The sequence below is a fragment of the Burkholderia reimsis genome (genome assembly GCF_003294055.1).
In the GTDB taxonomy this organism is placed as follows: domain Bacteria; phylum Pseudomonadota; class Gammaproteobacteria; order Burkholderiales; family Burkholderiaceae; genus Burkholderia; species Burkholderia cepacia.
In genome coordinates this window covers 113,529-227,058 of record NZ_QMFZ01000004.1, presented here as the reverse complement: position 1 = coordinate 227,058, position 113,530 = coordinate 113,529, and the positions used below count along the sequence as shown (strand labels likewise).

Below are 113,530 nucleotides of genomic sequence, written 5' to 3'. Positions count from 1 at the left end.
CTCGCCCTGCGACGAACCCGACATCAGCTGCAGGTAGTCGACGATGATCAGGCCGAGCTTGCCGCACTGGCGCGCCAGGCGCCGCGCGCGCGAGCGCAATTCCATCGGGTTCAGGCCGCCCGTCTCGTCGATGAAGAGCTGCGCCTCGCTCATCTTCTGCACCGCGTGCGTCAGCTTCGGCCAATCCTCGTCCGTCAGGCGCCCGGTACGCATCCGGTGCTGGTCGAGCCGGCCGATCGAGCCGAGCATACGCATCACGAGCTGGGTGCCCGGCATTTCCATCGAGAACACCGCGACCGGCAGCCCGTACTCGACCGCGACGTATTCGCCGATGTTCATCGAGAACGCGGTCTTACCCATCGACGGTCGTCCCGCGACGATGATCAGTTCGCCGCCGTGCATCCCGGAGGTCATCCGGTCGAGGTCGACGAAGCCCGTCGGCGTGCCCGTGACGTCGCTGGGGTTCGCGGTGTGGTACAGCGTATCGATGCGCTCGACGACCTGCGTGAGCAGCGGGCCGATCTCGAGGAAGCCCTGGTTGCCGCGCGCGCCCTCTTCGGCGATCGAGAACACCTTCGATTCGGCCTCGTCGAGCAGCTGACGGACTTCCTTGCCCTGCGGGTTGAACGCATCGGCCGAGATTTCGTCGGCAACCGACACGAGCCGGCGCAGCACCGCACGATCGCGCACGATTTCCGCATAACGGCGGATGTTCGCGGCACTCGGCGTGTTCTGCGCGAGGGCGTTCAGGTACGCGAGGCCGCCGACGTCGTCGGCCTTGCCGGACGTGGTCAGCGCTTCGTACACGGTCACGACGTCGGCCGGGCGCGTCGACGCGATCAGCCGGCCAATGTGCTCGTAGATGATCCGGTGATCGTAGCGGTAGAAATCGCCCTGAGACAGGAAGTCGGCAATCCGGTCCCATGCCGCGTTGTCGAGCAACAGGCCGCCGAGCACCGACTGTTCGGCTTCGACCGAATGCGGCGGGACTTTCAGCGATTCGATTTGGGGATCTTGCGGCGCGTTCATGGGTTGGGATTATCGCGAATAGATCGCAGCAGCGCTACCGCTCCGGCGATCGGGCAATAAAAAAGGCAGGCCCCGGTTGCCCGGGCGCCTGCCCTTGTCCGGACGACGGAAGCCGCCCGGAAAGCTTGCATACGCTTACGCGTGGTCGCCGATCACGTTGATCGTGACGTCGACGACGACGTCCGTGTGCAGCGCGACCTGGACGTTGTGCTCGCCGATCATCTTCAGCGGGCCTTCCGGCATGCGAACTTGCAGCTTCTCGACTTCGAAACCTGCCTTCTTCAGCAGTTCCGCGACGTCGCCGTTCGTGACCGAGCCGAACAGACGGCCGTCAACGCCCGACTTCTGCGTGATTTCGAACGACTGGCCGTTCAGCTTCTCGCCGACTGCCTGCGATGCTGCCAGCTTTTCAGCGGCGATCTTTTCGAGTTCAGCGCGGCGCACTTCGAATTCGGCGATCGCTTCCTTCGTTGCACGGCGAGCCTTGCGGTTCGGGATCAGGAAGTTGCGAGCGTAACCGTCCTTGACCTTGACGATGTCGCCGAGGTTGCCCAGATTGGCGACTTTTTCCAACAGAATGATTTGCATTCGAATTCTCCTTATGGCGTCGCCGAGTTACGCCTTGTGCTGATCGGTGTACGGCAGCAGCGCGAGGAAACGCGCACGCTTGATTGCCGTGTCGAGCTGACGCTGATAGTGCGCCTTCGTACCCGTCAGACGCGCCGGCGTGATCTTGCCGTTTTCGCCGATGAAGTCCTTCAGCGTTTCCGTGTCCTTGTAGTCGATCTGCTCGACGCCTGCGGCCGTGAAACGGCAGAACTTCTTGCGCTTGAAGAGCGGGTTTTGTTGCTGACGACGCTTGTCGAATTTCTTACCAGTCGGGCGGGGCATGATTTCAGTCCTTTCCAATGTCCTGCAATGCTGTGATGTGAAACACCAAGGTTCTCGCGTTGCGGCTTTTCTTTGCCAGGAAGCCCGTGAACAGCGTTTCGACGCCCATTTCACGGCTTTCCAGCCTGCCGCTCGCCTCACCGGCCGCCACCGCCTCGATCGTCATTTCGACCTGACGGGGAATGCCTGCTTCGACGACTTCCGTGCGGTGATGCAATGTGGCGCTTGCGATCGGAACACCTGCCGGCGTATATCGCACCGGTGCGCGTTCGACGACGCTCGCCGTCAATTGCAACCTGTTCACGTGAGTGGCGCGCTCCTTGATGGCTTAATGAATGACGAACTTAAGCCTGCGCTTCGGTCGGCTGAGCTGCAGCCGCCTTCTTGGCTTCTTCGCGCTGAACTTCCTTCATCATCGGCGACGGGCCGGTTTCGGCCTTCTTCATCTTGACGATGAGGTGGCGCAGCACGGCGTCGTTGAACTTGAACGCGTGTTCGAGTTCGTCGAGCGTCGTCTGGTCGCACTCGATGTTCATGCAGACGTAGTGAGCCTTCGCGAGTTTCTCGATCATGTAGGCCAGTTGGCGACGGCCCCAGTCTTCGACACGGTGGATCTGACCGCCGTGCGACGTGATCGTGGTCTTGTAACGCTCGATCATCGCGGGCACTTGCTCGCTCTGATCGGGGTGCACGATGAATACGATTTCGTAATGACGCATTACACACTCCTTGTGGATTAAAGCCACCCGGGCGTCTGAACCGGTGTGGCAAGTGAGAAGCCGAAGATTCTAACCCGGATACGGGGCGCATGCAAGACCAATCGACGATCGGCGTGCGGATTCGGCCATGTTTTCAAAGACTTGAAGGGGCGCGGCCGGGCGGCCGGGCCGTTCTTCGGCCTTTTCCCCGGTCAGGGTCGGAGCGCAAGCGTGCGGCGGGCCCGCAGCCCGCCGTCGCGACGTCACTCGCTGCGCGTGCCGGCCAGCCGCGCGTCGAGCGCGGTCCTGAACGCCGCAAGTGCCGACGGCTCGGCGTCGGTCACGGCCCACCACGTCATCCCGGCCGCATCCCAGCGGTCGAGCGCATAACCCTGCGACACGGTCGAGTACGGCGCCCCCGGCCCTTCCCCGGCCGGCCGCACATAGACGTCGATCACGTGCTGCCGGTAACGGTAGACCAGCACCGCGACACGGCGGCGCCCGACGTAGTCGAGCCGGCCGCCGACCAGCGCGAAGCCGTTCGCCGCGAGATCCTCGACCGGCGGCGCATAGTCGAGCCGGCCGTTGAACCACGGCTTGACCGTGTGCCGGTCGGTCGAGATCACGTCGATGTCGCGCGCCGACAGGTCGGCACGCACGTGGCTCGACACGAGTTCGTCGACCGTGCGGTCGGTGTCGGCGTGGCGCGCGGACACCACCATCCCGCCCGCCGCGGCAAGCGCCACCAGCAGCGCGACACCCCAGCCGAGGCCGGGCAATGCCGCGACGCGCGGCCCGGTGCCGGCCGTGGCCGGGCGTGCCGCCCCGCCAAGCCCCGGCAGCCAGGACAACCCGTTACGCCCGCGCGGCCGCCGCTGCGGCTGCGATCGGGATCCGGATTGCGGCTCGGCCCGCGCCTGCTCGCGGGCAGGCACGTCGGCCGCGGCAGGCAGGCTCGCAAGAATGCTCGCCCGCAACGCATCCGGCGCACGGTGATAGTCGGCCTGACGCACGGCCTGCACCAGCGTGACGATCCGTTCGCGCTCCTGGCGACACACGTCGCACCCTTCGACATGCTGCTGGACCCGCAACGCGTCGGGCGCCGACAGCTCGCGGTCGACGTCCGCGTCCAGCAACGCTCGCGCTTCGTTACAGTCCATCGATAGCCTCCGATGCGGTTCCGCCTGCCGGCGTACGGCCCGGCCTGCCTTCGGCCGCCGGTGCCGGCGGGCCGCCCAGCAGCGCGGCGAGCTTGCGCCGGCCGCGTGCGAGCCGCGACATCACCGTGCCGACCGGCACGTCCGCGATCGCCGCGATCTCGCGGTAGCTCAGGTCCTCCATCTCGCGCAGCACCAGCACCTCGCGGTATTCGGGCGGCAGCTTCGCGAGCGCCGCGTTCACGAGCCGCACGTTCTCGCCGCGCAACAGGTGCGCGAGCGGGTCCTCGGTGGCAGGCTGCCAGTCGTCGGGCACGTCGGTGTCGTCCAGCGTGTCGGGCAGCGCGACCTCGTGCGCATGCGTGCGGCGCCGCCACTCCGTGTACCAGGTGTGGCGCACGATCGTCAGCAGCCACGGCCGCGCGTTGTCGCCGCGACACGAATCGACGAAGCGCAGTGCGCGCATGCACGCGTCCTGGACGACGTCGTCCGCATCGCCGGCGTTACCGCTCAGCCAGCGTGCGAGGTTGTACGCGGCGTCGAGATGCGGCAGCACGAGCGCGCGAAACCGCTCGCCGCGCGCGACCGCGTCGTCTGCCACCCGTTCTTCGACCGCCTGTCCGGCTTGCCCCACATGGCCTCCCTGGTCCCGGCGGCCGAAACCGCGCCCGTTCCGCGCACGGCGCCCGGACAGACCGGCAACGTGCGCGCTCGATGACCATACCGTTGCTGCGTCGAGTTTATTCCCGCGCCGGGCGCATGAAGCGTAAAAAAATCGCCGGGCCGCCCGCCTCCCGTTACGGCGTGGTGCTCCAGTAACCGGGGCGCGCATACGCGGCGCGCAGGTAGTCGATGAAATAACGCACGCGCGCCGGCACGTAGCGCTGCTGCGGGTAGACCGCGAGGATGTCGTAATCGGGCAGCGCGTATTCGTCGAGCACGGTCTCGAGCTCGCCCGTCTCGAGCTGCGCGGCAATTTCCCACGTCGAGCGCCAGCCGAGCCCGAGGCCTTCGGCCACCCAGCGGTGCAGCAGTTCGCCGTCGTTGCAGTCGAGGTTGCCGGCTACGCGCATCGTCGCGATCTTGCCGTGGCGCTGGAAATACCAGCCGCGGTTCTGCCCGCCCTGCAGGTTGAACGCCAGGCAGTTGTGCCTCAGCAGGTCGTCGAGCGACTTCGGCCGGCCGTGCCGGCGGAAATACTCGGGCGTGCCGCACACGACGCGCCGGTTCGACGCGAGCTTCACCGCGACGAAGTTCGGATCGACGGCACCGCCGATCCGGATCGACAGGTCGTAGCCCTCGCGCACGAGATCGACGACGCGGTCGGTCAGGTTGAACGACAGCTGCATCTCGGGCTTGTCGGCCAGAAAACCCGGCGCGTGCGGCGCGACGTGCTTGCGCCCGAACGCGGCCGGCGCCGACACGATCAGGTGCCCGCTGACCGCGCGCCGCCCGGCGGCCAGTTCGTTCTCGGCCTGGTCCCATTCGGACAGCAGCCCGCGGCAGCGCTCGAGGAACGCCGCACCCTCCTCGCTGACCACCAGCCGCCGCGTCGAGCGGTACATCAGCTTCACGCCGAGCCGCTTCTCGAGCGCGTCGATGCGCCGCCCGAGCACGACCGGCGACACGCCCTCCTCGAGCGCCGCCGCCGCGAGGCTGCCGGCATCGGCCACGCGCACGAACGTCTCGATCTGCTTGAAGCGATCCATCTCCCGTCTCCGTCTCTGTTCCGGCTCCGGCGGAAAGCCCCGCCCGGCCGTCATTCCATACTTTTAGTTTCGAAAAAAGCGACTTCGGCTGATCTTATCAAACCTTTCCTGCATCCCTAAAGTGTCCCCAACAGACCCATTCGCAAGATCCACCCCATTCAAGGAGACATTCATGGCCAAGATGAGAGCCGTCGACGCAGCTGTGCTCGTGCTCGAGAAGGAAGGCATCCAGACCGCGTTCGGCGTGCCGGGTGCGGCGATCAACCCGTTCTACTCGGCGATGCGCAAGTCCGGCGGCATCAGCCACGTGCTGGCCCGCCACGTCGAAGGCGCGTCGCACATGGCCGAAGGCTTCACGCGTGCGGCCCCGGGCAACATCGGCGTGTGCATCGGCACGTCGGGCCCGGCCGGCACCGACATGATCACCGGTCTCTACTCCGCTTCCGCCGACTCGATCCCGATCCTCGCGATCACGGGCCAGGCGCCGCGCGCCCGCCTGTACAAGGAAGACTTCCAGGCCGTCGACATCGAATCGATCGCGAAGCCCGTCACCAAGTGGGCCGTCACCGTGCGCGAACCGGCGCTGGTGCCGCGCGTGTTCCAGCAGGCATTCCACCTGATGCGCTCGGGCCGCCCGGGCCCGGTGCTGGTCGACCTGCCGATCGACGTGCAGCTCGCCGAAATCGAGTTCGACATCGACACCTATGAACCGCTGCCGGTCTACAAGCCCGCGGCCACCCGCGCGCAGATCGAGAAGGCGCTCGCAATGCTCAACGACGCGGACAAGCCGCTGATCGTGTCGGGCGGCGGCGTGCTCAACGCGGCGGCCGAAGACCTGCTCGTGCAGTTCGCGGAAACGGTCGGCGTGCCGGTGATCCCGACGCTGATGTCGTGGGGCGCGATTCCGGACGACCACCCGCTGATGGCCGGCATGGTCGGCCTGCAGACGTCGCACCGCTACGGCAACGCGACGCTGCTCGCGTCCGACTTCGTGCTCGGCATCGGCAACCGCTGGGCGAACCGTCACACGGGCAGCGTCGAGGTCTATACGAAGGGCCGCAAGTTCGTGCACGTCGACATCGAGCCGACGCAGATCGGCCGCGTGTTCGGCCCGGATCTCGGCATCGTGTCGGACGCGAAAGCCGCACTCGAACTGTTCGTCGCGGTCGCGCAGGAATGGAAGGCCGCCGGCAAGCTGAAGGACCGCAGCGCATGGGTCGCCGACTGCCAGGCACGCAAGCGCACGCTGCAGCGCAAGACGCACTTCGACAACGTGCCGGTCAAGCCGCAGCGCGTGTACGAAGAGATGAACAAGGTGTTCGGCCGCGATACCTGCTACGTCAGCACGATCGGCCTGTCGCAGATCGCGGCCGCGCAGTTCCTGCACGTGTTCAAGGCACGCAACTGGATCAACTGCGGCCAGGCGGGCCCGCTCGGCTGGACGATCCCCGCCGCGCTCGGCGTGCGTGCCGCCGACCCGAGCCGCCCGATCGTCGCGCTGTCCGGCGACTACGACTTCCAGTTCATGATCGAGGAACTCGCAGCCGGCGCGCAATTCAAGCTGCCGTACGTGCACGTCGTCGTGAACAACTCGTACCTCGGCCTGATCCGCCAGGCACAGCGTGCGTTCGACATGGACTACTGCGTGCAGCTCGCGTTCGACAACGTGAATGCGCCGGAGCTGAACGGCTATGGCGTCGACCACGTGGCCGTCGCGGAGGGCCTCGGCTGCAAGGCGCTGCGCGTGTTCAAGCCGGAGGAGATCGAGCCGGCGCTGCGCCAGGCGCAAACGCTCGCGGAAGAATTCAGCGTGCCGGTGGTCGTCGAAGTGATCCTCGAGCGCGTGACGAACATCTCGATGGGTACCGAAATCGACGCGATCAACGAATTCGAGGATCTCGCCGAAAAGGCCGAGCACGCACCGACCGCGATCTCGATGCTCGACTGAACCGCACGCCATTTTTGACTGACCGACCGAAGAGGCTTAGCTCATGCCGAAGTTTGCTGCAAACCTGACCATGCTGTTCAACGAAGTGCCGTTCCTCGACCGCTTCAAGGCGGCCGCCGATGCGGGCTTCGACGCCGTCGAGTTCCTGTTCCCGTACCCGTACGCGAAAGAGGAACTCGCCGAGCGGCTCGAGACGCATCGCCTGCGCCTCGTGCTGCACAACCTGCCCGCCGGCAACTGGGACCAGGGCGAGCGCGGCATCGCGTGCCTGCCCGATCGCGTCGGCGAGTTCCAGGAAGGTGTCGGCCGCGCGATCGAGTACGCGAAGGCGCTGACGGTGCCGCAGCTGAACTGCCTCGTCGGGATTCCGTCGGCGAGCACGGCGCGCGACAAGACCTTCGTCACGATCGTCGACAACCTGCGCTTTGCCGCCGACGCGCTGAAGCGCGAAGGCATCCGCCTGCTCGTCGAGCCGTGCAACAGCTTCGACATCCCGGGTTTCGCGCTGAACCGCTCGTCGGAAGGGCTCGACGTGATCCGCGCGGTCGGCTCGGACAACCTGTTCCTGCAGTACGACATCTATCACATGCAGCGCATGGAAGGCGAACTGGCCGCGACGATCGAACGCAACCTCGCGTCGATCGGCCACGTCCAGCTCGCGGACAACCCGGGCCGCAACGAGCCGGGCACGGGCGAGATCAACTACGCGTTCCTGTTCGCGCTGCTCGACCGGCTCGGCTATGCCGGCTACGTCGGCTGCGAATACAAGCCCCGCACCACCACGACGGAAGGCCTCGGCTGGCTGCACAGCGTCGCCGGCTGCGCACCGGGCTCGGCGCGTCGCGCCGCCTGAGATCCGCCCTTTCCGCATACGCCCCTATAGGAGACTTTCACATGGCAACCATCGGTTTCATCGGCCTCGGCATCATGGGCGCGCACATGGCGCGCAACCTGCTCAAGGGTGACCACCAGCTCGTCGTGAACGGCGCGTTCCCGATTCCCGACGACCTGCGCACGAGCGCGAAGGTCGTCGCGAACTCGACCGAAGTCGCACGGAACGCGGACATCATCATCTCGATGGTGCCGGATACGCCGGACGTGCGTAACGTGCTGTTCGCCGACGACGGCGTCGCGAAGGGCCTGACGGCCGGCAAGCTCGTGATCGACATGAGCTCGATCTCGCCGCTCGACACGCAGGAATTCGCGAAGCAGATCAACGCGCTCGGTTGCGACTACCTCGACGCGCCGGTGTCCGGCGGCGAAGTCGGCGCCCGCGAAGCGACGCTGACGATCATGGTCGGCGGCCCGGAGGCGGCATTCGAGCGCGCGAAGCCGCTGTTCGAGAAGATGGGCAAGAACATCACGCTCGTCGGCGACAACGGCGCGGGCCAGACCTGCAAGGTCGCGAACCAGATCATCGTCGCGCTGAACATCGAAGCCGTCGGCGAAGCGCTGTTGTTCGCCGCACGTTCGGGCGCGGATCCGGAGCGCGTGCGCCAGGCGCTGATGGGCGGCTTCGCCGCGTCGCGCATCCTCGAAGTGCACGGCGCGCGGATGACGAAGCGCACGTTCGATCCGGGCTTCCGCATCGAGCTGCACCAGAAGGACCTGAACCTCGCGCTCGACGGCGCACGCAAGCTCGGCCTCGCCCTGCCGCACACGGCGAGCGCGCAGCAGCTGTTCAGCGTGTGCGCATCGCACGGCGGCAAGGCGTGGGATCACTCGGCACTCGTGCGTGCGCTCGAGATCATGTCGAACTTCGAGATCGAGAAGACGGTGGGCTGAACGCATGCCGCCTGGCGCGGCTTCGTTCCGATGATGCCGTAACGCGTGGTCCGTCGCGATGACGGACACGCGAATGACACACGCGACCGGCACGGCCGGTCGCATCGATGCGCGAGACACGCGCGCATCACGGTGGGGCGCCCCGCCCTGCACTGCCGACGGCATGCGGGACGGGGCGAAAAACGCCGCTCTGGGCTGAGAGCGGCGTGGTGGGGTCCGCAGCGGCACCCGGCGACGCCGGGGAAGCCTTGGTCGGTCAGACGTCGTCGTCGGGTGTCCGCCTGTCGGATTTCGCGTATTACATTTCTTTACGTTCGAGCGTGCGATTTTTCATGCAATCGTCGCGCTGAACGCCTACACTTTCGCCACGCCTTTCGAGAAAACCGCCGCGCTTGTGGTCACTTCCGGTGACCGCGCCCAGCGCGGTGTTTTTTTCGCCACTTCACGGCGCGTTTTCTTTTCAACCACCCAAGGAGTGCAACGATGGGTCTTCTTTCGTTTATCAAAGAGGCGGGTGAAAAACTGCTGGGTCATGCCGACGCGCAAGCAGCGGAAGATCCGAATGCCGCAAACCAGACCGCGGCCGATGCCATCAAGAACTACATCAACACGCAGGGTCTCGATACGTCGAACCTGACCGTGGCGTTCGACGGCGCATCGCGCACCGTGACGCTGTCGGGCAGCGTCGCCGACCTCGACACGAAGGCGAAGGTCAAGGTCGCGGCCGGCAACGTGCAGGGTGTCGCGGGCGTCAACGACGACGATCTGCAACCGGACGATCCGGAAGTGCAGTACCACGACGTGAAGCCGGGCGACACGCTGTCGGCGATCGCCAAGGAAGTATATGGCGACGCGAACAAGTACCCGGCGATCTTCGAGGCGAACAAGCCGATGCTGTCGAGCCCGGACCGGATCTATCCGGGCCAGAAGCTCGTGATTCCGCCGCAGTCCTGAGCATTCGTGCAGCACTGACGCAAAAAAGGCAGGCCGCTCGGCCTGCCTTTTTTTCATGGCGACGCGCGCCGTGCAATCGGCGCATGTCGGTCATCCCGTCATCGAATCACAGCGTATCGAACGCGCGTTGCAATGCGTCGCGATCGTGAATGCCGTTCGCGAGCGCGAGCATCAGCAGCACGCGCGCCTTGAACGGGTGCAGCGACCCCGCGCTCACGAAACCGAGCGCATCGTCGCTCGCGGCGCCGTTGCGCATCACGTGCCCCGACCCGACGCGCGACGCACGCACCACCGCCACGCCCGCGTTCACCGCATCGGCGAGCGCCGCCTGCAGCGTCGCATGGATCGAGCCGTTGCCGGTGCCGGCGACGACGAGACCGCGCACGCCGGCCGCGACGAGCGCGTCGACGGCCGTGCGCGTCACGCCCGCGTAGCTGGCGACCACTTCGACGGGCGGCCATGTTGTGGCGATCGCCAGTTGCGCGTCGCGCGAACGCGTGACGCGGCGTGCGAATTCGACCCGACCGTCCTGCACCCAGCCGAGCGCGCCGAGTTCCGGCGACTGGAACGCGTCGACCGCATAGGTGCTCGTCTTCACCACGTCGCGCGCGCCGTGGATCCGGTTGTTGAACGCGACCAGCACGCCCTGCCCGCGCGCGAACGGATGCGCGGCCACCGTTACCGCATTCAGCAGGTTCAGCGGGCCGTCGGACGACAGCGCGGTCGCCGGCCGCATCGCGGCCGTCAGCACGACCGGCTTGTCGCCCCTGACGACCAGGTGCAGCGCGTACGCGGTTTCCTCGAGCGTGTCGGTGCCGTGGGTGATCACGATACCGTCGACCGCCGGGTCGGCCATCAGTGCGTCGATCCGCGCGGCGAGCGTGTTCCACAGCGGCAGCGCGAGATCCTTGCTGTCGATGCTGGCGACTTGCTCGGCGTCGATGCGCGCGACGGACGCGAGCGCCGGCACCGCGTCGACCAGGAAATTGACGCCGAGCGCGCCGGCCTGATAGCCGGCCGTGCTGGCCGCGTCGGGCGCGGCACCGGCAATCGTGCCGCCGGTGGCGAGCACGGCGATGCGCGGCAGGGCCGCCGCGGACGAAGGGGATGCGGGATTCAGAGTATTCATGGCCGCGATTGTAAAGGCTTGCGGCCGGTATCCGGCAGGTTCCGGCACGGCGGCCGGGGCCGGCCGCCGCACATCATGGTTTGCCCCGATCGTCCGGCCGGGTGCGCCGTCAACGGACGTGGTATCTGCAACGTTATAGGAAGTGCCGTTTTGGTGTTTTCACATTGATTTGCCATAATCGGATCGCCCCGCGCGATGCGGCCCTATGCTCATCGTGCGGTGCGTCGTGACGGCGTCGATAAAACGCAATTCACCCCATGGGAGTGTCGAAATGAAAATCCAATCGCTCGTAGCCGCAGTGCTTCTCGGCGGCATGCTGGCTTCCCCCGCATTCGCGGCGAACAGCCAGCAGGACAAGATGAAGGCCTGCAACACCCAGGCAGCCGGCAAGACGGGCGATGAACGCAAGGCGTTCATGAAGGACTGCCTGTCGGCGAAGCCCGCGAAGGCGATGACGCAGCAGGAAAAGATGAAGGCATGCAACACGCAGGCCACCGGCAAGAAGGGCGACGACCGCAAGGCGTTCATGAAGAGCTGCCTGAGCAATCAGCCGGCAGCCTGAGTTCCGGCGCTCCCGTATCGAATGCCGCGCACCGCTTCGGCGGGCGCGGCATTTTTGTTTTCGTTGCACGCGCATCGACGCGCCCGGCCCCGACCTCTCCCGCCCCGCTTTCCCGGCCCGCCGTGCCGGCGCCGCCACATGGTGCGGCAATTCGCCGCGATTTCTTCTATGATGGCTGCAACGCGGCCCATCCAAGTACAAGAAGCGCCATCGGGCCGCCCTCGAGACGGACGCGCACGCGCGTCAAACGGAGGCATGGATGGCATGGAGACAACACCGCTGGTTCCGCCGCTGGCTGATCGTGATCGTATTCTGGGCCGTGCCCGTCGCGATCGTCGCCGTCCGCGAGATCCGCGAGGAAATGGCCTACAACAAGGCGGACCTGCAGCTCGCGCTGACCACCTGGCAGCTCACCGATGCGCAGCAGGCCGCCGGCGCCGCCGCGAAGTGCCACGGGGATCCTGACGAGGCGCGCGCGGCCGGCTGCCCGGCCGACGTGCTCGCCGCCAACGCGCCGCGCCAGCAGGCGGCCCGCGACGAATACGTGCTGCGCCGCAGTACGCTCGCGGGCTACCTGTGGCATGCATTCGTCGGCTACTGGGTCGTGCCGGCCGCGTTCCTGTTCGCGTGCGGCGTCGTGATCGCGCTGATCCGCCGCGTGCTGCGCCGCCCGCCGATCAAGCCGCCCGTTCCGCCCGTCACGCACTGATGCGCGCCGCGGGCGCTACCCACCGCACGATCGACCGCGGCGCCCGCATGCCGCCCCGCCCCCGGCGCGCGGGCGCCGGATCGTCCGTTGGCACGCCGCGACACCCTCGCCCGATTTGACGCTTTTTGTTGCGCGGACGAAAAGGGGGTGTAATCCACTGTGATATAACTGCCGACGTGATCCGCTCCCTGAGCGAGACTCACTCCGAACGTCATCCGATGGAGAAGAACGATGCAAAAACGGAATCTCGTGCTGAAAGCCGCCGCTGCGCTCATCGTCGGTAGCCTCGCGCTCACCGGTTGCACCACCACCCCGGACAAGCCGGACAACGCCGCGACCAACGCGTCGAAGCGCCAGGCAATCGACTCGAGCGTCGACGCCACGCTGTCGCGCATGTATTCCACGGTCAAGGGTTCGCGCGAACTCGTCGCGAAGTCGCGCGGCGTGCTCGTCTTCCCGGACGTGATCCAGGCCGGCTTCATCGTCGGCGGCCAGTCCGGCAACGGCGCACTGCGCGTCGGCGGCAGCACGGTCGGCTACTACAACACGTCGTCGCTGTCGGTCGGCCTGCAGGCCGGTGCGCAGTCGAAGGCGATCGTGTTCCTGTTCATGACGCAGGAAGCGCTCGACGAATTCCGCGGCTCGGACGGCTGGGCCGCCGGTGCCGGCGCGTCGGTCGCGCTCGTGAAGATGGGCGCGAACGGCGCGGTCGACACGACCACGGCCACCGCACCGGTCCAGGTCGTCGTGCTGACGAACGCAGGCCTGATGGGCGACGTGTCGATCAACGGCACGAAGGTCTCGAAGCTGAAGATCTGACGCTGGCGGGCCGCCCGTGCGCACCGCGCGCGGGCCACGCACGAACGGCGATGTCCTCGCGGGCATCGCCGTTTTTTTATCCGTGCTTTATCCGTGCGCGACGCGCGTCAGGTCGTCGAGTCGATGACCTTGAAGCGCGAGCGTTTCTGCGCGCGGATCACCGACTGGTAGACGTCGACATACTGCTGCGCCATGCGGCGCGACGTGAAGCGCGCCTCGAAGCGCTGCCGCACGCGCGCGCGCGGCAGCAGGTGCAGCCGGTTCACGGCGGCCACCGCGCTGATTTCATCCTCGACGATGAAACCCGACACGCCCTCGTCCACCACTTCGGGCACCGCGCCGCGATTGAACGCGATCACCGGCGTGCCGCACGACATCGCCTCGATCATCACGAGGCCGAACGGCTCCGGCCAGTCGATCGGAAACAGCAGCGCATGCGCGCCCGACAGGAACTCGGCCTTCTGGTGATCGGCGATCTCGCCGATGTATTCGACGTGCGGCAACGCGAAGAGCGGCTTGATCTCGCGCTCGAAGTATTCCTGGTCGGCCGCATCGACCTTCGCGGCGATCCTGATCGGCAACCCGCACTGACGGGCGATGCGGATCGCCGTGTCGACGCGCTTCTCCGGCGAGATGCGGCCGAGGAATGCGAGATAGCGCGGCTCGACGGGCTGCGGCATGTACAGCGTATCGGGCAGCCCGTGGTAGACGGTCGTCAGCCATTTCGCCTGAGGCAGCGGCTGGCGCTGCGAGTTCGAAATCGAGATCACCGGCGCCGTGTTGAACGTGTCGAACACCGGCTGCTGCTCGGGCAGGTCGAGCCGGCCGTGCAGCGTCGTCACGTAAGGCGTTTCCTGCCGGTTGAAGACCGAGAACGAGTAGTAATCCATGTGGAAATGGAGCACGTCGAAGTCCTTCGCGCGGCGCGCGACCGTCTCCATCAGCAGCATGTGCGGCGCGACCCGGTCGCGGATCGACGAGTCGAGCCGCAGTGCACGCGGCCAGACCGGCTCGAGCTTCGCCCGCGTCGTCGAATCGCCGCTGGCGAACAGCGTCACGTCATGACCGAGCTCGACGAGCGCCTCGGTGATGTAGGACACGACGCGCTCCGTGCCGCCGTACAGCTTCGGCGGCACCGATTCGGTCAGCGGCGCGATCTGGGCAATTCTCATGGTCCACGTCTCCTGTGTCCTGTCCGTTGCGGCACGGCCGGCGGGCCCTTGCGCTTTCGCGCGCGGCTCGCCCCGATGCAGCGCCCGCCGGATATCTCCTCATTATTCGCGATCCGGTTGCCCGGAACCGCCCGTCTTTCATTTTATGGGTGTTGTTACAGGCAGGATACATTCCGCCTGCCGGGCTGATATGGCCCCCGACACGGCCATCGCACCCGAACGCACCCGAACGCGCGCCGCGCCGCCCGTCAGCGCGACGGCCACTTCCATGCCGGCAGGTCGCGCGTGTCCGCGTCGACGAGCCCCGTCGCGCCGAGCTGCTTGTCGAGCACCAGCGATTCGCAGCCGGCCTCGCGCTCGAGCGTCGCGATGAGCCGCGCCGCGTGGGACACGACCAGCACCTGCGAATGCTGCGCCGCCTGCGCGATCAGGCGGCCGAGCGCCGGCAGCAGATCGGGATGCAGGCTGGTTTCCGGTTCGTTCAGCACCATCAGCGCCGGCGGCCGCGGTGTCAGCAGCGCCGCCGCGAGCAGCAGGTAACGCAGCGTGCCGTCCGACAGCTCGGCCGCCGCGAGCGGCCGCAGCAGCCCCGGCTGGCGCATCAGCACGTCGAAGCGGCCACGGCCGCCCGGGTTGTCGATCTCGACCGACGCGCCCGGAAATGCGTCGTCGATCGCCGCGTCGAGTGCCGCGCCGTCGCCGATTTCGCGAATCGTCTGCAGCGCGGCGGCCAGGTCGGCGCCGTCGTCCGCGAGCACCGGCGTATGGGTGCCGACGTGCGATTGCCGCGCGGGTGCCTGCGCATCGGTGCGGAAATGGTCGTAGAAGCGCCACGAGCGGATCCGTTCGCGCACCGCGATCATTTCCGGCGCACCGGTCGGATCGGCGAACTCGGTCATCATGCTGTCGAAGCTCGCCACCGGCTGCGGAATCGTCTGCCAGTCGCCGGTCGCGGTGCGCGCGCGGATCTGCGCGCCCTGCCGGTCGACCAGCAGCGTCGACGGGCGCAGCACCGCGCCGCCCCAGATGCACTCGCGCTTGACGACCGGATCGAGCGAGAACTGCGAGTGGCTCGGAATCGGCATGCCGAGATCGATCGAATAACCGAAATCGTCGCAGGCGAAACCGAGCTTCAGGCTCACGGGCCCCTTGCGCACCGTGCCGGTGACCGGCGCGTCGCCGTCCAGCATCGCCCGCGAGAAACGCTCGGGGCCGGCCCACAGCGTCGACGGCAACCCGCCTTCGCGCGCGAGGGACGGGATCACGCGCCCCTGCGCGGTGTCGGCGAGCAGCCGCAGCGCGCGGTACACGCTCGACTTGCCGCTACCGTTCGGCCCCGTGACGACGTTGAGCGCCGCGAGCGGCACGATCAGCTCGCGCAGCGAGCGGTAATTGGCAATGGCAAGCGTTTTCAGCACGGTCATGACGATGGCGGGCGGGCCGCGTTCAGCGGCCTTCGACGGCCTGCGGGTCGGCCGCGGTGTTGGCCGCCGTACTGGCGGCAGGGGCGCGCGCGTGCGGCCGTTCGGGATTCGGCGCATCCGGTGCGGAATCGTGCGGATACAGTTCCATCCTGCTGCGCGGCAGGCATTGCGGATAGCGGTCCTGCAGATAGGCGATCAACCCTTCGCGCACGCGACAGCGCAGGTCCCAGCACGACGACGCGTCGGCCGCGCTGACGAGCGCGCGCAACTGCATCGTGCGCTCCGTCGCGTCGGTCACCTGCAGCACCTGCACGCGGCCGTCCCACTCGGGCGCCGCATGGACGAGCCGCGCGAGCTCCTCGCGCAGCGGCGCGAGCGGCGTACGGTAATCGACCGACAGGTAAACCGTGCCGATGATCTCCGAGCTGCTGCGCGTCCAGTTCGTGAACGGGTTCTCGATGATCCATTGCAGCGGCACGACGAGGCGCCGCTGGTCCCACAGCCGCACCGACACGAACGAACCGGTGATTTCCTCGATGCGCCCCCACTCGCCCTGGATCACGACCACGTCGTCGAGCCGGATCGGCTGCGTGAGCGCGATCTGCAGCCCGGCGATCAGGTTGCCGAGCACCGGCCGCGCGGCGATACCGGCGACCAGGCCCGCGACGCCGGCCGACGCCAGCAGGCTCGCGCCCACCTGGCGCACGTTCGGGAACGTCATCAGCGCGGCGCCGGTGCCGATGATCACGATCAGCACCATCACGGTCCGCACGAGCACCTTGGCCTGCGTATGGATGCGCCGCGCCTGGAGGTTGTCGGCCGTATCGATCGGATGGGCCCGGATGATCGCGTCGCCGACGCCGGCCGCGAGCCGCACCAGCAGCCACGTGAGCGACACGATCGAGCCGACCGCGGCCGCGGTGCGCATGCCGCGCACGAACGACATGCCGTCGTCCGCCTGGACCCACACGAACTCGAGCGCCAGCAGCGCCAGCACGACGAGCGACGGCTTGTCGATGTAGCGCAGGATCGCGCTCATCAGCGGATACGGCTGCGCGAGGCGCTTGACGATGCGTGCGCCGAGGCGGTGCACGACCGTGACGACCAGTATGACGATGACCGACACGGCCAGCGTGCCGAGCCACGAATGCAGCGGCGCATCGGCGATGCGCTGCAGTTCCTCGATTGAAATCATCGGCGCCCTTCGGTGATGAGGCGTGCATGCCTCGTCCTGGGATGCGTCGGCGACGTCCGGGCCACGCGCGTGCCCGGACACGGCGTCAGATCAGTTGCCGCTCCTGCAGGGAAACGCCTTGCCGAGACCGAGCGACACCGCGGTGCTCGCGTTGTAGTCGGCCAGCTTCGGATTTTCCGCGATGTACTTGCGCACCGAGTCGGTCATCTGCTGCGCCCGGATGTCGGGCGGCAGGCAGAAATACTGGCCGACCCGCGGCCCCGTCGTGCCGCCGATCGCATCGATGGTGTTGTAGACGCCGTCGGCGGCACCTTCGATGTAGGCCGCGCACGACGCCCGCGACTTGACGTCCGTCTTCGCGCACAGCCGGTCGAGATCCGCGCCCGTGAAAGCCGCCGCCGACAACGGCACGGCAAACGCCGCGGCACAAAACATTGCGCGCAACATGGTGTTCCTTATGTCAATGCGGCCCGAGACCGCCTGCTGCCCTGGCCGGCGCGGCGCCGGGATGCCTTGCTCCGGCCGGCATCCGGCCGGGCGGGCACCGTCTGCCGCACCGAAAACCGTCATTTTGCACTCTTTTGCGCGTCTGCCGGCGTCGACGCCCCGATGCGCGTCGTCCGCTTGCTCAGGATCTCGATCGCGTCCGGCGCGTTGTAGTGCTTCGCGAATTCGAGCGCGGTGATGCCGAGCTGGTTCTTCACCTGCGGATCGGCGCCCTGGTCGAGCAGCAGCGTCACCGTCGACGCATGGTTGCCGCGTGCGGCCATCATCAGCGGCGTCGTGCCGTTCGGCGACGCGGTATCGATATACGCGTCGTGGTCGAGCAGCAGCTTCACGACCGCGTCCTGGCCGTTGGTGGCCGCGTAGTGCAGCGGCGCCCAGCCCTTCTTGCTGACTTCCGCGCCCTTGTCGACCAGCAGCTTCGCTAGGCCGAGGTCGCCGTTCAGCGAGGCCAGCATCAGCGCGGTTTCGCCGGCCTTGTCTTCCTTCTCGAGGTCGACGTTCGGCGTCGCGGCGAGCGCCGCCGCGACCTTGTCGGACTTCTCGCGCGCGGCGATCACGATCAGCGGGTCGCCATTCGGCGCGATCGTGTTCGGGTCGAGCTTGCCGCTCTTGAGCTGCTTGCCGATGTCGGCGATGTCGTCGAACTTGACGGCCTTGACGATCGCGTCGAGCGATTCGGCATGCGCGCCGGCTGCCGCGAACAGGCCGCTCGCGACGAGCGCGGCGGCAACGAGTGCACGTTTCGGCAGATGGTTGGTCGGCTTCGTCATTGTTTTGGGCTCCTTCCCTGGGTTGTCGGCTGCGCGCACGTCGTTAGCGGGCGATCTTGAACAGCCGGAAAAAGTTCTGCGTCGTCGCGTCGGCCAGTGCCTCGACGGCGATCCCGCGCTCGGACGCGATAAAGCGTCCGACATGGCTGACGTACGCAGGTTCATTCGGCTTGCCGCGATACGGCACCGGCGCGAGGTACGGCGAGTCGGTCTCGATCAGCAGCCGGTCGAGCGGCACGCGCCGCGCGACGTCCTGCACGTCGGTCGCGTTCTTGAACGTGACGATGCCCGACAGCGAAATATGGAAGTTCTGCGCGAGCGCCTGCTCGGCCACCGGCCACGACTCGGTGAAGCAGTGCATCACGCCGCCCGGCACGTCCGCGCGCTCCTCGGCCATGATCCGCAGCGTGTCCTCCGACGACGAGCGCGTGTGGATGATCAGCGGCTTCATCGTCGCGGTCGCCGCGCGGATGTGCGTGCGAAAGCGTTCGCGCTGCCATTCCATGTCGGCGATCGAGCGGCCTTCGAGGCGATAGTAGTCGAGGCCCGTTTCGCCGATCGCGACGACCTTCGGGTGCGCGGCCAGCTCGACGAGCTCCGCGAGCGTCGGCTCGCGCATGTCCTCGTGATCGGGATGCACGCCGACCGATGCGTACACGTTGTCGTGCGCTTCGGCGATTGCGAGCACGTCGGGCAGCGTCTCGAGATCGACCGACACGCACAGCGCGTGCGTGACGTCGTGCTCGCGCATGTTCTCGAGCACGGCCGGCAGGCGGTCGGCCAGGCCCTTGAAATTGATATGGCAGTGAGAGTCGACGAACATCGTGTTTCCTGAATTCGTAAGGCGCGCGCTCATGCGCGCGCCGGCATGCGGCAACGGGCGGCGTTCGCGGGCCGGCCGGCCACGGTCGCGTCGCGGCGTGAGCCGGTCATCGTTTCGCAACCCACGGGAAACAATGCCGGATCACGCGAAGATTTCCCGGTACCCGAGAAACAATTCCTCGAATACGAGCCGCGCGTTGAGCGGATGGTTCTCGACCGTCCGCTGTCGCGTCACGGCCTTCATGAAACGCGCGAACGCGTTCGCATCGACCGCTTCCGCGCAGCGCGCGAGCGCCGCCGCATGCATCGGGAAGTAGCGCGGCGCGCCCGCCATCCGCTGCGCGAGCAGGTCGTACAGCCAGCGCTGCAGCCAGCCGAGCACCAGCGGCACCGGCAGTTTCTGCAGCGTCTCGCCGCACGCGAACGGGTCGCATGCCGCACCGGCCGCGAGCTGCCCGAGCGTGTAGTCGCGCAGCGGGCGGTTCTCGTCGCTCGCGAGCGCCAGCGCGGCGAGCGGCGCGCCGCCGGCCTCGGCGAGCAGCGCGTCCGCATGCTCGACGCCCTGTGCCGCGAGCCAGGCCGCGGCCGCGTCGGGCGCCGGCACGGTCATCGGCCACTGCCGGCAGCGGCTGATGATCGTCGGCAGCAGGCGGTCGATACGCGCCGACACGAGCAGGAACACGACGCCGGACGGCGGCTCCTCCAGCGTTTTCAGCAGCGCGTTCGACGCGGCGACGTTGAGCGCCTCGGCCGGATACAGCACGACGACGCGCGCGCCGCCGCGGTGCGAACCGACCCCGCAGAAGTCCAGCAGCGCGCGCACCTGCTCGATCTTGATTTCCTTGCTCGGCGCGCGGGTCTTCTTGCCGCCCTCGTCCGCGTCGGCCGCTTTCGGGTCTTCCGCGGCGCCCGGCGCCTCGCCCGCCAGCGCCTCGGGCAGCACGATCCGGTAGTCCGGATGGTTGCCCTGCGAGAACCACGTGCAGGCCGCGCAGGCGCCGCACGGCTCGCCGTTCGGCTGCGGCGATTCGCACAGGAAGCCCTGCGCGAGATGCTGCGCGAACTGCAGCTTGCCGATCCCGGCCTGGCCATGCAGCAGCAGCGCGTGCGGCCATTGCGCACGCAGTTGCTGCAGGCGGTTCCAGTCGTCGGTCTGCCACGGATAGATCATGGGGTGCGTTCCTTGCGAATTACAGCGCGGCGAGCACGCGCTCGAGCTGCTGGCGAATCTCGGGAATCGTCTGCGTCGCGTCAACGATCGCGAAGCGGTGCGGCGCCTCTTCCGCACGCCGCAGGTATTCGCCGCGCGTGCGCGCGAAGAACGCGTCGGATTCGCTTTCGAACTTGTCGGGCATGCGCGCGGCGCCGCGCCGCTCGCTCGCGACTTGCGGCGCGACGTCGAACAGCACCGTCAGGTCGGGCTGGAAGCCGCCCTGCACCCAGCGCTCGAGCGTCTCGAGCTTGTCGCGCGGCAGCCCGCGGCCGCCGCCCTGGTACGCGAACGTCGCATCGGTGAAGCGATCGGACACGACCCAGTCGCCGCGCGCGAGCGCCGGCTCGATCACGAGCGCGAGATGCTCGCGACGCGCGGCGAACATCAGCAGCGCTTCCGTCTCGAGATCCATCGGCTGGTTCAGCAGGATCTCGCGCAGTTTCTCGCCGAGCTGCGTGCCGCCCGGCTCGCGGGTGACGACGACCTGCCGGCCGGCCGAGGCCAGCTTGCCCTGGAGGCGTTCGCAGAACCATTGCAGGTGGGTGGTCTTCCCCGCCCCGTCGATGCCTTCGAACGTGATGAATTTACCGCTCGCCATTATTGACCTCGTATGTACTTGTCCACGGCCTTGTTGTGGTCGCCGAGCGTGTCCGAGAACACGCTCGTGCCATCGCCTTTCGCGACGAAATAGAGCGCGCTCGTCTGGGCCGGATTGATCGCCGCCTGCAACGCGGCGACGCCCGGCAACGCGATCGGCGTCGGCGGCAGCCCGCGTCGGGTGTAGGTATTGTAAGGAGTGTCGGCCTGCAGGTCGCGCTTGCGCAGGCGGCCGTCGTACGCGTCGCCGAGCCCGTAGATCACCGACGGATCGGTCTGCAGCGGCATGCCGATGCGCAGCCGGTTCGCGAACACGGCCGCGACGAACGCGCGATCGGCCGCATGGCCCGTTTCCTTCTCGACGATCGACGCGATCGTCAGCGCTTCGTAAGGCGTCTTGTACGGCAGGCCCGGCACGCGCGCGGCCCAGGCCTCGTCGAGACGCGTCTGCATCAGATGGTAGGCGCGCCGATAGATGTTCAGGTCGCTCGTGCCCTTGTCGAACAGGTAGGTATCGGGGAAGAACAGCCCCTCGCCGCTGCCGCGTTGCACCGCGTTGTCCGGCGCGCCGATCGCGCGCAGCAGCTCGGCGTCGCTCATGCCGGCCGTCGAGTGGGCAAGATCGGGGTTCGCATCGAGTTCCGCGCGCATCCGCTTGAAGGTCCAGCCTTCGATGACCGTCGCGACGTACTCGTTCACGTCGCCGCGCGCAATCTTCTGGAGTACCTCGTACGGCGTGATGCCGGTCTTGAATTCGTAGTTGCCGGACTTGAGCCGGCTCGACAGCCCGAGCACGCGCGTCATCGCGACGAAGCCGAGCGGCTCGACCGGCACGCCGCCGCGCCTGAGCTGCAGCGCGACGCTCTTCACGCTGCTGCGCGGCTTGATCGTGACGTCGAGCGATGCGGAACCCAGCAGCAGTGGCCGGGTTGCCCAGTAATACCCGCCGCCCGCGCCGGCAGCGGCCACAACGACGGCCAGCGCCACGATCGTCGCGGCGCATTTCTTCAGTAGGGACATGGAAACGTGACTCAGGTAAGACCCATATAATACTTGCTCGCCTTCGTCAAAGTCAGGGTTGACTGTTCCCTCATTCCATGAGCACACCGTTCGCTTCACCGGCTGCCCAGGCCGCATCTGCCTCGCTCCCCGTTTTCCCCCGCCCGGCCGCCGCCGATTTCGACGCGCCGGGCGCCTGCATGCCGCTGCCGCAGTTCGGCGTGATCGACGTGGCCGGCGACGACGCCGCGACGTTCCTGCACAGCCAGCTCACCAACGACATCGAGCATCTCGACGCCGCGAGCGCGCGGCTGTCCGGCTATTGCTCGCCGAAGGGGCGCCTCCTCGGGTCGTTCCTCGCGTGGCGCGCCGGCCACGGCGTGCGCCTGCTGGTGTCGAAGGACGTGCAGCCCGCCGTGCAGAAGCGGCTGTCGATGTTCGTGCTGCGCGCGAAGGCGAAACTGACGGACGCGAGCGACACGCTCGCGGTGGCCGGCTTCGCGGGCGACGTGCGCGACGCGCTGTCGGGCATCTTCGACGCGCTGCCGGACGGCGTGCACGTGAAGGTCGACGGCCCGGCCGGCACGCTGATCCGCGTGCCCGATGCGGCCGGCCGCAAGCGCTATCTGTGGATCGGCCCGCGTGCGGGAGTCGATGCGCGCATCGCCGCGCTCGGCGGTACGCTGCCGGTCGTATCGCCGGCCGTATGGGACTGGCTCGACATCCGCGCGGGCGAACCGCGCATCACGCAGCCTGCCGTCGAACAGTTCGTGCCGCAGATGGTCAACTTCGACGTGATCGGCGCCGTTAACTTTCGCAAGGGATGCTACCCGGGCCAGGAAATCGTCGCACGCAGCCAGTACCGCGGCACGATCAAGCGCCGCACGGCGCTCGCGCACGTCGCCGGCGAGACCGATACCGTGCATGCCGGCGTCGAGCTGTTCCACAGCGACGATCCCGGCCAGCCGTGCGGGATGATCGTCAACGCGGCGGCCGCGCCCGCGGGCGGCGTCGACGCGCTGGTCGAGATCAAGCTCGCCGCGCTCGACAACGGCACGGTACACCTCGGTTCGGCCGACGGCCCGGTGCTCGCGTTCGACGCGCTGCCGTACGCATGGCCGACGGAAGCGTGACGCACTGACAACCCATTCGCGCGCCGGCTCGCGAGTCGCAGCCGGCGCCCGATGTTTCCTGCGAGAGATTCGCCCGATGTGTCTGATTGCCTTCGACTGGCAGCCCGATGCCGCCGCCGGTCCCGTCTTTACCCTCACCGCCAACCGCGACGAGTTCTTTCGCCGGACGAGTGCGCCGCTTTCGTGGTGGGAGGATGTCCCGGGCGTACTGGCCGGCCGCGATCTCGAAGCGGGCGGCACGTGGCTCGGCGTCTCGCGCGACGGCCGGTTCGCCGCGCTGACGAACTACCGCGCGCCGTTCGACATCCGCGCCGGCGCGCCGACCCGCGGCAAGCTCGTGTCCGATTTCCTCGGCGGCCCGTCCGTTGCGCCGCTCGACTATCTCGGGCAGCTGGCCGAGCATGCGGCCGTCTACAACGGCTTCAACCTGCTCGTCGGCGACTGGAGGCGGCGCGAACTCGCGTGGTTCTGCAATCGTGCGCCCGAAGGCGAAAGCGGTGTCGCCGCCCCCGTCGCGATCGCGCCCGGCGTGCATGCGCTGTCGAATGCGCGGCTCGATACGCCCTGGCCGAAAGTGGTGCGCAAACGCGCGGAACTCGGCACGCTGCTTACCGATAATCCGACCCCGTCGCTCGACGACCTGATCGCGTTGATGCGCGACCCGCATGTCGCGGACGACGACGCGCTGCCGCACACGGGCATTCCGATCGAGCGCGAACGTGCGCTGTCGGCCGCGTTCATCGAGACGCCCGAATACGGCACGCGCGGCACGACCGCACTGCGCGTCACGATGAAGGAAGGCGTGCGGCTCACGGTCGAGATCAAGGAGCGCTGCGACGACGACGGTTCGCACCGCACCGTGCGGCCGGGTTCGTTCGAGCGCGCGTTCACGTTCGACCTCGACGCGACCCCGCCGCGCTGAGCGGGGTGGGCGCCGTGCTACGGCGCGCGCGCCATCTCGACGTGCGGCACGCCGGCTTCGACGAACGGTTCACCGACCGCCGTGAAGCCGTGCCGCAAGTAGAACGACACGGCCGAATCCTGCGCATAGAGCCGCACGACGATTTCGCCGCGGCGCCGCGCCGCGTCCAGCAGCGCGTCCAGTACGGCCGACCCGACGCCCTGGCCACGTGCATCGGCCAGCACCGCGACACGGCCGATCGTGCCCGACGGCAGCAGCCGCCCCGTCGCGACCGCGCGGCGCACGCCGGTCGCCGCATCGACCCGGTACGCCACCGCATGGAGCGACAGCGGATCGTCGTCGTCGAGCTCCCATTCCGGCGGAATCTGCTGCTCGCGCACGAACACCGCGTCGCGGATCCGCGCGGCGTCGCCGCCCAGTACCGTCCAGTCGCCCGTTTCCACCACGCCGTCCGTCATCGCAGCCCTCCACGCGGCGCGCACGCCGTCAAATGCCGTCAAACGTCGTCGAATGCGGCCTTCAGTGCCGCGACCGCGTCGGCATGCGCGGCCCGCACCTCGGGGATGTAGCCGCCCATCTTGAAGAATTCGTGGATCATCCCCGGATAGCAGACCAGCGTGACCGCATTGCCCGCCGCACGCAACTTCTCCGCATACGCGGCACCCTCGTCGCTCAGCGGATCGTATTCGGCCGTCGCGATCCACGCCGGCGCGACGCCCGCGAACGACGGTGCATCGCGCGTGCCGTCGAGCGGTGCGAAACGCCAGTCGTCGCGGTCCGCCCGATCGCGCACGTATTGCGTGAAGAACCACTGGATCGTGTCCTGCGTCAGCAAGTAGCCGTTCGCGAGCCGTGCGTGCGATCCGGTGTCCTGGTAGCCCGTCACGCCCGGATAGATCAGCATCTGCAGCGCGACGCGAATGCCCGCATCGCGTGCGAGCACCGCGCAGACGGTCGCGAGCGTGCCGCCCGCACTGTCGCCGCCGACGGCCAGCCGTTCGGCATCGATGCCGAACGTGGCGGCCTCGCGATGCAGCCATTGCAACGCGTCGTCGGCGTCGTTCACCGCGGTCGGGAACCGGTGCTCCGGCGCGAGCCGATAGCCGACCGACAGCACCGCACACTGCGCGTCGTGCGCGAACATCCGGCACAACGCGTCATGCGTATCGACGCTGCCGACCGTGAAACCGCCGCCGTGGTAGTACACGAGCGCAGGCAGCGGCTCCGCGAGGCTCGGCGCGACCGGCAGGTACAGCCGCGCGCCGATCGTGCGGCCATCGCGCGTCGGGACGACGCACTCCTCGACCGAATGCATCGGCGCCGGTGCGACGTCGAGGATCGGCGCGCTCTTCTCGTACGCGGCGCGCGCCTGCTGCGGCGTCTGGTGATGGTAGGACGGACGTTTCGCGCGCTCGATCATGTCGAGCACCTGGGCGATCTTCGGATTCAGCGGCATCGATAAGGACGGCGCCGGTGCGACGCCGTGAACGGACAAGCGTCACATGATGCCACGCCCTCGTCGCGCGGGCGCGGTGCGCAATCCCGGCCCTCTCTCGGCCTGCCGTGAACGCGTTCGACGGCACACCCGTACCGTGCAAGACAAAACGGCCCTGCCGGCAAAGCGGCAGGGCCGTGCGTCCCGGCGCTTACGCGTCGCTCGGGCCGGGCTGGGCGTCCGGCGCCGTGCGCGAGCGTTGCCGCTTGATGTCGCGGCCCACCGCGAGCCGCCGCATGTACTTGAACGTGCCGAGCGCCTTCGCGACGAAATTGCCGTCGCTGTCGCGCACTTCGCCTTCGCAGTAGGCCATCGTCGTCGAGCGATGCATCACGCGCCCGTAAGCGCGCAACTCGCCGCGCCCCGGCTGCATGAAGTTCACCTTCATCTCGACCGTCACGACGCCGACGCCGTCGTCGGTCAGGCTGCGCGCGGCCATCGCGAGGGCGATGTCCGCGAGCGTCATCGTCACGCCGCCGTGCGCGATGCTCCACGTGTTCATGTGCCGCTCTTCGAGCGGGAGCACGAGCTCGCTCGCCCCGTCCTTCGCGGACACGAGCTGCACGCCGAGCAGGTCGACGAACGGGCTTTCGATCGACGGGCCGTCCGTCGGGGTTGCCGCGTCGCTCATCGTGCGCTGTCGACGATGTAGTCGACGCATTCGCGCGACTCGGCCACCGCGACGACGAATTTCTTCACTTCCTGGTGAACCGGGTGCACCTGGTAGGCATCGAGTGCGGCCTTGTCCGCGAAATCGGACACGAGCACGATGTCGGCGGTCGCATCGAGGCCGGGCGTTGCCACGCCGACGTCGATCTGCAGCGTGCCCGGCACGAGGTCGCGACAGCCTTCGAGCTTTTCCTTCAGCTTCAGCGCGTTCTGCGCGCGCGTCGCGCCTTCGGCCGATTCTTTCAACTTCCACATGACGATATGTCGGATCACTTCGGTTGCTCCTGTTCGTTGGTGTTCACGAAGCGGGCTCGGCCCGCCTCGTGGCCGGCCGGGTGATGCCCGGCCAGTCGTCTGCCCGCTTCGCTTGCACGCGGTCGCGGCAACGGAGGGAAAACGCGTATCGAATCGGCTGTCGCCCGGCCTTTCCGGCGACGATACGCGCATTTTCACCGTGTCGCTCACCGACGGCGCGATCCGCGCAAGCGGCGGCAATCGCCAAGCCTACCAAACTTGAAGGCTCCGATGGAACGATCGCGCAGCCTTCCATTGAATCGCGGGAACGCGGCTTGCCCGGCTTCACGTGCGCCGCTTCGGCGCAGGCCTGCACGCCTCGGCAATCGCCCGCGCAAACTCGACGATTCAATTCCGGCATGGCAGCAATCGGCAAAATGAAACGTCATTGCCGATTATTTATTCACCGAATATCCGGATTTCAATACCCGCCTTCATTAAATCGCATAATTTACCGACTCAATGAGTAATAGTTACGATCGCTTTTTTTGCAAAACAGCCTGAAATCAGGAAAACGCCATTGACTTCGATTATTCTGGAAATTTAGAATTCCCTACAGCGGCTTACGATTAATTTTCTCCCGCCGCACACAAGGCGGCACGCGCCTGCACGAACGCCGCCCGCCTTGCCTTTTCTCGCTTCATGTCGAGGCGGCGTCCCTTGCCGTTTCAGTTTTCGGCATTTATCGCCTGCTTGCCAATTTCCTGCTCGATTCACTCACCGCAACAGCATCACATCCTGATTAACACCCGGCATTCACTCGAATGCCCGCGACACGGTACCAAACGGACAACAGATCCGTTCATTCGACCATCCCGATAAAAAATCGCCAGTCATCAGGAGGGACATCAACATGCATCGCCTTGTGAAGTCGCTGTGCCTCGGATTCATCTGCGCCGGCCTGCTCGCGGCCTGCAACGACGACGACGTCAAATCGAACAGCCCGCCGTCGAACAACGCCGCGCTGTCGTTCCGCATGGACGCCGGCGGCCAGATCAACGCGTTCTACCGGCAGGACAAGGTCGCCGCGCACCTGCTGGTGCGCTCGTCGACGAAACCGCGCCTGCTCGTGGTCTTCCCCGCCGGCAACAGCGGCACGGGGCTGTGGTTCGACGACACCGCGCAGCCGGTGAACTGGAGCCTCGACACGCCGCCGTCCGCGCTGTCGGCACCCGACGCGCACGGCCGCCCGCTGTACGGCATCGGCGCCGACGTGTCGGTGGACACCGGCACGCTGACGATCCGCCAGGGCGTGCTCAGCAACGTGCGCTTCCTGCGCGACTTCAACGGCGGCGCAACGATTCCGCAACAGATTCTCGCCGCGCCGACGGTCCAGGGCAGCGCCGCGCAATGGCAACGCGACCGGATCGACGGCGCGCCCGGCTATTCGCTGCGCATCACGTTGCGCGACGGCGGCAGCATCGTGCCGGCTGCGGGCGGCAAGCTCGTCCTGAGCGCACCCGCGGGCTCGCACACGCTGCGGCTGCATGTCGATGCGCTGTCGGGCGAGACGCCGTTGTCGCCGATCACGCGCGCCGATCTGCTCGCGCCGTCGGTGAACCCCGACCCCGTGAGCCAGAACGTGCTCGAATTCCTGAGCTTCCACGACAAGCTGCTGGCGGGCTCGTGGCAGTACGACACCTACTTCGGCCGCGACACGCTGATCTCGGTTCGCATGCTGATGCCCGTGCTCGAACCCGCGGCGATCGAGGCCGGCCTGTCGTCGGTGCTGAGCCGGCTGTCGGTCGACGGCAAGGTCGCGCACGAGGAAGGCATCGGCGAGTTCGCACTCGTCGACAACCAGAAGAACGGGAAACCGAACGATCCGACGCCGACCTACGACTACAAGATGATCGACAGCGACTACCTGCTCGCGCCGATCGCGGCCGCGTGGCTGATCGACGATACGCGCGGCCAGGCGCGTGCGGCTGCGTATCTGGCCCAGCGTGGCAGCGACGGGCAGACCAACGGCGCCCGCCTGGTCGTCAACCTGCTGCACGTCGCGACCACCGCGCAGCCGTTCGCGCAGCAGCCGTCGGTCGCGAACCTGATCCACCTGCGGCCCGGCGAGATCGTCGGCAACTGGCGCGACAGCACCGACGGGCTCGGCGGCGGCGTCTACCCGTACGACGTGAACGCGGTGCTCGTGCCTGCCGCGTTGCGCGCGGCGAACGCGTTCCTCACGCGCGGCCTGCTCGATCCGTACCTGGATGCCGGACAGCGCGCGACGCTCGCCAATACGGCGAACCAGGCGGCCACATGGGAAACGCAGGCGCCGCAGCTGTTCCAGGTGAGCGTGCCGGCCGCGCAGGCGACCGCCGACGTGTCGGCCTATGCACCGTCCGCCGGCGTGCCGCCCGGTGCCGCGCCAAGCGCACCGCTGGCCTTCTACGCGCTGTCGCTCGATCAGCAGGGCAACCCGATTCCGGTGATGAATTCGGACGGCGGCTTCGCGTTGCTGTTCGGCACACCGCCGGACGACCAGCTCCAGCGGATCGTCGCCGACGTCACGCGGCCGTTCCCGACCGGGCTCGTGACCGATGCCGGCATGCTGATCGCGAACCCTGCGTATGCGAGCCAGGCACTGTGGCCGAAATTCACGAGTTCCGCGTATCACGGCACGGTGATCTGGTCGTGGCAGCAGGCGATGTGGGTGGCCGGGCTCGATCGCCAGCTCGCGCGCCAGGACCTGTCGGCCGCGACCCGCACGCTGCTCGCGCAGGCGCGACAGACGATCTGGCAGGTGATCTCGAACGGGCGCGACATGCGGACGTCGGAGATGTGGACGTGGTCCTACGTGAACGGCAAGTACCAGACCGACGCGTTCGGCACGCGCAGCGCCGATGCGACCGAAGCCAACGCGGCACAGCTCTGGAGTACGACGTATCTCGCGATCCGCGATCCGCAGCAGCGCGCGGGCAAGTATTGGTGGCAGGCGTCGCGGCAGATGCAGGATGCGCAGCCGGAAAACGCGGCGGCCCTGGCATCGCGCTAGTTGCGTATCACCCGTCGCATGCCGACCGGACATGCTGAAGCCCCGGGTACGTTACCTCGCCCGGGGCTTGGGCGGAAATCGAAACGATCGACACGCCTTCGGCACGGCCGCGTTGCCGAACGTCCCGCGTGCCGCGCCACCCCGCGTCACCGCGACACGACGCGGTTTCGCCCTTCCCGCTTCGCCTGGTACAACCGTTCGTCGACCACGCGCAGCAACGCGTCGACCGTGCTGCCGTCGACCCCGTATTGCGCGACGCCGACGCTGACCGTCACCTGCACGCGCTTGAAATCGAGCCCGAACGGCGAGCTCGCGATCGACGAGCGCACGCGCTCGGCCGTCATCCGCGCGCCTTCGAGCGGCATCTCGGGCAGCAGCGCCATGAACTCCTCGCCGCCGACCCGCGCGAGCCCGCCGGCCGGCCGGATCGCGTCGAGGCACTGACGCACGACGCCGCGCAGCACCTCGTCGCCGATCTGGTGCCCGTACGCATCGTTGATGTTCTTGAAATTGTCGAGATCGAGTGCGAGCAGGCAGAACGGCGTGCCGTCGCGCTCGGCCCGCACCATCTCGCGCTCGACCTGCGCGATGAACTGCCGGCGGTTCGACGCGCCCGTCATCGGATCGGTCGCGGCCATGTATTCGAGCTTCTGGTTCGTGCGCCGCAGTTCCTGCAGCGCGCTCTCGGTGCGCGCCATCGATTCCGACAGCCGGCTCATCAGGTCTTCCTGGCTGTAGATCGCCGAGAACGAGCGCGTCGTCTGCAGCGCCTGCACGACGCCGTAGCTGAGCAGGAAGAAGCCGCCCGCGAAAATCGCATGCGCGAGCCACCACATGTGATTCCACGGCTTGCCGAGAATGAACGCCAGCGACGACAGCGCAAACGCCATGATCGACACGCCGTAGATCACCATCAGCGGCGAGCGGATCCGGCGCGCGAGCAGCATGGCGACGTTCAGCAGCGAGAACACGAGCGCGCCGCCTTCCATCGACAGCCGCGTGCCCGGCGCGCCCGCGACCGGCGAATACGCGATGTACGCCACGACGACGTTGACGATCACGAAGAACACGATCCACGGCAGCCACGTGCGCACGCTCGTGCGCTTGTCGAAGCGATCGGGCGGACGGGCATAGGACAGCAGGCCCGTGAGCAGCAGGATCGACATCACGAGCCGCGACGCGGGCCCGTACAGCAGGAACAGCCAGATATTGTGATGCGCCATCCCGGTGAACGCACCGTGCAGCGCGTAGATCATCGCGAAGCCGAGAAAGCCGAGTGTCAGCCAGCGCAGCAGCGGTTCGCCGGACGACCGGTAGCACACCCACGTCACGTAGGTAACGAACCCGCCCTCGAGGGTCGCGGCCGCGATCGCGATTTCATGGAACGCGTGGTTCTCGAACACCGCGTGCGGGTCGCTGAAGAACCACAGATAGGCGATCAGATAGGCGGGCAGCAACGCGAATCCGACCAGCAGGCATTTCGCGTAGAGCCTCGCGGCCGCGCTGACGACGCGCGGCGGTTCCCCGGCTGCATAGGTCGTACTCATTCGGTCCCCGGTCGGTCTGCTGCGTTGGTTCGAACCTTCGCGGCACGGATCGTGCGACGCACGATCCGGCCCATCGTGCCGAAAGGCAAATGTCAGAGCAAGTATAGGTGGGGCAAATTGTTTGACAAGTAAGGGGAAACGGCATTGCCCGGCGCACGCCTTTTGCTTCCCGATTGTTTCGAATGGCGGTTCAGTCGCGCCGATTCGCATCGCGGCCGCCTGCCTCGCCGAAGCGAAGCCGCGGCCGCCGCCCGCCAAAGATCAGAGGATTTCGAACAGGCCGGCCGCACCCTGCCCGCCGCCGATGCACATCGTGACGACCACGTACTTCACGCCGCGCCGCTTGCCTTCGATCAGCGCGTGGCCCGTCAGGCGCGCGCCCGACACGCCGTACGGATGGCCGACCGCGATCGCGCCGCCGTTCACGTTCAGGCGATCCTCAGGAATCCCGAGCGTGTCGCGGCAGTACAGCACCTGCACCGCGAACGCTTCGTTCAGTTCCCACAGGCCGATATCGTCGACCTTCAGCCCCGCCTGCTTCAGCAGCTTGGGCACCGCGAACACGGGGCCGATGCCCATCTCGTCCGGCTCGCAGCCCGCCACCGCGAAACCGCGGAATACGCCGAGCGGCTGCAGCCCTTCGCGCTGCGCGGCGTCGGCGCTCATGACGACGCAGGCCGACGCGCCGTCCGAGAACTGGCTGGCGTTGCCGGCGGTGATCACGCCGCCCGGCACGGCCGACCGGATCTTCGACACGCCTTCGAGCGTCGTGTCCGGGCGGATCCCTTCGTCGGCCGATACCGTCACTTCCTTCGTGAACAGACGGCCCGTGGCCTTGTCGGCGATGCCCGCGAGCACCGTGATCGGCACGATCTCGTCGCGAAAGCGTCCGGCTTCCTGCGCGGCCGCGGCGCGCAGTTGCGACTGCACGCCGTACTCGTCCTGCCGCTCCTTCGAGATGCCGTAGCGCTTCGCGACGTTCTCGGCCGTCTGCAGCATGTTCCAGTAGATCTCGGGCTTGTGCTGCGCGAGCCAGCCTTCCTGGATCATGTGGTGGTTCATCTCGTTCTGCACGCACGAGATCGATTCGACGCCGCCCGCGACGTACACCTCGCCTTCGCCCGCGATGATCCGCTGCGCGGCCAGCGCGATGGTCTGCAGCCCCGACGAGCAGAAGCGGTTCACCGTCATCCCCGGCACGCTCACGGGCAGCCCCGCGCGCAAGGCGATCTGCCGCGCGATGTTCGCGCCGGTCGCGCCTTCGGGGTTCGCGCACCCCATGACCACGTCCTCGACGCGCGCGGGGTCGAGCTTCGCGCGTTCGAGTGCGGCCGCGACCACGTGGCCGCCGAGCGTCGCGCCGTGCGTCATGTTGAAAGCACCGCGCCAGGATTTCGCCAGCGGCGTGCGGGCGGTCGATACGATTACGGCTTCGGTCATGCGAGTCTCCTTCGGTCCTGCTTCATGTCCTGCATCGAATGGGGAAAATGCGCTACGCCGCCGGGCGCGCGCCCGCGGACGTCACATGCGCGACGCCCGCTGCCTGCATCTGCTGCCATGCGTGGGCGAGCGACCCGTTCAGGTCGATCGCGCGGCACGCATCGTTGATCACCGCGGCGTCGAAACCGGCCGCACGCGCGTCGAGCGCCGACCACGCGACGCAATAATCGGTCGCGAGCCCGCAGCACCACACGCGCTTCGCGCCGAGCTCGCGCAGATAGCCCGCGAGCCCCGTGCGCGTCGTGCGATCCGCTTCGACGAATGCGGAATAGCTGTCGACCTGCGCGTCTCCACCCTTGCGGATGACGAGCCGCGCATGCGGGATGTCGAGGTCGCGATGCAGCGCCGCGCCGTCGGTGTCCTGCACGCAGTGCACGGGCCACAGCACCTGCTCGCCGTACGGCAGCGCGAGAGTGGAGAACGGTTCGCGGCCCGGATGGTTCGCCGCGAACGACACGTGCTCGCGCGGGTGCCAGTCCTGCGTCAGCACGACCTGGTCGAAGCGCCGCGCCAGCGCGTTGATCACCGGCACGACCGCGTCGCCGTCGGGCACTGCGAGCGCGCCGCCCGGCATGAAGTCGTATTGCACGTCGATCACGAGCAGTACGTCGTCGGTGTGTCTCATTGCGTTTCTCCGGGTGTGCGTCGCGCCGCGATCCGGCGCGTCAGCCGTTGAACCCGCGGCCGGCCTTCGCGAGCTCGGCGATCGACGGCGCGAGCTGCCATGCGTCGCCGTTCGGCGCGGCCGCGTAGCGGCGAATCGCGCGCTCGACGTTGTAGAGGCCGACCACGTCCGCGTGCAGCATCGGGCCGCCGCGCCACAGCGGGAAGCCATAGCCGGTCAGGTAGACCATGTCGATGTCGGACGCCTTCGACGCGATCTTCTCCTCGAGGATCTTCGCGCCTTCGTTCACCAGCGCGAACACGAGCCGCTCGACGATCTCGTCGTCGCCGATCTTGCGCCGCTCGACGCCGCGCTCCTTCGAATACGCGACGACCATCTCGTCGACGAGCGACGACGGCTTTGCCTTGCGCTCGCCCGGCACGTAGTCGTACCAGCCGGCGCCCGTCTTCTGGCCGAAGCGGCCCTGCTCGCACAGGCGGTCGGCGATCTTCGAGTACTGCAGGCCGGGCTGCTCGACATAGCGGCGCTTGCGGATCGCCCAGCCGATGTCGTTGCCGGCGAGGTCGCTCATCCGGAACGGCCCCATCGCGAAACCGAATTTCTCGATCGCGCGATCGACCTGCGCGGGCAGCGCGCCTTCCTCGAGCATGAAGAGCGCCTGGCGGATGTACTGCTCGATCATCCGGTTGCCGATGAAGCCGTCGCACACGCCCGACACGACCGCCGTCTTGCGGATCTTCTTCGCCACGGCCATCACGGTGGCGAGCACGTCCTTCGCGGTCTGCGCGCCGCGCACGACCTCGAGCAGCTTCATCACGTTCGCCGGGCTGAAGAAGTGCATGCCGACGACGTCCTGCGGACGCTTCGTGAATGCCGCGATCTTGTCGACGTCAAGCGTCGACGTGTTCGACGCGAGGATCGCGCCCGCCTTCGCGACTTCGTCGAGCTTCCTGAACACCTGCTCCTTCACGCCGAGTTCCTCGAACACGGCCTCGACGATCAGGTCGGCTTCCTTCAGGTCGTCGTAGGACAGCGTCGGCGTGATCAGCGCCATGCGCGCGTCGAGCTTCTCCTGCGTGAGCTTGCCCTTCTTCACCTGCGCGTCGTAGTTCTTGCGGATCGTCGCGACGCCGCGCTCGAGCGCTTCCTGTTTCGTTTCGAGCAGCGTGACGGGCAGCCCTGCGTTCACGAAGTTCATCGCGATGCCGCCGCCCATCGTGCCCGCGCCGATCACGCCGACACGGCGAATCTCGCGCAGCGGCGTATCGGACGGCACGTCGGGAATCTTGCTCGCCGCGCGCTCACCGAAGAACGCATGCCGCAGCGCGCGGCTTTCCGGCGTCATCATCAGCGCGACGAAACCCTCGCGCTCGGCGATGCTGCCCTTGTCGAAGCCGTGCAGCACGCCGGCCTCGATCGCGTCGATGCACTTGTGCGGCGCGGGGAAATTCGGTGCGGCGGCCCGGGCCGAATTGCGCGCGAACTGGATGAAGCCCGCGGCGTTCGCGTGGACGATCTTGCGATCGCGCACGCGCGGATGCGGCCCCTTCTGCGCACCGGCCTTGCGCGCGAACGCGACGGCCGCGTCGAGCAGGTCGCCGTCGGCCATCTCGTCGAACAGCCCGCTCTTCGCGAGTTGCTCCGACGGCACGGGCGCGCCCGACACGATCATGTTCAGCGCGGTTTCGAGCCCCACCGCGCGCGGCAGGCGCTGCGTGCCGCCCGCGCCCGGCAGCAGGCCGAGCTTCACCTCGGGCAGCGCCACCTGCGCGCCGGGTGCCGCGACACGGTAATGCGCGCCGAGCGCGAGCTCGAGGCCGCCGCCCATCACGACGCTGTGCAGCGCCGCGACGACGGGCTTCGCGCTCGCCTCCACCGCGCGGATCACGGTGTGCAGCGTCGGCTCCTGGAGCGCCTTCGGCGTATTGAATTCGGTGATGTCAGCGCCGCCCGAGAATGCGCGTCCCGCGCCGGTCAGCACGATGGCCGTGACCGACGGGTCCTGCGCGGCGCGATCGAGCGCGTCCATGACGCCCTGACGGGTCGACAGGCCGAGCCCGTTGACGGGCGGATTGTTGAGCGTAAGGACGGCCACGCCGTCGCGAGTCGAGTAATCCACTGCCATCTGCCTGCCTCCATGCATCGCGCGCCGGGGTGGCTGCGCTTCATTGTGCGCGGTCGAACAGCCGCATGTCCGGTTGAACGCAGGCAGCATACAACGAAAAAGCACGGTCGTTCAATTTGAATTTTGTTCCCGATCCGGGGACGGATCGGGCGACCGTTTCGCGAGCCGCTTGCGGCCCGGGCGCAGACGTTACGGCTCGCGTTACGACTCGCCGACCGCCGTCGGCAACACGTAATCGCGGAATGTCTCGCGCAGCTTCAGCTTCTGCAGCTTGCCGGTCGCGGTGTGCGGCAGCGAGTCGACGAACACGACGTCGTCGGGAATCCACCATTTCGCGACCTTGCCTTCGTAGAACGCGAGCAGCGCGTCACGGTTCAGGTTCGCCCCTTCGCGCGGCACCACGACGAGCAGCGGGCGCTCGGTCCATTTCGGGTGCGCACAGGCGATGCAGGCGGCCTCGGCCACGCCCGGGTGCGCGATCGCGACGTTCTCGATGTCGATCGAGCTGATCCACTCACCGCCCGACTTGATCACGTCCTTGCTGCGGTCGGTGATCTGCAGGAAACCGTCGGGGTCGATCGTCGCGACGTCGCCGGTCGGGAACCAGCCGTCCGACAGCGGCGACGTATCGCCGCGAAAGTAGTGGTCGATCACCCACGGGCCGCGCACCTGCAGCTCGCCGAACGCGACGCCGTCCCACGGCAGCTCGTGGCCGTCCTCGCCGACGATGCGCATGTCGACGCCGCAGATCACGCGCCCCTGCTTCTCGAGCAGCTTGCGCTGCGCGTCGAGCGGCCGCTGCGACTGCGCCCAGTTGAGCTTCGCGAGCGTGCCGAGCGGCGACAGTTCGGTCATCCCCCACGCATGGATCACGCGCACGCCGTATTCGTCCTCGAAGGTGCGCAGCATCGCGGGCGGGCACGCGGAGCCGCCGATCACCGTGCGGTTCAGCGTCGAGAAGCGCACGCCGGCCTCGCGCATGTAGTTGAGCAGGCCGAGCCACACGGTCGGCACGCCCGCGGAGAACGTCACGCGCTCGGCTTCCATCAGCTCGTACAGCGATTTCCCGTCGAGATCCTTGCCGGGCAGCACGAGCTTGCCGCCCGTGAGCGGCACCGCGTACGGCAGCCCCCACGCGTTGACGTGGAACATCGGCACGACGGGCAGCACCGCGTCCATCGCGGACAGGTTCATCGCGTCCGGCAACGCGGCGCCGTACGCGTGCAGCACGGTCGAGCGGTGCGAATACAGCACGCCCTTCGGGTTGCCGGTCGTGCCCGACGTGTAGCAGAGCCCCGACGCCTGCTGTTCGTCGAGGCGCGGCCAGTCGTAGCGGCCGTCCTCCGCTTCGACGAGCGTTTCGTAGCACAGGAACGGCGTCGTGCCGGACGGCAGGTGCGCGGCGTCCGTCATCGCGACCCAGCCCTTCACGTGCGGGCATTGCGGCGCGATCGCATCGACGAGCGGGGCGAAATTGAGGTCGAAGAAGACGTAGCGGTCTTCCGCGTGATTGACGATGTACGCGATCTGCTCGGGGAACAGGCGCGGGTTGATCGTGTGGCACACGGCACCCATGCCGCCGATCCCGTAATACGCTTCCAGATGCCGGTAGCCGTTCCACGCCAGCGTGCCGACGCGATCGCCGGTTTCGACGCCGAGCCGCGCGAGCGCCTGCGCCAGTTGCTTTGCGCGGCGTTCGCAATCGCGGTACGTGTAGCGATGCAGATCGCCTTCCACGCGCCTCGATACGATCTCCGTGTCGCCGGCATGTCGCGCGGCATGAGAAATCAGCGAGGACACCAGCAACGGCATGTCCATCATCTGGCCCAGCAACGGCTTACCCATCGTCTTGTTCTCCGTGAGGATGCGAATCGGTGACCAGCCTCTGCGGCGCGCCCGTCAGCGGCCCCGGACGGGCGTCGCGCATGGCGCGCGGGCCGCCATGCGGGCGGCGCGGCGCCGCCTTACAATATCGGCTTACCCAGAGGCGCTCAACATGTCGTTTTCCCGAAGCGCAGCCGATACGGCTGACACCCTCCCCGACCTCGCCGCCACGCTCGGCGCGCCCGCCGCCGGCGCGTTCGTCGCACTCGGCGACGCGTTTCATACGCGGCTGCCGGCCGCGCCGCTTGCCGCGCCGTACGTCGTCGGCTTTTCCGGCGAAGTCGCGCACCTGCTCGACCTGCCGCCGTCGCTCGTCGCGCAGCCCGGCTTCGCCGAGCTGTTCGCCGGCAACCCGACACGCGACTGGCCCGCGCACGCGATGCCGTACGCAGCGGTGTATTCCGGCCACCAGTTCGGCGTGTGGGCGGGCCAGCTCGGCGACGGCCGCGCGCTGACGATCGGCGAGCGCACCGGCACCGACGGCCGCCGCTACGAATTGCAGCTGAAAGGCAGCGGCCGCACGCCGTATTCGCGCATGGGCGACGGCCGCGCGGTGCTGCGCTCGTCGATCCGCGAATTCCTGTGCTCGGAAGCGATGCATCACCTCGGCATCCCGACCACGCGCGCCCTGACGGTGATCGGTTCCGACCAGCCGGTGGTGCGCGAGGAAATCGAGACGTCGGCCGTCGTCACGCGCGTGTCGGAGAGCTTCGTGCGCTTCGGCCACTTCGAACACTTCTTCTCGAACGATCGCCCCGACCTGCTGCGCCAGCTCGCCGATCACGTGATCGACCGCTTCTATCCGGATTGCCGCCACGCCGACGATCCGTACCTCGCGCTGCTCGAAGCCGCGACGCTGCGCACGGCGGATCTCGTCGCGCAATGGCAGGCCGTCGGCTTCTGCCACGGCGTGATGAACACCGACAACATGTCGATCCTCGGCGTGACGATCGACTACGGCCCGTTCGGTTTCGTCGATGCGTTCGATGCGAACCACATCTGCAACCACTCGGATACGAACGGCCGCTATGCGTACCGGATGCAGCCGCGCATCGCGCACTGGAACTGCTACTGCCTCGCGCAGGCGCTGCTGCCGCTGATCGGGCTGCAGCACGGCATCGCCGACGACGATGCGCGCGCCGAGCGCGCGGTGGACGACGCGCAGGCCGTGCTCGCGAAATTCCCGGAACGTTTCGGCCCCGCGCTCGAGCGCGCGATGCGCGCGAAGCTCGGCCTCGAGCTCGAGCGCGAGAACGATGCCGACCTCGCGAACAAGCTGCTCGAGACGATGCATGCGAGCCACGCGGATTTCACGCTGACGTTCCGCCGGCTCGCACAGGTCTCGAAGCACGACGCGAGCCGCGACGCCCCCGTGCGCGACCTGTTCATCGACCGCGATGCGTTCGATGCGTGGGCGAACCTCTACCGCGCGCGGCTGTCCGAGGAAACGCGCGACGACGCGACACGCGCGGCCGCGATGAATCGCGCGAACCCGAAATACGTGTTGCGCAACCATCTGGCCGAAGTCGCGATCCGGCGCGCGAAGGAAAAGGATTTTTCGGAGGTCGAGCGGCTCGCGCAGATCCTGCGCCGGCCGTTCGACGAACAACCGGAGCATGAAGCGTACGCGGCGTTGCCGCCCGACTGGGCCGGGTCGCTCGAAGTGAGCTGCTCGTCCTGAGGCCCGCAACCCGCGCGTATCGACCGACCGATCAGGAGAACCCCATGTCCCACGATTCCGACGACAAGACCTTCCCGTACCAGAAGGACGACGCCGAGCTGCGCCGGCGGCTCACGCCGATGCAGTACGAAGTCACGCAGCACGCGGCAACCGAGCGTGCGTTCACCGGCGAATACACCGACACCGAAGACGCCGGCATCTACAAGTGCGTCGTCTGCAGCACGCCATTGTTCGAATCCGGCTCCAAGTTCCATTCGGGCTGCGGCTGGCCCAGCTACTTCAAGCCGCTCAACGGCGAGGTGATCGACGAGAAGGTCGACTACTCGCACGGGATGGTGCGCGTCGAGGTCCGCTGCAACCACTGCGGCGCGCATCTCGGCCACGTCTTCGAGGACGGCCCGCGCGACAAGACCGGTTTGCGCTACTGCATCAATTCGGCTGCGTTAAACTTCGAGTCCCGACCCGAAAACGAATGAGCGGCGCCGGGCGGATCGGCGGGCTACGCCGCGCCGCCGCCCCGATCCGCTCCGGCGGTGCCTGGCGGGTCCCTACAACGGTGAAAGGCCGCGCAAGCGGCCTTTCACGCAGCTGCGAGCGCCATGAAATTCCTGTTCGATCTGTTTCCGATCATCCTGTTTTTTGCCGCCTTCAAGGTCTGGGGCATCTTTACCGCCACCGCCGTCGCGATCGTCGCGACGCTGGCCCAGGTCGCGTGGGTCGCCTTCCGGCACCGGAAGGTCGACACGATGCTGTGGGTCAGCCTGGGCGTGATCGTCGTTTTCGGTGGTGCCACCCTCGTCCTGCATGACGAGAAATTCATTCAATGGAAACCGACTGTGCTGTACTGGCTGTTTGCGATCGGGCTGCTCGCCGCGCGCTATGCGTTCGGCAACAACCTGATCGAGAAGATGATGGGCAAGCAGCTCACGCTGCCGCACCCCGTGTGGGACAAGCTGAACGTCGCGTGGGCGCTGTTCTTCGCGGTGCTCGGCGTCGCGAACCTGTACGTGGTGCACAACTTCACCGAGTCGCAATGGGTGAACTTCAAGCTGTTCGGCACGACGGGCGCAATGGTCGTATTCATCATCCTGCAGAGCCTGTGGCTCACGAAATACCTGAAGGACGAGTGACATGACGGACGCCTTTCTCCACGCGTCGCCCGACGAACGCATCGCGCTGATCGAAGCGCGCCTCACCGCGGCGCTCGCCCCGCTGTCGCTCACCGTGCGCGACGACAGCGCGCAGCACGCGGGCCACGCCGGCGCGTCCGCCGGCGGCCACTTCACGGTCACGATCGTGTCGGCCGCGTTCGCGGGCAAGCCGCGCGTCGCGCGGCACCGGCTGGTGTATGATGCGCTCGCTGATGCGATGCAGCGCGGCATTCACGCGCTCGCGATCGTGGCTTACACGCCCGAAGAATTCAACGAATCTTCAATCTAGTCTCATTAGGAATTCCCGATGATCCTGAAATCCCCCCGCCTGTGGGTCGCGGCGGCTGCTTTCGCAGCGGCACCGGCATTTGCCCAGAACATCGCCGTCGTCAACGGCACGCCGATTCCGAAGTCGCGCGCGGACGCGATGGTCGCCCAGCTCGTGCAGCAAGGCCAGACCGACAACGCGCAGCTGCAGCAGGCCGTGCGCCAGGAACTCGTGAACCGCGAAATCCTGATGCAGGAAGCAATCCGTGAAGGCATCCCGAACCGTCCGGACGTGAAGGCACAGGTCGCCGTCGCGCAGCAGACCGTCGTGCTGCGTTCGATGATCGAGAGTTTCCTGAAGAAGAACCAGCCGACCGACGCCGAAGTGAAGGCGCGCTACGACGACCTCGTCAAGGGTGCCGGCGGCAACCGCGAATACCACCTGCACCACATCCTCGTCAGCGACGAGCAGCAGGCGAAGGACCTGATCGCGAAGATCAAGGCCGGCGCGAAGTTCGAGGATCTCGCGAAGCAGTTCTCGAAGGACCCGGGCTCGGGCAAGAACGGCGGCGATCTCGACTGGTCCGACCCGAAGGCGTACGTGCCGGAATTCGCGGCGGCCGCGCAGAAGCTGCAGAAAGGCCAGATGACCGACACGCCGGTGAAGACGCAGTTCGGCTGGCACATCATCCGCGTCGACGACATCCGCGACATCGCGCCGCCGCCGCTCGAGCAGGTGAAGGCGCAGATCGCGCAGCAGCTCGTGCAGCAGAAGCTGCAGGCGTTCGAGGAAGGTCTGCGCCAGCAGGCAAAGATCCAGTAACGCTGGCGCTCGCCGCTCGTGCATCGAAAAGCCGCTCCCTGGAGCGGCTTTTTTGTTGCCCGCAGGCTGGCCGCAGGCGCATCACGATGTGCGGCGTTCCCACCAAAGAAAAGGCCGCTCCGAAGAGCGGCCTTTGCCGTATGCCTGATCGGCTCGCGCCGCGGACTTACGCGGGATGGAACACGTCGTGATAACGAACGTCGCCGGACGGCCGCGGCGCCGAGTCGTCGAGCGACAGCGCAAGGAAATACTCGGGCGGTACGCCCGGGAACACGATGTCTCCGGAAGGCGCAAAGCCGAAACGCGTGTAGTACGCGGGCTCCCCGAGCAGGACGCAGCCGCGCGCACCGAGGCGGCGCAACGCGTCGAGCCCCGCGCGCACCAGCCCCGTGCCGATGCTCTGCCGCTGGCAGTCGGGCAGCACCGCGAGCGGCGCGAGCCCATACCAGCCCTGGCTGCCGGGCGCCTCGCCGCCGATCGACACCGGCGAGAACGCGACGTGCCCGATCAGCCGGCCGTCGCGTTCCGCGACGAGCGAGACGCTCAACGCACCGTCCGCGCGCAACGTGTCGACGATCCGCCGTTCGAACTGCCCGCCTTCCGGCTCGCCCGCGAACGCGGCGACGATCACGCGGCCGATCGCGTCGGCCTCGCTCGCGCGCTCGTCGCGCAGCGTGACGACCTCGACCGGCGCGTTCGGATCGAACATCATCCCGATCAGCCGATCCAGCGGCGCGCGTTGCGGAACACGCGCATCCACGGGCTCGCTTCGCCCCAGCTTTCCGGGTGCCAGCTCATCGTGACCGTACGATGCACGCGCTCCATGTGCGGCATCAGCACCGAGAAGCGGCCGTCGGCCGTCGTGACCGACGTGATGCCGGCCGGCGAGCCGTTCGGGTTGAACGGATAACGCTCGGTTGCTTCGCCGCGGTGGTCGACGAAACGCATCGCGACCGCGACGCGATCGATGTCGCCCTGTTGCGAGAAGTCCGCATAACCTTCGCCGTGCGCGACCGCGACCGGAATCCGCGAGCCTTCCATCCCCGCGAAGAAGATCGACGGCGATTTCTCGACTTCGACGAACGAGAAACGCGCCTCGAACTGCTCGGACTTGTTGCGCGTGAACTTCGGCCAGGCTTCCGCACCCGGGATCATCGACGAGATGCTCGACAGCATCTGGCAGCCGTTGCAGATGCCGAGCGCGAACGTGTCGGGACGCGCGAAGAACGCCGAGAACATGTCGGCGAGATTCGCGTTGAAGCGGATCGTCTTCGCCCAGCCTTCGCCCGCGCCCAGCACGTCGCCGTACGAGAAGCCGCCGCATGCGACCGCACCCGCGAAATCGGCGAGATTCGCGCGACCGGCCAGCAGGTCGCTCATGTGCACGTCGTGCGCATCGAAGCCCGCGCGGTCGAACGCGTAGGCCGTTTCGAGATGCGAGTTCACGCCCTGCTCGCGCAGGATCGCGACACGCGGCCGTGCGCCCGTCGCGATGAACGGCGCCGCGATGTCGTCGGCCGGATCGAAGCTCAGCACCGGCGAGATGCCCGGGTCGGCCACGTCCAGCAGCGCGTCGTATTCGGCATCCGCGCACGCGGGGTTGTCGCGCAGGCGCGCGATGCGCCAGCTCACTTCGCTCCACGCGCGATGGAGTTCGGCGCGCGGTGCGTCGAAAATCTTCTTCGCGTCGCGGTACACCTCGATCACGTCGCGATCGTTGACCGAGCCGATCACGTGCGAGCATGCCGACAGGCCGAACTCGCGCAGCGCGCCCAGCACCGCGTCACGGTCGGTCGCGCGCACCTGCACGACGGCGCCCAGTTCCTCGGAGAACAGCGCGCGCAGCGTGCGATCCTCGCGGCGGCCGCTCGTCTGCTTCGCCCAGTCCTTCGCGTCGCCGTAGTCGGATTCGTGATTCGGGTCGAGCGTCAGCATGTCGACGTTCAGCGACACGCCCGCGTGGCCCGCGAACGCCATTTCGCACACCGTCGCCCACAGGCCGCCGTCCGAGCGATCGTGGTACGCGAGCAGCTTGTCTTGCGCATTGAGCGACTGGATCGCGTTGAAGAAACGCTTCAGGTCTTCCGCATCGTCGACGTCCGGCGTCGTGTCGCCGACCTGCTGCGTGACCTGCGCGAAGATGCTGCCGCCCATCCGGTTCTTGCCGCGGCCGAGATCGATCGCGATCAGCACGCTGTCGCCCGCATCGGCGATGCGGCGCAGCTGCGGCGTCAGGTGACGGCGCACGTCCTCGACCGGCGCGAACGCGGAGATGATCAGCGACACCGGCGACACCACTTCCTTCGCGACGCCCTGCTCGTCCCACTTCGTCTTCATCGACAGCGAGTCCTTGCCGACCGGGATGCCGATCCCGAGTGCCGGGCACAGCTCCATGCCGATCGCCTTGACCGTGTCGAACAGCGCGGCGTCCTCGCCGGCCGTGCCGCACGCGGCCATCCAGTTCGCCGACAGCTTCAGCTTGTCGAGCGACGCGATCGGCGCGCTCGCGATGTTCGTGATCGCCTCGCCGACCGCCATGCGGCCCGATGCGGGCGCGTCGATCACCGCGAGCGGCGTGCGCTCGGCCATCGTCATCGCCTCGCCCTTGAAACCCGCGTAGTCGAGCGCGGTGACCGCGCAGTCGGCCACCGGCACCTGCCACGGGCCGACCATCTGGTCGCGCACCGACGTGCCGCCGACCGAACGGTCGCCGATCGTGATCAGGAACGACTTGCTGCCGACCGTCGGGTGCTTCAGCACGTCGATCGCGACTTCCGACAGCGCGATGCCCGTCACGTCGACCGGCGCGCGCTCGGTCGTCACGCGCGTGACGTCGCGATGCATGCGCGGCGGCTTGCCGAGCAGCACTTCCATCGGCATGTCGACCGGGTATTCGTCGGCGCCCGTCGCTTCGTCGTCGACGAGCTTCAGCTGGCGTTCGTCGGTCGCGACACCGACCACCGCGAACGGGCAGCGCTCACGCGCGCAGATCGCCTCGAAACGCGGCAGGTCGGCCGGCGCGATCGCCAGCACGTAGCGCTCCTGCGCTTCGTTCGACCAGATTTCGCGCGGCGACAGGCCCGATTCCTCGAGCGCGACCTTGCGCAGTTCGAAGCGCGCGCCCTTGCCCGCGCCGTCGACGATCTCGGGGAACGCATTCGACAGGCCGCCCGCGCCGACGTCGTGGATGCTCAGGATCGGGTTTTCCGCGCCGAGCTGCCAGCAGCCGTTGATCACTTCCTGCGCGCGCCGCTCGATTTCCGGGTTGCCGCGCTGCACCGAGTCGAAGTCGAGTTCGGCCGTGTTCGCGCCGGTCGCCATCGAGCTCGCGGCGCCGCCGCCCATCCCGATCCGCATGCCGGGGCCGCCGATCTGGATCAGCAGCGAGCCGGCCGGCACGTCGTGCTTGTGCGTATGCTGATCCGCGATGTTGCCGAGGCCGCCCGCGATCATGATCGGCTTGTGATAACCATGCACCTTCCCGCCGACGTTCTGCTCGTACACGCGGAAGTAGCCGCCGAGGTTCGGGCGGCCGAATTCGTTGTTGAACGCAGCGCCGCCGAGCGGGCCGTCGATCATGATCTGCAGCGGCGACGCGATGCGGTCCGGACGGCCGTACGGGCCGTACGCGTCGTTGGGGTTGCGCTCGCCGACCGGCTGCGCGGCGTCGCGCGCGTTTTCCCACGGCTGGCGGGCGTCCGGCAGGTCGAGGTTCGACACGGTGAAGCCCGTCAGGCCGGCCTTCGGACGCGCGCCGCGGCCCGTCGCGCCTTCGTCGCGGATCTCGCCGCCCGCGCCGGTCGCCGCACCCGGGAACGGCGAGATCGCCGTCGGGTGGTTGTGCGTCTCAACCTTCATCAGCGTGTGCGTGAGTTCGGTGTGGCGGCCGTAGCGCTCGCCCGGCTCGCCGGCCGCGCCCGCGTTGCGCGGGAACCAGCGTTCGGCTTCGGCGCCGACCATGATCGACGAGTTGTCCGAATAGGCGACGATCGTGCCCTGCGGGCTCAGCTTCTCGGTGTTGCGGATCATCGCGAACAGCGACATGTCCTGCGCTTCGCCGTCGATCGTCCACTGCGCGTTGAAGATCTTGTGGCGGCAGTGTTCGCTGTTCGCCTGCGCGAACATCATCAGTTCCACGTCGGTCGGGTTGCGTTCGAGCTTGCGGAACGCGTCGACCAGGTAGTCGATCTCGTCGTCGGCGAGCGCGAGGCCCAGCTCGACGTTCGCGCGCTCGAGCGCGCCGCGGCCGATACCCAGCACGTCGACGGTCGACAGCGGCTTGGCCGGCAGTTCGTCGAACAGGTGCTGCGCGTCGTCGCGTGCCGCGACCACGCTTTCGGTCATCCGGTCATGCAGCGCGGCCGCGACGGCCGCGCGCGCGTCGTCCGACAGCGCCTTCTTGCCGCCGAGCAGGCCCGACTTCAGCGTGACCGTGAATTCGACGCCGCGCTCGATGCGGCGCACGTGCGTGAGGCCGCAGTGCCGGGCGATGTCGGTCGCCTTGCTCGCCCACGGCGAAACCGTGCCGAAACGCGGCAGCACGACGAAGGTCTCGGTCGTGCCCTTCTCGGCCGCCGCCTCGAACGGCGCGCCGTAGTGCATCAGCGCGTCGATGCGCGCGCTGTCGTCGGCCGACAGCGGCTCGGCCGCATTGACGAAGTGCAGGAACTGTCCGCGCACCGCGACGATGTTGGCGTCGATTTGCCTGAGCGTGTCGAGCAGACGGGTTTGACGGAAATCGGAGAGGGCCGAAGCGCCGGGAAAACACGAGAAGTGAGCCATGGGCTGGACTGACGTCGATGAGTCGCGCGAGGTGGCGACGTGGGGCGAAAGGAAGGCCGTAATTATACCCGGAAGTCGGTCGCCCAAGACCGGCCGATCGGCAACCCGCATGCACCGCATCGGTGCCGCGATGTCCACCGCGCACGGCCAGCCCGCCGGGCCGCCCCGCGCGGGCGCGGCAGCCGGCGGCCGCGGCCCGGCGGCACGGCCCGTGCCACCGCGGCGCCGGCTCCCGCGATTTTGGCGCTATCATTCCGGGTTCACCGGGCCCGGGCCCTCAGCGAATTCTCACCGGGCAGCGCCTGCGCGCCGCCCGTCATCGAAGCAATCCATGGATGTCATCGTCATCGGCGGCGGAATCAGCGGCGTCGCCACCGCCTACCAGTTGCGCGCGGCCGGCCATCGCGTATGCGTGGTCGAACGCCACGCGACCGTCGCGCAGGGTGCGACCTACGGCGACGGCGGCGCGCTGCTGCCGAGCCCGCTCGACGTCTGGTTCGGCCCGACCTTCATGCGCCAGCGCCAGCCGCGCGACAGCGGCATCGTCTACAAGCCCGGCTTCAACGGCGGTGTACGGCGCTTCGTCAAACAGCTCGGCAGGCTGCGCGAGCCCGACGCGTTCGCCGCGCAGTACACGCGGCTGCGGCCGCTGATCGACGCGTCGCGCGACGCGCTCGCCGACATCGAGACGCGCCTCGAGCTCGAATTCGAGCAGAAGCCCGGCATCCTGCACGTCGTGCGCGATCCGCGCGACTGGGAAGCGATGCAGCCCGCGCTCGACCTGCTGCGCACGCTCGACCAGCCGTACCGCCTGCTCTCCGCAGACGAATGCGCGGCACTCGAGCCGTCGGTGCCGGCCGAGCCCGGTTTCGCCGGCGGCGTGCTGCTCGAGACCGAGCGCACCGGGAATTGCCCGCTGTTCGCGAAACTGGTCAAGCAGACGCTCGACGAACACGGCGTGCAGTTCCGCTTCGGCGCGGAAGTCGCCGCGATCCGCGTCGACAACGGCCGCGCCGCGGTCGAGCTCGTCCCGCCCGGCGACCGCCGCGCGTCGAACGCCCGCGACGTCGACGTGATTTCCGCCGATGCGATCGTGGTCGCCGCCGGCGCCGGCAGCCTGCCGCTGCTCGACCGCCTCGGCTGGCGCCTGCCGCTGCACCCGGTGCGGGTCCACGCGCTGACCGCGCCGGTCGCCTACGAAGAACATGCGCCGCACCTGAACGTCATCGATTCGATCAAGCGCATCTCGATCACGCGCACCCACCAGCGGCTGCGCGTCGGCGGCGGCGCCGTGCTGCAGAGCCTGCCCGACACCGCGAAGCCGCTCGCCGAGCCGCTGTCGGAGGCCGCGCTCGCGTTGCTCGGCCAGGCCGTCCACGACTGGGTGCCCGGTGCCGCGAGGATCTCGGCCGCGCTGTCCTGGCAAGGTACGCAGCTGCTGTCGCCGGACGGCCTGCCGGTCGTCGGTCCGACCCCGCATCCGCGCGTATTCGTCAATTTCGGGCATGGCCCGGCCGGCTGGGGGCTCGCATGCGGGTCTGCTAAAGTGGTGGCCGACTACCTGGGCGGCGACGTGCAGCACTGGCGCGCCGACACGCTCGCCGCGCTAAGCGCCGGGCGCTTCACGACCTGACCGCCGCGGGCCCGTCCCCGGCGGCCGCCTTGCCAGCCGCCGCGACCCGGCGATGACCCCGCGATGACCGTTACCCTTCCGCTTCCCGATTCCGCTCCGATCGCGCTGCTGCGCGTCGCCGACCTGCGCGCGGCCGAAGCCGACGCAGCCGCGGCGCTGCCGCCGCATACGCTGATGGGTCGCGCAGGTGCCGCCGCCGCGCGCTGGCTGTCCGAACGCGCGGCCGGCGACGACCGCCCCGTCTGGTTCGCGGTCGGCCCGGGCAACAACGGCGGCGACGCGCTCGTAGCCGCCGCGCACCTCCAGCAGCTCGGCGTCGCGACCCAGGCGTGGATGCCGGTGCCGGTAAAGCCCGACGACGCGCAATGGGCGCTCGGCCTCGCGCGCGCCGCCGGCGTGCCGCTGTCGGCCACGCCGCCTGCTTCGCTGGACGGCTATGCGTGGGTGGTCGACGGACTGTTCGGCATCGGTCTCGGCCGCGCGCTCGACGGCGCGTTCGCCGAGCAGGCCGCGCGCATCGCCGCGCATGCGCGCAACGGCGGCCGCGTGCTTGCACTGGATGTGCCGAGCGGCCTCGACAGCGATACGGGCCAGATCGTCGGCGCGGGCGTCGCCGTCGCCGCCACCCACACGCTCACTTTCATCGGCGCGAAGCCGGGCCTCTACACCGGCGAAGGCCGGGATCTCGCCGGCGCGATCGACGTCGAATCGCTCGACGTCGCGCCACCGGCCGCACCGGCCATCGTACTGAATGCGCCCGCGCTATTCGCCGCCGCCCTGCCCGCGCGCGCATTCGCATCCCACAAGGGCACATACGGCAGCCTCGCGGTACTCGGCGGCGACACCGGCATGTGCGGCGCGCCGATCCTGGCCGCGCGCGCCGCGCTGTTCGCCGGCGCCGGCAAGGTGCATGTCGGCTTCCTCGGCACCGGCGCGCCGCCGTACGATCCGCCGTTCCCCGAACTGATGCTGCACGCGGCCGACACCCTCGACCCCGGCGCGATGACCGCCATCGCCGCAGGCTGCGGGCTGGGCACGCGCGAGGCCGCGGCGACGCTCGTGCGCGACGTGCTTGCCCACGACGCCGCGACGCTGCTCGACGCCGACGCGCTGAACCTCGTCGCGACGCATGCGGATCTCGCGGCCGCCGTCGCGACGCGCGGTGCGCGCGGTTATCCGTGCGTGCTGACGCCGCATCCGCTCGAGGCCGCGCGGCTGCTCGGCTGCGACACGGCGGCGATTCAGCGCGACCGCCTCGCGGCCGCGCAGGCGCTCGCGTCACGTTATGCGGCCATCGTCGTGCTGAAAGGCTCGGGCACGGTGATTGCGGCGCCCGACGGCCGCATGACGATCAACCCGACCGGCAACGCGGCGCTCGCCACGGGCGGCACCGGCGACGTGCTCGGCGGCCTGATCGGCGCGCTGCTCGCGCAACGCGTCGCGCCGTACGAAGCGGCGCTGGCGGGCGTCTACCTGCACGGCCTCGCCGCCGACACGCTGACCGCGAACGGAACCGGCCCGGCCGGACTCACGGCAGGCGAACTCGCGCCGATGGTGCGCACGCTGGTCAATCGCCTTTTTTATGCGTCGCCGCGCGCCGGCACATAACGCCGCTATACTGACTGCCCCGCCGCACGGCGGGCCCTCTCGTCCGCCGGCCTTCCGATCCCGATGAGCCGGCGCGGCATTCCTCCCGATTCACGCTTCACTCGAACCGCCATGACGCTGAATTCGCTCCCCGCCTGGACTGCCCTTCAATCCCACTTCGAACAGATCCGTCACGCCCGGCTGCGCGACTGGTTCGCGCCGGAACACGACCACGCGCCGACCCGCGCCGAACGCTTCACGATTCCGGGCGGCGGTCTCGCGGCCGATTTCTCGAAGAACCGCATCAACGACGAAACGCTGCGCCTGCTCGTCCAGCTCGCGCGCGACGCGGGTGTCGAGGCGCGCCGCGACGCGATGTTCGCGGGCGAAATCGTGAACCCGACCGAAGGCCGTGCCGCCCTGCACACCGCGCTGCGCGCGACCGATCCGCAAGCGCCGTTCCACGCGCAGGTGAGCGCCGAGCGCGCGAAGATGGCGACGTTCGCTCGCGCCGTGCGCAGCGGCACCTGGACGGGCTACACCGGCAAACGCATCCGCCACGTGATCAACATCGGCATCGGCGGCTCCGATCTCGGGCCGAAGATGGTCGTACACGCGCTGCACCACGTCGCGACGCCCGAAATTGCCACGCACTTCGTGTCGAACGTCGACGGCGCCGATCTCGCACGCGTGCTCGAACAGGTCGATCCCGAGGAAACGCTCGCGATCATCGTGTCGAAGACCTTCACGACGCTCGAGACGATGACGAACGCACGCTCGCTGCGCGACTGGTTCGTCGCGCGCGGCTGCCCCGAGGACGCGCTTGCAAAGCACTTCGTCGGCGTGTCGGCGAACCCGGCCGAAGTCGTGAAGTTCGGCATCGCCGCGGACAACGTGTTCGAAATGTGGGACTGGGTCGGCGGCCGTTATTCGCTGTGGTCGGCGGTCGGGCTGTCGATCATGATCGCGATCGGCCCCGAGCAGTTCGACGAGTTGCTGGCCGGCGCGAACGACATGGACCGTCATTTCCGCGAGGCGCCGCTCGAGCGCAACCTGCCCGTGCTGCTGGGCCTGATCGGCATCTGGTACCGGAATTTCTTCGGTTCGCAGAGTTATCTCGTCGCGCCGTATTCGGAAGCGCTGCACTACCTGCCGTCGTACCTGCAGCAGCTCGAAATGGAAAGCAACGGCAAATCCGCGCGCCTGGACGGCACCTTCGTCGACTACCCGACGTCGGCCGTCACGTGGGGCGAGCCGGGCACCAACGGCCAGCATGCGTTCTTCCAGATGCTGCACCAGGGGCCGACGATCGTGCCGATCGACTTCATCGCGGTGCTGACGCCCGAGCATCCGCTCGCGAGCCACCACCCGAAGCTGCTCGCGAACTGCTTCGCGCAGAGCGAGGCACTGATGCTCGGCCGCACGCTGGAGGAAGCACGCAAGGTCGCGGGGCCGGGCAAGGAGGCGCTCGCGCCGCACCTGACGTTCCCGGGCAACCGCCCGACGACGACGCTGCTCGTCGATGCGCTGACGCCGCGCACGCTCGGCGCGCTGATCGCGCTGTACGAACACAAGGTGCTCGTGCAGGCAACGGTGTGGGACATCAACCCGTTCGACCAGTGGGGCGTCGAGCTCGGCAAGATACTCGGCAAGGTGGTGGAAGCCGACCTGTCGGCCGAGTCGGTCGATCCGGCGAAGCACGACTCGTCGACCACCGCGCTGATCGAGCGCGCCCGCGCGGCGTTGAAACGCTGAGGCGCTGAGGCGCTGAGGCACTGACGCAGCGGCGTCGTGCCATGCCGGCCGCTCGGCGCACGCCGTGCGGCCGCCAAAAGCACTCAGCCGTTGCGCTGCGCCGCGCGCGGCTCGACGATACGCCCGGCATCGAGCGTCACCGTCGTCGCGCAGCGGCGTGCCAGTTCGGCATCGTGCGTGACGAGCACGAGCGTTGCACCGTTCGTGCGGTTCAGTTCGAACATCAGGTCGATGACCGCATGGCCCGTGGCCGCATCGAGGCTGCCGGTCGGCTCGTCGGCGAAGAGGATCGCCGGGCGCGTGACGAATGCGCGCGCAAGTGCGACGCGCTGCTGCTCGCCGCCGGACAACAGCTTCGGATAATGCGCGGTGCGTTCGCCGAGGCCGACCTGCACGAGCAGCGCCCGGGCGCGATCGGCGGCATCGCGCGCACTGATGCCGCCCTGCAGTTCGAGCGGCAGCATCACGTTCTCGAGCGCGGTCAGGTGCGGCATCAACTGGAACGACTGGAATACGAACCCGACTGCGCCGTTGCGCAGCGCCGCGCGCGTGTCCTCGTCGAGCTGGTCGAGCGCGCGACCGAGCAGGCGAACCGTGCCGCTCGTCGCGCTGTCCAACCCCGCAAGCAGGCCGAGCAGCGTCGATTTACCCGACCCCGACGCGCCGACGATCGCGAGACTGCTGCCCGGCCGCACGGCGAGCGTGATGCCGTCGAGGATCGTCAGCTCGCCGGTGGCGTCGGCGACCCGCTTGCACACGTCATGGACTTCGATGATCGGATCGGTAATCTTGAACATGGACACGACATTTCGCTGGAAAAGACGCGCGGCGCTCGCCGCGCTGCTGGGTACGCTGCTGGCCGCCGCCGTGCCCGCACGCGCCGCGACGACACCGGCCGCGACATCGGGCCAGCCCGTGATCGCCGTGCTCGGCGACAGCCTGTCGGCCGAATACGGGCTGCCGCGCGACACCGGCTGGGTGGCATTGCTGCGGCAACGGCTCACGACCGAGCGAATCGATTATAGCGTCGCGAACGCCAGCGTCAGCGGCGACACCACCAGCGGCGGCCGCGCGCGGCTGCCTGCGGTGCTGCAGCGGCTCAAGCCGTCGATCGTCGTCGTCGAGCTCGGCTCGAACGATGCGCTGCGCGGCGTGCCGCTCGCGACGACCGAACAGAACCTGCGCGACATCATCGCCGGTGCGCGGCAAGCGCGGGCCAGGGTCGTGCTGGTCGGCATGTACGTGCCGCCCAACTACGGCCCGGACTACACGCAGAAGTTCCACGCCGTCTATACGCGGCTGTCGAAGGATCTCGGCGTGCCGCTCGTGCCGTTCCTGCTGGCCGGCATCGAGAACAAGCCCGAGATGTTCCAGGCCGACCAGATGCATCCGACGCAGCAGGCCCAGGGCATTCTGCTCGACAACGTCTGGCCGGCGCTGAAACTGCTGCTCGGCAAGCCGCGCGGCTGACGCCGCCTCGCCCCGCCGGAAAACAAAAAGCCCCGCGTGAAGCGGGGCTTTTTGTTGCGGGCGAAACGACGCTCAGTTGTCGCCGTCCGACGACTGGCTGGCCGTCGAGCCGTACAGCTTCACCTTCGAGCGATCGCGCAGCGCGGCGAGATACGCTTCGCCTTCGCTCTGCGCATCGACCTGCGCCATCTGCTGCTGCGCGGCCGCCAGTTGCTGCGGATCGACCGCCGAACCCGGGATCACCGCGTTCACACGATAGATCGCATAGCCGTCGGCGCCGAGATCGACACCGACGTAGGCCGGCAGCGTCTTCGCGTCGACCTTGTAGACGGCGCTCAGCGCAGCCGGCGTCAGGCCCTGCGACTGCGTACGCGATACCTTCTGCGCGGCCGCGAACCCGTCGGTCGACTTCGACTTCTGCAGTTCGGCCAGCTTCGCCGCGCCGTCCTTCTTCGCGAGTTCGGCAGCCTGCTCGGCGACCACCTTCTGGCGCACGACGTCCTTGATCGCGTCGAGCGCGGGCACGGCAGCCGGCTTGTAGTCGGTCACACGCGCCGAGATCAGCGTGTTGTTGCCGACGTCGATCGCCTGCGTGTTGTTCTGGTTCTTCACCGAGTCGTTGGCGAACACGGCGGCCAGGAACTTCGGATTGTTCAGCGGGCTCGTCGGCGGCAACTGCGGATTCGGCGTCGGCGTGACGGTGGCCGTCTGGATCGTCAGCTTGTACTTGTCCGCGGCCGGCTGCAGCGTCTTCGCCTTTTCGTAGACGGTGGACGTGAAGCCTTCCGCGTTGTCCGTGAACGCCTTCGATGCGTACTGCTGCTTCAGGTCGGCTGCGATCTGGTCCTTCACTTCCGCGAACGGCTTGACGGCCGCCGGCTTCACTTCCGTTGCCTTCAGGATGTGGAAGCCCAGATCCGACTGCACGACACCGCTCACATCACCTTGCTTGAGCGCGAACGCGGCATCGTCGAACGCCTTGCCGCCCGCCGTCGAGCCGCGCGTGATGAAGCCGAGGTCGCCGCCCTTCGCGGCCGACGGTGCATCCTGCGAGTCCTTCTGCGCGATCTGCGCGAACTGGTCCGGGTGCGCCTTCACGTCGGCGAGCAGTTGCTCGGCCTTCGTCTTCGCTGCAGTCTTGTCGGCCGCGCTTGCGCTGCCCGGTGCGGCGATGAAGATGTGGCTCACGCGCACCTGCGCTTCGGTGCGGAAGTGCGTCGGGTTGTCGTCGTAGAACTTCTTGATGTCCGCGTCGGTCGGCTGCGCGCTCGCGGCCGCTGCCGCCGGCGAATAGACGAGGTACTGGATCGTCGCGGTCTCGGGCGTCGCGAAGCTCTGCTTGTGCGCGTCGTAGTACGCGGTGAGCTGTGCGTCGGTCGGCTGGACCTTCGCGGCGAAGTCGCTCGTCCTCAGCACGAGCGCCTGCACTTCGCGCTGCTGCGCGGCGAGTTCGGACAGGCGTTGCGCGAGGCTCTTCGGCGTGAACGCGCTCGACACGATGCTGGCCGGAATCTGCTGCAGCGCGAGGCTGTAGCGCACGCGCTCCTGGTACTGCTCGGGCGTCATCCCCTGGAACGACAGCAGCTGCGCATAGCGCTCGACGTCGATCGACCCGTCGGGCTTCTTCAGCGACGCGATCATCGGGTCGCTCATCAGTGCATCGCGCACGGCGTTGTCCGATGCGGTCAGGTGCAGACGCTGGGTCTCATCGGCCAGCACGCGTTGCTGGATCAGGCCGTCGAGCACCTGCTTGCGATGCTCGGGCGTATCGAACATCTTGATGTCGAACTGCCCGCCGAGTGCCTGGCGCGCCTGGTCGATCTGCTGGCGGAACGCGCCGTCGAATTCGACCCGCGTGATCTTGTGCCCGTTGACTGCCGCGACGTTCGCACTATCGTCGAAGAAGCCGCGGAAGCCTTGGATCCCGACGAAACCCAGCCCCGGCAACACGATCAGGAGCAGGAGCGCCATCATCAGGCGCTGGTGATTACGGAAGAAATCGAGCATGCGTGACGGGAAAATTGGACAAAACGCCCGATATTACAACATACGGGGTGGGTCGGGAGAAAAGCGGCGGCGCCCGCGGCGATCACCACCGGAAGTACAGGCAAAAATGCCCGTCTTTCAGAGCCGGGCATGCGCCGTCACCCGCCTCTCCTCGTGAAGTTCAGAAAGCAGTTCGCCCAATGATCGACTCCATCGCGGCCGCCCAGGCTCGCGGCAGCGCACGATCATTCGTTCGCCGAGCGGCTTGCCCGATGCGGGACTGTCTCCATCCGCGCCGACGACCGCAAGGCACCCCCGGGGCAGCGAATCGAGCCAACGGGAGGTGCTCGACACGGAAGCACCCGGTACAAGTCTGGCCTGTACGTCCCGGCATAAGCCGCGAGAAACGTGACGGCCGGAAAGACGACAGGGATCAACCGCACGATGCCGATCGGTCTCCACCGCCCTAACGAGTCGTCGGACTTTGCTTATCGAAAATGGATCGTTCGTGCCGCATCGCAAGCCGGATACGCTTTTCGCGCCGTGCAATCCGTGCCACGCTCATCGACGGAACGATGAACGGGTGCGGCCCATTCGACCATTCAACCCTACCGCACCACTCGATGAGTTTTCTTCACCACGCGCGCCTCGTCGCATTCGCTGCCTCTGTCGGCCTTCTGGCGGGCTGCAATGGGGAAAGTGTCGATAGCTCGGGCGTTTCGCCCGTCGCGACGGAAAATGCCGCAAACAGTGCCACGCTGTTCACGATTGCGCTGTACCAGTTCTACGCAACCCGACAGAGCTACATCGCCCAGGGCCTTGCGCCGAATACGTTTCTGCACAATCGCCAGCTGTCCGATGCTTCGTCCACCTCGGTGACGAAACCTAATCACGACACGCTGTATTCCATCGCCATGCTTCAACTGGACGCGGGCCCGATTCAGATCGACACGCCCGCCAGCGGCACCCGCTACTTCTCCCTCGCGCTGATGGACGCCTATACGAACAACTTCGCGATTCGCGGCACGAGCGCCGACAACGGTGTCGCGAAGGTCTTCTGGGTCGTGGGGCCGAACTGGCAGGGAACCGCTCCGGCAGGCGTCACCGTACTCCGCTCGTCGACCAACGCGGTGTGGGCGTTGGCGCGGACTTACGTGAGCGATGCGAACGATTATCCCGCCGCGTGGGCCGTTCAGAATCAACTGGTCGTGTCGCGCCCTGCTGGAACCGGTGTCGCTGCGTGGGACAGCGTGGACACGCAAAAGCCGCCCGGTTATGCCAACTGGCCGTCGTACTTTCAGTACGTGAACCGGCTCTTGAAAAAGAGTCCGCCGACGCCGCAGGACACGGCCGAGGCGACGAACGCGCTCGACATAATAGGTATAGGCCCGGCGCAGACCTTCAACGCGTCGTCCGCTGACGTCGCATCGATCGACGCGGGCGCGGCCCGGGCGCTGGCGAGTCTGACGGGCGGCGGAACGCAGCAAGCCGCCGCCCAGGCGAGTACCGGCTCAAATGGCTGGACAGGCGGCCCGGCCAACGTCGGCAACTACGGAACCCAGTACACGCTACGGGCGCGCGTTGCGCTGAACGGCCTCGGTGCGCTGCCCGGCAGCGAAGCGATCTACTACACCAGTACGGGAGCGGCGAACACGTCGGGGGCGAATTACGACGGCAACGGCGTCTATCAGATGACGTTCCCGGCGGGACAGCTTCCTCCGGCTCGCGCCTTCTGGTCGTTGACGCTGTACGCCGGCACGAACCAGGCGCAGGCTTTCTTTTATCCGAATCCCGATGGAATCTATGCGCTGTCCTATCCGGCGTCGAACTTTCAGTTCGCGAGCGACGGCTCGCTCGTGCTCACCATCAGCCATGTGCGACCCGCGGGTGTACCCGCCAGCAACTGGTTGCCGGCCCCTGCCGGCGCGTTCAATCTGACGCTGCGCACCTACTTGCCGGACGCCCCGCTCCTGAACGCAACCTACAAGTTGCCGCCGGTAATACGCGTTCAGTAATACCGCCTCGCGCGAGCCGGAAAAACCGGCGCCTCCGCGGCGAGAAAGCATGAAAAACCCGCGACCGCGTTCGAGCCGTCGCGGGTTTTCCGTTCCGACGGCTGCGCGCCCCGGAGGCATTTCCTGTCGTATTGCCTGCTGCCATACCGCTCGCCCGGCATCGTAAGGTCGCGCTCCGCCGGAAGCCGCGCAGACGATTTCTCCCGCCGTTTGTGCGTTCGGTTTGCGCCAGATCCCGGGCGCAAACCGGACGCACAAACAACAATGCCCGCACAAGGCGGGCATTGTTGTTTGTTTGGCGGAGCGGACGGGACTCGCCTACATCCTGCAGGCCGCGGATGCGCGTGCATGCGCATCCCTTCGAGCCCCGCCGGAAGCCGCGCAGGCGGCTTCCTCCGCTCCGCGGCCACGCCCGCCAGCGGGCGCAATCGACGATACAAATGAAAAAGCCCGCACAAGGCGGGCTTTCTCATTTTTTGGCGGAGCGGACGGGACTCGAACCCGCGACCCCCGGCGTGACAGGCCGGTATTCTAACCGACTGAACTACCGCTCCTTGGTCTGGCTGAATCAGGAAACTGGTGGGTGCTGAGGGGTTCGAACCCCCGACCTACGCCTTGTAAGGGCGCCGCTCTACCAGCTGAGCTAAGCACCCGTTTCCGATTCGTTCTGGCTGCGATCTGCGTTTCGGCATCAACAACCAGCGAGCCCGCAAGTTTAATTCATCCCCGATCATTTTGCAAAGCTCCGGCGCGAATATTTTTCACGCTCGCGCATACGATTCCGGGACGCATAAAAAAACCCGCGGCCAGGCCGCGGGTTTCGTGAACAACCGTCAGAACGAACGGCGCTCCGATGCTCAGTGCTTGACGAATTCCGTCGAGCCGGCATCCTTCGCCGCATCGGCGACCGGTGCCGCCGCCTTCGCCTCTTCTTCCGGCGGCAGCGGGGTCGGCGAACGCTCGAGCGCGAGTTCAAGCACCTTGTCGATCCAGCGGACCGGCACGATCTCGATCGCGTTCTTCACGTTGTCCGGAATCTCGGCGAGATCCTTGACGTTCTCTTCCGGGATCAGCACGAGCTTGATGCCACCGCGATGCGCTGCGAGCAGCTTCTCCTTCAGGCCGCCGATCGGCAGGACTTCACCACGCAGCGTGATTTCGCCCGTCATCGCGACATCGGCACGCACCGGGATACCCGTCAGCACCGACACCAGCGCGGTCGTCATCGCACCGCCGGCGGACGGACCGTCCTTCGGCGTCGCGCCTTCCGGCACGTGGATGTGGATGTCCTGCTTCTCGAACGCTTCGTCCTTGATGCCCAGACGCCGCGAACGCGAGCGCACGACCGAACGTGCCGCCTCGACCGACTCCTTCATCACGTCGCCGAGCGAACCCGTGCGGATCACGTTGCCCTTGCCCGGCATCACCGCGGCTTCGATCGTCAGCAGATCGCCACCGACTTCCGTCCACGCGAGGCCCGTCACCTGACCGACCTGGTTTTCCTTCGCCGCGAGGCCGAAGTCGTACTTGCGCACGCCGAGGAAGGTATCGAGGTTCTCGCCGTCGACCTTGATCGCGCCCGATGCCTTCTTCAGCAGCAGCATCTTCACGACCTTGCGGCAGATCTTCGACACTTCCCGCTCGAGCGAACGCACACCGGCTTCGCGCGTGTAGTAGCGGATGATGTCGCGGATCGCCTGCTCGGTGACCTCGATCTCGCCTTCCTTCAGCCCGTTGTTCTTCTTCTGCTTCGGCAGCAGGTAACGCTGGGCAATGCTGACCTTCTCGTCTTCCGTGTAGCCCGACAGACGGATCACTTCCATCCGGTCGAGCAGCGGCGGCGGGATGTTCAGCGAGTTCGACGTCGCGACGAACATCACGTCCGACAGGTCGAAGTCGACTTCGATGTAGTGGTCGGCGAACGTGTGGTTCTGTTCCGGATCGAGCACCTCGAGCAGCGCCGACGAAGGATCGCCGCGGAAATCCATGCCCATCTTGTCGACTTCGTCGAGCAAGAAGAGCGGATTGCGCACGCCGACCTTCGTGAGGCTCTGCAGGATCTTGCCCGGCATCGAACCGATATACGTGCGACGGTGGCCGCGGATCTCGGCTTCGTCACGCACGCCGCCGAGCGCCATCCGGACGAACTTGCGGTTCGTCGCACGGGCGATCGACTGGCCGAGCGAGGTCTTGCCGACGCCCGGGGGCCCGACGAGGCACAGGATCGGCGCCTTGACCTTGTCCACGCGCTGTTGCACCGCGAGATACTCGAGGATGCGTTCCTTCACCTTCTCGAGGCCGAAGTGATCTTCGTCGAGCACCTGCTCGGCGTTCGACAGGTCGTTGTTGACCTTGCTCTTCTTGCGCCACGGCAGGCCGATCAGCGTGTCGATGTAGTTGCGCACGACGGTAGCTTCCGCCGACATCGGCGACATCAGCTTCAGCTTCTTCAGCTCGGCGTCGGCCTTCTTCTTCGCTTCCTTCGGCATGCGCGCGGCGTTGATGCGCTTCTCGAGCTCCTCGAGATCCGCACCCTCTTCACCTTCGCCCAGTTCCTTCTGGATCGCCTTGACCTGCTCGTTCAGGTAGTACTCGCGCTGGCTCTTTTCCATCTGGCGCTTCACGCGCCCGCGGATGCGCTTTTCGACCTGCAGGATGTCGATCTCGGCTTCGAGCTGCGCGAGCAGGTGCTCGAGGCGCTCGATGACCGGGAACATCTCGAGGATGTGCTGCTTCTGGTCGAGCTTCAGCGGCAGGCGCTCGGCGATCATGTCGGCGAGGCGGCCCGCTTCGTCGATGCCCGACAGCGACGTGAGGATCTCCGGCGGGATCTTCTTGTTCAGCTTCACGTACTGGTCGAACTGCGACACGATCGCGCGGCGCAGCGCTTCCGTTTCAGCGCTGTCGGCGTGATCGGGCTCGAGCGGCATCACTTCGCAGGAGAATTGCGTTTCCTGCTCTTCGATCGACAACGCCTTCGCACGCTGCAGGCCCTCGACGAGCACCTTCACGGTGCCGTCCGGCAGCTTCAGCATCTGCAGGATGTTGGCGATACAACCGACCTCGTACATGTCCTTTTCGGTCGGTTCGTCCTTGGCCGCGGTTTTCTGGGCGACAAGCATGATGTGCTTGCCGCCTTCCATCGCTGCTTCGAGGGCCTTGATCGATTTCGGCCGGCCCACGAAGAGCGGAATGACCATGTGCGGGAAAACGACGACATCCCGCAGCGGCAGCAGCGGGAGCGTGATGCGTTCCGGCGGGAGAAGTTGGGTGCCTGACATTTCATTTCCCCATGAGTGGAATCAATTGTTCGGTAATTGAGGCCGCCACAACGAATTGCAAGCCTTCAAGTGCGGGAAATATTCGGTAAGAAAGTAACCACCGCGTTTCGAGTCAGAGTTACCCACAAGATAAACGAAAAAAAGCCGCCCACGGACTCATGAACGGCCTTTTTCGCAGAACATCGTCGGCAAGCCGGTCAGTTCGAACCCGCCACCTTCGGCGTGTCCTCGTAGATCAGCAAGGGCTTGCCGTCCCCATCGATCACGTTCTCATCGATGATGACCTTGCTGACCCCTTTCATCGTCGGCAGCTCGTACATCACGTCGAGCAATGCCTGTTCGATGATCGAACGCAAACCGCGCGCGCCGGTCTTGCGGCGGATCGCCTTGCGGGCGACCGCCTGCAGCGCGCCCGGCCGGATCTCCAGCTCGACGCGCTCCATCGCGAACAGCTTGTGATACTGCTTGACGAGCGCATTCTTCGGCTCGACCAGGATCTTCATCAGCGCCGCTTCATCGAGCTTGCCGAGCGTCGCGACCACCGGCAGGCGGCCGATCAATTCGGGGATCAGACCGAATTTGATCAGGTCTTCCGGCTCCGTTTCACGCAGCACTTCGCCCGCGTCACGCTCCTGCTTGCTCTTGACCGTCGCACCGAAGCCGATACCGGTTTTCTCGGTACGATCGGTGATCACCTTTTCGAGGCCGTCGAACGCACCGCCGCAGATGAACAGGATGTTGGTCGTGTCGACCTGGATGAAATCCTGGTTCGGGTGCTTGCGGCCGCCCTGCGGCGGCACCGACGCCATCGTGCCCTCGACGAGCTTCAGCAGTGCCTGCTGGACACCCTCGCCCGACACGTCGCGCGTGATCGACGGGTTGTCCGACTTGCGGCTGATCTTGTCGATTTCGTCGATGTAGACGATCCCGCGCTGGGCCTTGTCGACCTCGTAGTTGCAGTTCTGCAACAGCTTCTGGATGATGTTCTCGACGTCCTCGCCGACGTAGCCGGCTTCGGTCAGCGTCGTCGCATCGGCGATCACGAACGGCACGTTGAGCAACCGCGCGAGCGTCTGCGCGAGCAGCGTCTTGCCGGAGCCCGTTGGGCCGATCAGCAAGATGTTGCTCTTCGACAGCTCGACGTCGTCCTTCTTGTCGAGATGCTTCAGGCGCTTGTAGTGGTTGTACACGGCCACCGCGAGGATCTTCTTCGCGCGCTCCTGGCCGATCACGTACTGATCGAGGATGTCGCGAATTTCCTGCGGGCTCGGCAGATCCGACCGGGACAGGCTGGCCTCGACGCCGGCGGCAGCCGCCTCGTCGCGAATGATTTCGTTGCAGAGGTCGATACATTCATCGCAGATGAACACCGACGGGCCCGCGATGAGTTTTTTCACCTCATGCTGGCTTTTTCCGCAAAACGAGCAATACAACAGCTTCTCGCTGTTCGAACCTTTTTTGTCCGCCATGAATGTAGAGCCTCCGGACAGGTAAATGACATGATACGCCGAATGCTCCGGGCACCGCGCCTAGGGCGCGACCGGAGCCGACCGGATGCGCTTGCCGCAGATGCTCTGGGCGTTCGGGAAGTCGCAGGGGCGCCGCACGAATCGGGGCGGCACCCCACTTAATCTCACGGGCGCTTCAGCAGCACCTGGTCGATCAGCCCGTACGCCTTCGCATCCTCGCTCGACATGAAGTTATCACGGTCGGTGTCGCGCGCGATGCGCTCGACGTCCTGACCCGTGTGCTGCGCGAGCAACTGGTTCAGCCGCTCCTTCAGGTAGAGGATTTCGCGCGCCTGGATCTCGATGTCCGATGCCTGGCCGCGTGCGCCGCCGAGCGGCTGGTGAATCATCACGCGCGAGTTCGGCAGCGCGAAACGCTTGCCCTTCGCGCCCGATGCGAGCAGGAACGCGCCCATGCTGGCCGCGAGGCCCATGCACAGCGTCGACACGTCCGGCTTGATGAACTGCATCGTGTCGTAGATCGCCATGCCGGCCGACACCGACCCGCCCGGGCTGTTGATGTACAGGCTGATGTCCTTGTCGGGATTCTCGCTCTCGAGGAACAGCAACTGCGCGACCACGAGGTTGGCGGTCTGGTCGTTCACTTCACCGACCATGAACACCAGGCGCTCCTTCAGGAGACGCGAATAGATATCGTACGAACGCTCGCCGCGGCCGCTCGTTTCGACGACGATCGGCACCAGCCCCAGCGCTTGCGCCTCGAAACCTTGCGGCGCGTTCGAAGCAAGCATGTCCAGCAATTCAGCGCGAGTGATCATTCAATGAACCTTGTTCGAATGGAAAATTGAACGGAAGGAAGCCGCCCGCTCAATCGCCATATTAATGGCAACCGTGCGCTTGACGTAAAAACGGCGTGCGGGCCGTCGCTCCGACAGCCGGCACGCCGCTAGAGCAACACTTACGCTTGCGCCGATGCGCTCGCGAGTGCTTCGAAGCTCACTTCCTTGTCCGTCACCTTCGCCTTGCCCAGCACGAAATCGACGACGTTGCTTTCAACGACGAACGCTTCCATCTCGGCGAGGCGCTGCTGGTTCGAATAATACCAGCGGACCACTTCCTTCGGGTCTTCGTAGCTCTTCGCGAACTCGTCGACTTCCGCGCGGATCTGTTCCGGCTTCGCTTCGAGGCCGTTCGACTTCACCAGCTCGGCCAGCACGAGGCCCAGCTTCACGCGGCGCTCTGCCTGCTCGGTGAACATCTCGGCCGGGATCGGTGCGTCCTTCGCGTTCGGCACGCCGCGCTGCGCCAGATCCTGGCGAGCCATTTCGACGAGGCGTTGCTGGTCCTGCTCGATCAGCGCCTTCGGCACGTCGAGTTCGGAGATCTTCAGCAGCGCGTCCATCACCTGGTTCTTGACGATCGATTGCGTGCGGCGCTTCGCTTCACGCTCGAGGTTTTCCTTGATCTCGGCGCGCATCTTCGCGAGATCGCCGTCTTCGATGCCGAGCGACTTCGCGAATTCACCGTCGATTTCCGGCAGGTGCGGCCACTCGATCTTCTTCATCGTGACCGTGAACTGGGCCGTTTTGCCTGCGACGTCCTTGCCGTGGTAGTCATCCGGGAACTTGAGGTCGAACGTACGCTGTTCGCCGACCTTCAGGCCCAGCGCCGCGGTTTCGAATTCCGGCAGCATGCGGCCTTCGCCGAGCACGAACGGGAAATCTTCGGCCGTGCCGCCCTGGAACGCGACGTCGTCGATCTTGCCGACGAAGTCGACCGTCACGCGGTCGCCGTTCTTCGCCGCGGTGTCCGCGCCGCCGTCGCCGTGCTCGCCGGCTTCGCCGCGTGCGTGGAAGTGCACGCGCTGCTTGCGCAGGATGTCGAGCGTGCGGTCGATTTCGGCGTCGCCGATCGACGTCGTCGAGCGCTCGACTTCAGCCGTCGCCAGATCGCCGATCTTGACTTCCGGGTAGACCTCGAACGTCGCGTCGAACGCGTATGCATCTTCAGCCTGCTCCTGCTTCGGCTCGAAGCTCGGCTGGCCGGCGACGCGCAGGTTTTCCGCGCGGCTGATCGTGAAGAATTCCTGGCCGATCTTGTCGCTCAGCACTTCCGCTTCGACCTGACCCGCGTACTGTTGCGCGACCATCTTCAGCGGCACCTTGCCCGGGCGGAAACCCGGCATGCGCACGTTCTTCGCGAGTTTCTGGATACGGGCGTCGATTTCCTTCTGCACCGTGTCTTTCGGCAGGGAAATCGTCACGCGGCGTTCAAGCTTGCCGAGGTTCTCAACAACGTTAGCCATGGCTTCAATCGTCCTAAAATTATTCGAGCGAATCGGGTTTTCCTTGCCGTGCCTGCCTGCGGCGTGATGTGCGTCACATACACTCGCCGCGCCGGAGCGCCACGCCATCCCTGCACGCGCCGGATGGCTAGCGCAAGCGGCTCGGAGCACGGCTTTGGCCGGAAGAATCGACTATTCTAGCAAACAATTTTCCTCACACCGCCAGATCGGCGCGACGCGCGTGCGTCCGCACCGCGCCGGCAGCCCTTCGCACGGCAATGCGCGCGGATCGCCGCTATGCCGCATGCCGTATCCACCACGGGCCCGCCATCCTGTAAGCTCCGAATGAGGGTGCACCGCCGTCGCGCCCCAATATTCTTCACACCAATCACGCCTTCCGGAGACACCATGCCGCAACACCCGTCCGCGCCTGTCGTCGTCATCGCGCCCGATTCGTTCAAAGGCTCGCTTTCCGCCGAGCAGGTCGCGGACGCGATCGCCACCGGCATCCGCCGCGCCCGGCCCGACGCCGTCGTGCGCTGCTGCCCGATGGCAGACGGCGGCGAAGGCACGCTCGACGCGATGCTGGCAGGCGGCGGCACGCGGCGCACGCTGCGGGTGGCCGGTGCGTCGCTCGCGGCACGCGACGCGGCGGTCGGCGTGATCGACGCGCGCACCGCGATCGTCGAAACGGCCGAGATCGTCGGCATCACGGATCCGGTCGGCATGAGCGTGCCGGTCGACGCGCGCAGCACGCGCGGGATGGGCGAGGCGATCCGCACGCTGCTCGACGAAGGCGTGCGCCGCTTCTTCGTCGCGCTGGGCGGCAGCAGCACCAACGACGCGGGCGCCGGGCTGCTCGCCGGCCTCGGCCTGCAGTGCTTCGACGCGGGCGGCCAGCCGGTCGAGCCCGTGCCGTCGCGGCTCGCCGACATCGCGCGCATCGACGCGTCGGGGCTCGACCCGCGGCTGAAGGAAACCGAATTCATCGGCATGTCCGACGTCGACAACCCGCTGACGGGCGCGCACGGCGCAACCGCCGTGTTCGGCCCGCAAAAGGGCGTGACGCCCGGGCAGGTCGCCACCCTCGACGCCGCACTCGCCCGCTTCGCCGACCTGCTCGAAGCCGCGCTCGACCGTCGCGGCCGCGACCTGCCGGGCGCCGGTGCCGCGGGCGGCCTCGGATTCGCGCTGCACATGCTCGGCGCGCAATTCGAAGCGGGGGCCGAGGTGGTCGCGCGGCAGGTCGGGCTCGACGCGGCGCTCGCCGGCGCGGGCTGGCTGATCACCGGCGAAGGCCGCTCCGACGTACAGACGCTGCACGGCAAGGCGCCGTTCATCGCGTGCCGCCACGCGCAAGCCGCCGGCGTACCCGCGTCGCTGCTGTCCGGCGCGGTCGACCCGGCCGCGCTGCCCCGCCTGTCCGAACATTTTTCCGGCTGCTTCTCGCCGGCTCCCGGGCCGATCACGCTCGACGTCGCGATCCGCGACGCGGCCAATCTGCTCGCGAACGAAGCGGAGCAATTGACACGCCTGAAGTACGGCGCACACTGACCGTTGACCCGAGCGCGCGATACAGGAACAATCGGGCCCGCCCTTTTTCTTCAGGATTCGACATGAAAGGCCGTCAAGCCGGGCTCGATCAGTTTCTGACCTATCGCCTCCACGCGCTCACGAAGCGATCCGACCGCGGGATCGGCGAGGTGTACCGGCACAAGCTCGACATCTCGCTGCCCGAGGCGCGCGTGATCGCCGCCGTCGGCGCCTTCGGCCCGTTCTCGATCATGGATCTGGCGCGCCACACCAATCTCGACAAGAGCCAGGCGAGCCGGGCAGCCGAGGCGCTGCTGCGCCAGGGGCTGCTCGAACGCAGCGCAAGCGAGGAGGATGGCCGGATCGTGTTGATCGCGCTGACCGCCGACGGCCGCGCGCTGCATCGCAAGATCATGCCGATCGTGCGCAAGTGGAACGATGGCTTGCTCGCATGCCTGTCCGACAGCGAACGCCAGACATTCGAGCGGCTGCTCGACAAGGTCGTCGCGCACGCAATCGAGCGGGACGACTGACCGGCACGCGGGCACGACACCCGCGGTATTGATCCGATGAATTCGACGGGCCGCCCCGGTCGCCACACCCGCGACGCGGGCGGCCCGCTTTGCGTGATGCGCTGCGCGCGGCAACCGGATTGCAGCGCGCGACCTCGCCGGCATCGCGCATGCAGCGGCCCCGCCCGCGCTTACAGCCCGCTGTTCGTCGCCCGCTGGCGCAGCAGCCCGAGCACCGCGTCGCAATACGGGGTCGGCACGTCGAGCTTGCGCCCGAGCTCGGGAAACACACCGAGGATCGGCCCGATCTCGAGCGCGCGGCCCGCTTCGAAATCCTGCAGCATCGACGTCTTGAACGCACCGAGCTTGCGCGTGACCGCGATCCGCTCGGGCCCGCTCATCCCCGTCGACAGGCCGAGCTTCGCGCCGATCGCGGCCGCCTCCTCCATCATCCGCAGCGCGAGACCCTGCGTGAACGGATCGTCGAGCAGCTGCTCGGCCGTCGACCCCGTCAGCGCGCTCAGCGGATTCATGTTCATGTTGCCCCACAGCTTCGTCCAGATCTCGGCCCGGATCGCCGGCGTCGACTCGACGTCGAAACCGCCCGCCGCGAGCGCCGCGGCGAACCGGGCAGTAGCCGTATCGAGCCGCGCATCGGGCGCCCCGACGATCAGCCGGTTGCCGCGCCCGCGGCGCACGACGCCCGGCGCATCGGTACTCGACGACAGGTGGACGACACACCCGATCGCCTGTGCGGGCGGCAACGCCGCCGACACCGCGCCGGCCGGGTCGACCGCATCGAGCGGCACGCCGTCGAGCGCGCCTTCGAGCCCGTGTGTGAACCACCAAGGCAGCCCGTTCATCGCCGCGACGATCACGGTGTCCGGCCCGACCAGCGGCGCGATGCGCGCGGCCAGTGCCGGCAGTGCCTGTGCCTTCAGCGCGATCACCACGTAGTCCTGCACGCCGAGCGCGGCCGCATCGTCACTCGCTCGCACCGGAACCGACGACGTCGTGCCCGCCTCGTCGATCACGCGCACGCCGTGCGCGCTCAGCGCGTCGAGCGTCGCGCCGCGCGCGTACGCGCTCACGGTCATCCCGGCCCGCGACAACGCGGCCGCGAGCAATCCGCCGATCGCGCCGACCCCGACCACCGCCGCGCGCACCGACCCTGAATTCGTGTCGTTCATGATGGAATTCCGTCTCCTGGGAGCTGACGAGCATAACGCTCAATGGTTGCGGGCACAACCATTCACGCGCCGCCGTGCGACGCACGGCGTTCGCATGCGTCAGCGCGGCTCGCCGCCGGCTTCCACCGGTTCGTCGTCGGCCGCGCCGCCCGTCGCGCCGAGCACGCCGGGGATCTGGCTCTTGTCGTGCATGCCGAGCTTGCGGTATGCGCAGCGCAGGTAGTGGCGCACGGTCGTCGGCGAAATCGCCATCTGTTGCGCGACTTCCTTGTGCGAGCGCCCGGCGCCGTAATAGCGGATCGCCGCGAGCTCGCGCGGGCTCAGGCGGTCGAGCAGCGAGCGCGGCCGCGCCTCGATCTGGAACAGCCCCGCAACCGGCACGCACTGGATCCGCAATGCATCGCCGACGAACGGCTGGCCCGGCTGGCGCCGCAGGTGCGCAACGAGCGGCTCCGGCACGCGTGCACCGGCCCATGCCGGCCATTCGGTGCGCAGCACGTCGTCGAAACCATGATCGGCGTGATGCAGCACACCGAAGTTGTCGCACAACGCGCGGGCGGCCGGCGCAACCGCATCGCCGCGCTCGCGCGTGAGCTGCGCGGCGCGATTGATGGTCAGCGCCGCCGCGAGATGCGGAATCACTTCCTCGAAACGGCGCGCATCGTCATCGCTGAACGGACGGTTCAGGCCCTGTCGGTAGATCGACATGAACGTCGTCAGGCCGAAACGGCGATCGAGCGTGCACACGCACATCAGCTGCGCGAGCCCGTACTTCACGCACCAGTCGCGAAACCGTGCATCGAGCCCCGGCTCGACGACCGACAGCCGCACCGCGTGGCCGTGCGCGCCGCGCAGCGTTCGGTGCGCGAGCGGGTCGCAATCGCGCACGCGCTTCCAGTCGCTGAAGAACGCGTGCGGCAGACGGGACAGGAAACTGTTGTGCATCACCGGGCCGGTCGGCACATGCGTCGCGACGCCCGTCCACGCGGCGTCGAACGGAATGAGCGCCTGCAGCAGCGAAAAGAAGCGGTATTCGAATTCGCCGATGCCGGACCGCGCGGCAACCGCGTACAGGTCGAGCAGCATCAACCCGAGTTCGCGCTGCGATGCGTCGCCGCGCGTGACGCCGTCGAAATCCGCACGCCGGGGCGGCAGCGGCGGCCAGGCGAAGTCGTCGAGCACGATGGCTGCCGGCACGTCACGCAGCGCTTCGAGATCCTGCCCGATATCCGTCGTGATCCTCACCTTCCGCTCCCCTGCCCGATCGGGCTGCTGACGTGCCCAACGACACCGGCCGATTATAGCGACCGGCTTTTTTGACGGGCCCCGGTGCCGGAACCGGCACCAGCCCCATCCATTTGAACGGTGCGCGGCACGTTGCTGCTCCGCAGCACGCCGCGCGACGTCAGCGCGTCGCGACCATGCCGCGCACCTCGGGTTTTCCGCACCGTTCATCTGTACGACTGTTCGAAGGTTTTCCCGCTGCGGACACTGCGTCGCGACAACACCAACGACAAACCGATGCAGGACGGTATGGAGAACCCCACGTGACGAAACCCCGCTTCATCCGCACGGCCGCGGCCGTCGCGACGCTTGCCGCGTGCAGCGCCGCCGCGCATGCGCAGTCGACCCTCACGCTGTACGGCGCGCTCGATGCCGGCGTGCAATACCTGACGCATGCCGACGGGCGCCATTCGGCCGTGCAGTTGCAGAACTACGGCATCCTGCCTTCCCAGGTCGGCCTGAAGGGCAACGAGGATCTCGGCGGCGGCTGGCGTGCGCTGTTCAAGCTCGAACAGGGCCTCAACCTCAACGACGGCACCGCGACCGCGCCCGGCTACGCGTTCTTCCGCGGCGCGTACGTCGGCATCGCCGGGCCCGTGGGCACCGTCACGCTCGGCCGTCAGTTCAGCGTGCTGTTCGACAAGACGCTGTTCTACGACCCGCTCTGGTACGCGTCGTACAGCGGCCAGGGCGTCATCGTGCCGATGAACGCGAACTTCATCGACCACTCCGTCAAGTACCAGTCGCCGACCTTCGCCGGCTTCGACGTCGAGGCGCTTGCCGCGACGTCCGGCGTCGCCGGCAATACGCGCGCCGGACGCGTGCTCGAACTCGGCGGACAGTACACGAGCAACGGCCTGTCGGTCAGCGCGGTGCTGCATCAGGCATACGGCGATGTATCGGTGGCCGACGACACGTCGGCGCGCCGCCGCGAACTCGGCACGCTCGCCGCGCGCTATGCGTTCGCCGCACTGCCGCTCACCGTCTACGCAGGTGTCGAACGCCTGACCGGCGACCTCGACGCCGCGCGCACGATCGTCTGGGGCGGTGCGCGCTACCTGACACCGAACGGGATCGGCCTGAACGCCGGCGTCTACCACACCGACTCGCGCGCGCCGGCCATCGGCCACCCGACGCTGTTCATCGCGAGCACCACGTATGCGCTGTCGAAACGCACCGTCGCCTACGTGAACCTCGGCTATGCGCGCAACAGCGGCCAGAGTTCGCAGACCGTCTACGAATACGACCCGACGCCGCTCGCCGGTGCATCGCAGTTCGGCGCGATGGTCGGCATGTACCACCTGTTCTGATTCCCCACACGAGACCCCGCCATGAAAACCCTGTCCCCGGATGCCGCACTCCCGCCCGACGGCCGCGCATCGACCTTCGCGCGCTCGACGCTCGTCGCGCTCGTCGTGTTCGCGGCCATCACGCCGCTGCTGCTGCTCGTGGCGCCCGCCGTCGCCGGCCAGCTCGCGACGCAGCTCGGGCTGTCCGCCTCGCAGATCGGCACCTACTTCTTCGTCGAACTCGGCGCGTTCAGCCTCGCGACCGTGCCGTCGTACCTGTGGCTCGGTCGCATCGACGCACGCCGCGTGGCCGCGTTCGCCATCGCGCTGTTCGGCGCGGGCAACCTGCTGACCGCGCTGTGGATGCCGGGCTTCGTCGCGCTGCTCGCACTGCGCGCCGTGACCGCGCTCGGCGGCGGTTCGCTGATGGTGCTCTGCATGACGAGCGCCGCAACGAGCGAGAACAGCGACCGCGTGTACGGCCTGTGGGTCGTCGGCCAGTTGATCGCGGGCGCGATCGGCCTGTTCGTGCTGCCGCATGTGTTCGCGGCATTCGGGCTGCGCGCGCTGTATGTCGCGCTCGCCGGGCTCGCGCTGCTCGCGGCACCGCTGTCGCGCGGCTTCCCGTCGTCGCTGGGCGCGCGAACCGCGCCTGCGCAACACGCGCGCGGCGCGGCACGGACGCCGCAAGGCTCGATCGTGCTCGCGATCGGCGCGGTGCTGACGTTCTATCTCGCGATCGGCAGCGTGTGGACGTTCGCAAGCCGTGCCGCGGCCGAAGCCGGGCTCGATCCGCAGTCGACCGGCAACGTGCTCGCGATCGCGAGCGTGATGGGCATCGCCGGCGCGGCGCTCGCGTCGTGCGCGGGCGGCCGGCTCGCGCGGCGCGCCATGCTGACGGCCGGTTACGCGCTGCTGGCGGCCTCGCTCGTCGCGCTCGCCGTGATGCGGCAAGCCGGCGGTTACAGCGCGGCGATCTTCGCGTTCAAGTTCGCGTGGACGTTCGTCCTGCCGTTCATCCTCGCGACCGTCGCGCAGATCGATACGTCGGGCCGCCTCGTGGCCACGCTCAATTTCGTGATCGGCGCCGGCCTCGCTGCCGGCCCGTTGCTCGCCGGGCTGATGCTCGACGCCGGCGGCACGATGCACGCGCTGTTCACGGCCGCGACGGCCGTCGCGATCGTATCTTTCGCCGCGCTGCGCCACATCGATCGCCGCACGCACGCCTCCGTTTCCTCCCAACCGTGACAGGTCTCGCACATCCATGAATCGCACTGCCTTCTTCACCGACGAACGCACTTTCTGGCACACCGGCGGCACGCATGCGCTGTTCTTCCCGGTCGGCGGCTGGGTCCAGCCGCCGTCGAGCGCGGGCTACGCGGAATCGCCCGATTCGAAGCGCCGTTTCCTGTCGCTCGTGCAGGCCTCGGGCCTGGCCGCGCAGCTCGACCTGCGCGGCGCCGAACCGGCAACGACCGCCGACCTGCTGCGCATTCATCCCGCGCACTATCTCGATGCGTTCCGCGCACTCAGCGACGCGAACGGCGGCGACCTCGGCGATCTCGCGCCGTTCGGCAAAGGGAGCTACGAGATCGCCGCGCTGTCTGCCGGCCTCGCGATCGCGGCCGTCGATACGGTCGTCGGCGAGCGCGCGGCCAATGCGTTCTCGCTGTCGCGGCCGCCCGGCCACCATTGCCTGCGCGATCGCCCGATGGGCTTCTGCATGCTGGCGAACATCCCGATCGCGATCGAGGCCGCCCGCGCGAAACACGGCATCGAGCGCGTCGCGGTGATCGACTGGGACGTGCATCACGGCAACGGCACGCAGTCGATCTACTACGACGATCCGGACACGCTGACGATCTCGCTGCACCAGGACCGCTGCTTCCCGCCCGGCTATAGCGGCGCGGACGATCGCGGCGAAGGCGCGGGCGTCGGCGCGAACCTGAATGTGCCGCTGCTCGCGGGCAGCGGCGACGATGCCTATCGCTACGCGTTCGAGCGGATCGTGCTGCCGGCGCTGGCGCGTTTCCGGCCCGAGCTGATCGTCGTCGCCAGCGGCCTCGACGCGAGCGCGGTCGATCCGCTCGCGCGCATGCAGTTGCATACCGACAGCTACCGGTTCATGACGCGTGGGGTGAAGGATGTCGCGCAGCGCCATTGCGGCGGGCGGCTCGTGATCGTTCACGAAGGCGGCTATTCGGAGGCGTACGTGCCGTTCTGCGGGCTCGCGATCGTCGAGGAGCTGGCCGGCATTCGTACCGACGTCGCCGATCCGATGCTCGACCTCGCGATCGCGCAGCAGCCGGGCGAGCGGTTCATCGCGTTCCAGCGCGGGCTGCTCGACGAGCTGGCGGCGTCGTTCGGGTTGTAATGCGCGCTGACGAATGCGCCGGGGCCGGCGCGCGGCGGCCCTCTTGCGCGATCGGAGCGGATGGGGTCTCCTGTGCCTTTATCCCCGTTCCGGCCCGAAGCCGTACTCTTCCGATGAAATCGTCCCCGCGCGACAACAATGACGATGCCAAGACGCGCCGCCAGCCTTCGAAGCTGGCCCTGAACATCGCCGCCGTGACGGTCGGCCTCATCACGTTCGCGCTCGGCGCGGCGTGGGTGATCTATAGCTGGATCGTCGATCGCGAAGCGCAGTATTTCGCGATCCCGCTGGTTTTTTCGGTGCCGGTGATCGTGGCGGTCGCGATCCGGAGTTTCTGGGAGTAGACGCGCCTGAAACGGCGAAGCGCCGCGAGTCGGGTGACGCGCGGCGCTTCGTCGGGCTTGTTCTGGATAACGCGGCGAGTCCCTCGACTCGCCTGCGCGCCGGTCACAGGCCGGGACGCGGGCACGGATTGGAGACCGCGCCCTGATACCCACCGGTGACGGCGCCCAGCACGGCGCCGGCCAGCGACGTGCCGAGCGCTTTCAGCACGTTTTCGGTCGACAGCGACTCGCCGCCCGACATCACCCGCCCCGAGTACGCAGAGCACGCCGACGTCGATGCCGCCGCGTGCAGCGGCCTGGCGCTCCATGCGACGTTGTCGGCAGGTGTATTGGCAAATGCCGGCGCGGCCAGCATCAGCGCCAGAACGGAAATCGGGATGCGTACGGTGTTTTTCATCGGTGGCCCCTCGGTGTTGTCGTACTTGCTGTATTCGATCGCGCTGACGATGTTACACGCGGCCGAATTCGAGGGTGCACTCCTCGTACGGGCTGCATGTCCGCGAACAAGACAGGCATCAACAAAAAAAGCGCTGCGGTCAGCCGACCGGCAGCGCTTTTTCGGGAACAGCACCCTGACGAGTGCATGTTCGACTTCTGGTGCGTGAGGCCGGACTCGAACCGGCACACCCTTGCGGGCGTCAGGACCTAAACCTGGTGCGTCTACCAATTTCGCCACTCACGCGCATTTTCCGTCGCCTGACTACGCGGCACGCAAGCTGCGTTGCCGCGCGCCCGGGACATCGCGCCGGCCTCGAGCCGGCACGCCCGATCAGGCGAGCGCGAGATTCTACCCGATCCGGGCGGCGTTGTCTCGCCCCGCCGGCACCCGTCGTGCGGCGGTGCTAGAATGCCGCGCTCGACGTTTCGGCAACGCGCCGCCGCGCGTCCCCCGAACCCGCCCCCACACGATTCCGCCCGTGAACTTCGACGACTACTGTCAGCAAAAGGCCGCCCCTGCGGGCTCCAGCGTCTACTACGCGCTGCGTCAGGCGCCGCTCGCCACGCAACCGCGCCTGACCGCGCTGTTCGCACTGCGCCGCGAACTCGAGGAAACCGTCAAGGAAACCAGCGACCCGACCGTCGGACACACGAAGCTCGCGTGGTGGCACAAGGAACTCGCGGCGCTGGCCGACGGACAGCCGTCGCATCCGGTCACGAAGGCACTCGCGCAGCATCACCCCGCGATCGCCGCCGAAGCCGACGCGTTGCGCACGCTCGTCAACGGCTACGGGATGGATCTCGAACAGGCGCGCTACCTCGATTTCGCGAATCTGCAGCGCTACATCGCGCAGGTCGGCGGCACGTTCGCGTCGCTGGTCGCGCGCGCCAGTTCGGCGAACCCGGCCGACCCGCAGCCGTGGGCCGCGGACGCCGGCCGCGCGCTGATGCTCGCGCAGTTCGTGCAGGAACTCGGCAACGACGCACGCCACGGCCGCATCTACCTGCCGATCGACGAACTGCAGCGCTACAACGTGACGGCGGCCGACCTGCTGAACCGTCGCTACAGCCCGGCGTTCACCGAGCTGCTGCAATTCCAGACGGCACGGGCGCGCGAAGCGCTTGCGGCCGCCGAAGCGGCGATCCCCGCATCCGGGCGCCGCGCACAGCGCACGCTGCGCGCGCAGATCGCACTGGCCGGCGCGCTGCTCGACGAAATCGAGCGTGACGACTACCAGGTGCTGCACCAGCGCATTGCGCTGACGCCGATCCGCAAGCTGTGGATTGCGTGGCGCGCCGCGCGCCGCCGCTGAACGTCACGACGCATCACGCCTTCAACAACGGCAGCGTGTCGAAGCGCTGCTGCAGCACGCGCGTCGCATCGAGCCCCCACCACGGCCCGAGCACGGTCGCATAAAGCTGGCGGAAATCGACCGCGACCGGCAGGTTGCCGTTGCCGTCGAGCCGCCCGAGCGCCGGCGGTGCGCCGTACAGCCCGCCGGCCACGCGACCGCCCATCACGAAATGCGGCGCGGCCGTGCCGTGATCGGTGCCGTTGCTCTGGTTCTCCCGCACGCGCCGCCCGAATTCCGCATACGTCATCACGAGCGTCTGGTTCCAGCGCCCGAGTTCGATCAATGCGCCGCGCATCGCGCTCATCCCTTCCGCGAACTGCTTGAGCAGCGCGGCCTGCTGCCCCGGCTGGTTCTGGTGCGTGTCGAAGCCGTTGAGCGTCAGGCGCAGCACCGCGACACCATCCTGCGCGCCGGGCCCGGACGCTTCGCACGCGGCCAGCACCTGCATCGCGGTCTTCACCGACGTGCCGAACGCGCCGGCCGGAAACGCCGTCCGGAATTCGCGCATCCCGCCACGCGGGCGCAGCCGGTCGGCGGCCTTCACGATGTCGTTCTCGACGTCGATGATGTGTGCGAGCGCGGGGTTCTGTTCGCGCAGCGACGACGGCTCGGCGAGGCGGGCCGCACGGATGAACTGCGCGGGATTGACGAGCGCGATCGCGCGCGCGCCGTTCGCGAGCGGCCCCATCTCGGCGCTGCCGAGCACGACGCCGTCCGCCGCGAACCCGGGCGGCACCGGCGCCTGCGCGAACGTCCGCGTGAGCCAGCCTTCGTGCAGGTACTGGTCGGAGCGTGACGCGGTATCCCAGATCTCGATCGAGCGGAAATGCGACAGGTTCGGCTGCGGATAACCGACGCCCTGCACGACCGCGACCTGCCCGTCGCGCCACAGCGGCATCAGCGGCGCGAGCGACGAATGCAGCCCCGTGTGGGCGTCGAGTTGCAGCACCTGCTCGCGCTTGATGCCGATGCTGCGCCGGAACTGGTAGTACAGCGGATCGGCATACGGCACCACCGTGTTGAGGCCATCGTTGCCGCCCTTCAGCTCGACGAGGATCAGCACGTTCGCATACCCTGCCTCCGGCTGCCGTCCGGTGGCAGCCATCGCGGGCGCCTGCCACAGCGACACGCCGGCTGTGGCCGCGGCGCCCGTCAGCGTCAGAAAATCACGTCGGTTCATCGCGCATCCTTTGGTTCGCCGCCCGGCACCTTTGCCGCACCGGCTCCCCGCTTCATCGTCGTTCGAATCATTTCAGTTGATAGGCCGGATCCATCAGCAGCGCCTCGAGATACGCGCTGCCGGTCGAATCCGTGTCGATCGCCGCGACCGGCGAAAGCTGCAGCACCGCGTGCTGCAACTGAAGCTCGGTCGACAAGCCCGCGATCGCCTGCGGCCGCGCGCGATATTGCGCGAGCCAGCGTTCGAGGTCGAAACGCAGGCCGCCGCGCGCGGGCCTGGCAGGCGCCGCGCGCATGCCGGCGGCGGACGCCGCATCGACCACCGGCATCGCGTGCGCGCGGACATTCGGCGGCGGCACCGTCGCACGCGCCGGCGGGTGCATGCCGGCCGTCTCGGTCGCACGGAACAGTTGCTCGACGAACTGCTTGCGCGCGAGCAGCGTGGTGCTGTTGATCCACAGCGCGCCGCCCGGCCAGCCCTTCACGTTCGGCGGATAAAACAGGTTCTGCCCGAGCGTGCGCACGGTGTTCGCAAGCATCTGCGGATCGCCGTACGCAACGTCGAACAGCCGTACCGAGCCGACGACGAATTCCGCCGGCGACTTGACGAGCACGCCGCGATTGCGCGGGTCCCAGAAGGCGTCGGTCGACCACAGCGCGGCGAGCGCCGCGCGAATGTCGTAGCCGCTCGAGCGAAACCGCTCGGCCACCGCATCGAGCGCGCCAGGATCGGGCGTATCCGACACGAACTCGCGCCACAGCTTGCCGGCGATGAAGCGCGCGGTACCGGGCCGCTTCAGCAGGATGTCGAGAAAGCCGTCGCCGTCGAACGGCCCGGTTTCGCCGAGGATCGTCTTGTCGCCCGCATCGTGCCATTCCGGCCGCACCTCGAAGCGCAGCGTGTCGGGATCGACCGTCCAGCCCGTCATCGCGCGCGCGGCTTCGGTCACGTCGTATTGCGTGTAATGCCCTTCGCCGAGCGTGAACAGCTCCATCACCTCGCGTGCGAAGTTCTCGTTCGGGCGGCCCTTGCGATTGCTCGCGCCGTCGAGATACTGAAGCATCGCCGGATCCTTCGCGACCGCGTGCAGCAGCACGCCGAAGTTGCCGAGCGCCTCGCGGCGAAACAGCGCGTTCTGCGCGGCCATCGTCTGCGGGTAAGGCACCTTGTCCTGCCCCGACGTGAAGTGCCCGTGCCAGAACAGCGTCATGCGCTCGGTCAGCGGCGACGGCGTGACGATCATCTCGTTGATCCAGGCCGCGCGCAGCGCATCGTAGCGGACATTGCGTTCGCGCTGCTCGTCGCGCCGCATGTCGGGGGTCAGCGCCTGGCGTTGCGCGCGCGTCGGCGGCAACTCGGCGATCCAGTCCGGCCACGTCGTGACGGGCTCGCGCCGAACACTGCCGAGCGTGTCGGCCACGACCTGCGCGCGCGTCATGCCGACGATGCGCGCGACATCGGCGGGCGCGGGAGAAAAACCGGTACGGCTCAGGAAAAACAATGCATCGTCGGCGTCGAGCGGCGACTGCATGGCGGGCGACGGCGCCGGTGCGGCAGCGTTCGCTTTCATCGTCATGGACTCCCGGTGCGCACCGGCGGTGCGGATGCCGGTACAACGGCAATCGGCAGGCGAAAGTTGACGGAAAAATTGCTACGAATCTTTTCCGCGCGATGGATCGCGTTGTGATCCGCAGGGCGAAGACGGCGCGTCAGCGCTTGTACAGCTCGCGAACGGCGTCCTCGATGTGCTGGCGCAAAAGGTGGCGCTCCTCGGGCGTCATGTGCCCGTCGCGGCGGCGCTGTTCGAGATCGGGAGGCACGGCGGAACGAACCGTCATCTCGGCGGTACGATCCGACTGCGGCGCTTTGCCGCGCGGCAGCTTGCGCGACGATGCGCCCTGCTCGGGGCGCTGCGCATACGCGAAGTTCGACGCATACGGACCGGCGAGCGCGATCGTCAGCATCAGTGCAATCCGGGCAGATCGCATGACCGTCCTCGCTTCTTTGGTCGATTTGTTCCCTTCGTCACGCGGCAACCGGTTACCTCTGGTACTTGAAAAACCCTGCGGAATTCGGGTGTGCAAAGATGAATGATGGAGTGCAGGGGAGTATCTACCGAATTTCGGCTTCGAGTAAAGGAATCTCTATAGCCTGCCTTTACTCGGCGCGACACTACGGGTAAATTTTGTAACCGACTGTAACGCACGAAAATACGCGGCCGTGCGTCAATTCCCATTCGCGATAAGATGCCGATCATGGAAACGAAAAACCCCTCCAAGATTCTCGTCGTCGACGACGACCCGCGCCTGCGCGATCTGCTGCGCCGCTATCTCGGCGAGCAGGGTTTCAATGTCTACGTCGCCGAAAACGCGACCGCAATGAACAAGCTCTGGGTCCGCGAGCGTTTCGACCTGCTCGTGCTCGACCTGATGCTCCCGGGCGAAGACGGCCTGTCGATCTGTCGCCGCCTGCGCGGCAGCAACGACCGCACGCCGATCATCATGCTCACCGCGAAGGGCGAGGACGTCGATCGCATCGTCGGCCTCGAGATGGGCGCCGACGATTACCTGCCGAAGCCGTTCAACCCGCGCGAGCTCGTCGCGCGCATTCATGCGGTGCTGCGCCGCCAGGCGCCGGCCGAGCTGCCGGGCGCACCGTCGGAAACCACCGAGGTGTTCGAGTTCGGCGAGTTCTCGCTGAACCTCGCAACCCGCACTCTGACGAAATCCGGCCAGGAAATTCCACTGACGACCGGCGAATTCTCGGTGCTGAAGGTATTCGCGCGCCATCCGCGCCAGCCGCTGTCGCGCGAGAAGCTGATGGAGCTCGCGCGCGGCCGTGAATACGAAGTGTTCGACCGCAGCCTCGACGTGCAGATCTCGCGCCTGCGCAAGCTGATCGAACCGGATCCGGGCAGCCCGCGTTTCATCCAGACCGTCTGGGGCCTCGGCTACGTGTTCATCCCGGACGGCGCCGCCTGATCTTTTTCCTTTCCGGTTTCGCCCGCCCACGGCCCGTCCCATGCGTATCGACCGGCGCCTCCTGCAGCTCGCGTTCGGCGGGCTGTTCTGGCGCACCTTCCTGCTGATCGCGCTGCTGATCTCGGTCAGTCTCGCCGCGTGGTTCCAGAGCTTTCGTGTGATCGAGCGCGAGCCGCGCGCGCAGCGCGTGGCGCTGCAGCTCGTCGCGGTCGTGAAGCTCACGCGCACCGCCCTGCTCTATTCCGATCCCGACCTGCGGCGCGCGCTGCTGCAGGATCTTGAGAGCAACGAGGGCGTGCGCGTGTACCCGCGCGAAAAGACCGACAAGTTCAAGCTGCAGCCCGACGAATCGCTGAACCGCCTGATCGAGCACGACATCCGCAGCCGCCTCGGCGACGATACCGTGATCGCACAGTCGGTCAACGACATTCCCGGCGTGTGGATCAGCTTCAAGATCGACGACGACGATTACTGGGTCGCGCTCGACCGCGACCAGCTCGACAACGTCACGGGCCTGCAGTGGGCCGGCTGGGGGTTGTTCGCGCTCGCGCTGTCGCTGTTCGGCTCCGCGTTCATCACCAGCCTCGTGAACCGGCCGTTCTCGAGGCTCGCGCTCGTCGCGCGCCAGGTCGGCTCGGGGCAGGCGCCCGACCCGCTGCCCGAGCGCGGGATGGGCGTCGCGGCCGACACCAACCGCAGCTTCAACCAGATGGTGCGCGACCTCGAGCAGCTCGAGGCCGATCGCGCGCTGATGCTCGCGGGCATCTCGCACGACCTGCGCACGCCGCTCGCGCGGCTGCGGCTCGAGACCGAGATGAGCCCGTCCGACCAGGCGACCAAGGACGCGATGGTCGACGACATCGAGCAAATGGATCGCATCATCGCGGCCTTCATCGACTACGCGCGTCCGACCCAGCGCAAGCCGGAGCCGGTCGACCTGTCGTCGATCGCGCACGAAGTCGCTGCGCGCGTGTCGGGCGAGGACGGCGTCCAGATCCGCACGCGGCTCGCGCCGAACGCCGTGATCGAAGCCGACGAGACCGACATGCGCCGCGTGATCGGCAACCTCGTCGAAAACGCGCGCAAATACGGCCAGAGCCGCGACGACGGCGTGTCGCGCATCACGCTCGAGACGCGCGTGACGCACGCGCGCGTCGAGTTGTCGGTGAGCGACGAGGGCCCCGGCATCCCCGAGGACCAGCTGCCGCTCGTGATGCGGCCGTTCTATCGCGTCGACACGGCGCGCACCAAGGCGGACGGCACGGGGCTCGGGATGGCGATCGTGCTGCGCCTCGTCGGCCGCTATCGCGGTGCGCTGCGCCTGCGCAACCGCAGCCCCGACGCGGGTCTCGAAGTCACGCTCGAATTCCCCGGCGCCGGCAAGGCACGTGCGACGGCGTGACGCGCTCGCATAGGCCTGCCGCCCTTCACACTATCGATCCGGTTGAAAAAAACTATGGATGACGTTAGTCAAAATCTATTGAAGCGCCTTAATAATAGTGTTACAGTTCCACCCATGCTGTCACACCATCGTTGCAGCACCGAGGTAGCTTGACTCAGTCTTCTTCCCAACTCATACAGGAGTATCCGCATGAAAACCGTTGGCGATAAACTCGAAGCTTTCACCGTCGTGGCCGCGAAGCCGGGCTTCAACAACCACGAAGAAAACGGCCAGTCGGCATTCGAGACCGTCACCGAAGCGTCGTTCCCGGGCAAGTGGAAGATCATCTACTTCTACCCGAAGGACTTCACGTTCGTGTGCCCGACGGAAATCGTCGAATTCGCAAAGCTCACGAAGCAGTTCGAAGAGCGCGACGCCGTCCTGCTGGGCGGCAGCTCGGACAACGAATTCGTCAAGCTCGCATGGCGCCGTGAGCACAAGGACCTCGACAAGCTGAACCACTACTCGTTCGGCGACGTCAAGGGCGAGCTGATCGACCAGCTCGGCGTGCGCGACAAGGAAGCCGGCGTGGCCCTGCGTGCAACGTTCATCGTCGATCCGGACAACACGATCCAGCACGTTTCGGTGAACAACCTGAACGTCGGCCGCAGCCCGGAAGAAGTCCTGCGGATTCTGGACGGCCTGCAAACGGACGAACTCTGCCCGTGCAACCGTGCAGTCGGCGGCGCAACGCTGTAAGCGCATCGATGCACGAAGCCCGCGGCGCACGTCCTGCCTGCGGGCTTTTTTAACGGCCAACCCATAGGAGATATCAATGGAATTCATCGATTCGATTAAGGCACGTATTCCCGACTACGCGAAGGACATTCGCCTGAACCTCGACGGCACGATCTCGCGCTCGTCGCTCGAAGGCACCGACGCGGTCGGCGTCGCGCTGGCGGCGGCGATCGCGGCGAAGAGCACGGTGCTCATCAAGACGATCCGCGAAGCCGGCGTCCTGTCGCCCGAAGAGACGAACGCCGTGCTGACGGCGGCCGCGCTGATGGGGATGAACAACACCTGGTATCCGTATGTCGAGATGGCCGACGACGCCGACCTGAAGACGCAACGTGCCGAACTGCGGATGGGCGCGTACGCGACGCACGGCGGCGTCGACAAGCGCAAGTTCGAGATGTACGCGCTCGCCGCGTCGATCGTCGGCAAGTGCCACTTCTGCGTGAAGTCGCACTACGCGCTGCTGAAGAACGAGCAAGGGATGACCGTCACGCAGCTGCGCGACGTCGGCCGTATCGCATCGGTGATCAACGCCGCCGCGCAGGTGATCGCCGCCGAAGGCGAATAAGCGGTTGCGCCGCGCGCACCGGCGGCGATGCCGGGAGCGACGCCCGCTTCATACGAAAATGCCACGCTCATGCGTGGCATTTTCGTTTCCGCGGGCACGGCGTGCGGCGCGAACCGCGCGCCGCCACGGACAACCCTCAGCCGCCCTGCTTCACCAGCAGCGCGGCGGCCTGCGCCTCGATCCCTTCGCCGCGGCCGAGATAGCCGAGCTTTTCGTTCGTCTTCGCCTTCACGTTCACGCGATCGAGCGGCAGCCCGAGATCGGCCGCGATGTTCGCGCGCATCCCGTCGATATGCGGTGCCAGCTTCGGCGCCTGGGCGATCACGGTGCTGTCGACGTTCTGGATCGTGAAGCCGGCCGCCTTGACGCGGGCCGCGCACTCACGCAGCAGCACGCGGCTGTCGGCGCCCTTGAATGCCGCGTCCGTGTCGGAGAAATGGCGGCCGATGTCGCCGAGCGCCGCCGCGCCGAACAGCGCGTCGGTGATCGCGTGCAGCAGCACGTCCGCATCCGAGTGGCCGAGCAGGCCGCGTTCGTACGGAATCGTCACGCCGCCGATGATGAGGGGGCGCCCCTCGACGAGCTGGTGCACGTCGTAGCCTTGTCCGATTCTGAAATCCATGCGTGTTCCGATTGAGAGGGGGTGAAAGTCAGGAAGCGTTCGCGGGGCGCGCGAGGATCGCTTCCGCGAGCGCGAAATCTTCCGGGTACGTGACCTTGAAATTGCGCAGGCTGCCCTGCACGACGCGCGGCGTATGGCCGGCCCATTCGATCGCGCTCGCTTCGTCGGTCAGGTCGTGCCCTTCGCGCTGCGCGCGCAGGATCGCCTCGCGCAGCATGCCGATGCGGAACATCTGCGGCGTCTGCGCCTGCCACAGCGCGTCGCGCGACTCGGTGCGCGCGATCGCGTCGCCGCCGGCCGGCACGCGCTTGAGCGTATCGGCAACCGGCAGCGCGACGATGCCGCCGACCGGATCGTCCTTCAGCGCCGCGACGAGCGTGCGGATCAGCTCCGGCGTGATGCCCGGGCGCGCCGCGTCGTGCACCAGCACCCAGTCCTGGTCGGTCGCGCCGAATTCGGCCAGCTCGAGCAGCCCGTTCAGCACCGACGCCTGGCGCGAGCCGCCGCCGCAGCGGCGCACCGCGAAGCGCAGGCCCGCGAAGCGGCGCGCGTCGAAATGGGAATCGTCGGGCGCGAGGACGACGAGCGTCTGCGCGAATTCGCTGCACGCGTCGAACGCGGCGAGCGTGTAGTGCAGCAGCGCGCGGCCGGCCAGCGTGCGGTATTGCTTCGGCACGGCCGAACCGGAACGGCTGCCCGTGCCGGCACAGGGAATCAGGGCGAAAAGTCGGGGAGTCACGAAGGGAAACGCCGGAAAGATGAAATCGAGAAGCGGATTTTATAATAGGTCTTTCGTCTCGACCGGCGCACCGCGATGCGCCCGTGCACGCCACCCCTGTCGTCCCTATGCCAGATAACGCTTCCACCCCGTCCGCCTCGCCCATTGCCCGCGTCAAGTCCGGCCAGCGTTTCGCCTTCGACGGCGCGCATGGTTCCGCCGACGCGCTCGCCATCGCCCGTTATCTCGCCGACAACCGCCAGGACGTGCCGCTCCTCGCGGTGATCTGCGCGAACGCGGTCGACGCGCAGCGGCTTTCGCAGGAAATCCGCTACTTCTCGCCCGACGCCCGCGTGCGCCTGCTGCCGGACTGGGAAACGCTGCCGTACGACACGTTCTCGCCGCACCAGGACCTCGTATCGGAGCGTCTCGCGACGCTGCACGATCTCGGCGAGGGCCGCTGCGACATCCTGCTCGTGCCCGCGACCACCGCGCTGTACCGGATGCCGCCCGCGTCGTTCATGGCCGCGTATACGTTCGCATTCGCGCAGGGCGAGCGGCTCGACGAGGCGAAGCTGAAGGCGCAGCTCACGCTGGCCGGCTACGAGCATGTGAGCCAGGTCGTGCGGCCCGGCGAATACTGCGTACGCGGCTCGCTGATCGACCTCTACCCGATGGGCTCGCCGCTGCCGTACCGGATCGACCTGTTCGACGACCAGGTCGACTCGATCCGCGCATTCGACCCCGACACGCAGCGCAGCCTCTACCCGGTGCGCGACGTGCGCCTGCTGCCCGGCCGCGAGTTTCCGTTCGACGAAGCCGCGCGCACGGCCTTCCGCAGCCGCTGGCGCGAGACGTTCGAAGGCGACCCGAGCCGCGCGCCGATCTACAAGGACATCGGCAACGGCGTGCCGTCGGCCGGCATCGAGTATTACCTGCCGCTGTTCTTCGACGAAACCGCCACGCTGTTCCACTACCTCCCGCAGGATGCGCACCTCGTGTTCGCCGGCGATCTCGACGCGTCGATCCGCCGCTTCACGGCGGATACGAAGCAGCGTCATGCGTTCCTCGCGCACGATCGCGAGCGGCCGATCCTCGAACCGCAGCGCCTGTTCCTGTCCGACGAGGATTTCTTCGCGTTCGCGAAGCCGTTCGCACGCGTCGTGCTGCCCGCGCAGCCGGCCGGCGGCTGGGCGACGGCGCTGCCCCAGCTCTCCGTCGATCGCCATGCCGACGATCCGCTCGCGTCGCTGCGCACGTTCGTCGAATCGTCGGGCAAGCGCGTCCTGCTGACCGTCGAATCGGCCGGCCGTCGCGAGACGATCCTGCAACTGCTCGCCGAACACCATCTGCGCCCCGCGTCGAACGACCACTTCGCGGGCTGGCTCGAGAGCGCCGAACGTTTCGCGCTCGGCGTCGCGCCGCTCGCGAACGGCTTCGCGGTGCCGGGCGAAGGTTACGCGGTCGTCACCGAGACCGAGCTGTACGGCGCGCTCGGCCGCCGCGCGGGCCGCCGCCGGCAGGAACAGGCGAGCAACGTCGACGCGATGGTGCGCGACCTGTCGGAGCTGAAGGTGGGCGACCCGGTCGTCCATGCGCAGCACGGCATCGGCCGCTACATGGGCCTCGTGTCGATGGATCTCGGCGAAGGCGAGACGGAATTCCTGCATCTCGAATACTCGGGCGACAGCAAGCTCTACGTGCCGGTCGCGCAATTGCACGTGATCTCGCGCTACAGCGGCGCCGATCCCGACAGCGCGCCGCTGCACGCACTCGGCTCCGGCCAGTGGGAGCGCGCGAAGCGCAAGGCCGCGCAGCAGATCCGCGATACGGCCGCCGAGCTGCTGAACCTGTACGCGCGCCGCGCGGCCCGCGAAGGCCACGCGTTCTCGCTCGATCCGCGCGACTACGTGAAGTTCGCCGAAAGCTTCGGCTTCGAGGAAACACCCGACCAGGCGGCAGCCATCGCGGCCGTGATCGGCGACATGACGAGCGGCAAGCCGATGGACCGCCTCGTGTGCGGCGACGTCGGCTTCGGCAAGACCGAGGTCGCGCTGCGCGCCGCGTTCATCGCGGTGCTGGGCGGCAAGCAGGTCGCGCTGCTGTCGCCGACCACGCTGCTCGCCGAGCAGCACACGCAGACCTTCGCCGACCGCTTCGCGGACTGGCCGGTGCGGATCGTCGAGCTGTCGCGCTTCAAGACGACGAAGGAAGTGAACGCGGCGATCGCGCAGATCAACGAAGGCAGCGTCGACATCGTGATCGGCACGCACAAGCTGCTGTCGTCGGACGTGCAGTTCAAGCGCCTCGGCCTCGTGATCATCGACGAGGAACACCGCTTCGGCGTGCGCCAGAAGGAAGCGCTGAAAGCGCTGCGCGCGGAAGTCGACGTGCTGACGCTCACCGCGACGCCGATCCCGCGTACGCTCGGGATGGCGCTCGAGGGGCTGCGCGACTTCTCGGTGATCGCGACCGCGCCGCAGAAGCGGCTCGCGATCAAGACCTTCGTGCGCCGCGAGGAAGAAAGCGTGATCCGCGAGGCGATGCTGCGCGAGCTGAAGCGCGGCGGCCAGGTGTACTTCCTGCACAACGAGGTCGAGACGATCGAGAACCGCAAGGCCATGCTCGAGGCGCTCGTGCCCGAGGCACGCATCGTGATCGCGCACGGCCAGATGCACGAACGCGAGCTCGAACGGGTGATGCGCGATTTCGTCGCGCAGCGCGCGAACGTGCTGCTGTGCACGACCATCATCGAGACCGGCATCGACGTGCCGAGCGCGAACACGATCATCATGCATCGCGCGGACAAGTTCGGCCTCGCGCAGCTCCACCAGTTGCGCGGCCGCGTCGGCCGCTCGCACCACCAGGCATACGCGTACCTGCTCGTGCACGATCCGCAGGCGCTGACCAAGCAGGCGCAGCGCCGGCTGGAAGCGATCCAGCAGATGGAGGAACTCGGTTCGGGCTTCTATCTCGCGATGCACGACCTCGAGATCCGCGGCACCGGCGAAGTGCTCGGCGACAAGCAGTCGGGCGAGATCCACGAGATCGGCTTCCAGCTCTATACGGACATGCTGAACGACGCGGTGAAGGCGCTGAAGAACGGCAAGGAGCCCGACCTCACCGCCCCGCTCGCCGCGACGACGGAAATCAACCTGCATGCGCCGGCGATCCTGCCGGCCGACTACTGCGCGGACGTGCAGGAGCGGCTGTCGCTGTACAAGCGGCTCGCGAACTGCGAGCACGGCGACGCGATCGACGGTATCCAGGAAGAACTGATCGACCGCTTCGGCAAGCTGCCGCCGCAGGCGCACGCGCTGGTCGAGACGCACCGGCTGCGGATCGCCGCGAAGCCGCTCGGCATCGTGAAGATCGATGCGAGCGAGGCCGCGATCGGGCTGCAGTTCGAGCCGAATCCGCCGATCGATCCGATGCGGATCATCGAGATGGTGCAGAAGCACCGGCACATCAAGCTGGCGGGCCAGGACAAGCTGCGGATCGAGACGCGCTCGCCCGACCTCGCGATCCGCGTGTCGACGATCAAGGAAACGCTGCGCGCGCTCGCCCCGAGGCAGGGCGCGGTGGCCGCGGCGCGCTGACGGGTCGTGACGCGGTACTGACGGCCGCGCCGATGCTGCACCGCACTGCGCGCGGCGCGGGCGGGCCGGCGCGTTTTTGAGTATGATTTTCGCATTCATCAGACGGAGTTTTGCCATGTCCACTCTCGACGCCGCGGCGCCGTCCACCGACACCCAGGGCGACGCGTCGCTCGTCAGCCTGCCCTGGATCAAGCAACTGGTGTCGATGGACACGACGAGCCGCGTGCCGAACCTCGGCCTGATCGAAACGGTGCGCGACGCGCTCGCCGCGAAAGGCATCGCATCGACGATCACGCACGATCCACGCGAAGGCTGGGCGAACCTGTTCGCGACCGTGCCCGCGCACGACGGCTCGACGAACGGCGGCATCGTGCTGTCGGGGCATACCGACGTCGTGCCGGTCGACGGCCAGCAATGGGACAGCAACCCGTTCGCGCCGGAAATCCGCGACGGCCGCCTGTACGGCCGCGGCACCTGCGACATGAAGGGTTTCATCGGCGCCGCGCTCGCGCTGCTGCCCGAGATGCAGGCGACGAAGCTCGCGAAGCCGATCCATTTCGCGCTGTCCTACGACGAGGAAATCGGCTGCGCCGGCGCGCCGCTGATGATCGCCGACCTCGTCAAGCGCGGCGTGCAACCGTCGGGCTGCATCGTCGGCGAGCCGACCAGCATGCGGCCGATCATCGCGCACAAGGGCATCAACGCATACCGCTGCTGCGTGCGCGGCCACGCGGCGCATTCGTCGCTGACGCCGAAGGGGCTGAACGCGATCGAGTATGCGGCGCGCCTCATCTGCCACATCCGCGACATCGCCGACCGCTTCCGCGCCGAAGGCCCGTTCGACGCGCTGTACGACGTGCCGTTCACGACCGCGCAGACGAGCACGATCCAGGGCGGCAACGCGATCAACACGGTGCCGGCCGAGTGCCGCTTCGACTTCGAATTCCGCAACCTGCCGACGCTCGATCCCGAGCAGATCTTCACGCGCATCGAAGCGTATGCACGGGAAACGCTGCTGCCGCAGATGCTTCGCGAGCATCCGAATGCCGCGATCGAATTTTCGAAGATCGCCGCGGCGCCCGGCCTCGACGCAACCGAACAGGCCGCGATCACGCAACTCGTGCGCGCGCTGACGGCGGACCAGGACAAGCGCAAGGTCGCATACGGCACCGAGGCCGGCCTGTTCGAACGCGCGGGCATCCCGAGCGTCGTATGCGGGCCCGGCAACATCGAGCAGGCGCACAAGCCGAACGAATATGTCGAGCTCGCGCAGCTCGCCGGCTGCGAGCAGTTCCTGCGCAAGTTCATCCGCAGCATGTCGGTCGACGCGCACTGACTGCCTCCCGCCACGCCGGCCCGCGTGTGCGGGCCGGCCCACTCCGCCACCCGCCACGTCATGTCGACTGAACAACAGGGCACGGCCCATACGACGATCGACGGCGAGCCGATCCCGACGCTCGACGAAATCGCCGCGCAGCATTTCGCGCTGTCGCCCTGGGTCGCGCGCACGCCCGTGTTCGAACGCGCCGACCTGCCGTCCCTCGAGGGCACGCACGTCAACTTCAAGTTCGAGCTGCTGCAGGTGAGCGGCAGCTTCAAGGCGCGCGGCGCATTCACGAACCTGCTTGCGCTCGACGAGGCCCGCAAGAACGCGGGCGTCACCTGCGTGTCGGCCGGCAATCACGCGGCGGCCGTCGCGTATGCGGCCATGCGGCTCGGCAGCAGCGCCAAGGTCGTGATGTTCCACACCGCGAGCCCGACGCGCATCGCGCAGTGCAAGCAGTACCGCGCGGAAGTCGTGCTGGCCGGCAGCGCGTCGCAGGCGTTCGATCTGGTGCGCCGGATCGAGGCCGAGGAGGGCCGCTTCTTCATCCATCCGTTCAACGGCTATCACACGATCCTCGGCACCGCGACGCTCGGCTACGAATGGGCGACGCAGACCCCCGACCTCGACGCGGTGATCGTACCGATCGGCGGCGGCGGGCTCGCGGCCGGCATGGCGACCGCGCTGCGGCTCGCGAATCCGCGCGTGCACGTGTACGGCGTCGAGCCGGAAGGCGCCGACGCGATGAGTCGCAGCTTCGCGGCCAATCACACGATCAAGATGAGCGCGATGCAAACGATCGCCGATTCGCTGATGGCGCCGCATACCGAGGAATACAGCTACCAGCTGTGCCGGCGCCACGTCGACCGCATCGTCACCGTGTCCGACGACGCGCTGCGTGCCGCGATGCTGTTCCTGTTCTCGCAACTGAAGCTGTCGGTCGAACCGGCATGCGCGGCCGCCCTCGCCGCGCTGCTCGGCCCGCTGCGCGAAACGCTGCAGGGCAAGCGCGTCGGCGTGCTGCTGTCGGGCACGAATACCGACCCGGGTACGCTCGGCATGCATCTCGCGCACGCGAAACCGCAGCACTGATCGCGCGCCGGGCGTCAGCGAACCAACCTAGGGTTATCCCCAGATTATGTTGACAGCCCTGTTGATAACCCGCCGGACAAACACGCAAGTGGTTGAGCGCGCAGCGTTTTGCGCGCACGGAGGTCGATCGACACGAATTGGGCAGATGCGGCCTTCAGCCACCTGCCCCAAGACCTGGTGGCACCGCGCGGCGCCCATGATCGGCGGCGTCGCGATCGCACTGCTCGCCGGTTGCGCGGCACCGCCCCCGCCCGCCGCCGGCACGGCGCCGGCCTGCACCCAGCCGGGCGAGAGCCGCATGCTGCAGGCCGACCTGCTGTTCGGGCGCGACATCGCGGGACACGGCTCCGTCACCGATGCGGAACGCGCGGCGTTTCTCGCCGACACGGTCACGCCGCGTTTTCCCGACGGCCTGACCTACTGGGATACGCACGGCCAATGGCGCGACCGCACGAGCGGCGGTATCACGCGCGAGGACAGCTTCGTGATCCGTATCATCGCCGACGATACGCCCGACACGCGCGTGCGGCTCGCCGCGATCCGCAAGGCCTATATGCAGCGGTTTCATCAGGAATCGGTCGGCATGACGGTGGTGCCTGCCTGCGCGTCGTTCTGATTCGGCCGCTCCCGCTTGCGTCGACCCACAAAAAAAACGGGCGCCCGAAGGCGCCCGTCGCATGCATGAACAGCGGTATCCCGCTTACTTGTTCTCGAACATGTCCATGATCTGCTGCTTCTCCTGCGGCGTGACGGGCGGCGGCGCCAGCCCGGCCGCACCGGCCGAACCCAGCGCGTCGTTCGCGCTGATCGCGTTCTCGGCCGGGTTGATGTCGACGTTCGCGACGAAGCCGTTGCCCGGCGTGCGATCGGCGTAGTACAGCTCACCGTCGATCGAGGTCAGGCCGTCCGGCATCGGCATCTGCTGCTCGGGCACGCCGTTCAGCGCGGTGCGCATGTAGTTCACCCAGATCGGCAGTGCGAGCTGCGCGCCGAACTCGCGGCTGCCGAGGCTCTTCGGCTGGTCGAAGCCCATCCATGCAACCGCGACGAGCGATTGCTGGTAGCCGGCGAACCAGCCGTCCTTCGCGTCGTTCGTCGTACCGGTCTTGCCCTGCAGGTCGCTGCGGCCCAGTGCGTTGGTGCCCGCGCCCGTGCCGGCCGTCGCGACCGAATGCAGCAGGCTGTTCATCACGTACGCGTTGCGGCCTTCGATCGTGCGCGGCGCCGTGCTGCCCGCCAGCACCGGCTGCGACTTCTGCAGCGGCTGGCCGCGCGCGTCGTCGACCTCGGCGATCAGGTACGGATCGACCTTGTAGCCGCCGTTCGCGAACACCGCATAACCCGTCGCGAGCTGCAGCGGCGTCACGAGGCCCGCGCCGAGCGCCATCGGCAGGTAAGGCGGCGTCTTCGCGGGATCGAAGCCGAAGCGCTGCGTCACGTACTGCTGCGCATACTGCGTGCCGATCGACGCGAGGATCCGGATCGACACGAGGTTCTTCGAACGCTGCAGGCCGGTACGCATCGTCATCGGGCCGTCCGGCTGGTCGTCGTCCTTCGGCTCCCAGGCGGTGCCGCCCGGCACGCTCGGCGGGAAGTACAGCGGCGCGTCGTTGATCATCGTCGCTGGCCCCATGCCCTTGTCGAGCGACGCCGAGTAGATGAACGGCTTGAACGACGAGCCCGGCTGCCGCCATGCCTGCGTCACGTGGTTGAACTTGCTCTTGTTGAAGTCGAAGCCGCCGACGAGCGAGCGGATCGCGCCATCCTGCGGCGCGATCGCGACGAGCGCGCCTTCGACCTGCGGCAACTGCACGACCTGCCAGCCCGTCTTGCCGTCCTTCAGCACGCGCACGACCGAGCCCGGCTTGATGCGCAGCGTATCGTTCGCGCGCGGGCTCAATGCGGCCGACACGAAGCGCAGCCCGGCCGGCCCGATCGTCGTGGTCGCGCCGCCGACGAACTGCACCTCGACCGCGTTCGGCGACGCCGACAGCACGACTGCCGACTGCAGGTCGCCGTTGTCCGGGTGATCGGCGAGCGCGTCGTCGATCGCCTCGTCGCGGTCGTCGCCGGCCGCGGGCAGCTGGATCGACGCTTCCGGCCCGCGATAGCCGTGGCGGCGCTCGTAGTCGAGAATGCCGCGACGCACGGCCTGGTACGCGGCTTCCTGGTCGGCCGAATTGATCGTCGTCGTGACGGTCAGCCCGCGCGTATAGGTTTCGTCCTTGTACTGCTGATACATCATCTGCCGCACCATCTCGGCGACGTACTCGCCGTGCACCGCGTACTGGTTGCCCGGCGTGCGCACGTGGATCTCTTCCTTCACGGCCTCGTCGTACTGCGGCTGCGTGATGTAGCCGACCTCGAGCATGCGCTTCAGGATGTATTCCTGGCGCACCTTCGCGCGTTTCGGATTGACGACCGGGTTATAGGCGGACGGCGCCTTCGGCAGCCCCGCGAGCATCGCCGCTTCCGCGAGCGTGATGTCCTTCAGGTCCTTGCCGAAATACACGCGCGCGGCGGCCGCGAAGCCGTACGAGCGCTGGCCGAGATAGATCTGGTTCATGTACAGCTCGAGGATCTGGTCCTTCGTCAGGGCCTTCTCGATCTTGTACGCGAGCAGCATTTCGTAAATCTTGCGCGTGTAGGTCTTCTCGCTCGACAGGAAGAAGTTGCGCGCGACCTGCATCGTGATCGTGCTCGCGCCCTGGCGCGCGCCGCCGTGCATCAGGTCGGCGACGCCCGCGCGCAGGATGCCGACGAAGTCGACACCGCCGTGCTCGTAGAAGCGGTAGTCCTCGATCGCGAGCACGGCCTTCTTCATCACGTCGGGAATGTCCTGGAACCGCACGAGGCTGCGGCGCTCCTCGCCGAACTCGCCGATCAGCACGTGATCGGCCGTGAACACGCGCAGCGGCACCTTCGGCTGGTAATTGGTCAGCGCATCGAGCGACGGCAGTTGCGGCGCCATCACGACCAGCGCGTAGCCGACGATCAGCGCGCCGACGATCGCCAGCGTCGCGAACAGGCCGGCGAACCACAGCGCGACGCGCGAGCCGAACGAGCGACGGCGCCCTCCGCCGCCGCTGCTGCGCTGGGTGCGGCGGTCGTCGTCGCGATCGTCGTCATCGGGGTAATAGGCTCCGGACGGCGAACGGCGCAGCGTGTAGTGGGGTTCGTTCCTGTCGGAAGAAGAAGGCGGTCGTTTGATAATTGGCATGTCGGAATGGCGGGCGTACGTGGCACCCTCGGACGCATGCGGAAATGCAAGCGGATGAATCAGAGCGGGTACAGCGTGATGCGGCTGTCACGTCGACAGACCCCGCCGCGCGGCGATCCGTTCCCGCGACGTGACAGCGCATTTTAATGAAATCGACCGGGTGCCTTCGCGATTTTTTGTAAAAATTCCCGCAATGCCGTGATTTGAGGAACGTATTGTCGGCATCCTCTGCCTATCATGGACACGCAATATGGTGCGCACGGTCGATTTTCTTTCAACCGCGAAAGGTTCGACATCCTGATGCGCACGCCGCTTGAAGTCGCGCGTTTAAGCCGTATTTAAGTGAACCGGTGGTGTAATATCCGCCGGCTCATGCGGGTCGGAACCGGCTCGCTACGGGCACTGCCGCGGTGACGCGGCGCCTTTCAATCACGGAGGATTTCATGTCGCTTTTCGACTCTGTTTCGCGCACGATCAAAGGCCTGCTGAACGATGCGGCCGATTCGGTACAGGATCCGTCGCGCGACGCACGGCAGATCGTGCGGGAGCTCGACGACAGCATCGGTCGTGCCGAGAATTCGCTGATCGAGATCGAGGCACAGGTCGCGACCCAGCGCAGCAAGCGCGATGCGGCCGACGACAAGGTGAAGAAGTACGAGGACGGCGCGAAGCGCGCGCTGCAGGCCGGCGACGAGGCACTCGCACGCGAGGCGCTCAGCGCGCAGTCGAACGCGGAAGCCGAGCGTGACGCGCTCGCGGCCGAACTGTCGACGCTCGAGCCGTCGGTCGACAAGCTGAAGGGGCAGATCGCCGACATGCGTCAGCGCCGCAACGACCTGAATGCACGCTCGAACATCCTGCAGGCCAAGCAGGAAATCGCACAGGCGAAGGACGTCGCGGCCAGCGCGCTGGGCGGCATCGGCGGCAAGAACCTGTCCGAGGATTTCCAGAAGCTCGAGGACAAGGTCGCGCTGCAGAACGCCCGCTCGGACGCGCGCCTCAATTCCGCCGACACGTCGAGCGGCAAGGCACTCGACGACAAGCTCGCCGCGCTGAACAAGGGCCCGTCGGTCGAGGATCGCCTCGCCGCGCTGAAGAAGCAGCTCGACACGCCCGCGCAGTAACGGCAACTGCGGGCAACCGCGCCGCCGCCCGCCCCGGGCGCGCGGCGCGAACCGATCGTCAGGAGACGGGCGCCTGCGCCCGGTTCGACCATGAAGAAATCTCTCGCCGCACTCGGCCTCTCGCTGATGTTGCTGTCGTCCGCCGCGTTTGCGGTCCCGTCGCTGCAGCAGGTCGAGCAGTCGATCGCGCAACGCAACTGGCAGCAGGCCGACACGCAGCTGTCGCAAGTCATCGACGCCCATCCGAACAACGCGCACGCGCGCTACCTGTATGCACAGGTGCTGGACCGCGAGGGCCGCGCGTCCGATGCGCTCGCGCAGCTGCAGCGCGCGAAGTCGCTCGATCCGCAACTGAAGTTCACCGATGCGTCGCGCTTTGCCCAGACGGAGTCGCGCATTCGCGCCGACGCCGCGCGCGTGAGCGGCAACGTGCCGTCGGCGACGCAGGCCGGTACGCTGCAATCGTCGCTCGCGCCCGCTGCCGCGCCGGCCGAAAAACACGGCCCGTCGACCGGCATGTGGATCGGCCTCGGGCTGATCGTCGCGGTGATCGCGCTGGTGCTGCGCTGGACGCTGCGGCGCGCGCGCACGGCCGATGACAGCCGCGCCGACGACGAGCGCCGCACGCAGCTCAAGCGCGCCACCGACGTGCTGAACGACATCCGCCCGCTGAAGCTCGACGCGAAGCTGTCGACGGCGCCGGGGGCCGCGGCGCTCACGGGCGAACTCGAAGCGATCGAGACCGACGCGCGCACGCTCGTCGAAACGCTGTCCAACGGCAAGAATCCGGTACCGCCCTATCGCGTCGACGAACTCGAACAGCGCCATGCGAGCGTCAAGGCACGCGTCGAAGGGCGTCCCGACCCGGCCGCGCAACCTGCTGCACCGGCGAACGGCAGCGGCTCCGTGTATGCACAGGAAGCCGATCGCATGACGGGCGCGCAGGGCCAGCCGTATCCGCCGCAACCCTACCCGCAACAGCAGCCGCCCGTCGTGATCCAGCAAGGCGGCGGCGGTTTCGGCGGCGGCATGGGCGGGCTGCTGACGGGCGTATTGCTCGGCGAGGCGATGTCGGGCGGCCGCGAGCGCGTGGTCGAACGCGACGTGATCGTCGACGGCGAACGCCACCGGCAGGAGAACGACCCGGGCTTCGACCTGGGCCGCGGCGATGCGTCGAACTGGAGCGACGGCAACGGCGGCGGCGGCATGGACCTCGGCAGCAACGACGACGGCTGGACCGACGACAACACCTGACGCCGCGCAGCGCGTCGACACGCCCGCGACGCGCTGCAACGCACGCCACGCTCCCCTTCATCGCCGGCCGCGCCGACGCGCGGATTTTGTCAATCATTTCAAGATGGACTACCGGCAATGGGGAGCGTTCGCTATCATGCGGCCATCGGCGTGCCACCGACCCTCATTCGACGCTCTGCATCCCCGCGCGTCGCGGCACGCCTCCCCTCGCCCCCAACAGGAGAAAGCCGCTCATGAGCATCATCAAGGAATTCAAGGAGTTCGCCGTCAAGGGCAACGTCATGGATCTCGCCGTCGGCGTGATCATCGGCGGCGCGTTCTCGAAGATCGTCGACTCGGTCGTGAAAGACCTCATCATGCCGGTGATCGGCGTGCTGACGGGCGGTCTGGATTTCTCGAACAAGTTCGTTCTGCTCGGCACCATCCCCCCGACGTTCAAGGGTAATCCCGATTCGTTCAAGGACCTGCAGGCCGCGGGTGTCGCCGCGTTCGGCTACGGCTCGTTCATCACCGTGGCGATCAATTTCGTCATCCTCGCGTTCATCATTTTCCTGATGGTGAAATTCATCAACAAGCTGCGCAAGCCGGAAGAAGCCGCACCGGCCGCGACGCCGGAAGACACTGTGCTGCTGCGCGAGATCCGCGATTCGCTGAAGCAGCGCTGATCGCCGAGCACTCCGCCTGCCAGGCCCGCCCCGTGCGGGCCTTTTTATTGCGCGCGCGATGCACCGCCGCATGCGGCCTATCTCACTTTTTTGTGACGGGCGAATGCACGCGCGGGAAAAGCAGGTCTATGATGGAGACTAAACGACAGTACGGGCGCCAAGACGCTGACTGTGTCGATCATGGCGAGCAGGTCGACGGGAGACATTGATCGTCGTACTGCACGAAGGCAGCATTTTCGTGTGCTATAAAGGATCGACATGCGGCGTACATAGCCGGGAGTGGGTCGCATGAAAATGCCGCATTTCTTGCAATTGTTTTTGAGGCGAGTGTTTATGTCCTTCCCGAAAAAACGTCGGCGTGCCCAGCAGGATGGCCAGGAGTCATTCCTCGCGGTATTGCGCCACTCGAAACCGTTTGCCCAGCTCGACACCAAGATTGCCCGCGCCCGTGCGCAGGACGAACCCGTCCTGTACGCCCACGTGCTGCCCGGTCTCGACGTGCTCCTGTGCAGCGTGCGCGGCGCCCAGCCGCCCTATCCCGCCATCGCCGAGCTGCGCAAGCGCTGCATCGAATCGATCGCCAACGCACTCGAGCAGCCGCTCGACGGCCTCGAGAACGGTGGTTACTGGTACGAAGCGAACGGCTTCGGTTTCCTCGTGTTCGCCAGCCGTGCGCGTGCGCGCATCCTGCCCGAGTTTGGTGCAGGCACGAAAGCGAGCCTGCGCGGCGGGCTCGGCCGCCAGAACGCCGGCGACACGACACCCCGCTCCCTCGGCTGATCCGCCTGCCATTCGATGGGCCGCCTCCGGGCGGCCCATCTGCCATTCACCCGCCCCGCTTGCCCGTCACGACGCCTGGCGACGCCCGTTGCCGGGCCGCACGATGTCGATGAACGCGGCGAAATCGGCGCCGGCGAGCCCTTGCGCGGCGCCTAGCCGCAGCACCTGCTGCACGGTGGCCGACACCGGCATCACCGCACCCGTGTCGCGCGCCGCGTCGGCGATCGCATCGACGTCCTTCTGGAACGTGCCGAGCGCGCCGATCGGTGCATGACCGCCCGACGTCATGCGCGGCACGAACGTCTGCAGCAGCACCGAATCGGCCCAGCCGCCGGCCAGCGCTTCGGCCAGGCGGGCGGCATCGATGCCGCTCGCCTGCGCGAGGCCGACGGCCTCGGCAATCGCGGTCACCGTCGCGGTAACGATCGCCTGGTTGCACAGCTTCGCCGTCTGCCCCGCGCCCGCGTCGCCCATGTGCGTGATGCGCGACGCGTACGTGTCGATCAGCGGCCGCACCGTGTCGAGATCGGCCGCGCGGCCGCCGGCCATCACCGCGAGCGTGCCGGCCTGCGCACCGGGCACGCCGCCCGATACGGGCGCATCGATCCAGCCGACGCCGAGTGCGGCCGCGCGCGCCGCGTAATCGCGCGTCGCGGCGGGCGGGATGCTCGAATGATCGACGATGCGTTGCAGGCGACGCGCGGCGGCATCGCCGGCCAGCAGCCCGTGCTCGCCGAACACGACGTCGCCCACCGCGCGGCCGTCGAGCACGCACACGAATACCGTATCGACGCGCTCCGCCAGTTCACGCGGCGTGCCGGCCACTTGCGCGCCGTCCTTCACGAGCGCCTCGGCCTTGTCGCGCGAACGATTCCACACGCTGACCCGATGCCCGGCCGCCAGCAAATGCCGAATCATCGGCGCGCCCATCAATCCCGGTCCGCAAAATCCGACTTCCACGATGTTCCTCGTCTCCGATATGGGTTGCACTTGCCGCCCATCATACCTATCACTCAAGAAGCCGGGCATGCGCGGCGCCGCTTCGGGAACGCGACCTGCACCGGCGATATATGGCGATATCCCAGGGAGCGCATCATGAGCGACCACGTGTACAAGATGATCGAACTGACCGGTTCGTCACAGCAATCGAGCGACGACGCCATCCGCAACGCGATCTCGAAAGCCGGCAAGACGCTGCACAACCTGCACTGGTTCCAGGTGACCGAAACGCGCGGCCACATCGAAGGCGACCAGGTCGTTCACTGGCAGGTGACGCTGAAGGTCGGCATGCGCATCGACGACTGACGCGCCCGTCGCATCCCACGCCGCGCCGCGATCCGGAGTCGCACGACACGTGCCTCCGCACGGCGCGGCGCGCCCGCTTGCAGCCCCGTTCAGGCCCCTTGTCGAGGCCCGGCCGGCGGGTGCCTGCGGGTATCCATCTCTTGACGCTGACTTTCGTTCATATTAAAAACGATATACCCACAGTACCCCTCGATCAGCCCAGACATATAACCCGGAGAAATCATGAGTCAGCAACGCGAGGCGATCGACACGTACCTCTTGCGCGTCTTGCACACCTTGTTGATGGAGCGCAGCGTCACGCGCGCGGCCGTCAAACTGAACCAGTCGCAACCGGCGATCAGCGCCGCGCTGCGGCGCCTGCGCGACATCACCGGCGATCCGCTGCTGGTGCGCGGCAAATCCGGCATGGTGCCGACCGAATACGGGCTGCGCCTGCTCGAGCCCGTGCAGAACGCGCTGCGTGAAATCGAGCGGATCAAGTTCCAGCAGCACAACTTCGACCCGGCCACGTCGATCCGCTGCTACCGGATCGGCTGCCCCGACTACCTGAACGTGCTGTTCGTGCCGACCGTCGTCGAGCGCTTCCGCCTGGCCGCGCCGAACGCGACGCTCGAGTTCCATTCGCTCGGCCCCGCATTCGACTACGAGCTCGCACTGGAGGACGGCAAGCTCGACATCGTCGTCGGCAACTGGCCGGAACCGCCCGAGCAGCTGCACCTGTCGAACCTGTTCGTCGACGAAATCGTCTGCCTGATGAGCAATACGCACCCGTTCGCGAAGCGTGGCGGGCTCACGCTCGACCAGTACCTGAACGCGCCGCATCTCGCGCCGACGCCGTACTCGGTCGGCCAGCGCGGCGCGATCGACGTGCATCTCGCGCGCGAACGCCTGAAGCGCCACGTGGTCGTCACGCTGCCGTACTTCAACCTCGCGCCGTACGTGCTCGTGAAATCCGACCTGATCTTCACGACGACGCGCCTGTTCGCCGATCACTACGCGAAGTTCCTGCCGCTGTCGGTCGTGCCGGCACCGCTCGACTTCCCGCCGATGCAGTACTACCAGCTGTGGCACGAGCGCTGCCACTACTCCGACGAAGTGCGCTGGCTGCGCAGCCTCGTCGCCGAAGCCACCCGCACGCTGATCGAAGCGTAAGCGCGCACGACGCGCGCGCCGGCCACGCCGCTGCGGCGTGGCCCGAAGTGGCCTCGTGCGGCCGCGCGTGACGGATCCCGGCCTCGGCCGCCACGCGCCCGACGTGCAGCGCGCGGCGCACTCTCCCGCTCAGTGCATCAGCGCGACGCCTCCACGAGTGCCTGCGCCAGCGCGTTATGCCGCGCGATGACAGGCGGCAGATCGAGCGTCGCCAGCCGCCCCTCCCGCACCACCACCTTCCCGTTCACCACCGTGTATGCCGTCTGCGACGGCGCGCAGAACACCAGCGCCGCGACCGGATCGTGCAGCGCGCCCGCGAACAGCGGCTGGCGCAGGTCGAATGCGGCGAAGTCGGCGGCCATGCCGGGCTTCAGCGCGCCGATATCGTCGCGGTTCAGCACCTTCGCGCCGCCGAGCGTCGCGATCTCGAGCGCTTCGCGCGCGGTCATCGCATCGGGCCCGAAACCGACCCGTTGCAGCAGCAGCGCCTGCCGCACTTCCGCGACCATCTGCGCGCCGTCGTTCGACGCGGAGCCGTCAACGCCAAGGCCGACCGGCACGCCCGCGAGACGCATCTTCTTCACCGGCGCGATGCCCGACGCGAGCCGCATGTTCGAGCACGGACAGTGCGCGACGCCCGTGCCGGTGCGAGCGAACAGGCCGATGCCCGCATCGTCGAGCTGCACGCAGTGCGCATGCCACACGTCGTGGCCGACCCAGCCGAGATCTTCCGCATATTCGGCCGGCGTCATCCCGAACTTCTCGCGGCTGTACGCGATATCGTTGACGTTCTCCGCGAGGTGCGTGTGCAGCGACACGCCGTATTCGCGCGCCAGCACGGCCGCGTCGCGCATCAGCTCGCGGCTCACCGAGAACGGCGAGCACGGCGCGACCACCACGCGCAGCATCGCGTAACGGCCCTCGTCGTGATAGGTCTCGATCAGGCGCTGCGTGTCGCGCAGGATCTCGGGCTCGCGCTCGACAACCGAATCGGGCGGCAGCCCGCCGTCGCGCTGGCCGACGCTCATCGAGCCGCGGCTCGCGTGAAAGCGCATGCCGATCCGCTGCGCGGCGCCGATGCTGTCGTCGAGGCGGCTGCCGTTCGGGTAGATGTACAGGTGGTCGCTCGACGTCGTGCAGCCCGACTGCAGCAGCTCGGCCATCGCGGTGAGCGTCGACACCTCGATCATCTCGGGCGTCAGGTGCGCCCAGATCCGGTACAGGTTCGTGAGCCAGCCGAACAGTTCGGCATTCTGCGCGGCCGGCACCGCGCGCGTCAGGCTCTGGTACATGTGGTGGTGCGTGTTCACGAGCCCCGGGATCACGAGGTGGCCGCGCAGGTCCAGCACTTCGTCGGCCGTGTCGGGCAGCTCGGCGCTCGGGCCGACCGCGACGATCCGGTTGTCTTCGATGTAGAGCCCGGCGTCGCGCAGCTCGCGGCGCGTGTCGTCCATGGTCACGAGCACGTCGGCGTGCTTGACCAGCAGGGTCTTCGGGCGGGATGAGGAAGGGTTCGGCGCGCGTGCGCCAGCGTGCTGCTCGAGGTTCATGCGTTCTCCGCGTCGGTCTGCCCCAGGCGCTGATCCTGGAGGCGGTCACACAGCCGTTCGAACGCTGAATCGCGGCACGCTCCGGTGCCTGCGTCCGTTCGAACGCCCTGGCCCGGTTACCCGGCGTGCTCGCCGTCTTCGGGGTACGCGCGGGCCACAAGCCGACGCGCACGGCGGGAGGATCGCCCAAGCACGCGCCGCACACAATGCGCGATCCGGAATACCGCGCTTCACGGTTTCGATATGGTACGCCGCGCACCGCCCGGCGGAAGGCCGGAAACACCCGAAAAGCCCGCCGGAAGCGGTATCCGGCGTACCGTCGACAGCCGCTCATGCGCGGCGCATTATCTTTGATATCGCGCCCGTATTTGCGCGGGGAACCTTTTTACAATGCCTGCACGGCGCTCGCTTCAATCTCGCCGACGGGTATGTAGCCACGTGACGTGGAGCCTCGATCCGCCGCACAGTCAATGGATCGAGTCGCCGCCGAACCTCGCATTCACACAAGGACTCAACGAATGGGAAAGCTCACTACCCACGTACTCGATACGGCGCACGGCCGTCCCGGCGCGGCAATCAAGGTGGACCTCTACGCGCTGGACGGCGAATCGCGCCGCGCGATCAAGACCGTGCTGACCAATAGCGACGGCCGCTGCGACGAACCCCTGCTCGAAGGCGCCGCGCTCGCCGCCGGCGAATACGAACTCGTGTTCCATGCCGGCGACTACTTCGCGTCGCTCGGCGTGAAGGTGCCCGAACCCCGTTTCGTCGACCGCGTCGTGCTGCGCTTCGGCATCGCCGACACCGCTTCGCACTACCACGTGCCGCTGCTCGTGTCGCCGTGGTCGTACAGCACCTATCGCGGCAGCTGACATTCGAATCAGCGCCCGCATCAAACAAACGATTTGAGTCTGGAGGAGTTTCATGGAAGGCTTCATCACCGACTGGCTGAACCTCGCGCTGCGATGGCTGCACGTCATCGTCGCCATTGCGTGGATCGGCGAGTCGTTCTATTTCGTCGCGCTCGACAACAGCCTGAAACCGCCGACCGACCCGAACCAGCGCAAGCGCGGTGTGTTCGGCGAGCTGTGGCATGTCCACGGCGGCGGTTTCTACAACATGCAGAAGTACACGGTCGCCCCGCCGGAAATGCCGGATGACCTGCACTGGTCGAAGTGGCCGTCGTACACCACCTGGCTGTCGGGCTTCTCGCTGTTCTTCGTGTTGTACCTGCTCGCACCGAACACCTACCTGATCGACAAGAGCGTGCTCGACATGGGCCCGGTGGTCGCCGTCGCGTCCGCACTCGGCTTCCTCGCCGCCGGCTGGATCGTCTACGACTCGCTGTGCCGCATCCTCGGCACCAACGACCGCGTGCTCGGCATCTGCGTCGGCATCTACGTGGTCGCCGCCGCCTACCTCGCGTGCCATATCTTCGCGGGCCGTGCCGCCTACCTGATCGTCGGCGCGATGCTCGCGACGATCATGTCGGCGAACGTGTTCTTCGTGATCATCCCCGGCCAGCGCAAGATGGTCGACAAGATGCTCAAGGGCGAAGAGCCGAACCCGATCTACGGCAAGCGCGGCAAGCAGCGCTCGGTGCACAACACGTACTTCACGCTGCCGGTCGTGTTCGCGATGCTGTCGAACCACTACGCGATGACCTACACGAACAAGTTCAACTGGGTCGTGCTCGTGCTGATCATGCTGGCCGGCGCGCTGATCCGCCAGTTCTTCGTGATGCGTCACCGCGGCAAGCAGCTGTGGTACCTGCCGATCGGCGGCGTCGCGCTGCTGTCGGGCGCGCTGGTCTGGACGATGCCGAAGCCGGTCGCGCCGGAAGCGCAAGCGGCCAACGCACCGAAGATCGTGATCAACGACATCATGCCGATCCTGCAGCAACGCTGCGTCGAGTGCCACTCGTCGAAGCCGACGCTGATGGGCAGCGCGCCCGCGGGCGTGATGTTCGACACGCCGGACGAAGTGTCGAAGAACGCACAGCGCATCTACGAACAGGCCGTGCGCCTGAAGGCGATGCCGATCGGCAACGTCACGCACATGACCGACGACGAGCGGACGAAGCTCGCCGCCTGGTTCGAGGGTGGCGCGAACAAATAAGCCGCCGTGCGCCGGGTGTGAGTGCCCGGTGCAATCCTCTCCGTTCTCGGGCCCGGTGACGGGCCCGTTTTTTTTGGCGCGTCGCGAATGCCCTTCGCGCGTCAGCCGCGCGTCGCGTCGCGCTGGAGCGCGACGAGCGCATCGAGCGCGCGCGGGCCGTCGTCGAACGGCACGAAGATGTGATCGTGGTACGCGGCCGCCATCACGTTGCAGCTGATGCCGGCCGCGCCGAGTGCCCGCGCGAACGCCGCCGTGAGGCCGACGGCCGCCAGGTCGGAATGCACGGTCAGCGTGATCCAGGCCGAGCGGAACAGCACCGGCCAGCCGCGACGTGCAGCCGTTTCCTCGTCGACCACGACCGTCAGCCCTTCCGCTTCGCGGAACGTCGCAATGACTTCGGATAACGATACGTCTGCATCGGCCGGCAGCGACACGAAGGCGAACGCACCCGGATGCAGTTCGGGCTGCATCGTGCTCAGCAGGGTCGCGAGGTCGTTTTCAGGTTGGCTCATCGGAAGAACACGCCCGGAACCGGGCATCGTGCGGTGGAGGTGCGGGCACGATAGCATGCGCCGCCGCTGCCACAGCTACAACTACGCGCGCATCGTCGCGACTTCGTCCGCGAGCCAGCCGCGCAGTGCGACGATACGCGGATCGTCCTGCGTGCGTTCGGGATACACGACGTGATACGCAAGGCCCGGCGCCACCCCGACGTTCACGTCGAACAGCTGCACGACGCGCCCTTCCGCGAGATCGCGCGCGATCATGTGCGGTTCCGCAAGACCGACCGCCGTGCCGTCCGTCACGGCCTGCACGACGTGGCTCGAATCCGGAAACGACACGCACCGGCTGTCGTCGAAACCGTCGACGCCGGCCGCGGCCATCCACGCCGACCAGCGCGGCCAGGTCACGCCGTCGACTTCACAGTCGACATGGCAGAGCGTGTGGCGCAGCAGATCGCGCGGCTTGCGCAACGGCGGCCCGGCCGACAGCAGTGCCGGGCCGCAGACCGCGACGACCGACGTATCGAACAGGCGCTGCGCGCACGCGTCGCGATAACGCCCGGTGCCGAAGCGGATCGCGACATCGACGTCGTCATCGTCGAAATCGCGCAACCGGTCGGTGATGTCGAACGTCAGCTCGAACGCCGGATGCGCGGCCCTGAAACGCGGCAGGCGCGGCAGCAGCCAGTGCGTCGCGAAACGCGCGCCGACCGACACGCGCAACTCCGTCTGCTCCCGCGCGATGCGCCGCGCCCGGGCCGTCGCACGCTGCAGGCCCGCCAGCGCATCGGCGGCCGCGGCGGCCAGCACGACACCGGCCGGCGTCAACCGGATGCTGCGGCTCGTGCGGACGAACAGTACGACGTCGAGCTGCGCCTCGATTTCCTTGATCTGATGACTGACCGCCGCCGGCGTCAGCCCGACCTCGTCGGCCGCCCGCGAGAAATTCAGGTGCCGCGCCGCCGCATCGAACGTCCTCAGCGCGCGCGTACCGGGCCACATGCGTTCCATCGATCTTCAAACCGGATTTGATGACCGTTCCAAAACTACTCGTTTTTCAAGATGCCATCAATCCGCAAACAATAGGCTTTCTTGACGATGCCGCGAGCCGCCCCGCGCTCGCGACCGAACCCGGAGATCCGCCGATGACCATTGCCCCGTTCCCGTCCGTCGTTCAGCTCAACGGCGGCGCCGCCACCCCGGACGCGCTCGCGCCGCTCGCATTCGCGGGCCACGCGCATTTCACCGCGATGCAGGTGCGCGACGGCCGCGTACGCGGCCTCGACCTGCATCTCGCGCGGCTGCGCGATGCGTCGAACGCACTGTTCGGCCAGGCGCTGCCCGACGACCGGATTCGCGCGCTCCTGCGCGCTGCGCTCGAGCGCGCGCCCTCGGCGCTGTCGCTGACGGCGACCGTGCATGCGACGACGGGGGAATTCGTCGCACCGCGCGACGACGAAACGCTCGACGTGCTGGTGCGCACCGCCGCGCCGTCGTCGGGGCCGGCGGGCCCGCTCGATCTCGCGCTGTTCGAATACGAGCGCGTGCTGCCGGAAATCAAGCATGTCGGCGAAGTCGCCAAGACGCACTTCCTGCGCCGCGCGATCGCGCAGGGATTCGACGACGCGGCATTCGTCGATCGCCACCGCGCATCAGCGAAGGATCGATCTGGAATCTGGCGTTCTGGACCGGCGACACGGTTGTGTGGCCGGTGGCGGACATGCTCGGCGGCGTCACGATGCGCATCGTGCGCCGGCAACTGGCACGCCTGGGCGTCGCACAGCGCGATCGTGAACTGACGCCGGCCGATCTGCCGTCGATGGCCGGCGCCGTCGTGATGAATTCGTGGACACCCGGTGTCGCCGTGCGACGGTTCGGCACGGCGACGCTGCCGGACTCGTCGTCGCTCGTCGCGCTGCTGCATCGTGCGTATGAACAGGAGATGCCCGTCGCACCGTGACGCGCGGGCCCCGTGTCGGGCATGGCTCACCCGTCGACGGTCTCCGGCAGCCGCGCGATCGCCTTGATCTCGAACTGGAAGCCGTACAACCAGGTCACGCCGACGGCAGTCAGCGTCGGATAAGGCGCGTCGCCCCAGTACTCGGGGACGATCTCCCAGATCCGCTCGAACGTCGCTTCGGGATCGACGAGGAACACCGTCACGTCGACGACGTCGTCGAACGTGCAGCCGGCCGCGCGCAGTACCGCGTTCAGGTTGTCGAACGCGCGGCGGACCTGCGCGCCCAGTTCCGGTTCGGGCGAGCCGTCCTCGCGGCTGCCGACCTGCCCGGACACGAACAGGAAGCCGTTCGAGCGCAGCGCCGGCGAATAGCGGTTGCGCTCGTACAGTGCCCGCCGACCGGGCGGAAAAACCACGCTACGCTTTACCATTCAGCACCTCCTTCGGTTGGTGGGGCGAAACCGCCCCGGCATCGACGATGAAGGCACTTTAAGGACGGTGGCGCGGTGAATAAACCGGCAACCCTGTCCAACACTGTTTGCGCGCCCCAAACAATTCCCGACCGACGCGGAGCCCTGACCCGATGGACCGATTCGACGCAATGCAGGCGTTCGCCCGCGTGGTGGAAGCCGGCAGCTTCACGAAGGCCGCCGAGACACTGCACATGAGCCGCACCACCGTCACGCAACTCGTGCAGCAGCTCGAGGCACGGCTGCGCGTGAAGCTGTTCAACCGCACGACGCGCAAGGTCGTCGTCACCGCGGACGGCGCCGCGTACTACGACCGCGTCGTGCGGCTGCTGGCCGACATGGACGATGCCGAAACCAGCCTGTCCGCGGCGTCCGCGACGCCCCGCGGGCGGCTGCGCGTGGACGTGCCGAGCCCGTTCGCGCGCCTGATCCTGATCCCCGCGCTGCCCGCGTTCCACGCGCGCTATCCGGACATCCAGCTCGACATGGGCGTGAGCGACCGCGTGGTGGACGTGATCGGCGAAAACGTCGACTGCGTCGTGCGCGGCGGCGAGCCGACCGACCGCTCGCTGGTCGCGCGGCATGTCGGCGACCTGCGGCTCGGCGTGTACGCATCGCCGGCCTATCTCGCGCGTGCCGGCACGCCGGCTCATCCGGACGAGCTGGAGGACTCGCATCACCGGATCGTCGGGTTCCTGTGGGCGCGCACCGGCAAGCCGTTGCCGTTTGCGATGGCATGCGGCGGCGAGCGGATCACCGTGCGCGGACGCTACGTGCTCGCGGTCGACGACGGCAATGCGTACCTCGAGGCCGGCCTCGCCGGGCTGGGCATTCTGTGGCTGCCCGACTACATGGCCGGCGTGCATCGCGCCCGTGGCGAACTGGTGCCGCTGTTCGAGCGATGGCAGCTCGAACCGATGCCGATGTACGTCGCGTTCCCGCCGAACCGGCACGTCAGCGCGAAGCTGCGTGTCTTCATCGAGTGGGCCGCCGGGCTGATCGCCGAGCATGCGCCGGTCGCGAACCGGCGCCGCGGCGCCCATGGTTCGCGCGACGCGCGCAAGACCGCGGCGATCTGAATCGCGTCGAAACGGCGGCACCATGAAAAAACCCGCGCAACGTGCGCGGGTTTTGGACCGGGAATGGCAGAACCGCCGGCGACGACTCAGGCCGTCAGCGCGTGCAGCGCCTCGTCGGTGAGCCACAGCGATTCCTGCAGGTCCTGCTCGTTCAGGTTCAGGCCGTCGCCGCCGCGATCGACGACGATGAAGTCGCTGACGCCGCCGAGCGCGATCAGCGGGTGATGCCACACGCCCTTCGCATAGTTGACGCCCTGCCACCCGCTCGTCACGAACGCGCGGATCTTCGCCGGATCGAGATCGCCCGCGGGCGCCACGACGACGAGATACGGCTGGTCGTTCAGCGGCACGAACGCCTGGCTGCCGAGCGGGTGCCGTTCGAGCATCTTCACTTCGAACGGCAGCGTGCGCGGCTGGCCGCGGAACAGGTTGACGAGCGTGCGGCCGTCTTCGTCGGTCACGTCGACTTTCGCGAGATCGTGGAAGCGGATCGTCGTGCCGAGGTTGATCGGGATCTGCTTTGCCCCTTCCGTTTCGATCACGTCGCCGAACGGCGCGAACGCTTCCTTTGTCAGCGGTTCGATGACAAGCGTCTTCATTTGTCGAGCGTCCCCCACAGACGCAGGCGCGACACGCCGCCGTCCGGAATGATGTTCAGTCGCACGTGCGTGACGGGGCCGAGCGACGCGATCTCCTGTTCGAAGTAGTGCTGCTTGTCCATCTGCAGCTTCTGTTCGCCGAGCAGCACCGGCCAGAACATCGACTGCGTGATCAGCGAGCTGTCCGTTCCGCCCGACACGTACGCAGCCTGGATCGAGCAGCGATCCGGATAGTTGCCCTTGAAGAACGCGGTATCGACTTCGATCTTGCGGATCACGCCCGGCTGCGCGAGCGCGATGATCGCCCAGTCGTTGCCCGGTTCGCGGCGGCGGCGGGTTTCCCAGCCGTCGCCCATGTTCACGCCGCGCCCCGGCAGCAGCAGGTTCGACGCGACGCCGAAGTGCTGGTTGTTCGCGGCCACCACGTAACCGCCGTTTTCCATCGCCGCGAGGTCGAACTGCTCGGTCGCGCTCGCGCCGGCCCAGTCGAGCTGCGGCTGGCCGTACACGCGCAGGCGTGCAATGCCGCCGTCCGGGTAGATGTTCACGCGCAGGTGCGTGAACGCACGCGCGTCGCTCGCGTCGACATAGTGATGGCTGTTGCCCTGCAGCGTCGTCGACGGCACGATCTCGACCCACTCGGTCGCATGCGTCGGCGCGCCGTCGGCCACGAACGCGGCCTCGATCGACGCGGCCGGCGGGAAGTTGCCGGTGAAGTGGCTCGTGTCGATGTCGAAGCCCTTGATCACGCCCGGGCGCGCGAGCTTGACGATGCACCAGTCGTAGCCCGTCGTGCGCTTGCGGCGCGTTTCCCAGCCGTCCATCCACTTGCCGTGGTCGTCGTACTTGCCGGGAATGAAGACGGCCGGCTCGGGGTTCAGCATCCGGTCCTTCGGCGCGAAGAAATCGTCGCTGGCCTCGAGCGCCTGCGCACCGAGACGCGGGTCGGCAAGATTCACGTAGCGCCGCGTGAATTCGGGTGCGTTGGGGTCGAGAAGCGGAACAGCCATGATGTTTCCTTGTTTCAGTGAGGCGATCCGGCCGCTGCGACGCAGCGGGCCGTACTGCGGTGTCAGGCGTCGATCAGGTCGTCGAGGCGAAAGCGCGCGATCCGGTAGATCTGGTCGAGGCTCGCGCGCAGTTCCTCGGTGCGCGAATGATTCACGCGCGACTCGAAGTTCGCGATGATGCCGTGCCGGTCATAACCGCGCACCGCGAGGATGAACGGGAAGCCGAACTTCTCGCGATACGTGCGGTTCAGCGTCAGCAGCTTGTCGAACTCTTCCTGCGTGCACTGGTCGAGGCCCGCGCCGCTCTGCTCGCGCGTCGACTCGGCCGTCAGCTCGCCGCGCACGGCGGCCTTGCCGGCCAGTTCCGGGTGGGCGTTGATCAGCGCGAGCTGGCGCGCTTCGCCGGCCGATTCCACGGCACCCGACATCGTCTTGTGCAGCGCGTCGATGCTCGCGAACGGCCGCTCGCCGGCGGCGACTTCGGCCACCCACGGCGAATGTTCGAAGATCCCCGACAGCGCCGCGACAAATGCGCTCGGCGCCATCGTGTTCAGTTGATCCAACGTGTAGCGCATCGCCTTCATGCTTTCCCTTCGTTTCGATGATTGGGCTGATACGGATGATGTTCACGCCAGTGACGCGCGATATCGACACGGCGCGTCACCCATACGCGATCGTGCTTTTCGATGTGATCGAGGAAACGCTGCAGCCCGCGGAAACGGCCCGGTCGGCCGAGCAGCCGGCAGTGCATGCCGATCGACAGCATCTTCGGCGCCTCGTCGCCCTCCGCGTACAGCACGTCGAACGCGTCGCGCAGGTAGTCGAAGAAGTGATCGCCGGTGTTGAAGCCCTGCGGCGTCGCGAAGCGCATGTCGTTCGTGTCGAGCGTATACGGCACGATCAGCTGCGGCGACGTCTTGCCGCCCGACACTTCGACGTCCATCCAGAACGGCAGGTCGTCGCCGTAGTTGTCGGAGTCGTACAGGAAACCGCCGTATTCCGCGACGAGACGATGCGTGTTGGGGCTGTCGCGGCCGGTGTACCAGCCGAGCGGGCGCTCGCCCGTCACGCGCTCGATCGCTTCCATCCCGAGGCGCATGTGTTCGGCCTCGAGCTCCGGCGTCATGCTCTGGTAGTGGATCCAGCGCCAGCCGTGGCACGCGATTTCATGGCCCAGCTCGACGAACGCGCGCGCGAGCTCCGGGTGGCGTTCGATCGCCATGCCGACGCCGAATACCGTCAGCGGCATCCCGCGCTTCTCGAATTCGCGCAGGATGCGCCACACGCCGGCCCGCGAACCGTATTCGTAGATCGACTCCATGCTCATGTGGCGGTCGGGATACGCGGCCGCCCCGACGATTTCGGACAGGAACTGCTCGGAGCCCGGATCGCCGTGCAGCACGCAGTTCTCGCCGCCCTCTTCGTAGTTCAGCACGAATTGCACGGCGACGCGGGCGCGCCCCGGCCAGTTCGCCTGCACGGGATGGCGGCCGTAGCCGATCAGGTCGCGAGGATAGTTGGGATCGAGTGACATGGTTCGAAGTGCGGCGAAAGCTCGCTGAAATAATGGGTTCGCATCGACCGCGCGGGTGCCGCAGGCCGGCCGCGCGGGCCGATGCGATGACGGCCCAGTGTAGCGAAAACGCCCATACGCGCCCATACAGCGGCGCAGATAGTGCGTGTCAGACGGTGTGTATGTGCGGTTGCGGCAAATTCGGGGCCGGCTCTGCCACATCCCCGTCCGGCGGGCTGAAGCGGGCGAACGCGCCGTCGTAGCGCTTGGGCAGCGGGCGCGCGTAATCGCCGCGCTTCGCCGTCGCGAGGCGCAGCGACACGAGCGCCTCGGCCCACTTGACCGCCGCGGTGACGCCCTCGACTACCGGCGCGCCGATCTGCTGCTCGATTTCGTGCGCGAACTCGGCCATCCCCGCGCAGCCGAGCACGATCGCGTCGGCACCGTCCTCGTCGAGCGCGCGCAGGCATTCGTCGACGATGATCCGCCGCGCGGCCGAGCCCGGCCGGTCGAGCTCGAGCACGGCGACGTCGGTCGCGCGCACGTTGCGGCAGAAGCGCTTCATCCCGTAGCGTTCCGCGAGGTGCCACGCCATCCCGCAGGTGCGCGCGAGCGTCGTGACGACCGAGAAGCCGGGCGCGAGCACGCTCGCCGCATGCATCGCGGCCTCGGCGATGCCGATCACCGGCCCGCGCGCGAGTTCGCGCGCCGCGTACAGGCCCGGATCGCCGAAGCACGCGATCACGTATGCGTCGCAGCCGTCGCGCTCGCCTTGCGCGATCTCGGCAAGCAGCCCCGGTGTCGCGAGCGCCTCGTCGTAATACCCTTCGATCGACGGCGGCCCCATCGGCGGGCTCACCGCCACGATCTCCGTGCCGGCGGCCGCGACCTCGCGCGCGCAGCGGCCCATCGCGTCGGTCATCCGCTGCGTCGTATTCGGATTGATCAGCCGGATCTTCATCGCATGCTCCTCAGGCCTTCGTGTTCACGAGCAGCCGGTAGAACACGAAGCCGAGCCCCGCGCCGATGAACCACGAGAAGTTCGCGACGCCCTGCCAGCCCGGCACCATCACGCACACGATCGCGATCACCGCGGCCGGCAACAGCGCGGCGAGCGCGCGGCGGTTCACGCCGCCCGTGTACCAGTACGTCCCGCTTTCCGACATCGTGTACAGGTCGTCGCGCACGAGCCGGCCGCGCTTGACGAGGTAGAAGTCCGCAATCAGCACGCCGTACAGCGGGCCGATGAACGCGCCGAGCACGTCGAGCGTGTAGTGGATCACGGCCGGGTTGTTGAACAGGTTCCACGGCGTGATGAAGATCGACGCGACGGCCGCGAGCATCCCGCCCGCACGCCAGCTGATCAGGCGCGGCGCGACGTTCGAGAAGTCGAATGCGGGCGACACGAAGTTCGCGACGATGTTGATGCCGATCGTCGCGATCGTGAACGTCAGCGCGCCGAGGATCACCGCGGTCGGATGGTCGATGCGGCCGACCGTCTCGACCGGGTCGGTGATGAGTTCGCCGAACACGGGCAAGGTCGCTGCCGTCGTGATCACCGTGACGAGCGAGAACGCGAGGAAGTTGACCGGCAGCCCCCAGAAATTGCCGCGCTTCACGTCGCCGAACGAGCGGCAGTAGCGCGAGAAATCGCCGAAGTTCAGCATCGGCCCGGAGAAGTACGACACGACCAGCGACACGGCCGTGATCATCACCGGAATCACTTCCGCGCCGTGATACTTGACGCCGCCGAGGTTGATGCCGATGTTGCGCCAGCCCGCGCGCCACACCATGTAGCCGGCGAGGATGAACATCACGACGTAGACGGCCGGGCCCGCGAAGTCGATGAACTTCTTGATCGTCTCCATCCCGTTCCAGAACACGAACGCCTGGAGCACCCACAGCAGCATGAAGCCGGCCCAACCCACCGCCGACAGCCCGAGGAAGCCGTAGCGATGCACGTCCGCGTAAGGCAGCCATTGCGGGAAGAATTTCAGCACGACGATCACGAGCGCGCTCGACGCGAGATAGGTCTGGATGCCGTACCACGCGATCGCGATCAGCCCGCGAATCACGGCCGGCACGTTCGCGCCGAGCACGCCGAACGTCGCGCGGCACGCGACCGGATACGGCACGCCGATCTGCTGGCTCGGCCGTGCGATCAGGTTGCACAGCACGTTCACGAGGCTGATCCCGACGATCAGCGCGATCAGCACCTGCCAGCTCGTCAGCCCGAGCGCGAACAGGCTGCCCGCGAACACGTAGCCGCCCACACTGTGCACATCCGACATCCAGAACGCGAAGATATTGTACGAACCCCATGTCTGGTTTTTAAGGGGTGCCAAATCTTCGTTGTACAGACGTTCGCTGTAACCCTTCGGCAGCGTCGGGTCGCCGCCCTCGCCGCCTTCATCCGCCGGATAGGCGCTATCGTGCGCCACACTGAACTGAGCCATGACTTCTCCTTGACGCGACCGGATGGCCGCTCCACCGTCATCGATATCGCTCCGGATCGACGCCCGGAGTCGGACCAGCGGCCCGCGGCAAACGCCGCGGGCCTGCATTTCGCTCGTTCTGGGGCGCGCGGCCGGGTTCGCGTCGCCGCTCAGGCGCCGCCGAACACTTCGCGCAAATCGACCTGCCCTTGTGCGGGCCGGTCCAGCATCTTCAGTTCGACATGCTGCAGGTGGTGCGCCATCAGCGTCACCGCCCGCTTCGGATCGCCCGCCTCCAGCGCGGCGAGGATCTCGTCATGGTCGTCGCACGAGCACGGGCTGCGCCCGTGCGATTCGTACAGCGCCGACATCAGCGTCGAGCGTGCGACGAGCCCTTCGAGGCACTCGCTGAGCGTCGCATTGCCCATCAGCGTGGCGAGCGCCGTGTGGAATTCGCCCGACAGCCGGATCCACGCCGCGAAGTCGTGCCGCTCGAACGCCTTGCGTTCCTTGTCGATCAGCGCGGCGACGCCCTTCAGCCGCTTCGCGCCGGGCCCGGTCGCGAGCCGCTCGACCACGGCGAGCTCGATGATCCGGCGCATCTCGAACACCTCGTGCACGTCCTGCAGCGTCGGGCTCGCGACGAACGCACCGCGGTTCGGCTCGAGCTCGACGAGCTTGTCGGTCGCGAGTTGCGCAAGCGCCTGGCGGATCGCCCCGCGCTTCACGCCGAATACGTCGCAGAGCTGCGCCTCCGTCAGCTTCGAACCAGGCGCGAGCCGATGCTCGAGGATCGCCGTGCGGATCCGCTCGGCGATCGCTTCGGGGCTGGCTGCACCGGACAGGTGGGCTTCGGGCTCGTTCATGATCGGCATCGTGTGATGATCCTCATCCTAGGGCGGACATAAAGATTGTCAACAATTCTTTTCCGTCATTGCGCACAATCGACGTGCATCGACGTGACCCCGTTCGGTGCATGATGCGTCGAATCCATGCACGATAAGGCTGAGACGTATGACAGAAGCCCTTCTCGTCGTATACCCTTCCGGCATTTTTGTTGACAAAATTGGTGCAAGATTCGGCGATCGCACTGCAGATGCCGACGAAAAAACTTGATCGTTAGTTGCGAATCCACATAAAGAAAAAGGCGGGGAACCCGCCTTTCGATCCATCGCGCCCACCTCAGCCGAGGTGCGGATAGTCCGACAGCGTGAGCCGGAACCCGTGCGCATTCGCGACCAGTTGCGCGTGCGCGCCGAACGGCAGCGTCAGCAGGTCGGGCACGTGGCCGAACTGGAGCCCCGTGACGACCGGAATCCCGACCACCGCGCGCACCTGCTCGATCATCGCCTGCATGTCGTAGCCGTTGTCGTACTCGAACGGCCGCGCCCCGGTGAACTGGCCGAGCACCAGCGCCTGCTGGCGCGCGAGCAGCCCCGACAGGTGCAGTTGATAGATCATCCGTTCGATCCGGAACGGCTGCTCGTTGACGTCCTCGATGAACAGGATGCCGCCTTCGATGTCGGGCATGTACGGCGTGCCGACGAGCGACGTGAGGATCGCGAGGTTGCCGCCCCACAGCGTGCCCGTCACGTTCACGCTCTGCACCTGCGGCGCGTCGGCGATGATCGTCGTGCTCGGCTGCGTCAGCGTCTGCCAGAAGTGCTGCATCGTGAAGTCGCTCGGCGTTTCCGCGCCGAAATCGGCGGACAGCATCGGGCCGCCGAACGTCTTGATGCGTGCCTTCGCATACAGCGCGAGCTGGAGTGCCGTGAAGTCGCTGTGGCCGACGAGCGCGACCGGCTGGTCGCGCAGCCTGCGTTCGAGCCCGCGATAGTCGAGCCCGTGCAGGATGCGCGCGGCGCCGTAGCCGCCGCGCACCGCCAGCGCGATGTCCGGCAGCGGCCGCTCGGGATCGGCAAGACGGTTCAGGTCGCCTGCCCGCTCGCCGTCGGTGCCCCCGAACCGCTGGAAGCGCCGCTGCGTCGCCTCGATGTTCTCGATGCGGTGCTGTGCGGTGCTGAGGCGCTCGAGCGCGCGGTTGATCGCGTCGGGGTCGTGCGGATAGCCGGACGGCGCAAGCAGCCGGATGGTGTAGGACGCGGCGGGCTGGAAGGACATGGCGAAAGGTGTCGGGTCGTCAAACCTGCTTAGAGGGTCTGAACCGTCTCCGGTTCACGAAGCCGTGCACGCCCGGCTCGGGTCGGGGCGGCGGGCGCGCCTACGACGCGCCGGATTCGGCGTCGCGGGCCAGCCGCGCTTCGCGCAGCGCGCGACGGCGCTCGGCGAAGAACGACTTCAGCGCGGCGCCGCACTCGTCGGCGAGCACGCCGCCGGTCACGTCGGTATGGTGGTTCAGCTGCGGATTCGCGAACGCGTCGATCACGCTGCCGCAGGCGCCCGTCTTCGGATCGGCGGCGCCGTAGACGACCCGCGCGATACGCGCATGCATGATCGCGCCCGCGCACATCAGGCACGGTTCGAGCGTCACGTACAGCTCGCAGCCGGGCATCCGGTAATTCTGCAGATGCTGCGCGGCCATGCGCAGCGCGGCCATTTCCGCATGGGCCGACGGGTCGTGGCCGCCGATCGGATGGTTGAAGCCGCGCGCGATCACTTCGTCGCCGCGCACGAGCACCGCACCGACCGGCACTTCGCCGGCCGCGCGCGCCTCTTCGGCGGCGGCCTGCGCGAGACGCATGAAATGCAGGTCGCGCGCCGATACGGGCGCAGCTTCGGGAACGGGGGAATC

At 67.5% G+C, this 113,530-nt stretch carries 102 protein-coding genes, 3 tRNA genes and 1 pseudogene (2 of these 106 only partly in view); 45 read left to right on the top strand and 61 right to left on the bottom strand.

Going from position 1 to position 113,530, the window contains the following annotated elements; all coding sequences use genetic code 11:
• From DPV79_RS07685 to DPV79_RS07650, 8 genes are all read right to left on the bottom strand, one after another.
• A protein-coding gene (locus DPV79_RS07685) for a replicative DNA helicase (RefSeq protein WP_006486249.1) crosses the window boundary here: on the bottom strand, positions 1-1,029 show its 5' portion. Its footprint begins 354 nt before the window's first position; the window shows 1,029 of its 1,383 coding nt (coding positions 1-1,029); the start codon lies at positions 1,027-1,029; the stop codon falls past the left edge of the window.
• 135 nt (positions 1,030-1,164) lie between these two features.
• On the bottom strand, positions 1,165-1,617 hold the full coding sequence (gene rplI, locus DPV79_RS07680; protein ID WP_021156519.1) for a 50S ribosomal protein L9: 453 nt from the start codon (positions 1,615-1,617) through the stop codon (positions 1,165-1,167).
• A 27-nt stretch (positions 1,618-1,644) separates the two neighbouring features.
• On the bottom strand, positions 1,645-1,920 hold the full coding sequence (gene rpsR, locus DPV79_RS07675; protein WP_006486248.1) for a 30S ribosomal protein S18: 276 nt from the start codon (positions 1,918-1,920) through the stop codon (positions 1,645-1,647).
• Positions 1,921-1,924: 4 nt separating this feature from the next.
• Positions 1,925-2,224, bottom strand: coding sequence for a primosomal replication protein N (priB, locus tag DPV79_RS07670; RefSeq protein ID WP_011657069.1), 300 nt, complete (start codon positions 2,222-2,224; stop codon positions 1,925-1,927).
• 40 nt (positions 2,225-2,264) lie between these two features.
• Positions 2,265-2,639, bottom strand: a complete 375-nt coding sequence (gene rpsF / locus DPV79_RS07665) for a 30S ribosomal protein S6 (protein WP_006402295.1) — start codon at positions 2,637-2,639, stop codon at positions 2,265-2,267.
• A 242-nt stretch (positions 2,640-2,881) separates the two neighbouring features.
• Positions 2,882-3,778 (bottom strand): anti-sigma factor family protein, encoded by an 897-nt coding sequence (locus DPV79_RS07660; protein ID WP_059687390.1) that lies wholly within the window; start codon positions 3,776-3,778, stop codon positions 2,882-2,884.
• Positions 3,768-4,409, bottom strand: a complete 642-nt coding sequence (locus DPV79_RS07655; protein WP_059587858.1) for an RNA polymerase sigma factor — start codon at positions 4,407-4,409, stop codon at positions 3,768-3,770. The genes DPV79_RS07660 and DPV79_RS07655 overlap by 11 nt, the downstream gene beginning before the upstream one ends.
• A 163-nt stretch (positions 4,410-4,572) precedes the next feature.
• The gene (locus DPV79_RS07650; RefSeq protein WP_021162120.1) at positions 4,573-5,484 is read right to left on the bottom strand and encodes a substrate binding domain-containing protein; all 912 of its coding nucleotides are present in this window, start codon (positions 5,482-5,484) and stop codon (positions 4,573-4,575) included.
• A gap of 172 nt (positions 5,485-5,656) precedes the next feature.
• Here DPV79_RS07650 and gcl point away from each other — a divergent pair, with 172 nt between their 5' ends.
• The 4 genes from gcl (at position 5,657) to lysM (ending at position 10,171) form a co-directional block, all read left to right on the top strand.
• Entirely contained in the window at positions 5,657-7,432 is a 1,776-nt protein-coding gene (gcl, locus tag DPV79_RS07645) for a glyoxylate carboligase (protein ID WP_021162121.1), read from the top strand.
• Positions 7,433-7,475: 43 nt separating this feature from the next.
• Positions 7,476-8,285, top strand: coding sequence for a hydroxypyruvate isomerase (gene hyi / locus DPV79_RS07640; RefSeq protein ID WP_113045117.1), 810 nt, complete (start codon positions 7,476-7,478; stop codon positions 8,283-8,285).
• A gap of 26 nt (positions 8,286-8,311) precedes the next feature.
• A complete protein-coding gene (locus DPV79_RS07635; protein ID WP_341867599.1) occupies positions 8,312-9,217 on the top strand; it encodes a 2-hydroxy-3-oxopropionate reductase in 906 nt (301 codons plus the stop codon).
• 483 nt (positions 9,218-9,700) lie between these two features.
• A complete protein-coding gene (gene lysM, locus DPV79_RS07630) occupies positions 9,701-10,171 on the top strand; it encodes a peptidoglycan-binding protein LysM (protein WP_021162125.1) in 471 nt (156 codons plus the stop codon).
• A gap of 106 nt (positions 10,172-10,277) precedes the next feature.
• Here the strand turns inward: lysM and DPV79_RS07625 are convergent, their stop codons facing one another.
• Entirely contained in the window at positions 10,278-11,300 is a 1,023-nt protein-coding gene (locus DPV79_RS07625; protein ID WP_113045115.1) for an asparaginase, read from the bottom strand.
• Between the two features lie 271 nt (positions 11,301-11,571).
• Between DPV79_RS07625 and DPV79_RS07620 the strand changes: the two genes are divergently transcribed.
• The 3 genes from DPV79_RS07620 (at position 11,572) to DPV79_RS07610 (ending at position 13,390) form a co-directional block, all read left to right on the top strand.
• Positions 11,572-11,862, top strand: a complete 291-nt coding sequence (locus DPV79_RS07620; RefSeq protein WP_011549641.1) for a PsiF family protein — start codon at positions 11,572-11,574, stop codon at positions 11,860-11,862.
• 259 nt (positions 11,863-12,121) lie between these two features.
• Positions 12,122-12,571 carry a membrane protein gene (locus DPV79_RS07615; protein WP_048021032.1) on the top strand — a complete coding sequence of 150 codons (450 nt, stop codon included), beginning with the start codon at positions 12,122-12,124 and terminating at the stop codon, positions 12,569-12,571.
• Positions 12,572-12,802: 231 nt separating this feature from the next.
• Positions 12,803-13,390 carry a BPSL1445 family SYLF domain-containing lipoprotein gene (locus DPV79_RS07610; protein ID WP_011352325.1) on the top strand — a complete coding sequence of 196 codons (588 nt, stop codon included), beginning with the start codon at positions 12,803-12,805 and terminating at the stop codon, positions 13,388-13,390.
• A 107-nt stretch (positions 13,391-13,497) separates the two neighbouring features.
• On the opposite strand, the gene DPV79_RS07605 is transcribed toward DPV79_RS07610, so the two are convergent.
• From DPV79_RS07605 to mltG, 9 genes are all read right to left on the bottom strand, one after another.
• Positions 13,498-14,562 carry a glycosyltransferase family 4 protein gene (locus DPV79_RS07605; protein WP_021162641.1) on the bottom strand — a complete coding sequence of 355 codons (1,065 nt, stop codon included), beginning with the start codon at positions 14,560-14,562 and terminating at the stop codon, positions 13,498-13,500.
• 248 nt (positions 14,563-14,810) lie between these two features.
• A complete protein-coding gene (locus tag DPV79_RS07600) occupies positions 14,811-15,986 on the bottom strand; it encodes an AAA family ATPase (protein WP_021162642.1) in 1,176 nt (391 codons plus the stop codon).
• A gap of 22 nt (positions 15,987-16,008) precedes the next feature.
• A complete protein-coding gene (locus DPV79_RS07595) occupies positions 16,009-17,181 on the bottom strand; it encodes a mechanosensitive ion channel family protein (RefSeq protein ID WP_113045114.1) in 1,173 nt (390 codons plus the stop codon).
• Positions 17,182-17,271: 90 nt separating this feature from the next.
• Positions 17,272-17,628, bottom strand: coding sequence for a Rap1a/Tai family immunity protein (locus DPV79_RS07590; protein WP_113045113.1), 357 nt, complete (start codon positions 17,626-17,628; stop codon positions 17,272-17,274).
• A gap of 119 nt (positions 17,629-17,747) precedes the next feature.
• The gene (locus DPV79_RS07585) at positions 17,748-18,458 is read right to left on the bottom strand and encodes an ankyrin repeat domain-containing protein (protein WP_021162644.1); all 711 of its coding nucleotides are present in this window, start codon (positions 18,456-18,458) and stop codon (positions 17,748-17,750) included.
• Between the two features lie 43 nt (positions 18,459-18,501).
• Positions 18,502-19,281, bottom strand: a complete 780-nt coding sequence (locus DPV79_RS07580; protein ID WP_113045112.1) for a TatD family hydrolase — start codon at positions 19,279-19,281, stop codon at positions 18,502-18,504.
• A 141-nt stretch (positions 19,282-19,422) separates the two neighbouring features.
• Positions 19,423-20,451 (bottom strand): DNA polymerase III subunit delta', encoded by a 1,029-nt coding sequence (locus tag DPV79_RS07575; RefSeq protein ID WP_113045111.1) that lies wholly within the window; start codon positions 20,449-20,451, stop codon positions 19,423-19,425.
• A 19-nt stretch (positions 20,452-20,470) separates the two neighbouring features.
• Complete coding sequence (gene tmk / locus DPV79_RS07570) at positions 20,471-21,091, bottom strand: dTMP kinase (protein ID WP_021162647.1); 621 nt, start codon at positions 21,089-21,091, stop codon at positions 20,471-20,473.
• Positions 21,091-22,110 carry an endolytic transglycosylase MltG gene (gene mltG / locus DPV79_RS07565; RefSeq protein ID WP_021162648.1) on the bottom strand — a complete coding sequence of 340 codons (1,020 nt, stop codon included), beginning with the start codon at positions 22,108-22,110 and terminating at the stop codon, positions 21,091-21,093. Before mltG ends, tmk begins: the two co-directional genes overlap by 1 nt.
• Positions 22,111-22,187: 77 nt before the next feature.
• Here mltG and ygfZ point away from each other — a divergent pair, with 77 nt between their 5' ends.
• Positions 22,188-23,222 carry a CAF17-like 4Fe-4S cluster assembly/insertion protein YgfZ gene (gene ygfZ / locus DPV79_RS07560; protein ID WP_113045110.1) on the top strand — a complete coding sequence of 345 codons (1,035 nt, stop codon included), beginning with the start codon at positions 22,188-22,190 and terminating at the stop codon, positions 23,220-23,222.
• A gap of 76 nt (positions 23,223-23,298) precedes the next feature.
• Entirely contained in the window at positions 23,299-24,144 is an 846-nt protein-coding gene (locus DPV79_RS07555; protein ID WP_059687381.1) for an NRDE family protein, read from the top strand.
• Between the two features lie 17 nt (positions 24,145-24,161).
• On the opposite strand, the gene DPV79_RS07550 is transcribed toward DPV79_RS07555, so the two are convergent.
• From DPV79_RS07550 to DPV79_RS07535, 4 genes are all read right to left on the bottom strand, one after another.
• Complete coding sequence (locus DPV79_RS07550; protein WP_060084279.1) at positions 24,162-24,602, bottom strand: GNAT family N-acetyltransferase; 441 nt, start codon at positions 24,600-24,602, stop codon at positions 24,162-24,164.
• A gap of 38 nt (positions 24,603-24,640) precedes the next feature.
• Positions 24,641-25,600, bottom strand: coding sequence for an alpha/beta hydrolase (locus DPV79_RS07545; RefSeq protein WP_060228171.1), 960 nt, complete (start codon positions 25,598-25,600; stop codon positions 24,641-24,643).
• A 190-nt stretch (positions 25,601-25,790) separates the two neighbouring features.
• Complete coding sequence (locus tag DPV79_RS07540) at positions 25,791-26,270, bottom strand: PaaI family thioesterase (protein WP_011352338.1); 480 nt, start codon at positions 26,268-26,270, stop codon at positions 25,791-25,793.
• Positions 26,267-26,581 carry a Dabb family protein gene (locus tag DPV79_RS07535; protein WP_027787175.1) on the bottom strand — a complete coding sequence of 105 codons (315 nt, stop codon included), beginning with the start codon at positions 26,579-26,581 and terminating at the stop codon, positions 26,267-26,269. The genes DPV79_RS07540 and DPV79_RS07535 overlap by 4 nt, the downstream gene beginning before the upstream one ends.
• A gap of 874 nt (positions 26,582-27,455) precedes the next feature.
• Here DPV79_RS07535 and DPV79_RS07530 point away from each other — a divergent pair.
• Entirely contained in the window at positions 27,456-29,597 is a 2,142-nt protein-coding gene (locus DPV79_RS07530; protein ID WP_113045109.1) for a hypothetical protein, read from the top strand.
• 146 nt (positions 29,598-29,743) lie between these two features.
• On the opposite strand, the gene DPV79_RS07525 is transcribed toward DPV79_RS07530, so the two are convergent.
• The 5 genes from DPV79_RS07525 to DPV79_RS07505 form a co-directional block, all read right to left on the bottom strand.
• Positions 29,744-31,144 (bottom strand): GGDEF domain-containing protein, encoded by a 1,401-nt coding sequence (locus tag DPV79_RS07525; protein WP_021163392.1) that lies wholly within the window; start codon positions 31,142-31,144, stop codon positions 29,744-29,746.
• Positions 31,145-31,405: 261 nt separating this feature from the next.
• Positions 31,406-32,584 carry an acetyl-CoA C-acyltransferase gene (locus DPV79_RS07520; RefSeq protein ID WP_113045108.1) on the bottom strand — a complete coding sequence of 393 codons (1,179 nt, stop codon included), beginning with the start codon at positions 32,582-32,584 and terminating at the stop codon, positions 31,406-31,408.
• A gap of 52 nt (positions 32,585-32,636) precedes the next feature.
• Positions 32,637-33,269: a bifunctional nicotinamidase/pyrazinamidase gene (gene pncA, locus DPV79_RS07515; RefSeq protein WP_027787171.1), complete on the bottom strand. Its 633-nt coding sequence runs from the start codon at positions 33,267-33,269 to the stop codon at positions 32,637-32,639.
• A gap of 40 nt (positions 33,270-33,309) precedes the next feature.
• On the bottom strand, positions 33,310-35,394 hold the full coding sequence (locus DPV79_RS07510; protein WP_113045137.1) for a 3-hydroxyacyl-CoA dehydrogenase NAD-binding domain-containing protein: 2,085 nt from the start codon (positions 35,392-35,394) through the stop codon (positions 33,310-33,312).
• Between the two features lie 201 nt (positions 35,395-35,595).
• On the bottom strand, positions 35,596-37,239 hold the full coding sequence (locus DPV79_RS07505) for a 3-(methylthio)propionyl-CoA ligase (RefSeq protein ID WP_059708046.1): 1,644 nt from the start codon (positions 37,237-37,239) through the stop codon (positions 35,596-35,598).
• Between the two features lie 151 nt (positions 37,240-37,390).
• Between DPV79_RS07505 and DPV79_RS07500 the strand changes: the two genes are divergently transcribed.
• The 5 genes from DPV79_RS07500 to DPV79_RS07480 all read left to right on the top strand — a co-directional run bounded on the left by DPV79_RS07500 (position 37,391) and on the right by DPV79_RS07480 (position 41,200).
• The gene (locus tag DPV79_RS07500) at positions 37,391-38,959 is read left to right on the top strand and encodes a protein adenylyltransferase SelO (RefSeq protein WP_113045107.1); all 1,569 of its coding nucleotides are present in this window, start codon (positions 37,391-37,393) and stop codon (positions 38,957-38,959) included.
• A 44-nt stretch (positions 38,960-39,003) separates the two neighbouring features.
• The gene (gene msrB, locus DPV79_RS07495; RefSeq protein WP_021163396.1) at positions 39,004-39,435 is read left to right on the top strand and encodes a peptide-methionine (R)-S-oxide reductase MsrB; all 432 of its coding nucleotides are present in this window, start codon (positions 39,004-39,006) and stop codon (positions 39,433-39,435) included.
• 123 nt (positions 39,436-39,558) lie between these two features.
• Positions 39,559-40,089, top strand: coding sequence for a septation protein A (locus DPV79_RS07490; RefSeq protein ID WP_011352350.1), 531 nt, complete (start codon positions 39,559-39,561; stop codon positions 40,087-40,089).
• Between the two features lies 1 nt (position 40,090).
• Positions 40,091-40,399: a BolA family protein gene (locus DPV79_RS07485; RefSeq protein WP_021163397.1), complete on the top strand. Its 309-nt coding sequence runs from the start codon at positions 40,091-40,093 to the stop codon at positions 40,397-40,399.
• 18 nt (positions 40,400-40,417) lie between these two features.
• The gene (locus tag DPV79_RS07480) at positions 40,418-41,200 is read left to right on the top strand and encodes a peptidylprolyl isomerase (protein ID WP_048021011.1); all 783 of its coding nucleotides are present in this window, start codon (positions 40,418-40,420) and stop codon (positions 41,198-41,200) included.
• A gap of 166 nt (positions 41,201-41,366) precedes the next feature.
• Here DPV79_RS07480 and DPV79_RS07475 read toward each other — a convergent pair whose 3' ends face one another.
• Positions 41,367-41,912 carry a GNAT family N-acetyltransferase gene (locus DPV79_RS07475; RefSeq protein WP_059490102.1) on the bottom strand — a complete coding sequence of 182 codons (546 nt, stop codon included), beginning with the start codon at positions 41,910-41,912 and terminating at the stop codon, positions 41,367-41,369.
• Between the two features lie 5 nt (positions 41,913-41,917).
• Positions 41,918-45,982, bottom strand: coding sequence for a phosphoribosylformylglycinamidine synthase (gene purL / locus DPV79_RS07470; RefSeq protein ID WP_059816786.1), 4,065 nt, complete (start codon positions 45,980-45,982; stop codon positions 41,918-41,920).
• Between the two features lie 331 nt (positions 45,983-46,313).
• Between purL and DPV79_RS07465 the strand changes: the two genes are divergently transcribed.
• From DPV79_RS07465 to pgi, 3 genes are all read left to right on the top strand, one after another.
• Entirely contained in the window at positions 46,314-47,615 is a 1,302-nt protein-coding gene (locus DPV79_RS07465) for an FAD-dependent oxidoreductase (RefSeq protein WP_113045106.1), read from the top strand.
• A 63-nt stretch (positions 47,616-47,678) separates the two neighbouring features.
• Positions 47,679-49,223 carry an NAD(P)H-hydrate dehydratase gene (locus DPV79_RS07460; protein ID WP_060376841.1) on the top strand — a complete coding sequence of 515 codons (1,545 nt, stop codon included), beginning with the start codon at positions 47,679-47,681 and terminating at the stop codon, positions 49,221-49,223.
• Positions 49,224-49,334: 111 nt separating this feature from the next.
• Positions 49,335-50,957 (top strand): glucose-6-phosphate isomerase, encoded by a 1,623-nt coding sequence (gene pgi, locus DPV79_RS07455; protein ID WP_027787161.1) that lies wholly within the window; start codon positions 49,335-49,337, stop codon positions 50,955-50,957.
• 83 nt (positions 50,958-51,040) lie between these two features.
• Here the strand turns inward: pgi and DPV79_RS07450 are convergent, their stop codons facing one another.
• Positions 51,041-51,754, bottom strand: a complete 714-nt coding sequence (locus DPV79_RS07450; RefSeq protein ID WP_113045105.1) for an ABC transporter ATP-binding protein — start codon at positions 51,752-51,754, stop codon at positions 51,041-51,043.
• Here DPV79_RS07450 and DPV79_RS07445 point away from each other — a divergent pair.
• Positions 51,753-52,427 carry an arylesterase gene (locus DPV79_RS07445; RefSeq protein WP_113045104.1) on the top strand — a complete coding sequence of 225 codons (675 nt, stop codon included), beginning with the start codon at positions 51,753-51,755 and terminating at the stop codon, positions 52,425-52,427. The genes DPV79_RS07450 and DPV79_RS07445 overlap by 2 nt on opposite strands.
• 72 nt (positions 52,428-52,499) lie before the next feature.
• On the opposite strand, the gene DPV79_RS07440 is transcribed toward DPV79_RS07445, so the two are convergent.
• Positions 52,500-54,434, bottom strand: coding sequence for a SurA N-terminal domain-containing protein (locus DPV79_RS07440; RefSeq protein WP_113045103.1), 1,935 nt, complete (start codon positions 54,432-54,434; stop codon positions 52,500-52,502).
• A gap of 602 nt (positions 54,435-55,036) precedes the next feature.
• Here DPV79_RS07440 and DPV79_RS07435 point away from each other — a divergent pair.
• Positions 55,037-56,428 (top strand): DUF1254 domain-containing protein, encoded by a 1,392-nt coding sequence (locus DPV79_RS07435; protein WP_165843491.1) that lies wholly within the window; start codon positions 55,037-55,039, stop codon positions 56,426-56,428.
• Between the two features lie 477 nt (positions 56,429-56,905).
• Here the strand turns inward: DPV79_RS07435 and DPV79_RS07430 are convergent.
• The 6 genes from DPV79_RS07430 to tig all read right to left on the bottom strand — a co-directional run bounded on the left by DPV79_RS07430 (position 56,906) and on the right by tig (position 63,483).
• Positions 56,906-56,982: transfer RNA gene (locus tag DPV79_RS07430), tRNA-Asp, on the bottom strand.
• Between the two features lie 23 nt (positions 56,983-57,005).
• A tRNA-Val gene (locus DPV79_RS07425) sits at positions 57,006-57,081 on the bottom strand.
• 204 nt (positions 57,082-57,285) lie between these two features.
• Entirely contained in the window at positions 57,286-59,709 is a 2,424-nt protein-coding gene (gene lon / locus DPV79_RS07420) for an endopeptidase La (RefSeq protein ID WP_011352361.1), read from the bottom strand.
• Positions 59,710-59,906: 197 nt separating this feature from the next.
• Positions 59,907-61,178, bottom strand: coding sequence for an ATP-dependent Clp protease ATP-binding subunit ClpX (gene clpX, locus DPV79_RS07415; protein WP_006489345.1), 1,272 nt, complete (start codon positions 61,176-61,178; stop codon positions 59,907-59,909).
• 164 nt (positions 61,179-61,342) lie between these two features.
• A complete protein-coding gene (clpP, locus tag DPV79_RS07410; RefSeq protein WP_010092137.1) occupies positions 61,343-61,996 on the bottom strand; it encodes an ATP-dependent Clp endopeptidase proteolytic subunit ClpP in 654 nt (217 codons plus the stop codon).
• 140 nt (positions 61,997-62,136) lie between these two features.
• Positions 62,137-63,483 carry a trigger factor gene (gene tig / locus DPV79_RS07405; RefSeq protein ID WP_042978235.1) on the bottom strand — a complete coding sequence of 449 codons (1,347 nt, stop codon included), beginning with the start codon at positions 63,481-63,483 and terminating at the stop codon, positions 62,137-62,139.
• A gap of 387 nt (positions 63,484-63,870) precedes the next feature.
• On the opposite strand from tig, the gene DPV79_RS07400 reads away from it, so the two are divergent.
• Both DPV79_RS07400 and DPV79_RS07395 read left to right on the top strand, forming a co-directional pair.
• A complete protein-coding gene (locus DPV79_RS07400) occupies positions 63,871-65,016 on the top strand; it encodes a glycerate kinase (protein WP_059651659.1) in 1,146 nt (381 codons plus the stop codon).
• A 62-nt stretch (positions 65,017-65,078) separates the two neighbouring features.
• Positions 65,079-65,528 (top strand): MarR family winged helix-turn-helix transcriptional regulator, encoded by a 450-nt coding sequence (locus DPV79_RS07395; RefSeq protein WP_021160399.1) that lies wholly within the window; start codon positions 65,079-65,081, stop codon positions 65,526-65,528.
• A 170-nt stretch (positions 65,529-65,698) separates the two neighbouring features.
• Here the strand turns inward: DPV79_RS07395 and DPV79_RS07390 are convergent, their stop codons facing one another.
• Both DPV79_RS07390 and DPV79_RS07385 read right to left on the bottom strand, forming a co-directional pair.
• On the bottom strand, positions 65,699-66,697 hold the full coding sequence (locus DPV79_RS07390; RefSeq protein ID WP_113045101.1) for a 2-dehydropantoate 2-reductase: 999 nt from the start codon (positions 66,695-66,697) through the stop codon (positions 65,699-65,701).
• Between the two features lie 99 nt (positions 66,698-66,796).
• Positions 66,797-67,942, bottom strand: a complete 1,146-nt coding sequence (locus tag DPV79_RS07385; protein WP_113045100.1) for a helix-turn-helix transcriptional regulator — start codon at positions 67,940-67,942, stop codon at positions 66,797-66,799.
• Between the two features lie 302 nt (positions 67,943-68,244).
• Here DPV79_RS07385 and DPV79_RS07375 point away from each other — a divergent pair, with 302 nt between their 5' ends.
• The 4 genes from DPV79_RS07375 (at position 68,245) to DPV79_RS07360 (ending at position 71,988) form a co-directional block, all read left to right on the top strand.
• Positions 68,245-69,291 carry a porin gene (locus tag DPV79_RS07375; RefSeq protein ID WP_113045098.1) on the top strand — a complete coding sequence of 349 codons (1,047 nt, stop codon included), beginning with the start codon at positions 68,245-68,247 and terminating at the stop codon, positions 69,289-69,291.
• A 21-nt stretch (positions 69,292-69,312) separates the two neighbouring features.
• Entirely contained in the window at positions 69,313-70,518 is a 1,206-nt protein-coding gene (locus tag DPV79_RS07370; protein WP_113045097.1) for an MFS transporter, read from the top strand.
• Positions 70,519-70,534: 16 nt separating this feature from the next.
• Positions 70,535-71,644: a class II histone deacetylase gene (locus DPV79_RS07365; RefSeq protein WP_113045096.1), complete on the top strand. Its 1,110-nt coding sequence runs from the start codon at positions 70,535-70,537 to the stop codon at positions 71,642-71,644.
• A 113-nt stretch (positions 71,645-71,757) separates the two neighbouring features.
• Positions 71,758-71,988, top strand: a complete 231-nt coding sequence (locus DPV79_RS07360) for a hypothetical protein (RefSeq protein WP_021160392.1) — start codon at positions 71,758-71,760, stop codon at positions 71,986-71,988.
• 103 nt (positions 71,989-72,091) lie between these two features.
• Here DPV79_RS07360 and DPV79_RS43270 read toward each other — a convergent pair whose 3' ends face one another.
• On the bottom strand, positions 72,092-72,559 hold the full coding sequence (locus DPV79_RS43270; protein WP_244321718.1) for a hypothetical protein: 468 nt from the start codon (positions 72,557-72,559) through the stop codon (positions 72,092-72,094).
• A 24-nt stretch (positions 72,560-72,583) separates the two neighbouring features.
• A tRNA-Leu gene (locus tag DPV79_RS07350) sits at positions 72,584-72,670 on the bottom strand.
• A gap of 235 nt (positions 72,671-72,905) precedes the next feature.
• Between DPV79_RS07350 and hpnD the strand changes: the two genes are divergently transcribed.
• The gene (gene hpnD, locus DPV79_RS07345) at positions 72,906-73,739 is read left to right on the top strand and encodes a presqualene diphosphate synthase HpnD (protein ID WP_059490014.1); all 834 of its coding nucleotides are present in this window, start codon (positions 72,906-72,908) and stop codon (positions 73,737-73,739) included.
• A gap of 13 nt (positions 73,740-73,752) precedes the next feature.
• On the opposite strand, the gene DPV79_RS07340 is transcribed toward hpnD, so the two are convergent.
• The 3 genes from DPV79_RS07340 to DPV79_RS07330 form a co-directional block, all read right to left on the bottom strand.
• Complete coding sequence (locus tag DPV79_RS07340; RefSeq protein WP_113045095.1) at positions 73,753-74,961, bottom strand: DUF1501 domain-containing protein; 1,209 nt, start codon at positions 74,959-74,961, stop codon at positions 73,753-73,755.
• Positions 74,962-75,028: 67 nt separating this feature from the next.
• A complete protein-coding gene (locus DPV79_RS07335; RefSeq protein WP_042975615.1) occupies positions 75,029-76,531 on the bottom strand; it encodes a DUF1800 domain-containing protein in 1,503 nt (500 codons plus the stop codon).
• A gap of 139 nt (positions 76,532-76,670) precedes the next feature.
• Positions 76,671-76,949: a hypothetical protein gene (locus DPV79_RS07330; RefSeq protein ID WP_011352385.1), complete on the bottom strand. Its 279-nt coding sequence runs from the start codon at positions 76,947-76,949 to the stop codon at positions 76,671-76,673.
• A gap of 258 nt (positions 76,950-77,207) precedes the next feature.
• On the opposite strand from DPV79_RS07330, the gene ompR reads away from it, so the two are divergent.
• The 4 genes from ompR (at position 77,208) to DPV79_RS07305 (ending at position 80,686) form a co-directional block, all read left to right on the top strand.
• Complete coding sequence (ompR, locus tag DPV79_RS07320; protein WP_006478565.1) at positions 77,208-77,942, top strand: osmolarity response regulator transcription factor OmpR; 735 nt, start codon at positions 77,208-77,210, stop codon at positions 77,940-77,942.
• 40 nt (positions 77,943-77,982) lie between these two features.
• Positions 77,983-79,344 (top strand): ATP-binding protein, encoded by a 1,362-nt coding sequence (locus DPV79_RS07315; protein WP_021160387.1) that lies wholly within the window; start codon positions 77,983-77,985, stop codon positions 79,342-79,344.
• Between the two features lie 189 nt (positions 79,345-79,533).
• Entirely contained in the window at positions 79,534-80,082 is a 549-nt protein-coding gene (locus tag DPV79_RS07310) for a peroxiredoxin (protein WP_006478563.1), read from the top strand.
• A 76-nt stretch (positions 80,083-80,158) separates the two neighbouring features.
• Positions 80,159-80,686, top strand: a complete 528-nt coding sequence (locus DPV79_RS07305) for a carboxymuconolactone decarboxylase family protein (RefSeq protein ID WP_011352388.1) — start codon at positions 80,159-80,161, stop codon at positions 80,684-80,686.
• 136 nt (positions 80,687-80,822) lie between these two features.
• Here DPV79_RS07305 and ispF read toward each other — a convergent pair whose 3' ends face one another.
• Positions 80,823-81,308 (bottom strand): 2-C-methyl-D-erythritol 2,4-cyclodiphosphate synthase, encoded by a 486-nt coding sequence (ispF, locus tag DPV79_RS07300; protein ID WP_089431208.1) that lies wholly within the window; start codon positions 81,306-81,308, stop codon positions 80,823-80,825.
• A gap of 28 nt (positions 81,309-81,336) precedes the next feature.
• Entirely contained in the window at positions 81,337-82,047 is a 711-nt protein-coding gene (gene ispD, locus DPV79_RS07295) for a 2-C-methyl-D-erythritol 4-phosphate cytidylyltransferase (RefSeq protein ID WP_021160385.1), read from the bottom strand.
• 107 nt (positions 82,048-82,154) lie between these two features.
• On the opposite strand from ispD, the gene mfd reads away from it, so the two are divergent.
• From mfd to DPV79_RS07275, 4 genes are all read left to right on the top strand, one after another.
• Positions 82,155-85,625, top strand: coding sequence for a transcription-repair coupling factor (gene mfd, locus DPV79_RS07290; RefSeq protein WP_113045094.1), 3,471 nt, complete (start codon positions 82,155-82,157; stop codon positions 85,623-85,625).
• Positions 85,626-85,740: 115 nt separating this feature from the next.
• Positions 85,741-86,961 (top strand): acetylornithine deacetylase, encoded by a 1,221-nt coding sequence (argE, locus tag DPV79_RS07285; protein ID WP_113045093.1) that lies wholly within the window; start codon positions 85,741-85,743, stop codon positions 86,959-86,961.
• A gap of 60 nt (positions 86,962-87,021) precedes the next feature.
• Complete coding sequence (locus DPV79_RS07280) at positions 87,022-88,041, top strand: threonine/serine dehydratase family protein (RefSeq protein ID WP_021160381.1); 1,020 nt, start codon at positions 87,022-87,024, stop codon at positions 88,039-88,041.
• Between the two features lie 196 nt (positions 88,042-88,237).
• The gene (locus DPV79_RS07275) at positions 88,238-88,657 is read left to right on the top strand and encodes a DUF3574 domain-containing protein (protein WP_244321720.1); all 420 of its coding nucleotides are present in this window, start codon (positions 88,238-88,240) and stop codon (positions 88,655-88,657) included.
• An 84-nt stretch (positions 88,658-88,741) separates the two neighbouring features.
• On the opposite strand, the gene DPV79_RS07270 is transcribed toward DPV79_RS07275, so the two are convergent.
• Positions 88,742-91,261 carry a penicillin-binding protein 1A gene (locus DPV79_RS07270; RefSeq protein WP_021160379.1) on the bottom strand — a complete coding sequence of 840 codons (2,520 nt, stop codon included), beginning with the start codon at positions 91,259-91,261 and terminating at the stop codon, positions 88,742-88,744.
• A gap of 443 nt (positions 91,262-91,704) precedes the next feature.
• Between DPV79_RS07270 and DPV79_RS07265 the strand changes: the two genes are divergently transcribed.
• The 4 genes from DPV79_RS07265 to DPV79_RS07250 all read left to right on the top strand — a co-directional run bounded on the left by DPV79_RS07265 (position 91,705) and on the right by DPV79_RS07250 (position 95,084).
• Positions 91,705-92,385, top strand: a complete 681-nt coding sequence (locus DPV79_RS07265; protein WP_113045091.1) for a PspA/IM30 family protein — start codon at positions 91,705-91,707, stop codon at positions 92,383-92,385.
• Positions 92,386-92,475: 90 nt separating this feature from the next.
• Entirely contained in the window at positions 92,476-93,639 is a 1,164-nt protein-coding gene (locus tag DPV79_RS07260; RefSeq protein ID WP_060220125.1) for a tetratricopeptide repeat protein, read from the top strand.
• A 233-nt stretch (positions 93,640-93,872) separates the two neighbouring features.
• Positions 93,873-94,304: a large conductance mechanosensitive channel protein MscL gene (gene mscL, locus DPV79_RS07255; RefSeq protein ID WP_006487991.1), complete on the top strand. Its 432-nt coding sequence runs from the start codon at positions 93,873-93,875 to the stop codon at positions 94,302-94,304.
• 333 nt (positions 94,305-94,637) lie between these two features.
• Positions 94,638-95,084: a hypothetical protein gene (locus tag DPV79_RS07250; RefSeq protein ID WP_027784713.1), complete on the top strand. Its 447-nt coding sequence runs from the start codon at positions 94,638-94,640 to the stop codon at positions 95,082-95,084.
• Between the two features lie 66 nt (positions 95,085-95,150).
• Here the strand turns inward: DPV79_RS07250 and DPV79_RS07245 are convergent, their stop codons facing one another.
• A complete protein-coding gene (locus DPV79_RS07245) occupies positions 95,151-96,044 on the bottom strand; it encodes an NAD(P)-dependent oxidoreductase (RefSeq protein WP_048020970.1) in 894 nt (297 codons plus the stop codon).
• A 135-nt stretch (positions 96,045-96,179) separates the two neighbouring features.
• Here DPV79_RS07245 and DPV79_RS07240 point away from each other — a divergent pair, with 135 nt between their 5' ends.
• Positions 96,180-96,389: a dodecin gene (locus DPV79_RS07240; RefSeq protein WP_021160372.1), complete on the top strand. Its 210-nt coding sequence runs from the start codon at positions 96,180-96,182 to the stop codon at positions 96,387-96,389.
• 222 nt (positions 96,390-96,611) lie between these two features.
• Positions 96,612-97,541 carry a LysR substrate-binding domain-containing protein gene (locus DPV79_RS07235; RefSeq protein WP_006478550.1) on the top strand — a complete coding sequence of 310 codons (930 nt, stop codon included), beginning with the start codon at positions 96,612-96,614 and terminating at the stop codon, positions 97,539-97,541.
• A gap of 137 nt (positions 97,542-97,678) precedes the next feature.
• Here DPV79_RS07235 and DPV79_RS07230 read toward each other — a convergent pair whose 3' ends face one another.
• On the bottom strand, positions 97,679-99,091 hold the full coding sequence (locus DPV79_RS07230) for an 8-oxoguanine deaminase (RefSeq protein WP_021160371.1): 1,413 nt from the start codon (positions 99,089-99,091) through the stop codon (positions 97,679-97,681).
• A gap of 518 nt (positions 99,092-99,609) precedes the next feature.
• On the opposite strand from DPV79_RS07230, the gene uraH reads away from it, so the two are divergent.
• Both uraH and DPV79_RS07215 read left to right on the top strand, forming a co-directional pair.
• The gene (uraH, locus tag DPV79_RS07220) at positions 99,610-99,963 is read left to right on the top strand and encodes a hydroxyisourate hydrolase (RefSeq protein WP_011657188.1); all 354 of its coding nucleotides are present in this window, start codon (positions 99,610-99,612) and stop codon (positions 99,961-99,963) included.
• A gap of 52 nt (positions 99,964-100,015) precedes the next feature.
• Positions 100,016-101,209: a urate hydroxylase PuuD gene (locus DPV79_RS07215; protein ID WP_021160368.1), complete on the top strand. Its 1,194-nt coding sequence runs from the start codon at positions 100,016-100,018 to the stop codon at positions 101,207-101,209.
• A 101-nt stretch (positions 101,210-101,310) separates the two neighbouring features.
• On the opposite strand, the gene DPV79_RS07210 is transcribed toward DPV79_RS07215, so the two are convergent.
• Entirely contained in the window at positions 101,311-101,721 is a 411-nt protein-coding gene (locus DPV79_RS07210) for an ACT domain-containing protein (RefSeq protein ID WP_113045090.1), read from the bottom strand.
• Positions 101,722-101,802: 81 nt separating this feature from the next.
• Positions 101,803-102,723 (bottom strand): LysR substrate-binding domain-containing protein, encoded by a 921-nt coding sequence (locus DPV79_RS07205; RefSeq protein ID WP_021160366.1) that lies wholly within the window; start codon positions 102,721-102,723, stop codon positions 101,803-101,805.
• A gap of 134 nt (positions 102,724-102,857) precedes the next feature.
• Between DPV79_RS07205 and DPV79_RS07200 the strand changes: the two are divergent.
• Positions 102,858-103,672: pseudogene (locus DPV79_RS07200) on the top strand (aminotransferase class IV family protein).
• Between the two features lie 26 nt (positions 103,673-103,698).
• Here DPV79_RS07200 and DPV79_RS07195 read toward each other — a convergent pair.
• Complete coding sequence (locus tag DPV79_RS07195) at positions 103,699-104,103, bottom strand: RidA family protein (RefSeq protein WP_042975609.1); 405 nt, start codon at positions 104,101-104,103, stop codon at positions 103,699-103,701.
• A 152-nt stretch (positions 104,104-104,255) separates the two neighbouring features.
• Between DPV79_RS07195 and DPV79_RS07190 the strand changes: the two genes are divergently transcribed.
• Positions 104,256-105,221: a LysR family transcriptional regulator gene (locus DPV79_RS07190; protein ID WP_113045089.1), complete on the top strand. Its 966-nt coding sequence runs from the start codon at positions 104,256-104,258 to the stop codon at positions 105,219-105,221.
• An 86-nt stretch (positions 105,222-105,307) separates the two neighbouring features.
• On the opposite strand, the gene DPV79_RS07185 is transcribed toward DPV79_RS07190, so the two are convergent.
• The 9 genes from DPV79_RS07185 to tadA all read right to left on the bottom strand — a co-directional run.
• On the bottom strand, positions 105,308-105,820 hold the full coding sequence (locus tag DPV79_RS07185; protein WP_021160363.1) for an ureidoglycolate lyase: 513 nt from the start codon (positions 105,818-105,820) through the stop codon (positions 105,308-105,310).
• Positions 105,817-106,830 (bottom strand): allantoicase, encoded by a 1,014-nt coding sequence (gene alc, locus DPV79_RS07180; protein WP_021160362.1) that lies wholly within the window; start codon positions 106,828-106,830, stop codon positions 105,817-105,819. Before alc ends, DPV79_RS07185 begins: the two co-directional genes overlap by 4 nt.
• A 62-nt stretch (positions 106,831-106,892) precedes the next feature.
• Positions 106,893-107,414: a 2-oxo-4-hydroxy-4-carboxy-5-ureidoimidazoline decarboxylase gene (gene uraD / locus DPV79_RS07175; protein ID WP_021160361.1), complete on the bottom strand. Its 522-nt coding sequence runs from the start codon at positions 107,412-107,414 to the stop codon at positions 106,893-106,895.
• Positions 107,411-108,364 carry an allantoinase PuuE gene (gene puuE, locus DPV79_RS07170; RefSeq protein ID WP_027787128.1) on the bottom strand — a complete coding sequence of 318 codons (954 nt, stop codon included), beginning with the start codon at positions 108,362-108,364 and terminating at the stop codon, positions 107,411-107,413. Before puuE ends, uraD begins: the two co-directional genes overlap by 4 nt.
• 148 nt (positions 108,365-108,512) lie before the next feature.
• Positions 108,513-109,304: an aspartate/glutamate racemase family protein gene (locus DPV79_RS07165; protein ID WP_113045088.1), complete on the bottom strand. Its 792-nt coding sequence runs from the start codon at positions 109,302-109,304 to the stop codon at positions 108,513-108,515.
• A 10-nt stretch (positions 109,305-109,314) separates the two neighbouring features.
• Positions 109,315-110,799 (bottom strand): NCS1 family nucleobase:cation symporter-1, encoded by a 1,485-nt coding sequence (locus DPV79_RS07160; RefSeq protein WP_059651643.1) that lies wholly within the window; start codon positions 110,797-110,799, stop codon positions 109,315-109,317.
• A 149-nt stretch (positions 110,800-110,948) separates the two neighbouring features.
• Positions 110,949-111,653 (bottom strand): GntR family transcriptional regulator, encoded by a 705-nt coding sequence (locus DPV79_RS07155; RefSeq protein WP_048020953.1) that lies wholly within the window; start codon positions 111,651-111,653, stop codon positions 110,949-110,951.
• A 307-nt stretch (positions 111,654-111,960) separates the two neighbouring features.
• On the bottom strand, positions 111,961-112,899 hold the full coding sequence (ldcA, locus tag DPV79_RS07150; RefSeq protein ID WP_021160356.1) for a muramoyltetrapeptide carboxypeptidase: 939 nt from the start codon (positions 112,897-112,899) through the stop codon (positions 111,961-111,963).
• Positions 112,900-112,999: 100 nt separating this feature from the next.
• Positions 113,000-113,530, bottom strand: partial view of a tRNA adenosine(34) deaminase TadA gene (gene tadA, locus DPV79_RS07145; protein WP_113045087.1) — the 3' portion only. It continues 66 nt past the right edge of the window; the window shows 531 of its 597 coding nt (coding positions 67-597); the start codon falls outside the window, past its right edge; its stop codon occupies positions 113,000-113,002.

Bases quoted from the DNA above. Each gene is read 5' to 3' on its own strand.
- rplI (WP_021156519.1), bottom strand. From the start codon at position 1,617: ATGCAAATCATTCTGTTGGAAAAAGTCGCCAATCTGGGCAACCTCGGC.
- rpsR (WP_006486248.1), bottom strand. From the start codon at position 1,920: ATGCCCCGCCCGACTGGTAAGAAATTCGACAAGCGTCGTCAGCAACAA.
- rpsF (WP_006402295.1), bottom strand. From the start codon at position 2,639: ATGCGTCATTACGAAATCGTATTCATCGTGCACCCCGATCAGAGCGAG.
- DPV79_RS07660 (WP_059687390.1), bottom strand. From the start codon at position 3,778: ATGGACTGTAACGAAGCGCGAGCGTTGCTGGACGCGGACGTCGACCGC.
- DPV79_RS07650 (WP_021162120.1), bottom strand. From the start codon at position 5,484: ATGGATCGCTTCAAGCAGATCGAGACGTTCGTGCGCGTGGCCGATGCC.
- gcl (WP_021162121.1), top strand. From the start codon at position 5,657: ATGGCCAAGATGAGAGCCGTCGACGCAGCTGTGCTCGTGCTCGAGAAG.
- hyi (WP_113045117.1), top strand. From the start codon at position 7,476: ATGCCGAAGTTTGCTGCAAACCTGACCATGCTGTTCAACGAAGTGCCG.
- lysM (WP_021162125.1), top strand. From the start codon at position 9,701: ATGGGTCTTCTTTCGTTTATCAAAGAGGCGGGTGAAAAACTGCTGGGT.
- DPV79_RS07625 (WP_113045115.1), bottom strand. From the start codon at position 11,300: ATGAATACTCTGAATCCCGCATCCCCTTCGTCCGCGGCGGCCCTGCCG.
- DPV79_RS07620 (WP_011549641.1), top strand. From the start codon at position 11,572: ATGAAAATCCAATCGCTCGTAGCCGCAGTGCTTCTCGGCGGCATGCTG.
- DPV79_RS07615 (WP_048021032.1), top strand. From the start codon at position 12,122: ATGGCATGGAGACAACACCGCTGGTTCCGCCGCTGGCTGATCGTGATC.
- DPV79_RS07610 (WP_011352325.1), top strand. From the start codon at position 12,803: ATGCAAAAACGGAATCTCGTGCTGAAAGCCGCCGCTGCGCTCATCGTC.
- DPV79_RS07605 (WP_021162641.1), bottom strand. From the start codon at position 14,562: ATGAGAATTGCCCAGATCGCGCCGCTGACCGAATCGGTGCCGCCGAAG.
- DPV79_RS07600 (WP_021162642.1), bottom strand. From the start codon at position 15,986: ATGACCGTGCTGAAAACGCTTGCCATTGCCAATTACCGCTCGCTGCGC.
- DPV79_RS07595 (WP_113045114.1), bottom strand. From the start codon at position 17,181: ATGATTTCAATCGAGGAACTGCAGCGCATCGCCGATGCGCCGCTGCAT.
- DPV79_RS07590 (WP_113045113.1), bottom strand. From the start codon at position 17,628: ATGTTGCGCGCAATGTTTTGTGCCGCGGCGTTTGCCGTGCCGTTGTCG.
- DPV79_RS07585 (WP_021162644.1), bottom strand. From the start codon at position 18,458: ATGACGAAGCCGACCAACCATCTGCCGAAACGTGCACTCGTTGCCGCC.
- DPV79_RS07580 (WP_113045112.1), bottom strand. From the start codon at position 19,281: ATGTTCGTCGACTCTCACTGCCATATCAATTTCAAGGGCCTGGCCGAC.
- DPV79_RS07575 (WP_113045111.1), bottom strand. From the start codon at position 20,451: ATGATCTATCCGTGGCAGACCGACGACTGGAACCGCCTGCAGCAACTG.
- tmk (WP_021162647.1), bottom strand. From the start codon at position 21,091: ATGGCGAGCGGTAAATTCATCACGTTCGAAGGCATCGACGGGGCGGGG.
- mltG (WP_021162648.1), bottom strand. From the start codon at position 22,110: ATGTCCCTACTGAAGAAATGCGCCGCGACGATCGTGGCGCTGGCCGTC.
- ygfZ (WP_113045110.1), top strand. From the start codon at position 22,188: ATGAGCACACCGTTCGCTTCACCGGCTGCCCAGGCCGCATCTGCCTCG.
- DPV79_RS07555 (WP_059687381.1), top strand. From the start codon at position 23,299: ATGTGTCTGATTGCCTTCGACTGGCAGCCCGATGCCGCCGCCGGTCCC.
- DPV79_RS07550 (WP_060084279.1), bottom strand. From the start codon at position 24,602: ATGACGGACGGCGTGGTGGAAACGGGCGACTGGACGGTACTGGGCGGC.
- DPV79_RS07545 (WP_060228171.1), bottom strand. From the start codon at position 25,600: ATGCCGCTGAATCCGAAGATCGCCCAGGTGCTCGACATGATCGAGCGC.
- DPV79_RS07540 (WP_011352338.1), bottom strand. From the start codon at position 26,270: ATGAGCGACGCGGCAACCCCGACGGACGGCCCGTCGATCGAAAGCCCG.
- DPV79_RS07530 (WP_113045109.1), top strand. From the start codon at position 27,456: ATGCATCGCCTTGTGAAGTCGCTGTGCCTCGGATTCATCTGCGCCGGC.
- DPV79_RS07525 (WP_021163392.1), bottom strand. From the start codon at position 31,144: ATGAGTACGACCTATGCAGCCGGGGAACCGCCGCGCGTCGTCAGCGCG.
- DPV79_RS07520 (WP_113045108.1), bottom strand. From the start codon at position 32,584: ATGACCGAAGCCGTAATCGTATCGACCGCCCGCACGCCGCTGGCGAAA.
- pncA (WP_027787171.1), bottom strand. From the start codon at position 33,269: ATGAGACACACCGACGACGTACTGCTCGTGATCGACGTGCAATACGAC.
- DPV79_RS07510 (WP_113045137.1), bottom strand. From the start codon at position 35,394: ATGGCAGTGGATTACTCGACTCGCGACGGCGTGGCCGTCCTTACGCTC.
- DPV79_RS07505 (WP_059708046.1), bottom strand. From the start codon at position 37,239: ATGGGTAAGCCGTTGCTGGGCCAGATGATGGACATGCCGTTGCTGGTG.
- DPV79_RS07500 (WP_113045107.1), top strand. From the start codon at position 37,391: ATGTCGTTTTCCCGAAGCGCAGCCGATACGGCTGACACCCTCCCCGAC.
- msrB (WP_021163396.1), top strand. From the start codon at position 39,004: ATGTCCCACGATTCCGACGACAAGACCTTCCCGTACCAGAAGGACGAC.
- DPV79_RS07490 (WP_011352350.1), top strand. From the start codon at position 39,559: ATGAAATTCCTGTTCGATCTGTTTCCGATCATCCTGTTTTTTGCCGCC.
- DPV79_RS07485 (WP_021163397.1), top strand. From the start codon at position 40,091: ATGACGGACGCCTTTCTCCACGCGTCGCCCGACGAACGCATCGCGCTG.
- DPV79_RS07480 (WP_048021011.1), top strand. From the start codon at position 40,418: ATGATCCTGAAATCCCCCCGCCTGTGGGTCGCGGCGGCTGCTTTCGCA.
- DPV79_RS07475 (WP_059490102.1), bottom strand. From the start codon at position 41,912: ATGATGTTCGATCCGAACGCGCCGGTCGAGGTCGTCACGCTGCGCGAC.
- purL (WP_059816786.1), bottom strand. From the start codon at position 45,982: ATGGCTCACTTCTCGTGTTTTCCCGGCGCTTCGGCCCTCTCCGATTTC.
- DPV79_RS07465 (WP_113045106.1), top strand. From the start codon at position 46,314: ATGGATGTCATCGTCATCGGCGGCGGAATCAGCGGCGTCGCCACCGCC.
- DPV79_RS07460 (WP_060376841.1), top strand. From the start codon at position 47,679: ATGACCGTTACCCTTCCGCTTCCCGATTCCGCTCCGATCGCGCTGCTG.
- pgi (WP_027787161.1), top strand. From the start codon at position 49,335: ATGACGCTGAATTCGCTCCCCGCCTGGACTGCCCTTCAATCCCACTTC.
- DPV79_RS07445 (WP_113045104.1), top strand. From the start codon at position 51,753: ATGGACACGACATTTCGCTGGAAAAGACGCGCGGCGCTCGCCGCGCTG.
- DPV79_RS07450 (WP_113045105.1), bottom strand. From the start codon at position 51,754: ATGTTCAAGATTACCGATCCGATCATCGAAGTCCATGACGTGTGCAAG.
- DPV79_RS07440 (WP_113045103.1), bottom strand. From the start codon at position 54,434: ATGCTCGATTTCTTCCGTAATCACCAGCGCCTGATGATGGCGCTCCTG.
- DPV79_RS07435 (WP_165843491.1), top strand. From the start codon at position 55,037: ATGAGTTTTCTTCACCACGCGCGCCTCGTCGCATTCGCTGCCTCTGTC.
- lon (WP_011352361.1), bottom strand. From the start codon at position 59,709: ATGTCAGGCACCCAACTTCTCCCGCCGGAACGCATCACGCTCCCGCTG.
- clpX (WP_006489345.1), bottom strand. From the start codon at position 61,178: ATGGCGGACAAAAAAGGTTCGAACAGCGAGAAGCTGTTGTATTGCTCG.
- clpP (WP_010092137.1), bottom strand. From the start codon at position 61,996: ATGATCACTCGCGCTGAATTGCTGGACATGCTTGCTTCGAACGCGCCG.
- tig (WP_042978235.1), bottom strand. From the start codon at position 63,483: ATGGCTAACGTTGTTGAGAACCTCGGCAAGCTTGAACGCCGCGTGACG.
- DPV79_RS07400 (WP_059651659.1), top strand. From the start codon at position 63,871: ATGCCGCAACACCCGTCCGCGCCTGTCGTCGTCATCGCGCCCGATTCG.
- DPV79_RS07395 (WP_021160399.1), top strand. From the start codon at position 65,079: ATGAAAGGCCGTCAAGCCGGGCTCGATCAGTTTCTGACCTATCGCCTC.
- DPV79_RS07390 (WP_113045101.1), bottom strand. From the start codon at position 66,697: ATGAACGACACGAATTCAGGGTCGGTGCGCGCGGCGGTGGTCGGGGTC.
- DPV79_RS07370 (WP_113045097.1), top strand. From the start codon at position 69,313: ATGAAAACCCTGTCCCCGGATGCCGCACTCCCGCCCGACGGCCGCGCA.
- DPV79_RS07365 (WP_113045096.1), top strand. From the start codon at position 70,535: ATGAATCGCACTGCCTTCTTCACCGACGAACGCACTTTCTGGCACACC.
- DPV79_RS07360 (WP_021160392.1), top strand. From the start codon at position 71,758: ATGAAATCGTCCCCGCGCGACAACAATGACGATGCCAAGACGCGCCGC.
- DPV79_RS07340 (WP_113045095.1), bottom strand. From the start codon at position 74,961: ATGAACCGACGTGATTTTCTGACGCTGACGGGCGCCGCGGCCACAGCC.
- DPV79_RS07335 (WP_042975615.1), bottom strand. From the start codon at position 76,531: ATGAAAGCGAACGCTGCCGCACCGGCGCCGTCGCCCGCCATGCAGTCG.
- DPV79_RS07330 (WP_011352385.1), bottom strand. From the start codon at position 76,949: ATGCGATCTGCCCGGATTGCACTGATGCTGACGATCGCGCTCGCCGGT.
- ompR (WP_006478565.1), top strand. From the start codon at position 77,208: ATGCCGATCATGGAAACGAAAAACCCCTCCAAGATTCTCGTCGTCGAC.
- DPV79_RS07315 (WP_021160387.1), top strand. From the start codon at position 77,983: ATGCGTATCGACCGGCGCCTCCTGCAGCTCGCGTTCGGCGGGCTGTTC.
- DPV79_RS07310 (WP_006478563.1), top strand. From the start codon at position 79,534: ATGAAAACCGTTGGCGATAAACTCGAAGCTTTCACCGTCGTGGCCGCG.
- DPV79_RS07305 (WP_011352388.1), top strand. From the start codon at position 80,159: ATGGAATTCATCGATTCGATTAAGGCACGTATTCCCGACTACGCGAAG.
- ispF (WP_089431208.1), bottom strand. From the start codon at position 81,308: ATGGATTTCAGAATCGGACAAGGCTACGACGTGCACCAGCTCGTCGAG.
- mfd (WP_113045094.1), top strand. From the start codon at position 82,155: ATGCCAGATAACGCTTCCACCCCGTCCGCCTCGCCCATTGCCCGCGTC.
- argE (WP_113045093.1), top strand. From the start codon at position 85,741: ATGTCCACTCTCGACGCCGCGGCGCCGTCCACCGACACCCAGGGCGAC.
- DPV79_RS07280 (WP_021160381.1), top strand. From the start codon at position 87,022: ATGTCGACTGAACAACAGGGCACGGCCCATACGACGATCGACGGCGAG.
- DPV79_RS07275 (WP_244321720.1), top strand. From the start codon at position 88,238: ATGATCGGCGGCGTCGCGATCGCACTGCTCGCCGGTTGCGCGGCACCG.
- DPV79_RS07270 (WP_021160379.1), bottom strand. From the start codon at position 91,261: ATGCCAATTATCAAACGACCGCCTTCTTCTTCCGACAGGAACGAACCC.
- DPV79_RS07265 (WP_113045091.1), top strand. From the start codon at position 91,705: ATGTCGCTTTTCGACTCTGTTTCGCGCACGATCAAAGGCCTGCTGAAC.
- DPV79_RS07260 (WP_060220125.1), top strand. From the start codon at position 92,476: ATGAAGAAATCTCTCGCCGCACTCGGCCTCTCGCTGATGTTGCTGTCG.
- mscL (WP_006487991.1), top strand. From the start codon at position 93,873: ATGAGCATCATCAAGGAATTCAAGGAGTTCGCCGTCAAGGGCAACGTC.
- DPV79_RS07250 (WP_027784713.1), top strand. From the start codon at position 94,638: ATGTCCTTCCCGAAAAAACGTCGGCGTGCCCAGCAGGATGGCCAGGAG.
- DPV79_RS07240 (WP_021160372.1), top strand. From the start codon at position 96,180: ATGAGCGACCACGTGTACAAGATGATCGAACTGACCGGTTCGTCACAG.
- DPV79_RS07235 (WP_006478550.1), top strand. From the start codon at position 96,612: ATGAGTCAGCAACGCGAGGCGATCGACACGTACCTCTTGCGCGTCTTG.
- DPV79_RS07230 (WP_021160371.1), bottom strand. From the start codon at position 99,091: ATGAACCTCGAGCAGCACGCTGGCGCACGCGCGCCGAACCCTTCCTCA.
- uraH (WP_011657188.1), top strand. From the start codon at position 99,610: ATGGGAAAGCTCACTACCCACGTACTCGATACGGCGCACGGCCGTCCC.
- DPV79_RS07215 (WP_021160368.1), top strand. From the start codon at position 100,016: ATGGAAGGCTTCATCACCGACTGGCTGAACCTCGCGCTGCGATGGCTG.
- DPV79_RS07210 (WP_113045090.1), bottom strand. From the start codon at position 101,721: ATGAGCCAACCTGAAAACGACCTCGCGACCCTGCTGAGCACGATGCAG.
- DPV79_RS07205 (WP_021160366.1), bottom strand. From the start codon at position 102,723: ATGGAACGCATGTGGCCCGGTACGCGCGCGCTGAGGACGTTCGATGCG.
- DPV79_RS07195 (WP_042975609.1), bottom strand. From the start codon at position 104,103: ATGGTAAAGCGTAGCGTGGTTTTTCCGCCCGGTCGGCGGGCACTGTAC.
- DPV79_RS07190 (WP_113045089.1), top strand. From the start codon at position 104,256: ATGGACCGATTCGACGCAATGCAGGCGTTCGCCCGCGTGGTGGAAGCC.
- DPV79_RS07185 (WP_021160363.1), bottom strand. From the start codon at position 105,820: ATGAAGACGCTTGTCATCGAACCGCTGACAAAGGAAGCGTTCGCGCCG.
- alc (WP_021160362.1), bottom strand. From the start codon at position 106,830: ATGGCTGTTCCGCTTCTCGACCCCAACGCACCCGAATTCACGCGGCGC.
- uraD (WP_021160361.1), bottom strand. From the start codon at position 107,414: ATGAAGGCGATGCGCTACACGTTGGATCAACTGAACACGATGGCGCCG.
- puuE (WP_027787128.1), bottom strand. From the start codon at position 108,364: ATGTCACTCGATCCCAACTATCCTCGCGACCTGATCGGCTACGGCCGC.
- DPV79_RS07165 (WP_113045088.1), bottom strand. From the start codon at position 109,304: ATGAAGATCCGGCTGATCAATCCGAATACGACGCAGCGGATGACCGAC.
- DPV79_RS07160 (WP_059651643.1), bottom strand. From the start codon at position 110,799: ATGGCTCAGTTCAGTGTGGCGCACGATAGCGCCTATCCGGCGGATGAA.
- DPV79_RS07155 (WP_048020953.1), bottom strand. From the start codon at position 111,653: ATGCCGATCATGAACGAGCCCGAAGCCCACCTGTCCGGTGCAGCCAGC.
- ldcA (WP_021160356.1), bottom strand. From the start codon at position 112,899: ATGTCCTTCCAGCCCGCCGCGTCCTACACCATCCGGCTGCTTGCGCCG.